Below are 81,407 nucleotides of genomic sequence, written 5' to 3'. Positions count from 1 at the left end.
TTGACAGAAAATACAAAAAAATTATTGTAGTAAACTAAATACGTTATAACATAATAGTCACGTTAAGAAGTACACATAAAAAAATAGACAGAGTAATACACATAAAATACAGATTCATTACATCTTACATATCAGACATAACAATCAAATATCACCACATCTACAAAACCAACATCAAATCATAATAATTAATATTAGATTCTCACGAACATTATAATAAATCAAATAATTGATTTAATACAATTTTATAAATATAATAAATTTAGCACATGCGAAAAGCAGTCATCAAAATTAATTGTAAAAATACATAAAATTAAGACTAACGCCATAAACACATGGCACAACCTATAAGGAAAGTTACAACAAAGATAAAATCTAATAAAAATATTTGCAAAAACTAATATTTTCACAATAACTTAAATAATATAAAAGTTTTCAACATAAAAACTATCTTAAAGAAAAATAATTAAAATATAAATGTTTAAATCAAAAATAATTTTCATAAAAATAGAATCTATAATACTAATTAATCAAATTCTCATAAAAAATTAGAGAATAAAAAATAGTTTTAATATATTTAGAAAAAAAACCTTAATAAAGTGATAAAAAAAGTTATAATATTTATTTCAATTAAATTAAAATAAATTATTTTAAGAATCTTGATTATTAACTGTTGTCTTTAAATCATTAACTTCATTTTTTAAAGTATCAATAACTAGTTTAATAACTCCTTCTTCAATTAAACTATATAAATCATAATCTTTAGTTATAATTTCATATTGACCTGTTTCTAATAAATCCATTAAATGAATAAATACATATTCTTCTTGCATCTTCTTAGATTCTTTAATCTTTAAATTTTCATATAAATTAAATAATAATCTTTTTACAATAATAATAAATTGTTTTTTTTCATCATAATTTTCATCTAAGACATAATCAGATGGTAAAAAATCAGTTTTTAACACATATAAATTAGAACGATTATCTCCTTTATTACTATGTAATGCATAGCCAAAACCATCTATTTGGATTAAGTAAATATAAAAATCCTCATAGATTTCAATTTCAACTTTCTTTAATTCTTTAGGTATAGATAGACAATCTAAATTTTTAACTATCATATTAAAATCACAAAAAACACTTTTTTTTATATTTTCATTACTTGCTTTATATGTAAATTTAAAATTTTACTTAATAATTATTAAAAATTATTTATTAATTAAAATTATATCTTTAACTTATATAAAACATCCTATTAATAATTATTAAGATAAATTAAAAAAAGTTTAAGTTTTATTTTATTATATATTCATATGAAATTGTAAAAGAATAAAAAATTAGAAAAAATTTTTAAAGTTTAGAAGGACATTTTATGTAATATACTATATAAAACCTTACAAAAAAAATTAAAAAAAGTGAAATTTAATTAAAAATTTAATGAAGTGTGGATATTATAATATTTACAGGATTATCAGATTTTTGAACACTCCAATCCAAATCATTAGACATTAAAGCAGTTATAGTTAATTGTTTACCCTCTTTAACAACATAATACTTATATTGATCTTTATAAAAACTCAAAGGAGCACTATAATGCTCTTCAGTTACACTTAAACCATTAATATAAACATTTCTTTGACCTACTAAAAGATACCCAGTAATAGCTTGATAATCTTGCTGATTATCCACACCAGGTATTATTCCTATAGAAGTTAACTCTTTAAAATTATTCATTAAGAGCATATCATTATTACTATTTTCTTCATCAACTTCATAACCAAAAGGTAAATTAAATTTCCCTTCAGATCCTAAATCAACTGTTTGATTTAATGCCGTATAATAAATAATTGCACCCATACTAGCTAAAACTATTACAGTAATAATTAAAATAATGCTTAAATTTTTTAAACGTAATTTATCATTTGGATTTAATGAATGATACTTAGTAGTTAATCCTTTAAAACTTAAGTTCTTTTCTGATTCAAGATTTTCTAAAGGTTTTCCACAATATTTACAAAATTTATCCTTCTTTGGTATTTCTTCTCCACAATTTGGACAATAAAGTTTCAAAAAATTAAGCCCCCATATTAATTATTTTATTATGAAGTTCTGGGAAAATTTCTTTTAATTTAAATCCAATAAAACTAAAAACAACACTTAATACTACTGAATAAGCTAAATCTGTTAAAAATTGGAGGTAGATAAAATACATTGTAGCAGGCATTGAACTTAAAAAATTCATAAGAAGATTATAATCTATAATTACTAATGATAAAATTGAAAGAATTAAACTGTAAATTAATAAGTCAACTAAGTTATTATTAATACTTAAATATCCAAGGATTAAAGCCCCAATTATTACGGGATAAATGTTTTGTGAAACTAAACCTATTATACTATTTATTATTAATCCTATGAGAATTGGATAATATTTTTTATAGTTTTCATCTGAATTTTCTACTTTAACTTCCTGTTTTGAGTTTATCTTTTCTATTTGACTTCCACATTTTTCACAATAAATTGCACCTTTTCTTAATTTCCCTCCACATTTAGGACAAAAAAGGATCGGTGGTATTTTCTTAGCTTGTGATAGTTTACATCCACATTCTGTACAGTATTCCATTTTATTTTCATATTCTTGACTACATTTTGGACAAATCTTTGACAAGTCCTAGCAACCCCTTTTATTCTTTTAAAAAATATTTAATTTATAATAGTTAATCTATTGAGTGTTAATATTTAAATTCACCTATTATTTGTTCATATATTATGGAACAATACTGATTTTTAGATTATTTAAAAATAGGGATTCATAAAATTTTTTTTTAGAAAAAATATATATAAATAAAAGACCATATTCATTATTACCAGGTGCCTGTTTATATGTAAATTTTTTTTAGGACTCTTAAAAAAAAATATAAGTAAATTAAGCCTGAAAAATAAGAAAAACATATGTTAAAGTAGGATTTAATAAAAAGAGAGAAAAAATTTTTAGTAAATATTAGTATTTACTAAATAATGGGGTGTGCTCTCTTTTTTTCCACACCTACTCTATTTTTTCATGATTTTGAAATATTTAATTATAAAAATATTAAGATTTTAGGTGCTAATAATTTAGATTTTTTTTGAATTTTTGTTTTTATTTATTTTCATAAAAAAAAGTGATAGTTAGTTAATTTGCGAATAAATCAAGTTTTTCTAAAAGAGCTATAAAGGTTTAAATCCAAAAACAAAAAGTTTAGAACTAATTCATGATGAAAATAAATACCTTTATATACTATAAAATATTTATAGATTAACTAGAATAGCATGTGTTAACACATATCACCCCCTTTAACATATGTTTTTAAAAAATATTTTAAACCTTTTTTTAAAGCACATGCTATTCAATACTTTTTAATAATACAATTTAACTAATTTTACTAAGTCTTTTTTTAATATAAAACATTTTTTTCTAAATTAAACTTTAGATATAAATTTAGGTATTTTTATTAATTTTAATAAAACTTAAGATATTTAATAGGTAGATGCTAATTAAGTATAAACTTTAACTAGAAAAAATAGCATACAACTAATTTTATTAATTTAACCCTAAATTAAAATAAATAATAATAGTTTAACTACCATTTTAATTAAATGAGATTTTAATTTAGATGTGATGAAAAATAAAAGAAAAATAGATTAATTAGGGGAAAATCCTAAAAAAATGAAATTAAACACTAACACTAATAGTATTAGAAACATTAGAAGATTCATACTGACTAGTACCCTCATAAGTACAAAAAACTTTATACTCTCCAGGATAAAGATTAATTTCTAAGTGATACTCACCATTAACATCAGTACTAACAAAATAAACCTTACTCAAACCAGTACACGGATTAGTAAGATTCAAACTAACATGCTGACCAATAATAGGACTACCACTAGAATTTAAAAGTTTACCAGTGAAATTAGCCCCAGCACCATAAATTTCTTGGAATTTATTATCAGTCAAAATAGTACTGTTAAGATTAAGACTTGGATCTATAATAAAAATACTTACAATTGAAGTACTTAAATTATCATAACTTGCAAAACCAGTGTATAATCCAGGATAAAGATTAATTTCTAAGTGATACTCACCATTAACATCAGTACTAACAAAATAAACCTTACTCAAACCAGTACATGGATTAGTAAGATTCAAACTAATATGCTGACCAATAATAGGACTACCATCAGTACTTAAAAGTTTTCCTGTAAGATTTCCAATCACACCATAAACTGCAGTGTAGTTATTAATAGTTAAAGTTCTAGGGTTAAAATTTAAACTTAATGTTTGATTATCCACAAAAACTTTTATAAAAGTATTATTAGTCACAGTTTCATTAGGTAAATATTTACTTGTAAATTCTTTCATAAAACTAAAATTCTCTGGATCTACCTTACCATTATTTGTAATAAAGAAAGCTTGCCTAAAAGGCAGTTTAATATTTTCTGGAAGAGAAAAATAAGAATTATTCAAATTATCATATACAGTATTTAAACTTAATACTAAATTATAATCCACATTCTTTAAGGATAATATAATCCAATTATCTGGAGTGAAAGAAGACTTACCCTGATTTATAGGGTTAGATGGATTTAAACTTATTAAAGTAGAATTATTGAAAGCCTGATTATTACCCCACCAATTATAATTAGCATTTAAATCATCTTTAGAATTAACATAAATAGTATACTGATTTTCTAAATTATTATTTAAAAATACATTTCCATTTAAAGTACATGTTTTAAGAGCATAAACAGATCCAGTATTATTAATAAAACTTGAAAATTCACAATCCACTTTAATTGTATTATAAATCGCACCACTAGAAAATAAAGCTTTATTAGATGTGAAACTTGTATTTTTAACATTTAATTTATCAACAGCATAAATAGCTCCACCTAAAGTTTCTGCATAATTACCTGTGAAACTAGAGTTAATTATTTCACCACTAATAATATTTATTCCCCCACCAGAAACTGCAGAATTATTAATAAAATTAGAGTTAATTATTTCTACATTTGCTAAATTAGTAAATATAGCCCCTCCAGCTTCTCCAGCATTATTACTTGTGAAATTACAATTTATAATCTTAAGATTTGTATTAAGAGTATATATTCCTCCACCTTTAATTTTTGCAGAATTATCAATAAAACTACAATTTATAAAACTTATTGAATTATCTGGTGAAGTATTATCTAAATAAACAGCACCACCATAATCATTTGCATGATTACCTATAAATTCACAATTAATAAACATTACATTAGAATTAGAAGAAACATACACAGCATTTTCACTATTTTTAAAAGTTAAATTATTAAATATTATATTACTACCAGAACTAACATTAAAAATCAATTGACCCTCATTGTTAGCATCTATTTTACAATTCTCACCAATGACTTGATGACTACCATTTAAAATTATACCATGATATAAATTAGAATCATTATTTAATTGGCAAGTATAATTATTTTTCAAATTTACAGTATAATTACCCATACTTAGAGTTTGATTTAAATCATTAAATGATTGATTAACATTACTTACCTGATTTGAACCATTATTTGTAATATTTTTCGCAGAAATAGTGGTTAAATTACATAAAAGACAAATAAATAATAGTAGAATTAAGATTTTTTTCATTTTTTTAGTCATTTTAAAATTATACTCCTCATTTTAATTATTATGAAAAAAAATAAACACTAATCTTAAATTATGTATTTAATAATTAAATAATTTTATATAAAAAAAAGGGGTAAGTAAAATGGAAAGAATTAGTTTAAAAAAAAAAGAAGAAGTGAGAATTATTTAATATTTATCCATTTTCTCTTCATCAGGTTTGAATATAATATTTACTAAAACACCATGATTAGAAGAATAAATATTTACAACACCATTTAACTGACTAGCCATTTCTTTAACAATTTTAATACCCATATGTTCATCAATATCATTATTAGGGAATCCAACACCATTATCTTTGATTTCAAAGTAATATTCATTAAGATTTTCTTTGTTTTTTCTAAGTTTAATTTTAATTAATCCTTCTTTACCATTAGGAAATGCATATTTAACACAATTAGTTAATAATTCATTTAAAATTAAACCTAAAGAAATAGTAGTTCCAATACTGAAATTAGAATTTAAAATATCCTTATCAAAACTTATATTATCATTTTTACTGAAATTTTTACATACTTCTTTAATTAATTCATCAACATATTTTATAACATTTACTTGTGAAAAATCAAGGTTTTGATATAATTTTTCATGAACTAAAGCCATAGTGTTAATACGTTGTTGAGATTCTAAAATTGCCTCTTTAATTTCATCATTTTGGGATTCATGAGATTGAATATTTAATAAACTTAAAATTATTTGCATATTATTTTTAACACGATCATGAACTTCTCCAAGTAATATATTCTTATCATCTAATGCTGCACTAAGAGTGGAACCTTCTTGTGAAGATACATCAATTAAAGTAAAAATCATACCCTTAAAAGTACCATCCACAATTATTGGTGTTATCCACCCACTAATATAACGTACACCTGCATAGTGCATAATCTCTTTATATTCAATGAATATAGGTTTTTTACTAGATTTAGCTTCAGCATATTCATCAAATAATATGCTGAAATACCATTGACCATCAAAAAATGGAGTGTTTGTTAATATTTTTTCATTTAATCCAAAATAACTACTGAATGCTTTATTAATATAAATTATATTATCCTTACTATCAGTTGCAAGTACTCCACCACTCATATTCTGAATTAAAGATTCATAAAATTCACGATTTTTCTCATTTTCATCAAAAGCTAAAACATTTTCTAAATCATAACGTTCTACTCTCCAACTATAAAAAATAAGCATGATTAAAATAATTAACATTGCAAGAGTTGCAACTACTATATAAGGATCAACTAATAGTGTAGGGGTGAAATAATACATTATTATTGCTACGGGGATGAAAAAAATTAAGGGCACAGCAAATATACCATAACGTATAAATTGACTTCCTGGAGTATCTAAATAGAAAATCCAAATAAAACCACAATAAGGATTTGCATTAAAAAGCAATCCTGATAATATTACTTTAAAAACTGCAAAGTTTAATATTATACTCCAATTAGGATTTGGAAATGCTAAACAGTTTAAAATACCAATGGCTGCTACTGCAATATTAATAAGGGGTAAAAATTGTGATAAACCTAACCATTTCCGGTTAACTATACATATTAACATTATAGAGTATATTATGAAATAATAAGCTAAAAATAATGCATTATTAGTTACACTATATAAAAAATAATTAATACCAACAATATTATAATAGGAGAATATTGCTAATACTCCAACAAAACCAACAAAGAGAGATAATATGTTGTTTAAAACTCTTAATTTTGTCCCAAATTTTTGATCTAGGAGAAAAACTAAACAAATTATTGCATATATTAAAGGGTTATGTGCAATGTTTCCAATAAAATTAGGACCTATAATGTCTGTTATGAAACTAGTATCGAATATAAATATTAATATAGAGAATATTAAGATTAATATTGCACCATAATTTATAAACTTATGAGCTTTATCTATTATTGTTGAATCCATATTTTTTATAATAGTTGCTCTTTTTTCTTTAGTAACCATTTCACTTAAATCCATATTAATTTTTTTTTAATTAAAAAAAGGGGAATATGAAAAACTTATTATATTTAATGTTTTTTTTAATTAGTATAAATGATTTACTATTTATTAATAGTTAATATAGAAATTAGTTGATTTAAAAAGAGATTGTTCGAAAGAATTGAAAATAAAATATTTAATTATTAAAAATAGCCTGTTTAAAAGAATTAAAAAGAAAATGTATAAAAAAAATTAGATTGTTTAAAACTTAATATGTTTATTCATCTTTAACTACGACAGATCCGTTTGGACATACATCCATACAGATTTCGCATAAAGTACATTCTTCAGGGTGTTGAATGATTATTTCACCATCACCCATAACAAAGTTTTCTACAGGGCAAATATCTACACATTCACCACAATCAACATTTTCACATTTATCTTTATCTATTGTTATTGTAACCATATTTTTTAACCTCCAAACAATTATTTTTCTTATGATTTTATATTATTAAAAATTTACTTTTATATTTTATTATTTAAAAAATTTTTTGTCAAAAAAATAGTTTTTAAGGTTAAAATTAATTTAAAAAAAAATGTATAAAAAGAATTTATTTATTCATCTGGTTCGACTTTTATTGCAGCATTTGGGCAAATATCTACACAGACATCACATTGATCGCATAAATCTGGGTGTTGGATTTCTATTTCTCCTTCTCCCATTTTAAAGCATTCTTCTGGGCACATATCTACACAGTCTCCACAATCTACATTATCACATTTTTCTTTATCTATTGTTATTTTTGACATTGCATTTTTCTCCTTTTAAATAATTTTTTTATATTTTTAATAATATAGTTTAATAAATTTTTATTTTTAGATAGTTTGAATTTTTTTCTATCTTTTGATTGATATATTAAAGTATATTATTATTTAATTGTAATGATTTTATTGTTTATAAACCTTTTTTATTATGTTTATGTTTTTCATGATTTTTAGAATTTTTATTTAGAAAGCTTTATATATGAGCATAAGGATATATAAAAAACGATGTGAATTAAATTTTACATCGTTGATGAAATTATAAAAAAAATAAAATTTTTAAAAAAAACATTATTTTTCATAACTAAAAAAAATATAATCTCCAAATATATTTTGATAGAAAAAAAATTAAAAATCTACACATAATTTCGTTAACTTAAAAAAAAATAAACACAAATAAGTGGGACATAAAAAAATTATTAAAAGTTTAAAACAAAATGGGAAATCGCCTTGAAAGAAAATATATTATCATTCCTTTAATTATATTTAAAAAAAATAATATTTAAAAAAAATTTTAAACTTTTATAATTTTACCCTTCTATTTTCCACTTAAAAAATAAAAACCCCTTCTTTTTAATTACCTCTTATTTTTTAAAACATCCTTCAACACAACTAATTCATCACGAATTAAAGCAGCTCTTTCAAAGTCCAAATCACCTGCAGAATCAGTCATATCAGACTCTAAATCCTTAATCAATGCACGTAAATCATCCTTAGGCATATTACTAATATCCCCTTTAGACTTATCTAATTTACTAATATCCTGTTTACGCTCCTTAAGAGTACGATAAGTACTAGTAGGAGTAATATTATGCTTCTCATTAAAAGCCAATTGAAGCTTACGTCTATCCCCTGTAATTTTAACAGAATTTTTAACAGAATCAGTCATAACATCAGCATACATAATCACCTGACCATTAACATTACGAGCCGCACGACCAATAGTCTGAATAAGACTAGTTTCACTACGAAGGAAACCCTCTTTATCAGCATCCAAAATAGCAACAAGACTAACTTCAGGTAAATCTAAACCCTCTCTTAAAAGGTTAACACCAACAAGACAATCAAACTCACCACGTCTTAAATCATCAATAATCTCAATACGTTCCAAAGTATCAATTTCAGAATGTAAATATCTAACCTTAATACCAATCTTAGCATAATAATCAGTTAAATCCTCAGACATACGCTTAGTTAAAGTAGTAACAAGCACCCGCTCATCCCTATCAGCACGTTTACGAACCTCACCAAGTAAATCCTCAACTTGACCTTCAATAGGACGAATAATAACTTCAGGATCCACTAAACCGGTAGGGCGAATAATTTGCTTAACAACATTTTGACTACGACTTAACTCATACTCACCAGGAGTAGCACTCATATAAATAACCTGATCCACAGTAGCTTCAAATTCATCAAAACGGAACGGACGGTTTTCCTTAGCACTTGGTAATCTGAAACCATGACGAACCAAAGTCTCCTTACGAGAACGATCCCCATTATACATACCACGAATTTGAGGAACAGTAACATGAGATTCATCAATAATAGTTAAAAAATCATCAGGGAAATATTTAAGCAAAGTATAAGGCTTCTCACCCCACTTACGACCAGACAAATGAAGACTGTAATTTTCAATACCTGGACAATAACCCATTTCCTGCAACATTTCAATATCAAAACGAGTTCTTTGCTCTAATCTTTGAGCCTCAACAAGCTTATTCTCTAACTTCAACTCGTTTAAACGATCATCCAATTCCTCTTGAATATTACGAATAGAAGCATCCATACGATCTGCACCAACAACAAAATGCTTAGCAGGATAAATCATATACCTTTGCAAATTCTCAGACTTCTTATTAGTAACTTTATTAAAAAGACTTATAGATTCAACCTCATCACCAAACAATTCAATACGAACAGGTGGAGTACCATGAACAGGATTAATATCAATCACATCCCCACGAACACGGAATTGACCCCGTTCAAAAAGAATATCATTACGTTCATACTGCATGAAAATTAATCTACGAATAATATCCTTACGATCAAAAGTATCCCCTACATTAATCTTTAAAGCAAACTCACCATAATCTTCAGGTGAACCAATACCATAAATACAACTCACACTACTAACAACTATAACATCATCACGTGAAAGAAGAGATTGAGTTGCAGAGTGTCGCATAATATCAATTTCCTCATTAATACTAGCTTCTTTATCAATAAAAGTATCACTACTAGGCACATATGCTTCAGGCTGATAATAATCATAATAACTAACAAAGTACTCTACAGCATTATCTGGGAAAAAACTTTTTAACTCTTCATATAATTGAGCAGCAAGTGTTTTATTATGAGAAATAACAAGAGTAGGTTTCTGAACACGTTCAATAACATTAGCCATAGTGAAAGTTTTACCAGAACCTGTAACTCCTAATAATGTTTGTTCATGCATCCCTTTATTCACACCATTAACTAGTGAATTTATAGCTTGAGGTTGATCACCTAAAGGTTTATACTTTGAATTTAATTTGAAACTTTTTTGAAACTCATCATTCATAAGATTAAGACCCTTTTTTTTATAATAAAAAAAAATTAATTTATTTAATACTAAAAAATACTTTTATTGATTTTTACTTATATATAATATGTATTATAAAAATAATTTTAAAACCAAAAAAATTAATTATTTTTTTATTAAAATAAACTTGGAGGATTAATACTTTGAAACATATAAACGAAATAAAAGAAAAATTAAAAGAATTAAAAGAAGAGGAAGAAGAATTAGAAGACATGTTATCTTACATTACAACTGGACATGAAGAACTTAAAACACAATTAAAAATAGATAAAGTCCAAATAAACGCAATAGAAGAAGTATTAACTAAATATAAATTAGATCCTGATATTGTAGCATACCTCCTAAATGTAGAAACCACAATAAGAGATTTAAAAGAAAAAAGAAAAACTGCTTCAACAGAAGACCATTCCACTGAATTAAACCAACCAGATATGAATAATATTGATATTATAAATGAAACAATTTGGAAATTAGAACAAGAAAAAGATATACTTGAATGGGTAATGAGATCCAAATAAAATAAAAAATTATAATCTAAATTAAAATTTATGTCAACTAAAGTTAAATCAGCAGATGAACTTCCAACTAAACCTGGAATATACATCATGAAAAATGCTGATGAAAAAATAATATACATTGGAAAAGCAAAAAACCTTAAAAATAGGGTGAAATCCTATTTTAAAGAAAAAAAGGACAGACCTAAAACTACAGTTTTAATGAGTCACTTTCACAGTTTAGAGTATATTATAACCAATAGTGAAAAAGAAGCCCTAATCTTAGAAGCTAATTTAATAAAAAAACACCGACCAAAATATAATATACGCTTAAAAGATGATAAAAGATACCCATATGCAAAATTAACCAATGAAGATTTCCCCCGTTTAGTTTTAACTCGCCATATTGGAAAAACAGGAACATATTACGGACCATTTACAGATGTTAGAAGTGTTAATGAAACAGTTAAACTATTAAAATCATTATTCAAAATAAGAACCTGTAAAAGAATGGATGGACCCTGCTTAAATTCCCAAATAAACTTATGTAATGCACCATGTGCCGGTAAAATAAGTAAAGAAGAATACAATGAAAATATAAGTAAAATAGACTTATTCTTCCAAGGAAAATACAATAAAATCCTAAAAACTTTAGAAGACGAAATGAAACAAGCAAGCCAAAATCAAGAATTTGAAAAAGCAGCAGTACTTAGAGACCAAATAAACAGTATACATGAAGTAATTGAAAAACAATTCGTAGAATTCATGGATGAAACAGATCAAGACATAATAGCAACCAGCCTTAAAGAAAATGCAACAATAGTTGTAGTAATGAGCATTAGAAACGGGAACATCATAGGAAGAGACGACTTCATAATGACAACCACAGAAGAAGACAGATCCGATGATATAATAAGTGCATTCATAAAACAATACTATGGAATAAACCGACATGTTCCAAAAGAAATATTAATTGAAGAAAACATTCCAGATAAAAAATTAATAGAAGACTGGTTAACAGATATTCGTGGAAATAAAGTCCATATTCACATCCCACAAAAAGGCACTAAATTAAGATTAGTCCGTATGGCAAGAAAAAATGCTGATATTATAAAAAATCAAAAAGAAAAAATGGATAATAGCTTAATAGAAGTGAAAAAATATTTAAAACTAGAAAAACTACCATTAGTAATTGAAGGATACGATATAAGTAATATTTCAGGAAAACTTGCAGTAGGAAGTAAAGTAAGCTTCTTAAACGGAAAACCTAACAAAAAACAATATAGAATTTTTAAAATGCAAACCCCCGGTCCAGATGATTATGGGATGATGAAAGAATTATTAACAAGAAGACTTAAAAAAATAGCTGAATACTATAATCAAGAAGAAAAAGAAAGAATACCTTTAGAACCTGGAAGCATGCCAGATTTAATCTTAATAGATGGAGGTAAAGGACAATTACACGTAGCTTATGAAGTACTTGAGAAATATAATTTAACATTCATACCAATTATTGGCTTAGCAAAAGAATTCGAAGAAATCTTCATACCAAAATCTAACCTACCTATTAGAATTCCTGAAAACAATGAAGGATTACACCTACTCCAAAGAGTAAGAGATGAAGCACACCGTTTTGGTGTTACACATCATAGAAATTTACGTAGCAAAAAGATTACAGAATCTTCCTTAGATAATATTCCAGGAATAGGTAAAAAAAGAAAAATTAGCTTGCTTAAAAATTTAGGAAGTATAGATGAAATTAAAAATGCTAGTGTAGAAGAATTAGCTAAAATAGATTTAATAAATCAAAATCTTGCAGAAACAATTTATAAACATTTCCACCAATAAAAAAAAATCTTTATTCTAATAAAAATTCAATCATATAAGCAGTACCTGGACGATCTAAACGAGTAATACTACCATTTATTTGATTAACTAAACCTCTCACAACTGTTAAACCTAAACTAGTAGAATGTTCAGCATCTAAATCTTTTGGAGCACCTACACCATTATCTGCTAAAATTAAAGTAACCTTATTAGAAGCAAGATGAAGAATAATACTAAGTTCCCCCTCCTCACCATTAGGGAAAGCATATTTAATCACATTAATAACCATTTCATTAATTATTAAACCTAAAGGAATAGCAGTATCCATACTTAATTCTAAATCTTCCAATAAATAATTAAGATTAATATTTTCAACACCATATAAATCAAACAAGTAATCTACTTCAGTTTCAATATACTCTTTTATATTTACATGTGCTAAATCAGAAGACCTATAAATTTTTTCATGCATTAAAACCATAGCATTAATACGATTTTTAGCAGATTCCAAAACCTTATCAGATTCATTAGGATTATAACGAGAATCTAAATTAATTAAACTAAGCATAATCTGAAGATTATTCTTCACTCTATGATGAACCTCTTTTAAAAGCATATTCTTCTCATCAACAAGTTTATTCAATTCCTTATTAATCACATCTAAATTCTCTTCAAAAATAAAAGATGTTGTAATATCAATTAAATTAATTTGTGCAGCAACACGATTCAAATAAGTTACAGGGAAAATAATAGATTTAATATAAACCTTCTCACCTTTTGCATTTAAAAAGCAACGCTCATCTTCATGATAATAGATTTCTCTATCTAAAATTTTTTGTAATATCTTTTTACGCTCAGATAATGACATGTTTAAAGAATTTTTAGTAGAAAAATTATACAATTTACCTAAAATATCCTCTTTTTTAAAACCAAACAATTCCAGGTAAGCTTCATTTACTTTTACAACCACACCTTCCTGAATAATAATTAAAGGTGTTGCAGATTCATGAAAAATATTTTCAATTCTTTTCATATAATGAAAATCTGAAATAGCATCAACCATTTGCACCAAATAATCTTTATATTTAGATAAACGATAATTAGCATCAAATAATAAATCCTCATTAGAAAATAGTATTAATTTAAAATTATTCATCCTATTTAAATTATAAGAATTATCATATATGTCAAAAAGAGTCCTAATTCCCTAAATTTTGGGAAAATAAATTTTAAAGGTTTATTAAGGATTTGATTAGTGTTTAAAAATCCTAAACTAATAAAAAAACGAAAACTAATATCAGAAAGATAAGAAAAAATATAATCTTCCCCCTTATTTAAGGTTTAAAAACATCAACACCATACTTTAATGAAGTGATAAGATCAGTAAAGTCATTTAGAGATGAATCCAATTCACAATTAAGATTACTTGTTTCAACATAAAATTCATCTAAAGTAAAAGTTACAAAATTTATTATATGGTTTTTATAATCAGTCAAAGCTATTAAATATGAATCTTCACCATAATTTGCAAACTTTTCACAATACTTCCTCTTAAAAGAAATCTTCAAATATATGATTAATACTTCCGATTGTTTTCAATTTTTACAAACCCATTATCAAATTTTTATTATAAATTCATAAATATAATAATAACTTATTATAATTCCATTTATTTATAATTACTTCATTTAAAATTCAAATATAAGATAAATTTTTATAAATAAAAAAAACATAAATTATAATATTATGATTCCTAAAAATCATCCAAGATATGAATCCCTCGTTTTAAGAGATAAAATTAAAAATGCATTTAAAGAAGGTTACCTTGCTGATTCAGGTATGATAGCTCATGGAAGAGGAGAAACATTCGATTACCTTTTAGGTGAAAAAACTTGTCCTCCTGCAAAGGAAGCTATGAAAGTTGCAGTATGTAAATTATTACTTGCAAAAAACCCTGTACTCTCAGTTAATGGTAATACAACTGCATTAGTTATAGATGAAATAATTGAATTAGCTACCCAATTAGAATGTAAAATCGAGCTTAACTTATTCTATCGTAGCGAAGAACGTGTTCAAATTATAAAGAAAATGTTTAAAGAACATGGATGGGAGGATATTCTAGGAACTGATACAAGTGAATTATTAAATATTGATGGAATAACAAATCCCCGTTCAACTGCTTCACCTAAAGGTATTTACACTTCTGATGTGGTTTTAGTCCCATTAGAAGATGGTGATCGTGCAGAAATACTTGTTGAACATGGGAAAGAAATCATTACTATAGATTTAAATCCATTATCACGAACCGCACAAATGAGTACAGTTACAATTGTGGATAATATTGTACGAGCAATTCCTTATATGACAAAACTAGCTAGAGAATATAAAAATTATGAAACTAAAGATTTAGAAAAAATTATTAAAGATTTTAATAATAAAGAAAACTTAGAAAAATCATTAAATGAATTTAAAATAAAAAAATTATAAAAAAATTATTAAATGTGTGATATAAATGAAAGTAATTGGAATCTCAGGACTACCTGGCTCAGGAAAAAGTTTCATTTCAAAATATTCTATAGAAAAAGGTTACCTTGTAACAAATATGGGTGATGTGATACGAGAAGAAGCAAAAAAACGGGGCGAAGATACAGGAACAACAGCAACTAATCTTAGATTAGAGCATGGACAATACGTTGTAGCAAAATTCACAATAAACAAGGTTAAAGAATTAATAGAAACATGCCCAGATAAAGAAAATTTAGTAATTGTTGAAGGAATAAGAAGCCCATTTGAAGTAGAACTATTTAAAGACGCATTCCCAGATTTCACCTTAATATCAGTCTTTGCAAGCCCCTTAACACGATTCACACGTATAAGTAAAAGAGGACGTGGAGATGATACACAAGACATTAATAGTTTCAGATTACGTGATAAAAGAGAATTAGAATTCGGAATAGGTAATGTGATTGCAACAAGTGATTATATCATAGTAAACGAAACAACATTTGAAGAATACAATAATAAAATAGATACATTCTTTGATAAAATCTTAAATCATGAAACAATCTACTTACAATAAAAAAATACTTACTTTTTTTTAATTTAACTTTTTACGATCCACAGTCTTAATAGTGTTATCAATTTCATTAAAAACCTCTTCAACACTATTATCTGCAGGAATAACATTCCAATTATAAATCACATTAGATATTTTTTGACGTGTTTCATGTAAACTATCATAATTTTCAAACATTTCAGTTTCCTCTCCTCTTGAATCCATACGTTTTAAAGATTCATTAGGAGAAACATCTAAAAAGAACATATAATCACTAGTAGGTAAAATAACACAAACAATTTTATAAATAAACACACCAATAAGACCTGGAAGATAAGAAACAGCTAAAGTGTAACGAGTGAAAATAACAGTCTCAGCAGTACCATAATACTTAATAAGAGAATGAATCACATCTAAACCATAAAAAACTGTAGCTTTTAACTTATTTAATTCCCCTCGACCAAGTAATGCTTCTTTACTCTTTCGACCATAAACCGTATCCTTTGAAGGATGAGAACGTAAAACACAAGATCCCTTTTTACTATACTTTTTATAAAGTAAATGTGATTGAGTATCCTTACCAGACCCATCTAATCCATCCACAACTATAAATCTCATCTAAAAAAACACACCCTAAAAAAATTCACTCTTCATAATAATACAGTTAATAAGTAATAAAGGATTCCTGTAGATAATGGAACCATAATATTATCTAAACCTTTAGGACTTATACTTTCAACAAATGTTGCAACCAATCCGATAAAGATTAAATTAAACACATTAAAACTTGGAACATTAGCTCCTACAAGTAAATAAAATCCAACAATAACTAAACTTGACACCATAATAGCACAAAACATTCCCACAGATCCTTCAAGTGTTTTATCATCACCTGTGAGATTATAAATATGCTTACCATACATTCCACCTATAACACTAGCAAAACCATCACCATAAGACATAGCACCAATACTTAAAGCAACAATACCAAGATTATTAGGGAATAAAATTAAAAGAATTGTCCAAATAAAAGCATAATAAAATAATCCAAGATTATGACCAGAATGAGTTGTTCCACTGTCCATAATTTGAATTGGAGAATAATCTGTCATTAAAAACAATACTATTGCAATAGGTAAAGTAACAAAAATTGCCATTACTAGATTACTACTATAAAATGGCATTATAAAAATTAAATTACCCATCATTATATGTAAAAACTTTCGTGAAAAAACAGATTCACTGTTAAAAACTTTCTCTGAAATGAGAAATACGATTCCTACATAAACAAATGTGATTATCCATAAAAATATATCATACATATAGTTAAATTTATTATTTAATGTAGTATTTAAAAATTTATAAAAAAAGAATTGAATAAAATTTATTTATCTTCAAGCTCAGCATCAATTATATTATAAGTCCCATTATCAACATGCCAATCATTTACAGCTTCTAAAATTTTAATTCTCTTTTTAAAAATTGGACCATCTAAGACAAATGTTTCAGCTTCCCCACCTTCAAATGCTAAATTAATCCTACAATCTTCATTAATTTTTTTTAAATCCTCTAAAACTTCAGGTGTGATGTGTTTTCCAAGCCAGGATTCATTTAAACCATAAGCAAATACTCCACAAATTATAACATCAAATCCTTCACTTATAACCAGATTCATATATTCTTCAGGATCCATATGCCAATAAGGACTAATACAATCTAAACCAACTTCACTAGTTAATTTATCTATCCTAGATTTTTGGTATTGGCTGAATAACGCTCCAGTATAAACAGCTTCCACTCCAAGGTTTTTAAGTTTAATTAATTCATTTTTTAAATCAACTAACTCTTCTTCTTTAACTCCTGAACTTTTACCTTGAATAAGGGGTATTCCTACAGCTTCACTAATAAGACTTGTTAAATCAATATTGGGAACATGGAACATGTAAGATTCTGGATTTTTACTTTTCATACTAAGTAAATATAATACTTCATCTCCCTGTTTCAATGAATAATTTAAGGCCATTGTACTATCTTTTCCACCACTAAATAATATTGCAGATTTCATAAAAAACATTAATCCTATTAAATTCTTAATTAATAATATTATTTTAGATAAGATAGTATAAAAATTTTTTATAAAGAAAATAGATTTTAATCTAAAACTAGAAAGATGTTTTGGAGAAAAAATATATCCCATAAAAAAAAGTTTAAGAATAAATACAAGAAAATATTAATTAAATTTAAAAAAAAAGTTCTAAAAATGAGGATTATAGGTCATCCTCAAAAAAAATAGAAATTAAAAAAATATTAACGCCACTTAATATTACCTAAAAATCTTCTAATTGAATCAACATAAACTCCCAGAATGGTTACAAATCCACTAAGAATTGCGCAAAAGAGTACTACTACTGTAGATGAAGGCATATTATTTTGAGCATTAACTATTGAATCATGGACAGGACCATTAACATCACTTACAACAATATCATTTTTAGCTAATTCATTTGTAATATGTTGCACACTACCAGCTTGAGCATCAACTTGTAATTCAATTACAGCATAACTATAAGAAACACCATAATCAGAGAATAATCTTTCTTTTAAAGTTTTAAGATTATGTGTAAGATTATTATTAGTGAAATTTACATTAATTATGCCTGCTTTATTATCAAAACTCCAATTACTTAAATTAGCATTCATATACATAATATTTTTATCTAAACTAGCCGAAGTATTGTCCGAGAAAGGTTGAGTGTGAATTAAAATTCCTTTACTTGAAACATTATTCACTCCATCCATTTGTTCAATATTAGATTTTACTTGATTAATATTTGCTGAAGATGGAAGTTCAATTGTCATTATTTCATGACCACCATCAACAATTTGTGTTAAAGTTCCTACTGCTTGAGGATAACCTTGCAAGGTTGGTGTGATGAAAAAAGCTCCACCAACAACTCCCAAAATCACTCCTATAATAATCACTAATCCTATTTCTTTTTTCTTAATTAATGGAGTTAACATTCCCATTGAAAAACTAAAAATCAAAATTACAATAAATAATATGATTAGTATAGCTGCTGTTATAATATCCATAATAATTTATCCCAAAAAATATTTTTATTAATATTAATTAAATTGTTTTAAAAAAATTCATACTGAATATGTTATTATATTTCAGTACAAGTTTATTACTAATAATTATTAATACAAGTAGTTTATAAAGTTTATCCATATTAGAACAAAATATATTGGAAAAAAAGTGAAAAATCAAGACATATAATAAGAAAAATAAGATAAAAATGAATAAAAAAAAATTATTTTAAAATTTAATTTTGACGATAATTATTTGCAGCATCAACAAATGAAACAAATAAAGGATGAGGTCTATTAGGTCTAGATTTAAATTCTGGATGGAATTGACAACCAACAAACCATGGATGATCTTTAACTTCTATAATTTCAACAAGGAAATCATCAGGAGTAGTACCAGAAATAGTCACACCTAAACTTTCTAATTTATCCCTATAATCATTATTAAATTCAAATCTATGACGATGTCTTTCTTTAACTTCAGGAACATTATAAGCTTCAGAAGTTTTAGTATCTGGAACTAATTTACAATCATATTGACCTAAACGCATAGTTCCACCCATATTCTTAACTTTCTTTTGCTCTTCCATCATATCTATAACAGGATAAGGTGTTTCAGCATCAAATTCAGTACTATTAGCATCAGTTAAACCATTTCGACGAGCAATCTCAATAATCATACATTGCATTCCAAGACAAATACCAAAAATAGGCACATTATTATCTAATGCATAATCAACAGCTTCAAGTTTACCTTTAAGACCACGTTCACCAAATCCACCTGGAACAAGAATACCATCTAAATGTTTTAACTCATTTTTATTTAACTCATCAACATCACTAGAGAAGTATTCAATATTCATTTTAACACCTACTTCAGCAGCTGCATGATGTAATGATTCACGAATACTAATATATGCATCTTCATATTCAACATATTTACCTACAATACCAATAGTAACAACAGGACTTCGAATTTTTAATTTATCCACAACTTCAGCCCATTCATTAAGTTTATTAGGATTAGTGTCTATTCCAAGATTTAAACGATTATTTATAAAGTTCCCAACATCAAAATTATTTAAAACTAATGGAACTTCATAAATACTATCAGCATCAGGTGTATGAACTACTGCATCATATCCCACATCACAGAAATGTGCAATTTTCATACGTAAAGCATCATCTATAGGTTTAGGACTACGTGTAACAATCATATCTGGATTAATACCCATACTACGTAATTCTTTAGTAGAATGTTGAGTAGGTTTAGTTTTAAATTCTTTAGCAGCATCTAGATATGGTACAAATGTTACATGAGTAAACATAACATTTTCAAAACCTTCCTCATTACGTAATTGTCTTAAAGCTTCAAGGAATGGTTGAGATTCAATATCACCAACAGTACCTCCAAGTTCGACCATTAAAACATCATAATTACCTTCAGCTGCAACTTCACGAATCATAGATTTAATTTGATCAGTGATATGTGGAATAATTTGTACACAAGCACCTAAAAATTCACCTTTACGTTCTTTCTCAATAACCGCACTGTAAACTTTACCGGTAGTAATATTAGAAACACCAGGTAACTCCACATCAAGGAATCTTTCATAATGACCTAAATCTAAATCTGTTTCCATCCCATCATAAGTTACAAAAACTTCACCATGTTGGTAAGGATTTAATGTTCCAGAATCCCAATTAAGATAAGGATCTATCTTAATTGCAGCAACTTTCAAACCAAATGAACGTAAAAGACGTCCTATACTTGCAGAGGTTATTCCTTTTCCAATAGAACTAACAACTCCACCAGTTATACAAATATATTTTGTCAGATTAATACTCTCCCAATTTTATAAAATTATAAAGTAAATTTATTTTCTAAATTAATTGATAAAAATTATTAATAATATATCTATTTGATTTAATTAATATATTATACCTTATGCTAAAAAGATAATTTAAGTAATTCATTTATAAACACCAAATGAATATTCGTGAAAAAATTTTTAGAAAAAAAATAAAAAAATTAACAAAAAGTAAACAAAACAAGAATAAAATTAAAATTGTATAATGTAATTAATCATAAATAATAAATTTAATTAAAAATAAGAAAAAATTAAGGATAAAAATATAAATAGTTTAAAGTTTATAAAAATAAGCATAAATAAAAGGAGTATGAAAATTTATGTCATGGATATTAATAATTCTAGTAGTAATAATCCTCATTATAATCATATACTTAATTTCAACTTATAATGGATTAATTAATGCTAGAAACCGAGTAAAAAATAGTTGGAGTCAAATAGATGTACAACTTAAAAGAAGAATGGACTTAATTCCAAACTTAGTTGAAACCGTAAAAGGTTACGCAAGTCACGAAAAAACAGTCCTTGAAGATGTAACCAATGCTAGATCATCTTTAATGAATGCAAATGGTGTTGAAGAAACAAGTACAGCTAATAATCAATTAAGTGGAGCTTTAAAATCATTATTTGCAGTTGCAGAAAATTATCCTGATTTAAAAGCAAATACTAATTTCCAAAAATTACAAGACCAATTAGCAGAAACTGAAGATAAAATAGCATACAGCAGACAATTCTATAATGATACTGTATTAATGTACAATAATAAATGCCAAATGTTCCCAAGTAATATAATTGCTAACATGTTCCACTTCCAAGAAGAAGAATTCTTTGATGCACCAGAAGAAGCTGAAACTGTACCTAAAGTAGAATTCTAAAAGAACTTAAATAATAAATTATTTTTAAGGGTAAAATATGAAAATTAATAAAAAAATATTCGCATGTTTAATACTTTCAATATTCTTACTTTCAACCCTATCAGTTGCTTTTGCAGAAGATGATGATAAAGAGTACAGTATAAGTCAAGCTTTACTTGATTTAACCGTGCAAAACAATGGAATGTTACACATCCAAGAAACATACCACTACATATTTAGTGGAACTTACAATGGAGTATACCGAGACATACCACTAAAAAGTGGTGAAAGCATAGAAAACCTGAATATAACAACAGACGGAGCATACAATAAATACACAATAACTAATGAATCTGGCACAGAACATATAAAAATTTATTTATATAGTGATGCTGCAAAAACAGAACCTATCTCAGATACAGATGTTGATGTGCATATAAATTATGATTTTAAAAATGTTGTAACCATCTATAAAGATACTGCATTATTACAGTACAAATTATGGGGAGATCAATGGGATGTAGATGTAGGTCAAGTCATAACAACCATACATTTACCTTCAAATACCGGTAACCAATACTGGTTAAATCCACCACAATTTAATCAAACAAGTAGTATGACTGGTAACACAATACAATCTACAACTACAAGTATACCTAGTGGAGATTTCTTTGAATTACAAGTAACAATGCCATTAAAAGACTTTTCAAATGCAGTTAATGCAAAACATGAAAATCGTAATGGTTTAAATGAAATCATGAAAACACAAGAAGATTATAAAAGTAGTACTGAATTTTATAATAACCTATTCTTAATAATTGGAATTCTATGTTGCATAAGTCCACTTGCACCTATAGGAGTATACTTAAAATATGGTAGAGAACCAAAAATCAACTACAATGGAATATATGAAAGAGAACTACCTACCAAAGACCCTCCAGCAATGATTAATGCTTTAATAGAAAATAGTAGTAATATCGGAACCCCTGATATGAAAGGTTTCGAAGCAACAATCATGGATTTAATTGATAGGAAAATCTTAAAATTAACAGTAGAAAATACAGATAAACCAGATAAAAAGAACTTATACTTAACCGTGAACAATGATAAAGCAGATAACTTAGATACTCACGAAAAAGATATTATAAATATTTTCAAAACCTTCTCAGACGATAATGGAACTTTAAGTTTAAACGATTTCCAAGATACATTAAGTAATAGAGAAAACGGTGAATGGTTTAAAGAAAAATATGAATTATGGCAAGAAGATTTTGCTTTCCAATATTTAAATGAGGACAAATTGAAAAAAATCTTTATAAATACTGGTTCCACAATATTTACATTTATTGGAATTGGAGGAATCATTTTATCTATCTTTATTGCTGCAATGGCACTATTAAGTACTATTCCAACTGCTACTTATTCCCTTGTTGGTGCAATAATAATTTTTATTACATCAATTATTTGTTTAATACTACCAGATGATGTTGGTGGTAGATGGACTGAAAATGGAAAAGAATTCCATGACAAATGGAAAAATTTCAAAAAATTCTTAAATGACAATAGTTTAATGAAGGAACATCCTCCAGAATCTATTGAAATTTGGAATCAATACCTTGTATATGCAGCTGCTTTAGGAGTTGCTGATAAAGTACATAAGGTTATGAAAATGGAATACTATGATAATTCAAGTTATGATCCATATTATAATGATACTTATATGTTCCATTCTTATGGTGGTTTCTTATTAATGGATTCAGCATTCAACACTGGTATGTCAACTGCTAATGCTACTGATAGTGATGGTGGTTTTGATATAGGTGGAGGATCTGGAGGTGGAGGTGGAGGAGCATTCTAAATGCTCTTTTACTTTTACTTTTTTTTCTAAATTTTTTACTTTTTTTTACCAAGTATTATTTAATAAATTTTTAATTAAATCACAACCAATATTAGAAGTTCCAAGAGAACCTTCACTATTAGTTTTTTCACTAAATACTTTAACATTATCCTTATTATCTTCATTAATACTTGAATAAACTGTAATTGGCACTAAATCTCTACTATGAGTTTTAAGTGGAACTGGTGTTGGATGATCTGGTAAAACAACTACTTTATAATCCCCATATTTTGGTAATTCTTTTAAGATTTTACCTAAAATGATTTTATCAATTCTTTCAATAGCTTTAATTTTTTCATCAATATCTGCAGCATGTCCTGCTTCATCAGGAGCTTCAACATGAATTATAACTAAATCATTATCTTTAAGTGCATTACATGCATATTCTGCTTTAGCTTCATAATCAGTGTCAAAGTATCCAGTTGCACCAGGAACATCAACTTTATTTAATTTAGTAAAAATAGCAAGCCCTTTCAATAAGTCTACCCCAGTTATTACTGCAGCATCTATATTATATAAATCTTTAAATGCAGGCATACTAGGTTTAGTTCCTTGACCCCATAACCAAATCATATTTGCAGGATTCTTACCTTCACTTACTCGTTTAAGATTTACTGGATGGTTTTTAAGTACTTCTTTAGATTCAAACATTATATCTTTAATAGTTTTACCATAACTTGTATCAAAATCAAGGTATTTATTAAAATCTTCATCCACTATATCGTGAGGTGCAGGTATTTCAAGTTTACTGGTGTTTATATCATGATAAACAAATAAATGTCTGTAACTTAAACCATGATGCCAAAAACCTTTAAAATCAGGGTATTTATCTTTAAAATGTTTATTTAATGCTTCCATTAATTCAGTTGCTTCTTCAGTACTTATATGTCCACTTGTAAAGTCAACAATTTTACCATCTTTTTCAGTAATTAAATTACAACGGAAAACAACATCTCCATCAACAGTTTCTATTCCTTGATTAGCAGCTTCTATTGGTCCTCGACCTGTATAATATTTATGTGGATCATAACCAAAAATACTCATATTAGCCACATCAGAGCCTACAGGTAAATCTTTAGGTGCATTTATTGTAAGTCCTGAGCATCCTTTTTCTGCAAGTTTATCCATATTTGGTTTTTTAGCTACTTCTAATGGTGTGTGATTGTTTAGTTCTGGTAATGGGTAATCACTCATACCATCACCTATCATTATTACATATTTCAAAATAATACACTTCCCTTTATAATAATTTAAAAAAAAAAGAATGTTAAAAAAGAATAATAATTAAAATTTTTTTAAATTAAAAAAATAATTTTTTTAATTTTTTGTTCTAAGAATTGTTATTAAATCAGTCATCATAGCAGATGCTGTTTCAAGTGATCCTGCACCTTTACCTACAGTTGTGACTTCATCAGCTAAATCTGTTTTAAGTGTTGCCATATTTAATGTTCCATTTAAATCATAACTACTTCCTTGTTTAACTAATCTTGGAGAAACTTTTAAAGTTTTTGGAGAAACTTCAGTTATGAGTTTAATTAAATATCCATTTTCTTTAGCTAATGATACGGCTTCACTGGTTATATTGCTGATTCCTTCAACTTCAACATCACTATATGTTGCAGGTTGACCTAACACACTATTAGATAATATTACAGCTTTACATGCAGCATCTATACCTTCAACATCCTGTGTAGGATTAGTTTCAGCTATACCTAACATTTGAGATTCTTTTAAAGTATCAGGGTAACTTGAACCTTCACTAGTCATACGTGAAAGAATATAATTAGTTGTACCATTTAATATTCCAATTATACTAATAATTTGATTACCACTTAATGCATCTTTAGCATAATTAATTATAGGCATTGCCCCACCAACACTAGCTTCAAATTTAAACATTACATTATTTGCTTTAGCAGCATCATCTAATTCTTTATAATTTAAAGCTAAATGTCCTTTGTTACTTGTTACTACATCTTTTCCTTGTGAAAAAGCTTTTAATGTTAATGTTCTTGCAGGTTCACCATCATCAATATTAGTTGGAGTACATTCCATAAGAACATCATAATCCACATTATCTAATACATCAGTATCGGTATTTGTGGTTCCACAATTAGGACATTGCCCTAATTTACCTTTTTCGCTTTTTGTTTTAAGTAATTCTTCAACATTTAAACCATCTGGATTTATTGCTGAAGAACAAGAATCTGCAACTGCTACAATTTTAAGGTTGATTCCTAAAGTTTCTAGGATTTTATCTTTTTCCATCTTTATTGCTTTTACAATACCTTGACCTACAGATCCAAATCCCATTACAATTATTTTACATTCATCCATCAATGTCAACCCCTAAATCTTTTAGACCTCATTTATTACAAGTAAATCTTTTTCTTTAGCTATTTCTTGGACTTTTTTAAATGTTGTTTCTTTTTGTCCAATATCTGATTCAATTGTAATCATTGCTGAGGATTTATATTCTTTATCTAATTTTATATCTAATCCAACAACCCAAACACCATCTAAGACATTTATTCTATCAAGAGTGTCTCTTACATCAGTATCTATAACATCTCCAATGAGGATTGTGCTGATTCTTTGTTTTAAAATCACATCATCTTTTTCTAAAATGTTTATTCCCATTTCATCAAATTTATCTAAAACTGCATTAAGGTTATTTCTTTCTCCTTCAATTGTGATTTGTACAGGAATATAACCTTTTTCATTTTTAACTTTTCTTTGGTGAATGATTGTGACTAAATTTGCTCCTAAATCACCTATTGGTGATAAGACTGATACTAATTGTCCCGGAACATCTTGGATTTCTAAGACTAAATTCATTCTCATAATTACCACATCATAATTTTTTTATTAATTAATTTTAAAAGTAAGGAATAAAAAAGTCATCTTAAATAAAAAAAAATATTAAAATTTTTTTTATACCCAGTCTGCTTTTTTAACTACTACATTACCATCTTTATCTGTTTTAGTGTTTCTAACAATTCTAGCACTATCTTGTGGATGTGCTTCATCTTTTCTTTCTAAATTTAAATTATCCGTAATATAGTAAGTTTCTTCAAGATCTGGAATAGTATCTAAAGATTTAGAGAAATTTTCTAAAATCTTTTCTGCATCTTTTTCTATCATTTATTGTTTCTCCATTTTTTTAATAAATTTATTAAATGTTTTATATTAATAATAAAATATGTTTTTTTATATTTATAAAAGTTTTTAAAAGGAATAGAATTAAAAATAAATAAATAATTTAAGTTTTCTAAAAAATTATATATTAAAAAAAAATTTTAAATTGAAGATATATATTCTATGGTTAATTTATTAATTCATTTTTAAAATCATTTAAAATTTTATCAAAATCTACTTTTTTACTAGTCTGCTTTTTTAAGATTTTATCTATTCCAGAACCGTATTGTGCTGCTTTTTTAGGACGTTGTGCGTACTCTTTAGGTACTCCATATTTTTCTGCTGCCTCTCTTAGAATATGTTTTTTAAGTTTATCTTCAGAATCAAAGATTTTATATTTTGAAGGTATTGTCATTGCAAGTTTTATAAGTTCATAATCAAGGTAAGGGACTCTTAGTTCTACCCCATTTGCCATACATGCTGCATCATCACGTTCAAGGTTTACATTATAAATGTTTTCAATATCATTAGTTAATTCATTATTTAATCCTTGATAATCCTGTTTTTTTATATGTTTCATGTATCGATTGTATCCTGCAAATAGTTCATCTGCTCCTTGACCTGAAAGTGCAACTTTTATTTTATCTTGTTTTATCATATAAGATGCAAAAAATATTGTCATACCTACGCCTAATTTCATAGGATTAGTACTTTCAATACTTTTTATAACATCCCCAATACTATTTTCTACTTCTTGGGGTCGAATTAATTGAATTTTTAATGTTAAATCTAAAGTGGATGCTAATTTTTTACTATATTCTAAGTCTTTACTTCCAATATTCCCTACAGTATATAAGGTTACTTTTAAACCTGTTTTCAAACTAATTTTTTTTAAGATATATGCAAGAAATGCACTATCTACTCCACCGGAAAAGATTAAACCTACTTCAGATAAGTTCATAACTCTTTTATATACACTTTCATATAAAGTATTAGTTAATTGGTTCATGTAATCTTCATATGAAGCTTCATTACTTGTAATAGTTTTAAATAAATCATTAACTTCTATGATTTCATCATTATATAATATACATCCTGGTTTTAAGGTATTAATACTTGTTATTCCTGCTGCCCATAATGCTTTACGTTCAGAGGCAAAGCCCATAATTTTTTCTTCTAATTTTGTTCCATAATATAATGGTTTTACTCCAACAGGATCTCTAGCTAGTATTAAGTTAGTATCATCTGTTATTGCAAAAGAATAATCTCCATCAATAATTTTTAGTGTTTCTATTATTGCAGTTTTAAGATTCCCACTAGTATTTTTTTTATTAATGATTAAATCTAAGAGTAAATGACTATCAGAACGTGTTTTTTCTTCATTTCCAATTTTTTTTATGATTTCAGGGTAATTGTAGATTTCACCATTAAATATGAGTGTTAAGTTATCTTTTTTAATTGGTTGTGTGTTTATTTTAATTGCATCTTCAGGGTTTTTAACACTTGGGAATATGGAGAGGAGATTTTGTCCAAGTCCAATATTATAAGTCTGATTTTTTAAGTTTACTAGGTTTTGAGAGTTTGTTTTGAGTAATGATTCTTTATTGTTTGTTAAATAGATTCCTGATGCATCTGGGCCTCTATGTTGTGTTGTTTTCATCATTTTTCTTAATGTTTCTATTTTGATGTTTCCTTTTAATCCTATTATTGAGCACATGTAAATTTTTCCTTTGAAAAAAGTTTTTTTATATTTGTTTAGTATTTATTGATGGGATGTTAAATAAACTTTAAATATAACAATCGTTAAAGTAGTTATTGATAAAAAATAATTAAATATTAGAACCAATAAAAAAATAATTAATAAAAAATTAAAGTTTTTATTAAAAAAAACTAATCGAAGGGATTAATAATGAAGACTAAATCTGTCGGCATAGTCAAACCATTAGCAGTAACATTATCTGAAGAAATTCAATTAGAATCAGGAAAATCAATAGATAATGTAACAATAGCTTACGAAACATACGGAAAATTAAACAAAGAAAAAAACAATGCCATATTAGTCTGTCACGCACTCACAGGAGATGCACATGCTGCAGGATGGCACGAAGGAGATAGTAAACCAGGATGGTGGGAAATCATAATAGGACCTGGAAAAGCATTAGATAGTGAAAAATATTTCATAATATGCAGCAACGTCCTAGGAGGATGCAAAGGAACAACAGGACCAGCAAGCATAAACCCAGAAACAGGAAAAGAATACGGAATAGACTTCCCAGTCATAACACTAAAAGACATAGTTAATGTAGAAAAAAAATTAATAGACCTACTTGGAATAGAAAAACTACTAGCAGTAATAGGAGGATCAATGGGAGGAATGCAAACCTTACAATGGACATTAAGTTATCCTGAAATGGTTAAAAAAGCAATACCAATAGCAACAACAGCAAGATCCAGCCCACAACAAATAGCATTCAACGAAGTAGGACGACAAGCAATAATCAAAGACCCATTTTGGCAAAACGGAGAATATTACCAAACAGACAAAGCACCAGAAGCAGGACTTGCAGTAGCAAGAATGATAGCACACATAACATACCTATCCGATGAATCAATGTATTTAAAATTTGGAAGAGACCTACAAGACAAAGATGAAGTAACCTATGATTTCACAACAGATTTCCAAGTAGAAAGTTACCTTCACCATCAAGGAAAAACATTTGTCAAAAGATTTGATGCAAATTCATATTTATACATTACAAAAGCAATAGACTTATTCGATTTAAGTGAAAATGGATCCCTCATTGACGGATTCAAACCAATAAAATCTAAAATAGAATACATTAATGTTGACAGTGACTGGTTATATACTAATGAACAAGCAGAAGAAATATTAAGAGCAATGCAAGCAAACGGCATAGAAATATCTTACAGTGAAATAAAAAGTAACTATGGACATGACGCATTCCTACTTGAAGGTGGACAATTAAACTACCTTATATCACGGTTCTTACAAGATAATATTGTGGAAGATTTAATGAACACTGAAGTAATGACCATTACAGAAGATGCCAAAATAAAAAAAGCAGCGAAAATTATGATGGACCATTATGTAACACACTTACCTGTTGTAACAGAGGATAATAAACTTATTGGAATCATAACTGCATGGGATCTTTCAAAGGCAATAGCACAAGGTGGAGAAGAATTAAAAGACGTGATGACTGAAGATGTTAAATTCTGTAAAAAAGATGAAACTATAAGAACAATAGCAGGTAGAATGAAAGATGACGATATAAGTTGTTTACCTGTAATAGATGATAATGATGAACTTATAGGCGTAATAACAACTGATTTAATAAGTCATTTATTCACAAACACAGTATAAAAAAATAGTAAAAAAAAATTTATTAGTTCTAAAAAAAAGAATTTATACTAATTCTTTAAAAGAACTTTTAATATTTCTTATGCATATAAAATCCAATTACAAGTGCAGCAAGTACAATAAAAGCACAAATAAAGTATTGTAAATTATCATTATTATTTTTATCATTAGTTTTATTCACTTTAACTTCAGTATACTTTTTTGAATCAGAACTTGATGAATCAGGATTAGCACCAACATTTGAATTAGTTTGAACATTCAAAGAATCAGAAACCTGATTTTCTTGACTAGAATCATTATGGAGTGAATTAGTTAAATTACCACTCATACTATTAAGTGACTTAGCTAAATTATTTAGAGTATTAGTTACTTGTGAAGATGCATTATTAGTTTTAATTGGATTAGTACTATTAGTACTAGGATTCACATTAACCCCATTATTATTTGAATTAGAATTATTTTGGGTAATCCATTTAACCGGATTATTTGTGAAATTATTAAAACTTACACGATCTGCCCAAGAATACTTATAATCACTTCCATTAATTGGATCGTTTGTACCCCAATAATTATTATCGAAATTTGTAGTTTTAGAAGTAGTTAAATCAATGAAAATATCTTGAGCTTCAATCCATGCACTATTATTCATAATAATATTATTATTAACTGTAGCTGTAGAAGGTATTCCAGGGGTTTCTTCATCAATAAAGATAGCTCCACCAAACATTCCAGCATAATTATTAGTAATAACAGAATCAAAAACATTTAAAGGTCCGGAAGTAATAATTGCCCCACCACGAGTACCTGCAGTATTATTATTAATTGTTGAATTATAAACACTTAATTTACCTGGCCAATTATATAAAGCTCCACCCCATTCTCTTGCTGTATTATTCTCAAATAAACAACCATAAATGTAAGTGGTTGAATAAACTCCAACACGAACAGCTCCACCATCACGGTAAGCATAATTTAAGGTGAAAACACTATTATAAATATAACTATCACCTTTATAAGTAGTAATAGCTCCACCATCATGACCTGCATAATTATTGCAGAAATAAGAATTATTCACAAACAAATAGGATTTAAGATCAACTTCACCACCACTATAAATACCTCCACCATTGATTGTATGAGCAGTGTTATTTATAAAATTACAATTATCAACATATAAAGAAGAATTCTGGGAATTTATACCACCACCAAAATCTGCACCCCATCCATTTATAAAAGTAAGATTTGACACATAAACAGTACTAAAATTATTTATAATAAAAATACTATTAGCTTTCTTACCATCAATAATCACATCATCAGAATTACCATTACCTGAAATAGAAATACTCTTATTAATAATAACTCCAGATTCATTATAAACTCCAGGATTTAAAATAATAGTACTATTTATAGCTGCTTTATTAACAGTATCATTTATAGAATCACCTGGATTAATATAAATAATATTAGGAGAATTAGTGCTAGATACACTATTATCTGTAGAGTTACTTATAATATTAGTGGAATTATCATTACTTGTTAAGCTTTCTGCTGATACACAAGTGATTGAAGATATTAATGCAAAAAGTAAGATTAAAATAACAATCTGTTTTATAGGTTTAAAATTTGTCACCTCCATTATCAATCATTTTTAATGAAAAACATGTCTATATGATAATATATTCACATCAATAAATAAAACTTACCCTTAAAAATTTAAGGATGAAAAATGAAAAAATAGTAATAAAAAAAAGAATATTTTATAATTTAAATTTAACAGCTAAAGTAGAAAAACCCTGATCCATATCAGTAGTAACACTAACACGATCAAATTTAGGGAAACTATCACGAATATGAACCAATTTACGTAAATCAATTTCTAATTCAGTAACATAAAATTCAAAACCATTATCAAAAAAATAAGTTTCTTTACGACACTTCAAACCAGCACCATAAAAAAATTCTTCAATTCTAGAATCTAAATCAAACATTTCATTAGAAGATAATTCTTTACCTTTAATAACACTTATAATATCATCTTCTAAACCCTCTTCTATAGGATATAAACGTAATTCTTGTTCCATTTCATTAAAACTTTCTAAAATACTATCTTTATTTAATTCAACCATAAAAATCACTCAAAAAAAATAGAAAATTAATTTATAATTAAATTTTTCAAATATTCATAAAAATTAATAAATAAATTATAAAAACAGTGAATAATAATTAAAAAAAATCATTTACTATCCTAAAATATGCATTATTTACTTTCTATGTTTAATTTACTTATTGCTTCTTTAGCAGCTAATTGTTCTGCATCTTTCTTATTTTTACCTACTCCAGTTCCGTACTGTTCTCCATCTATTAAAATGCACATTTTAAATGTTTTATTATGAGGTAATCCTTTTTCTTCTAATAATTCATAATCGACTTTTACTTCATTTGCATCCCCATATTCTTTAATAGAAGATTTATAATCATAAAAAAAGATTAATTTTTGTTTTATATAAGGATAAATGGTTTCGATTAAAAATTTTTTTACTGTATCAAATCCTTGATCTAAATATATTGCTCCTAAGAAAGATTCAAAAACATCTGCTGTTATACTTAATACCTCGTTTTTTGTTAAGTAACTGTCTTCAAAATCTAATTTAACATATTGATCTAAACCAAATTTATGTGAGTAAAAGATTAATGCTTGTTGGCATACATAATTTGCCCGAATTTTTGTTAGTTTTCCTTCACCAAAATTAGGGTGCATTTTAAATAAAATGTCTGATACGATCATGTTTAATATAGAATCTCCTAAAAATTCTAATCTTTCATAATCTAAGGGTAATTCCTGTTTCACCGCATAAGAGGAATGTGTGAAAGCTGTTTCATATATATCTAAGTTGTTTGTTTTAATGTTAAATTTATTTAATAATTCGTTCATTCAAATCACAAAAAAATAAAGTAATTTTAAAGCTAATAAATATTTTATTCGTTTTTGTATTTAATTATTTTCCAAATTTTTCAAATCAAAACCTTTTTTTACTTTTCATTTGCTCTCGGATAAGTCATTTATAAACTAATTATTAAATTATTACTTAACCAAAATAAAAAGGAAAAATCTATAATAAAAATTAAATTTAATTAGATTAACCTTTTTAATATAGGTGTTTATTTAAATTAAAGGGATAAAAAAATATTTACAGATTAATAGATGATTTAAATGCTTAAAATTAAAATATGAATGTAAAATAATAGTAAAACAAAACATACACATTTTTTGAGTACTATTGATTTATACAAACATAATTTTAAAGTAAGCATAAACTAAAATCATGAAAATATTTTTCTTAATATATCCCTTAATTTTATGATTATAACAATTAAAAAAAAATAATGATTGAAAAAAAGAGGATAGATAAAAATGATATTAAATTGGTGTGAAGAAATTACAGAACTTGATCCTAGTATTGATTTTCGTAGATGTGGAGGATGGTTAAAAACTGTTGAAGGATTAGATAAAAGTGTAATGAATGGTTACAGTATTACTGGAGATTTTGTTAAAGCTGGAGACTATAAAGAAGAAATGAAAAATGGATTATATCTTGATTGTAATAAAGAAGGTAGGAAATCTAAACCTAAACAAGATATTCGTTTAATCAGATTACATGATGGGAAATTAACTTTAGTTGATCAAGTTTATGATGGTAAAAAGAATTGGGCTGTAGATTTATGGGATAGTATTGGTGAAGAATTAAATGCTAACTATAAACAGGATGAAGCTGAAAAATTAACTAGTTTAATTCTTGATAAAACTGGTAAAGATAAAAAATTAATTAATGATATTATTAATAATTTAAGTTTAAAAGTAGAAGATTTTTAAATTTTTTTAATTATTTTTCCAGGCACTCCAGCTACAATTACATTATCTTTAACATCTTTTGAAACTACTGCTCCTGCAGCTATTATACTATTTTTTCCAATTGTAACACCTGGCAATATTGTAGCATTAGTACCAATCCATACGTTTTCTTTAATATGTATAGGTTTAGAAATTAATGTAGTTCTTTCTTCTGGTTTTATTTTATGATTTGTGGTTATTAAATTTACTTTTGGCGCTATGATTACATTATCATCTATTGTTATTCCTCCTTGGTCTAGTAGGCTGCAGGAATGGTTTATGAAAATGTTTTTTCCAAGTTTTATATTATGACCATAGTCTAAGTATATAGGAGGTATTATGTATACTGATTCGTGTATTTTATAACCGAATTGTTTACTTAGTATTTTTCTTATTTCATCTTTACTTAGTATTGTAGTGTTTATTTTTTGTACTGTTTTTAATGTTTCATCGAATGTTTTGTAAAGATTTTGGATTTCTGGATCGGTTTGTTTGATTTCTTGTCCTTCTTGGATTCTTTGGAATATATTGTTTTCAGGTTTCATTTTTTTTAGTATAAGTTGAATTGGAATATATGTGTTTCTTTCTATACTTATTTTATTAAATTTAGAATGTGTGAGTTTTTCATTTCTTTTAAGGTTTATGGAGTATGTTTATTTTTTTGTTTTTATGGATTAATATAATTTTTTTAAAAAAAAAGTAGTTAATAATAATACATAAAAAAGTATTACTAAAATAGTATAAAAAAAAGAAAAAATAAATAAGTAAAAACCCATTTAAACTAATCTTTGACCAGTAACAGGTTTTTTATTTTGCCAATTGTAACTTCGCATCTTCTTAGATTTACCGAAACCACAAGAAGCACAAACTTTCTTACGAACATGGTAAGTGTTTCTACCACATCTTCTACAACGAATATGGGTTTTCTTATTCTTCTTACCCATACTAGGTGTTCCTTTCACTGCAAATTCCTCCCTTCAAACTTATTATCTATTAGTGAAATATCTTATAAGATTTAAATAAAAATTATATAATTCAACAAATAATTAACTAGAAAAAGAAAAAATATAATCTAAAAAAATAAATATTTTTTACTAATTAAATTAAAATAATTGAATAAAAATTTTAATAAAAGAAATATTTTAATAAAATAAAACATTCCCAAAAATATTACGCATATATATGTAATTAATCAAGAAAAAAGACTATCTAAGGTGAGATATATACTATATTATCTCCTCGAATGAGGACAGTACCTAATCTTCTTGCAACATCTCCATTTTCTAATTCTTCAGCATCATTAAGTACAAGATTCATATGTAAATCAAAACTTTTTAATGTACCTCTGAATTCACGATCTCCTTTGAGTTTGATCAATACTGGAGAGTTTAATGCTTGACCTAATGCGTCAAGTGGTCTTTGAACATTTTGTTGTCCGCTCATGATTATCACCTATACTATAATAAATATGTTAGCTTCCTATTTAAAGGTAACTATTAAAAAAATATTTAACAGTATCCAAATAAATAAAAACTACAAATTAATAATTTTTTTCTGTAATTTAATAATTAAAACAAAGCAAAAAAATAAAGCCCATTTTAAACAAATTATTAAATTAATTTAAAAATAAAATACTTATTTTAATGATTTAATCTTAATTACAACAATAATATAATATAGTCCAATAAAGTATATAAAGGTTTAGCCTTAAGTATAATAAATTATTAATCATATAAACAACAAAATAATAAAAATAATAAAGAATTAAATGGTGGAATAATTTGAAAGTCAAAAAACGATACTTCTTAAAGAAAAAAAAGATTAAAGAAATCAAAAAACAATTAGGAGAATACGGTACACTAATAAACAACAAAGATAGTGTAGAATTACTAGAAGTAGACCCAAACGATTTCGTTCTTGTAAATGGTAAACCATACATCATAATGATTAACAACAAACCATACCCAACACTAAAAGCAGCACTCTACGAAGATTTAAATTCAAAAACCGTAGTAGTAGATATGGGAGCAGTTAAATTCATGACAAACGGGGCAGATGTAATGAGTCCAGGAATAACACAAGCAGACTCTACAATAGAAAAAGGAGATGTGGTGTTAGTAGTGGATGAAAACCATCACAAACCATTAGTAATGGGAGAAAGTTTAATAACTGGTCCTGAAATGGAAGAAAATGATACAGGAAAAGCAATAAAAACATTACATTACATAGGCGACGATATCTGGGAATTCGAATTATAATAAAATTTGGGAGGATTAATATAAAATGGTGAAACTAAGACTAGAAGCAGGAAACATAAAAAACACAAGAGTTCATAAAGTAGGAGTACTAGCATTAGGATCACACCTTGAAAACCACGGCCCATCATTACCAATAGACACTGATGCAAAAATAGCTTCCTACGTATCACTCATTGCAAGTTTAAATAGTGGATGCAGATTTTTAGGTGTAGTATTCCCTGCATATGAATTACCAACAATACATCATGGTGTACACTACGAACTAAAAGATGTAGCTTACGAAATAACAAAAACATTAAAATCTGCAAAACAATACCTAAAAATTGATCGATGCATAATAGTAAATGGTCACGGTGGAAACATACCCATATACCAATACTTAGATTTTATAGAAGAAAAATCAGGAGTAACAATACAAGTAAATAATAGTATTGTAGAAAACGAAGGACCCCATGCTGCATCAGGAGAACTAAGTATGGGTAAAGTACTAGGAATACTTGATGAAAAGCAAATAAAAAACCAAGCAGATACTAATATTTATGGAGAAGTAGGATTATCACAATTTAAACAAGCAAGATTAGATGATCCGGGTATTGAATCAGGTGCACGAGACGTGGAAGAAAACGGTGTATACGTGGATAAGGTATATGGGGAACAATTAATAAACTTATGCGTAAGCAGTGTCCTATTTGATATAGAAAAATTAAGTGACTTCTAAAAAAAAAGTATTAAATTTTTATAATAAAAATTACTTAATATTCTTTTAAAAAATCAATGATATTATAATGTTTTATACCATCTTGTGAGAAGTCAAATTGATCTGCACTTATAACAATCTTTGGGAAATTATCATTAATTTTTAATAATTCACCAAATTCTCTTTCTTTTGTTTTTTTACTATCTAATAAGTAAGTTACTTGAATATAAACTTTTTGATCATGTTTTTTACAAATCAAATCTATTTCTTTATTTTTTATCTCACCAATGGTTACCTTATAACCTAATCTTAACATTTCATTATAAACAATGTTTTCAAAAACTTGACTTAAATCTCTATTATTACATAAACATAATGCTTGACGAAAACCATGATCAGTTAAGTAATATTTTTCTTTAGATTTCAAAACTTTTTTACTTACTAAATCTTCTCTTTTTACTTTATGTATCAAACATGCATTTTCACAATAACTTAAATAATTGTATAATGTATTTGGACTTACATTGATTCCTTGATTTTTGAAATATTTAGAAATACTATAACCCGAAAATGTATGTCCAATATTTAAACTTATATAATGCATTAAATTGTTTAAAACCTTTGGATTTTTAACATTATACTTAGTTACTACATCTTTTAAGAGTATTGCATTATATAAATCTTCTAAGTACATTAATTTATTATCTTCATCTAATGTTAAGAGAATAGGTAATCCTCCATATGCAATATATTCATTAAATATTTCCCAATTACTTTTTTTCTTATTATTTTCTTGATAATATTGTGATATTTCCTTAAAACTAAATGGATAAATTGGGATTTCAATATATCTTCCTGTAAGATAAGTACTTAATTCCCCACTTAATAATTTACTATTTGAACCTGTAATATAAATATCACATTTAAAATCTAACATAAAACCATTAATGCTTCTTTCCCATCCATCTACATTTTGTATTTCATCAAAAAAAAGATAAACTTTATTTTTTTTATTTTCTAAAATTTTTGTAATATAATTGTTTAATTCTTCATTAGTTTTTATGTTTTGAAATTTGGATGAGTCAAAATTTAAATAAATTATATTAGATTTTAATATTCCCTTGTTTTCTAATTCTTCCATTATTAATTTTAGCATTACAGATTTTCCGCAACGACGTATACCAGTTAAAACTTTTATGATATCTTTATCAATTAATGGTTTAATTTTATTTAAATAAGAATCTCTTTTTAATGTATACATTTTTAAAACCTTTTTATAAATTTTTTAAAAAATTGTTTCCAATTATATTATATATAAATAGAATATTCCATATAAACTTTTTTAAATACACTGAAAAAAATAGGAAAAAACATACAAATTTTAAATACACTGAAAAAAATTATAAAAATGAATCTAAAAACTTTAATAACTTAAAAAAAATAGGAAAAAACATATATAAGATTTAAATCTAAATATTTTAAAAGTGATAAAATGGATGAACACATTATTGAAGCATTAGGTAAATCTAAAATAGTGATTAAAGATGGGAAAATTGTAAACATTGGTGAACCAAAAATAGATTACTGCCCACTATTTCATAAACATAGAAATATTGAAAAACTTACTAAAGATAAAATAAAAGAAAACATTGAATTTCGTATAAAAGATTTTGGTATGTGCACAGCAGAACGTGAAATCAGAATGAAAGACTTCTTAACATTCGGAATCTCTGAAATAACATCATCATTAATTGAAGAAAATATTATAGATTGTGCCGTAATGGTCTGTGAAGGTTGTGGAACCGTAATATTAGATAATCCTGAAATTGTTCAAGGAGTAGGTGGAAGAGTATCTGGACTTATAAAAACAAGCCCTATACCTGAAATAATAGAAAAAATAGGTATTGAAAATGTAGCAGATCCCAAGAATACTACAATTAATCAAGTTGAAGGTGTGAAACTTGCAATAAATAGAGGTTTTAAAAATATTGTTGTAACTTTTGCAGGTTGTGATGGTTTAAATGAAATCCAGAAATTAAAAGATTCTAATCCTGATGTTAATATTTACATTTTTGGTGTTCACACCACAGGTTTAAGCAAGAAAGATGCAAGTGAATTAATAAGTAATTGTGAAATTATAACTGCTTGTGCTTCTAAATATGTTTGGGAGATTTGTGAAGAAAATAATGTTTATAAAGTAGGTGAATCTGTACCTATTTATGCTATAACTCCAAAGGGTGCTGAATTTTTAAAATTGAGATTAGATAAAATTGGTGGAGTTAAGCCTAAAAAAGATAATCCTAGAATACCTGAACCATTAATTTAAAATTTTTTTAAAAAAAAGTAGAATAAAATTGTGAATCTCCCATATAATTAAAACGGGAGATTTAATAACCATTACTTATAGAGGAGTCTTCACTATATTGGGTTTCATTGCTTGTATCCATTCCGAGTAATGATTTTACAGTATCTTTAACATTTGTTAAGATATCTTGATTATTATTAGAAGATTGAGTATTTGAATCCCCATCACTTACTGAATAATCAGAACTTACACTACCTGTATCACCATTATCAGATCCTGTGATTGATGATGTTTGAAATGCACCATATGTTGCCATTGCACAGCAGGCACTTAAACCGAATGCTATTATTGCAATTACAAAAAATACTAATGCTGTTGCTGCTTTATTTGCCATTTATTTTTTCACCATCCTTCAATAAAATTTTTGTTAATATAATTCTTTGTATATGTATGTTTATTATTAAATATAAATTTGGCCCCAAATATTAAAAACTTGTTTTTCTGATTTTTATTTTTTTAATAATTTTAAATTTATAATTTAACAGTAAATTTATTAGTTAATCTAAATTTTTTTTAAATACTCATTTTTTTTGAGTGTATTTTTTAGTTTTAGAGTAAAAATTAAAAATTTACTAAATTTTGTATGTACAGTATAAAAATTTAGTAATTGCATATTTTTTGCAGTTGTAGACGCAAAACTTTTATATATTATGAAGACAAACAAAAAAACGTGACTAAAAAAATAGTCAAAAGTGAAAAAAATGACAATAGAAAGAGAAATATACACGAATCAAATCAAAGAACTAATAGACCAAAACTGTATAAAAATACTAGCCGGAATAAAAAGAGCAGGTAAAACAAAAATACTAAAAAATACAATAGAAGAATTAAAAAAAAGACAAACCAAAAAAGAAAACATTACAGAAATTAATTTTGAAAATGGAACATACCACAAAATCAAAAATAATACCCAACTAGACAAAATACTAGAAAAAAAAATTACAAAAGAAAAACAATACATATTCTTTTATGAAATCCAAAATGTAGAAAACTGGAATGAAAGTATAAATAAATTACAAAACACCAACACTGATATTTACCTCACAATCAGCAATAAACACAAATTAAACGAAAAATTACAAAGATTAAAACAAGATTATAAGATAATAAAAATCTATCCCTTAAATTTTAAAGAAATAATAGAATCAAAAAAAGAAAAAAAAGAAAAATACAATGAAAAATTAATATTTGAAGAATACTTAATATCTGGAGGAATACCATACGTTTCTAATTTAAATGAAGATTTAAAACTCACTTATTTAGAAGATTTATATAATTCCATAATTTTCAAAGAAGTAGTTCAAAAAAATCCCATAAAAAGTACTATGATCCTAGATCAATTAATAAGATTCATCACATTAAACATTGGTTTCCCATTCTCAGCAAATAGTATTTCAAAATATTTCAAAAAACAAGGCCTAAAAATTAGTCACGAAACAGTTTATAATTACTTAACTTACTGTGAAGAAGCATACTTCATACACAAAGTAAAAAGAGAAGATTTAATAGAAGATAAAGTCCTAAAAACTAATGAAAAATTTTACCTAACAGACCACGGATTCAGACAAGCATTATGTTTAAATAACACAGAATGTTTAAGTCAAATCTTAGAAAACATAGTTTATATGGAAATGTTAAGACGTGGCTATAGTATTACAATAGGTAAACTAAGAGATAAAGAAATAGACTTTATTTGCATTAAAAATGATGAAAAAATTTACTTCCAAATTACAGATTATTTAACCTGTGAAAATGATGAAAAAAGAGAATTTGGAGAATTATTAAAAATTGAAAATAATTATCCAAAATTCGTAATAAGTGCAGATGAAACTGATTTTTCACAAAAAGGAATAAAACATTATAATATAATAGAATTTTTAAAAACCAAATCAATATAATAAAAGGATTGATAAAAAATGTTAGTAGAACTTATAGCACTTATTGGTGCTGCAGAATTAGATAATTTATTAATTGGTACTTTATCTGGAGCAAATGGTGTTCCATTTTGGATGATTTTAGCTGTTGATATCGTTTTAACTGTAATAGTATTATGTGTTGGAAATTATTTTGGAGGATACTTCCAAAGCTATCATGAATTAATATCAAGAATCGCTGGTGTTGTTTTCATAATCATTGGTGTAAAAATGTTTTTATTACTATAAAAAAAGAAAATTTATAATTTTCAATTTAAAAAATCTTTTTTAAAATACTACTTACTTCTTTTAATTATTAAATAGGAATCTCCTAAAAAAATAGTTTTTAAAGAATAATATTAAAATATTAAAAAAAACAGAAAAAACTATAATCAAATTTTGGTGACTACTTTTTTATGAAAACCATTAAACAAACATATATTAATGAATTAAACATTAAAAAATCAGAATTCATCTGTAGATTAATACCTTCAACTAATGAAAAACAAGCCAAAGAAATAATTAAACAAATATCTGAAGAATTTAAAGATGCAACACACAATTGCACTGCTTATATTGTAGAAGAGGGTGAAGGTTATGATGATAACGGTGAACCTAGTGGAACTGCTGGAAGACCTATGCTTAACATTTTAAAGAAAAATAATCTTCAAAACATCACAGCAATAGTAACTAGATATTTTGGTGGAATAAAATTAGGTGCTGGAGGACTTGTTAGAGCATATAGTAAAAGTGTGCAAAACACTTTAGAAACCGCAGAAATAGTTGAAATGGAAAAATACCAAACAGTTCAATTAATATTTTCTTACACTATTATAAAAAATGTGGATAATGAAATCAGAAACCATAACTTAAGAATAATTAAAAAAGAGTATATGGAAGATGTGAAATACACTATAGCTTTATTAAATGTTAAACTTTTAGAATCTATTAAAAGCAAATTACAAAATCAAATACAAATAATTAATCTTGGTGAAAAATTCCTTGAAAAACAATGAAAACTTTATTTATCCTTTTTCTATAACATTAATTAAATTATTACAAGCTTTAACCATTTTCTTATTATCAAATGCTTTACTTATGCGTTTAATAGCATCTAAGTTACGGACAAAAGTATCTAACCAACTATAAATATCTCCAGGATAAGCTTGTATTTGGTACTCATTATAGAGTTTACGACTAATATCATTAGGATCTTTATGTTTTAAACGTTGCTCTAAAATTATCATAGTAACTCCTCTTTGTAAGCAATCACAAAATGGACGATCATTACATTTACAACGTAAGAAATCTATTTGTAAACGAAGTAATGCTTCTTGAAATTTTTTATCTACTTTAGCTAGAACATCCCCAGAGGATATAATATCTAAAGTGGATTCGCTGAATAATCTTGTTGAAAAATTCATTTTCATACTGTTAGATATTTGTTTATGTATTACTGGAGAGAGGTATGCATTTTCAAATAATTCTAAATCCATTGCAATGTTTTCTATTTTTAATTCTGGATTATTTTTATCTAAGTGTTTATAATTCATTTTTTTAGTTTTTTTGTTCTTAGTTTTATTTTTATTATTTTTTTGTGATTCTAAACTTTTATGTGCTGTTTGTTTTTTTGATGAAATTTTTGTAATACGTTTTTGCATGTAAGGTTTGTTAATAAACTGGTTTAAGTAATCTCCACGTTTAAGTGAATTCTTCACATATTCACCATCTTCCGGTGATAAAAAACTCATACTTACAGCACGACCATACTTTGAAGAGTTAACATTTTTATTATAATCAAGGTCTAACATTTTATTATCTATTAATTCATTTACCCCTATATCAAGTTCTATAGGAATTGGTTTTTTAGAGTAAAAATCATGTATCATTTGAATATTAGTTAAAGATCCACTACTAACATCAGCTAAAATCTCTTCTAAAGTACCAGATTCAGTATAATTAACATGAACATCTTCAACATCACTCTCTAATAAATTTAAAGCAGTAACTTCCTCAGATATATTATCAAATTCATTATCAATTTCAGGTAACAAATAAATCATACCACGATCATGATAACTAGGACGCCCAGCTCTTCCAAGCATCTGACTAAATTCATTAGGACTAATCCATTTATTACCCATAAGTAAAGATTCAAAAATAACTTGACTAGCAGGGAAATCCACACCAGCAGCTAAAGCAGCAGTAGTTACAACAGCAGCAATCTTACCTTTACCAAAATTCTTCTCAATACGCTCCTTCTTATAATAAGATAAACCTGCATGATAAGCACTAGCATTAATTCCCTTATTACTTAAAAAATTCGCAATTTTATGAGTTTTACGACGAGAATTAGTGAAAATAATAGTTTGACCTTTAAAACCTTTACTACTCTTACTATGATACTCCTTTTGAACAAGTTTCTTCATAATTAAACGTTTTTGAACCTCATTTCTAACAAAAACAAGATGTCGCTCTAAAGGTACAGGACGTTGATCATATTCCACAAGTTTCATATTAAAAGCATCAGCTAAAACTTTAGGATTACGAACAGTAGCACTTAAACCAATCAACTGAGTCTTCGGGAACAGATTACGAATACGATTAATTAAACCATTTAATCTTAAACCACGATCCGGGTCTGAAATTGTATGAATTTCATCAATAAGCACTACTCCAAGATTAGTTAGTAAATCCTTCTTACCACTACGTAACATGAAATCTAAACCTTCATAAGTACCAACAATAATATCAGAATTAGTAATATTAGAATCTGGTAAGCTTAATTCATTTTTAGCATGTATACGATTTTGTCCAACTTTAATTGCAACTTTTAAACCTAAAGGTTCATACTTCTTTTTAAAATCACGATACTTCTGATTAGCAAGTGCAACAAGAGGTGTTAAAAAAAGAAACTTCTTACCATTTAAAGCCTTAGGAATACCTGCAAGTTCACCAATTAAAGTTTTACCACTACCAGTAGCAGAAACAACAAGCATATCCTCATCACGCATCACACCTTCACGTATAGCAAGTAATTGCACAGGTAAAAGTTTTGCATCAGGATCCCTAGTTAATACTTTTTTAAATGGTTTAGGAACTTTTAATCTACTCATCTTGATTTCAGGAAACTTATTATCATTCACTTTAATCTTATCAAAAAGTGTTAAATTATTATGTTTTAAAGGATCAAACTTAGGAGATAACATTTCAAGTACAGTATCTAAACTTCCAGTTTTCTGCAAAACTCTACTAAAATTTTTAAAAACATGCTTATCATATCTTCGAAGTTTCATCTCTCTTTTAATAGTTTCTTCAGCACAAGTTTTACAAATTCTTTGATCATGATAAGAGTAACTATAATCTTTACTAATGATTGTTACAAACCCTTCATATATACAATGTGGACAAACTTTAGTATGTCTTACTTTTATATTAGAACTAGTTAAAAAATCTTCTATATCCTCATCATGACTAGCTAGAAATACTGCTTGTGAGCGCAAGAAATTTATAGCATCAGAGGGAGGATATAATTTATCCTCGTTTTCAGTTTTCTTAATATATTTGTTTAAGTTAAAACCTGCTTCATCATAGTGAAATTTAAGTGTTCCTACAAATTCAGGTTCCCTTCTAGTGTTTAAAGCCCCTTTAGGAGAACCTATAGGATACATTTTCCAAGCATTTTTACTTTTTCTTAAAATAATCATATTAAATATAATTATATATCTTATTTTTAATATAAATTTCCCAAAAATAATTAATCTTTTTAAACTTAAATAAAAAAAATAATAAAAAATTAGACAAAAAAATAAATTTCTAAAAAAAATGTTTCTTTAATTATTAATCTAAAGATTAAAACAATACTTAAAATTACAATACTTTAAAAATAAGATTTAATTATAAAAATAAAACAAATAAAAAAAAAAACAAAAAAAATTAATATATCTTAAGTATAATAATAAAATATTAATAAACATTTTTATGGAGGTGAAAATTATGGTAAATAAATATTTAGCTACAATAATCTCATTTTTCTTACCAGGTATTGGAGAATTAATACAAGGTGGAGAAACTAAAAAAAATATTATAATATTCATCATTTATCTTATACTCGGTGCAATTATGTTCTCCACTAAAGGTAGTATTGTATACAGCATATTAGCAATCATAGTATTAATATATTGTATTTACTTTGCATATGATACTTACAAAATGAGTGAATAAAATTAAAAATTTAAATTTTGGGGAAAATTTTTATTTATTAATTTCCCCTTATTAACCCCTTAAAATACTAATTTTTTATAAACACGAAATATTTTTTGATACTATTTCTACAAAATTCATCTTTTTATTATATTAAAATGATAGTTTTAAATTTCATAAATAATAAGAGTTAAATACTTATGATTTTAAAGTTTTATTAATTATAAGTTTAATAAGGAAATTATTTATAATGGTTGAAAGTGTTTTTGCAGGAATAATTAGTTTGATTATGCCCGGTTTAGGTCATGTTATGCAACATGATCATATTGGAATCTATTTTTTAATTATTACTTTTGTTTTTTGGATAGTTCTTAGTTTTACAAGTAATATTTGGGCAGGTATAATTTATTTAGTTTATATGATTTTAGTTGCTTTCATGGCTTATTGTTTACCTGAAGTTTAAAAAAAAAAGTTATTTATTAATTTATTATATTTAGTAATTTTAAAAAAAGGAGAAAGAAGGTGGGATTTGGATTAGATGCATTATACTGCATCGTCTCCTCTTTCACCTGTTCTTATTCTTATGACTTCATCAATTGGTGAGATGAAAATTTTACCATCTCCAACATCACCAGTTCTTGCAGCATCTATTACTACTTGACTAACTTCTTCAACATCTTCGTCTTTGACAATTAGTTCTACACGTGTTTTTGGGATTAAATCTATACAATAGTTTGAACCTCTGTATGATTCTTTTATTCCTAATTGTCGTCCTCTTCCTCTAATTTCGGAGATGTTCATTCCATCACACCCTATTCTTATTAAGGCTTTTTTTACATCTTCTAATTTTGCTTCACGAATTACTGCTATTATTCTTTTCAAGTTATCATGACTCCATTAATAATATATTGTTTTTGATCTTATAAGTTGTATCCGGATTCTTCGTGAAGATTGGTATCTAATCCTTCTACTTCAACTGATTCTTCTACTCTTAGACCCATTGTTTTATCGATTACTTTAGCAATGATATAACTTACACCAAATGCCCATACTATTGAGACTGCAGTTGCAAGTAATTGTATTCCTACTTGTCCTGGATTTCCATATAATAATCCTGATGCTGCGGAGTTAATGAATGGGGATGCGAATATACCTGTTACGATTGATCCAAATATACCGGAACATCCGTGTACACCAAATACATCTAATGCATCATCGTATCCAAGTCTTTCTTTAATGTAGTATACTGCGAAGTATGAAACTAATGAAGCTCCAAGACCAATTATAATTGCTGCTGGAACATCAACAAATCCTGCTGCAGGAGTGATTGCTACAAGTCCTGCTATGAGTCCTGTTATTGCACCTAATACTGTTGGTTTTCCAACTTTTATAGCATCAATAATACACCACATGATGAGTGCTGCACATGCTGCTACTATACTTACAAGTATTGCACTGGAAGCTAATCCTCCAGCTGTTAATGCAGATCCTCCATTGAATCCTAACCATCCAAAGAATAGGAATGCTGCACCAAGTATGGATGTTGTTAAGTTATGAGGTAATAATGTTTTTTCTTTACGTGCACCTAATACTAAGATAAGTGCTAATGCGGATAGACCACAGTTAATATGAACTACTGTACCTCCTGCGAAATCAAGAGCTCCGAGGTTCATTAACCATCCTCCACCCCATACCCAATGACATATTGGTAGGTATACAAGTGTTGCCCATGCGATAATAAATACTATCCATGAAGATGTTTTCATTCTTCCTACTACTGCACCTGATATTAATGCTCCTGTTAATGCTGCAAATGTTAATTGGAACACTATATAAAGCATTGTTGGTATTGATCCATTTAATGCATCTGGAGAAATTCCTGACATAAATAGGTTTGCAGGTGCTCCTATGATTCCATTAATTGTTGAACCAAAGGCAAATGAATATCCATAAGTTACCCATATTAATGCAATTATTGCAAATGCTATGAGTGTTAAAAACATTGTGTTTAATACGTTTTTCTTTTTAGCTAGTCCGCCATAAAAAAATGCGGCTCCAGGTATACTCATGAGTAATACTAGAATAGATGCTACTATTATCCATGCTGTATCACCTGAACTTAATGCTGCGATTGCTGACATATAAATCTTCTCTCTTCTGTAAATATTATTTTTGATTTTAAATTAATTTTTTTTGTGAGGTTTTCCGTTATTTTTTTATTAAAATTTTTTTTTGAATAAACAAACTTTTTAAATTAAATGATTAATTAGAAATTTTTTTTTAGCTTATAAAATTATGAATTTTTTTTGAAATGGTTTTTGATTATTCTTAAAATATTTATCATATTCTTTTTGAATTAAGAATCATTTCTTAAAAATGGATGTTTATTCAAAAAATATTTATTGCCGGAATACGGAAACCACCTTCCGACATAATAATGTTGTTTACAAGAGTATTTAAATGTTTTGGTAAAAAAATAAGAATCCAAAACCAACATTAAAAAGATAAAAAATAAAAAAAACAAAAAAACAAAACTAAAAAGATAAAATAAAAACATAAAACCAATAAAAATAGAAATAAAAATAAAATACATTATAAATAAAAATTTAAGATAAAAAAATAGGAAAAAAATTAAAAAAATATGAATCTTAAAAAAACATGCAAACCGGAAAAAATTTGAAAAAATTACCGGCACAACACTAAAATAATGATCTGAAAAAAATAAAAAATAAAAAAATATTTAAAAATAGGGAAAACACTAAAAAAAATAGTAAAAAAATGTTCAAACAATAACAAACTTTAAATGATAAAAAATTCAATATTAAAAATGTATAATAGAAAATTATACAAAAAATATATATAAAAACTATTTTAAATACAAAACAATTAATATAGGTGAACAAACTTGAATTCAATAACAAAAGGAGATACAATAAAATTATTATCCATAGGTTTGTTAACATTAGGTTTGAGCAGCATCGCTGCTCAATACACAGGGAACATAATAACCAATAGTCTGTACCCAACAGATATTCAAGTAAATTAACTACAATATAATAGTAATTTCACACCTACAAAAAAAAATAATTTATCTGAAAGAGAAATAGAAACCAAACAAATAAAAAATAAATAATTTTATCAAAAACTTTCAGAAAAAATAATCATAAAAATAATTAATATAATATAATAATTATTATTATAATAAAAAAAATTAAGATTAAGATTTTTTTTATAATTAATTTACTAATTTTAATAAAAATTAAACTACAAGAATTTTACTAGTTTAAAATATTTTTAAAAACTTCCAAAAAAAAAATAACAACTTAATATTAAAAAAATTTTTCATAATAGGATGGTAGAAAAAATGCCTGAAAAAAATAGTATAGGATTTAAAGTAAAACAGATGAGAGAAACCCAAGACATGGAAATCAAACAACTAGCAGAAGATAGTGGAGTAAGCCTCCCTATAGTAAAAGCTATAGAAAAAGGAGATGTGATACCATCACTCACACCACTAACTAAAATATCTCGTGCATTAGGAGTAAGACTCGGAACATTCCTTGATGACACCCCTGAAGAAGATCCAATAATAGTAAGAGGGGGAAAAAGTGATCATACCGTATACTTCAGTGGAAGAGAAAATGTAACAAATAGTTCAGATTTAGAATTCCATGCATTAGCAGCAGGAAAAGTAGACAGACATATGGAACCATTCATAATAGATGTTGAATCTAAAGAAGAAAACTATGAATTATCTAGCCATGAAGGTGAAGAATTTATATATGTTTTAAATGGGGACATAGAATTAGAATATGGAAAAGAAACAAGTATACTAAACAAAGGTGATAGTGCATACTACGATGGAATCGTACCACACCACCTTCACAGTTATCATAAAGAAAAATCACAAATATTAGCAGTACTCTACACTCCAAAAGATTAAAATAAAATGGGAGAACATAAAAATGTTTGAAATAACAGTAACTCCCCGTTTTGGAGATATAGATGGTTTAAAACATGTAAACAATAATAAAATGGTAGACTGGTTTGAGCTTGCTAGAAATGAAATATTTAAATTTTTCACACCAAATTTAAGCTTAGAAGATGAAGACTGGAAATTAATACTTGTACACAATGAAGCAAACTTTGTTGGACAAACATTCTTTGGAAAAGATGTAACAATCTTATCATATATTTTAAGAGTTGGTGAAACCTCATTTACCACAGGGGAAGAAGCATGGCAAAATGGAGAATTAAAAGCAGTTGGAAAATCAATTCTTGTATACTATGATTGGATAAACAATGAACAAATGCCAATACCTGAGGACATAAAAGAAAAACTTAATAAACACTTAATAAGTGAAGAAGAAATCGGAAAACACATACCAAGTATGAAGGTGAAATAAAAATGTTTGAAACTATAGTTCAACCACAATTCGGGGACATTGATGCAATGCGTTGTGTAAACAACACAGTGATAGGTAACTGGTTTGAAGTTGGGAGAAATGATGTATTCAGATTTTTCACACCGGATTTAGACCTACATTATGAAAAATGGAAACTTATAATGTTGCGTACAGAAAACGATTTTGTTGGAAAAACCGTTTATGGTAAAGATGTACTTATAAAAACTTACATATTACATATTGGAAACACATCTTTTGTTACAGGCCATGAAGCATGGCAAGATGGAGAATTAAAAGCTAAAGGAAAAAGTGTAGTAGTTAACTTTGATTTTATGGCACAACACAAAGAACCCATACCAGAAGAGATTAAAGAGAAACTTAGAGAACACTTAATTAGTGAAGATGAAATAGCAAATGATTGCTTTTTAAAGAAAAATAAAAAAAATAATATATAATGGTGGTGTTTAAAATTTCAGAATTATTCACAGAAAAAAGTCTAGGAGCATTCTTTGAAGACATGGTAAAAAAACAACCAGACCATGAATTTTTAGTTTACCCAGACAGAGGACTACGTTTCACATACAAAGAATTCGATGAAAGAGCAGATAATCTAGCAAAAGGATTACTTGGAATTGGAGTTGGAAAAGGAGATCATGTTGGAATATGGGCAAAAAATGTGCCTGAATGGATAACATTCATGTTTGCAACAGCAAAAATTGGTGCAGTACTTGTAACAATGAATACTGCTTACCAAAAACATGAAGTAGATTATGTATTAGAACAATCAGACATGAAAGCAATAGCTATGACTGATGGATTCCGTGACACATCTTACTTTAACATAATGTATGAACTAGTACCAGAATTAAAAACACAAGCAAGAGGAAATCTTCACAGTAAAAAATATCCACATTTAAAAGATATAATCTATATTGGACAAAGAAAACACCGGGGAATGTACAATACTAATGAATTACTTTTATTAGGTCAAAATGTTGCAGATAAAGAATTAACTGATGCAAAAGCTAATGTGGATCAGAATGATGTAATCATGATGCAATATACTAGTGGTACAGAAGGATTCCCTAAAGGAGTAATGTTAACAAGTAGAAATATTGTAAACGATGGATTTTATATTGGGGAAAACATGAACTATACTAATAAAGATCGTTTATGTTTAATTGTACCATTATTCCACTGTTTTGGAACAGTTCTTGGAGTAATGTCAGTAATCACTCATGGTTCAACACTTGTAATGTTAGAAGAATTCAACCCATTACTCACTTTATCTAGTATCCAAAAAGAAAAATGTACTAGTGTTTATGGAGTTCCAACAATGTTCATTGCAGAATTAAACCATCCTATGTTTGATATGTTCGACTTAACTAGTTTAAGAACAGGTATTATGGCAGGTTCCACATGTCCAAAAGAAGCAATGAAAGCTGTAATAGATAAAATGAACATGAAAGAAATCACAAGTGTTTATGGATTAACTGAAGCAGCACCAGGATTCACACAAACATGTGCAGAAGATACTTTTGAAAAGAAAGTTAACACTGTAGGTAGAAAATTCCCAAACATTGAGGTTAAAATTGTAGATCCTGAAACTGGTGAAGAATTACCTCAAGGAGAAAAAGGGGAAATAATGTGTAAAGGATTCAATGTGATGAAAGGATACTATAACATGCCTGAGAAAACTGCTGAAACCATTGAACCTGATGGATGGTTACACAGTGGAGATTTAGCTGTGGAAGATGAAGATGGATATTATAGTATTGTTGGACGTATTAAAGATATGATTATACGTGGAGGGGAAAATATTTACCCTCGTGAAATTGAAGAATACTTATTCACTCATCCATGTATCCAAGATGCACAAGTAGCAGGAATACCTGATGAAAAATATGGGGAAATCGTAGGTGCATTCATAATTAAAGAAGATAATTGTGATGACTTAACAGAAGCTGATATAAGAGACTTTTGTATAGGTAATATTGCAAGATTTAAGGTTCCTAAATATGTATTCTTTGTAGAAGAATTCCCATTAACTACTAGTGGAAAAATTCAAAAGTATAAACTTGGAGATTTAGGTCTTAAATTACTTGAAGAGCGAAAAGTAAATGGAGATTTATAAATTAAATTTAAATTCTCCAAATTTTTTTCCTTATTTTAAAAACTTTTTTTTATACTCACAAATTATCAAATACTTTTTTTTATTAGTTCTTAGTTTTTTATAAATATTAATTTATAGAAAAGTGAAAATTAAATAATAGATATATACATTTATTATTACTTTTTAAATAATAAGATTAGAAGATAGGTTTAAACGGATGGAAAGATTAAAATTATTGAAAACAAGAAAAGATTTAATAAAATAATGAAAGGAATCTTTAAAAATATTGAAAATGAAAGTTGATGGTGTAAATGAAAAGTTTTTAGGTTTTAAACTCAACTGTAGAATCACTAACATCATAATTAGAAGCAATATTATTTACTTCATCTTTAATTTTAAATAAACTATTAGCATCAGTCATATTTGTCTTAATCTTTAAAGTGAGAACATTACTAATTCCATCAAGACTCCACACATGTAAATCTTCAACACCAATAACACCCTGGATGTTTGTAACTTCTGATTTAAAAGTTTTTAAATCAAAATCATTAGGTACTGATTGTACCAGTACTTTTAAACTACGATAAAGATTATTTCCAAGATTATAAATAATCCATAAACTAATACCGATACTAGCTAAAGGATCTAAAATAGGAATATTATAGAATACAAGCACAACACTTAAAATTAAAACAACAATCCATTCAACAACATCACCAAACAAGTGAACAAGAATACTTCGTTCATTAAATGTTTTACCTCCATGTAAGGCATAAACTGATAAACCTTTTAAAAGGATACCTAATAGGGCAACAAGAACCATACCAGTTGAAGAAGGTTCCACAGGTGCAAATAAACGACTAAAAGCTTCATATAATACAACGACACAAGCACAAATAACAATAGTACTTGTGAGTACTGCACCTAAAACACTAAACCGTTTATATCCATAAGTGTAAATATAATTTCGACCACGTTCAGAAAACTTTTGCAAAAACCATGCAATAAAAATTGCAAGAGTATCACCAACATCATGAACAGCATCTGCAAGAATCGCAATACTATTAGTAAGTAATCCTCCAACAATAACAATAACATTAAAAAGTAGATTTAAAACTAGTGCAAAGGATAAATGCACAGTAGCTTTATGATTATAATCATCTAATTTATTCATAAATAGTTTTATGTTTTAAACAGTATATAATATTATATAAGATAAATTAATCATATGAGCAAATATTCATATGAAAAATGTTTTAAAATATATAAAAACTAATTCTATAAAAAAAAGAACTTAACAAATAATCTAAAAAAAATAAAAAATTAAATTTAATTAATAAACAGTAATTGTACCCAAGGTACTGCTTGCTAAATATGGATTATCCCCATCAAAAGAACAATCTACTTTATAACAACCAATATTTAAATTTATAGGTAAATTATACTCCCCATTAGTATCAGTGGTAACATAATAAGTTTTACTAACACCATCACTTAAACGGGATAATTTTAAATTAACAATTCTATTTACTATAGGATTTCCCCACACATCACTCAATTTACCAATTAAAGAATTACCACTATCAAATGTTTCATTAAAATTATTAACAATTAGATTAGTATTATAAAGGTTTGTTATAATGTTATAATAAGTGAAAATTGTTGATGATGTATACTGATTATTTCCAGAATAACTTGCATTCATACTATAGGCACCTGTTAAAAGATTAATAGGTAAACTTGCAATACCTTCATTATCAGTTAAAATCTTATATACCTTGTTTAATCCATTACTTAAATTAGTAATATTTAAAAGAACTTCTTCATTGGATAAAGCTTTACCAGTATTAGTTGTTAATTTAACAGTGTATTTATTAGTATAACCATAAATTACAGAAACATTAGAACTATTAAGAATAGTACTAGTATTAGTTGATGTGAAAGTGAAATTTTGATTACCTACATTAATTAGTATATTATCTAATTCATATGATGAAACATTAAAATCTGTAGTTCCATTAATTAAAATATTTGTATCTATTAAATTATTATTATAATATAAATTAGCGAAAACTGGTAAATTAATATTATCCTTACTAGAAGTATTAGATGAGGCCATTTCAACAGTTATTATACTATTTTTATAGGTAGCTTTAGTGTTTAACCATGTAGATGGTAAACCTACATCATTTTTAATATCATAGTAAGATTGGTTAAATTGACTAATATTGGTTAAAGGGTTATTTATTCCCCACCAGTTATTATTAAAATTACTAGGTAATGAACAACGATAAATGTAAACATCACTACCATTTAATGCAATATTATTAATAAAACTATTAAAATTACATTCAACACTTGAAAGTACAGATCCATAAGCTTCTTCAACATATACTCCTGCACCATAATCAGCACTATTATTTTTAAAAACATTACCAGTTATATTATTTGCACCATAGATGAATAAACAAGCACCTTTTTTAGCATTATTAGAAATAAAAATATTATTAGTAATATTAACAGTTATTGCATTCCATTCATAAACACAAGCACCCCATTCACCTGCAGTGTTATTTATAAAAAAGTTACCTATAATTTTTCCACTACTGTAATTATTTAGGGAAATTGCACCCCCATCATAATCACATTTACAATTTGCAAAAAAGCTATTAGTTAAGGTTAAATCCCCATTAAAACAGTTTATTGAACCACCGTTATGACCACTACTACAGTTATTAAAAAAGGAATTATCAATTATTAAATTTCCACCAAGATTAGCTATACAACCACCATTGTTACTAGCATAGGCACCTGTGAAATTACAATTAGAAATAGTAACTTTTGCATCATAAATGTCTAAAGCACCACCAAAATTACTAGAACCTCCAATAAAATTTAAACCAGCAAACATAATATTAGTATTTTTTCCTGTTATGGTGAAAATACTTGTATTAAAATTTGTAGCATTGATAATAGAATTTTCATCACCAATAAAATTTAAACTTTTATTAACAATTAAACCGGACTCATGATATGTGCCATTGCTTAAAACAATATTACAACCTTCACTGGCATTATCAATAACAGTTTGAATATTAGTATTATTATCCACATAAATATTATTAGTAGTATTAGAATTTAATATTACATTATCATTTGTATAATTATTTGTATCAACTGCAAAAGCTGAAGGAACAGATAATATTAAGACAGCTAGCGTTACTAAAATAATTAAAATATTTAAACACTTAAAATTTTTCATATTTTCCTCCTAATTTTAAAAATAAATAAACGACAAGTGATACATTACATATCGACATTTAAAAATATAAAATTAAAAATATATAAAACATTCCCCCCTCAACATTCAAAATAAAGATAATAAATAAATTAAAAATAAATAATCAATAAAAACTGAATAAAAAAAATTTTAAAATAGGGATATCAAAAGAAGTTTTAAATGTTTTTATAATTCAGAAAATAAAAACAAGGATTTATATTAGTTTACCCCATTCTATTTTTTTACTAGTGATTTCAGATGCGAATTCTGCACTATAATTAATACTATACCCATTTAATCTTTGTGAAATATATGCTGCCATATAAGTATCTCCAGCTCCTGTTGGAAAATTTTCTTCTTGGACTTTAACTGCAGGTACAGAAATTGTAGTATTAGTAATTTTAGAATGTATAAGTGAACCTTTATGTGCTTGTGTTATTATTGTTTCTAATGGTCCTAGTTTAGATAATTTATATGCTATTAAATCTAAGGGATCATTTGGATATAATGTTTGTGCTTCAAATTGATCTAAAAATAAACCAGTTATATAAGGTAATATTTGATTAAGGTCCTTATTTTTCTCTAATTTTATTTGATTATTCTTAGATTGTGTTCTTAAAAGTCCTTGTATACTTAAATAGATAGGTGTTTTTAATGTATTTAAATATTGATAAATATTTAAGTTGAAATCTGTTTTTAATAGAGGATTTAAGATTATTGCTGAGAAATTTATATTTTCTGTTAATGGTTTAATGTCTTCTATAGTTATTGGTGTATTTGCGAAGTTACTTGTTTGTATTCTTTTTTCTGGTGTTAAGTATTTATTAGTGAATGTTATTGTTTCTTTTTTATATATTGGATGTATTTTTTCTGGATTAGGGAAGTTGTTTATTAAGTTTTTATCTTCAGTTTTTAGTGATAGGATTATTTGATATGGGGTTTTTAAGTATTGGTAGATTTGACTTTGGTAGTATAAGGCTCCACCTGTTTTTTCTATTTTTTGTGTTTTGTTTATTAGTATGTCTTTACTTAGTGGTCCTATTGCTAATACTGGTTTCATATTAATTTCTTACCTTTTAGTATTATTAATGTTTTAAAAAAATAAGAGTAAGAGAAAGGTTTTATATTCCTCTTTCTTGCATTCTTTCAGAATCTGAAATGTTGGAGATTTCTATTCCTTTCATTGCTTCTCCAAGTCCTTTGGATACTTCGGCAAGTTTTTCAGGTTTATCATAATTAGCTGTAGCTTCAACAATTGCTTTTGCAAATGCTTCTGGATTACCTGATTTGAAGATTCCAGATCCTACAAATATTCCATCAGATCCAAGTTGCATCATTAAGGATGCATCTGCTGGTGTTGCAATTCCTCCAGCTGCAAAGTTTACTACTGGTAAGTGTCCAAGTTTTGCTGTTTCTTCAAGTAATGGTAATGGTGCTTCTATGACTCTTGCATATTCTCTTAATTCTTCAGTGTTTTTGTTTTGAACATCTCTGATTTCCCCAGTTACCATTCTCATGTGACGTACTGCTTCAACAACATTTCCTGTTCCTGGTTCTCCTTTGGTTCGTATCATTGCTGCACCTTCGTCGATTCTTCTTAATGCTTCTCCGAGGTTTCTTGCTCCACATACGAATGGGATTGTGAATTCTTTTTTGTTTATGTGGAATTCGTCGTCTGCTGGTGTGAGTACTTCACTTTCATCTATCATGTCTACTCCGAGTGTTTGAAGTATTTGTGCTTCTGCAATATGTCCTATTCTTGCTTTTGCCATTACAGGTATACTAACTGCATCTACTACTTCTTCTACGATAGTTGGATCCGCCATTCTTGCTACTCCACCTGCTTTACGGATGTCTGCTGGTACTTTTTCTAATGCCATTACTGCTACTGCCCCTGCATCTTCTGCAATTGCTGCTTGTTTTGCATTTACTACATCCATGATGACTCCACCTTTAGTCATTTTTGCAAAGCCTTCTTTTAATACGTCTGTTCCTTTTTCCATTCTATAATTCTCCTAGAAAATTTTTAAATTGTATTTTTTTATAATTTTTAAAGTTTTATATTAATTAATAATTTATTTTTTTAAGTATTTATAAATATTTATATATACAATACTATTATATAACTATTGTTATAAAAGTTTTTGTATAAAAAAAATAACTTAAAACAAGACAATAAAAAAAGAAAAAGAAAAAAAAGTTTTAAAATTTTATATATTAAGCTTTAATACTTAAACTTGTGTTTGCAATACTAGATTCATATTCATTTGTACCCGTGAAACTGCATTGAGCAGTATATGATCCTTTAGCTAAATTAATAACTAAACTATATACTCCATTAGTATCAGTATATACATAGTATGTTTTACTTAAACCATTACGTGAATTATTAAGATTAATACTAATCATTTGATTACTTAATGGTTCACTTTCACTATTTATAAGTTTTCCAGTAAAAATAAGACCATAATTAACTTTAGCAAGAAATTCATCAGCACTTAAAACAGTAACAACCTTATTAATAAGTATTGAACCATTAATTATAGTTGATAGGGAATAAGTAACATTTTTAACAGTTAAACCATTAAAACTTCCACTAACACTATATTCTCCAGGGTAAAGGTTGATTTCTAATTGATACTCACCAGTATTATCAGTTGTACATGGATAAATTTTACTTACACCATCACTAAGACGTGTTAAGTTTAATAAGATATGTTGACCAATTACAGGTTTACCATTAATATCTAAGAGTTTTCCAGTTAAGTTTAAACCATCACCATAAGTTTCAGTTAAATTATTCACACTTAAAACAGTACCAACAAATGTCATATTAGCTTTAATACTAATACTACTATAAACAGGACCTATATTAAGGTAAGTGTTATTTCCAATGGTTTTTCCAAGATAACTTGCACTAGCACTGTATTCTCCTACTGCAAGATTAATAGGTAAAGCATAATCTCCATTAATATCACTTGTAACATTATAAACCTTACTTAAATTATTACCTAGATTAGTGAGATTTAAAAATATCACCATACCATTTAAAGGAGTACCATTAAATGTAGTTAACTTACCTGTAAGATTACCAAGTAAACCAACAGTCATAGTATAATTGTTTAAAGTTAAAACAGAATCAATAGGATTAGTTACACTAATATTACAAGACCCATTACACTTATTAATATCCTTATTTCCAGGATAATAATAACTTAGATTATAAGTTCCAAGACTATAATTACTTAAATCAATACTAGCTAAACCATCCTTATCAGTGATTAAAGTATAATTAGTTCCATTAATAAGTACAGTGATATTAGCTTCATTAATAGGAATATTATTACTTGTTAAGTTAAAATTTAAAACTTTACCTTTAACATCGTAAGTGAGAATAATATTAGAATCAGTTTTTAATTTATCAACAACATTAATATTACTAAATCCATTAGATGATGTGTATAAATTGTTTCCAAAGTAAACATAATCTACATTATATGATCCTAAACTTAAATTGTTTAAACTTAAACATGCCACACCATTCACATTTGTCACAACAGGATAATATGTATTGTTAAATACGAATAGTAAACTCTCATTACTTAAAACATTACCATCTAAAGTCTTTAAACAAACAGTATAATTAACACTACTATTAATAGTGCTGAGATTAAAACCCTCAAAATGTGTAATTTTTTGAATGAAAATTAGTGAACTATTACTAGATTTAATATAATTATCATCACCACGGAAAGTGTAAGTTAAAGTATAAACACGTCCACCAGGTAAACCATTAGGAATAGAGATAATTCCATCATTAGTGAAACCATTCACTCCATTAATATTATAATAAATAGTTTTACCAGTTAATAATTTAGTTTTATAAACATCATACAAGAACACAGGAACAGTATTAGAATTAGTACCTTCAATGAAAATATAATGATCCATACTATTATTCACAAAAGTCTTCCGAGAATTTATAGTAAAATTCACTTGTAAACCAGTCCTATTAGTATAATTATAATCACCAACAAAATTATAATTCAAAATATGATTTAAAGCAGCAGTTAAATCTTTAGAAACAGGAATACTAACTTGACCATTACTATTAGTAATTAAAGTTTCTGCAGTTAATGAATCAAAATGATACTTAATAGTCTTACCCTCTAAAGGATCATTAGACTTTGAATCAGTTAAAGTCACAATAATAGCATTATCCACACCATAAGTAAAAGTATACTTAAGATATGGAGTACTTATATTTGGAGTTTGCTGAATCACATTAATATTAGTAGTAACCACATTAGATTTTGTGTAATTCTCATCACCCATAAATTGATAAGATAAAGTATAATCACCAACTTTTAAACCAGTTATAGGTAAAACAAATGCTTCACCAGATACTGCCTCTTTAGATTCTTCACCATTAAAAGTATAAGAAATCTTTTTATTAGGCAATAAATCCTTAGAAGCATTATAAAGATTAATAGTCACAGTATTACTTTCACTATTAAAAATAAAACTATAACTCACATCAGTAGTATTAATACTAGTAGCTTGAGGATTAATAGTAATAAATGTTTCACTAGAAGATTTTGAGTAATTTTCATTACCACCAAAATCATACTTCAAAGTATACTCACCACCAGCCAAATTAGTAGGAATACTAAAAGCCTCACCAGACTTAACAGTAGGCATACCAGAAATTTTCTCATTACCTAACCATAAAGTACAATTAACAAGATAACCAGGAAAAACATTGTTATTAACATCCTTCAAATTAACAATAACATTACCAGAACTATAACCATAAACAAAACTATAACTAACATCCTCAGTATCCAACCAAGATTCCTGAGGATTAATATTGAATGTTTTTTGTTCTCCATTAACAGAGTTATAGTTAGTACTTTCCTCATAATAATAATTAAATGTATGAGAACCACCTTTTAAACTACTTGACAAAATGATAGTCACTTTACCCTCAAAATCAGTAATGGAAGATTGTTCAATACTTTTATCAACCTTATACTTAATAGTTTGATCAGGTATACCGGCACCATTAAAATCATTTAAAGTCACAGTAATAATATTATCCTCTGCACCATAAACAAAAGTATTAGGAATGATTGCATTAATAGTTGGAGTTTGAGAGCTAGCCTTTAATGATGCTCCAAATTTAGATTGTGAATATTCATCCTCATTATTGCTGGTGCAAAAATTTACATCATACATAGAAGAAAGAGAATAAGTTGAAGGTAATAAAAATGTCGGTTGACCATTAGAATTAGTTGTTATAAAAGTGAGATTATTAGATTTAAGGGTTATATTGAATATTTGAGTACCACTAGAATTTGTAGTAGTTTCAATCATATGAGGGGTTTCCCCATAAGTGTTATATTGATTATAATTTGAAGTTAATTTAAGTTTGTGCTTAAAATTTAATTTTTGAGTATAATCATAAGCAGATAATTTATTTTGAAGACCATGATATAAGGTATAAACACTTAAAGTAGGCATAGTATGAGTTAATGATACCCAACCCTTAGGATCAGTTTCATTTATTATTGATGTAATAGTGTCCCCTTCTAAATAATAATTAATAAATTTATCAAAGGTTAAAGCACTTTCATTTTTAGCTACCTGAAATGTTAAACTAAAAGTTAATCCAGAGCAAACAAAATCAGATGAATACGAATCAATATAATTTTTATTAAGATATGACTCAAATTTGGGATTATAAAATTTTAAAAGATTAACTTCAGAACTCACTTCTCGTGAATTTAGTCCTGTATTCACATCCTTAGATTCTAAGAGTTTTTCTTCACAGTCTGTTTGTAATGAATCTATTTGTGTTTCTTCATTAATAAGTTCATTTTCATTTGATACATACATCGTATCAACATATAATTTTTCATCATACAAATTATCAGAACATGTAGTTATGTTAGTATTATCTGTTATTTGAGGATCACTTGCACTTACTGTCACCATGGCGGCAGTAGTTAAGATGGATAATAGCAGCGTTATTATACATATACTGATAATGTTCAATTTTTCATTTTTCATTTCCTAAATATTAATATACTCCATTTTTTTTTAATTATTTAATTTAAATTTATTTGATAAAGGAATTATTAATTCCACTTAAAAAAACCGAAATAATGGAAAATAAAAATTATATTTAATGAATAAAATTAAATTTTTTTAAAGGAATTATATTCGTATTGAGTAAAATTTTTTTTATATACTATTTAAATCCTTTATCTGTTGAATAGTTATGAACATAGGATAAATATATAATTTTTGATTTGATTCTCTTAAAAAATTTCTAATTAGAATAAAATCTTGTAAAAACTCTTAACTTTTTTTTAAAATATTTCATCCAAATAAAGTTATATTAATTCAAATAAGCAAAGGAGTATAATAGATATTATTAAATGGAACTGGAATCATATATTGTTTATATTGAAATAATATGAGAATATATAATAAACATATTACTAAGAATAATAGAGTTTTTAGTAAAAGTTTAAAAAATTGTTTATGAAAAGTTTTATAAAAAAAGATGAATAAAAAAGGTATTAATTAAAAAAAAGTGGAATTTAGAATTAATAAAATTTTTTTTTGGGGTGAAAAAATATGGGTTTTATAATGATTGTATTGGCTGTGATAATTGGAATGATTATTTTCAGTGCATGTTGTTCTGGAGACTAAAAAGAAGAGGGTGAAATTTATTATAAATCCTTTAAATTATATTTGTCATAGGAAACCGGAGAGAAGTTTTCATATTAAAGGCCATCAATTCCCAGTTTGTGCAAGATGCACTGGATTATATCTTGGTATAATTTCATTTTTTATATTTTACTTTATACAAGGTGTGATTCATAATTTATTTTTATTAATATTTTCAGTAGTTTTAGTAATTCCATGTTTGGTTGATGGGTTAACTCAACGTTATGGTAATCGTTTGAGTAATAATACTTTAAGATTATTTACAGGTTTAATAGCAGGTTATGGTTTAATGTTATTTGCTGAAGAAGTTGAATGGATTATTTTAAGCTTAATTTAAATAAAGTGTTTTTATAATTAAATAGTATTATATAGGAAAAATAACATAAATAGAATTAATTGAAATATATTTAAATGTGATTTATAATGGCAACAGGATTTATATTTTTTTCACACATCATTCCAGTAATTTTAGGATTTATGGGAGTACTCTGTATAATAACAGGAGTTATGGATAATCGGAAAATAGCAACTGCAATTGGTATAATATTATTTTTTATAGCTGCAATAAGTCCATTTATTATACTGCCAACAATGTTAGCTTAAAAAAAAAAATTAAATTAATTAATTATTTTTACTTTTTCTTATGATTTAAAAAATTTTTATGACTTTTTACTTATTTTTTTAGCATATATTTACTAATTTTTTTAATTCTTTTTAAAAGGGGTTTATTTTGATTTCACCTTTATGTAAGGCTGTTCCTACTAGTGCTTTTTTAAAACCTAATTCTTCTAATTTTTGAAGGTCTTTTGCTTGAATTCCCCCACCTATTATGATTTGGTCTTTGAAATCTTTAAATTCTTCTAGTAATTCTTTGTTAAATCCTTCTCCAGTTCCTACTCTAGATATATCTAAGAGTATGATTTCACTTGGATCATATTTTTTTAGGATTTCTTGGAATTCTTTTAAGTTCATGTTTAGGTTTTGTGAGAATAATTTACCGTCTTTTACATCTACACTAATAATTATTCTCTCAGATGGGAATGTTTTAAATATTTTATCTAATTCTTCTATACTTTCTAAGGTTTCTGTTGCAATTATTACTTTATATGCAAAATTTAGATAGAATTTGAAGGATTCATAATTTTTTACTCCTGCATCTAATATTACAGGTAATATCATATTGGTGTTTTTGATTTGATCTATATTGTGTCCTTGTTTTTCTATTAGGTCTAAGTCTGCTATATATACTCTTTTTGCATTGTTTATTTTTAGGTTTCCTGCAATATCAAATGGATTGGGGTTAGGTGAGTATATTGTTTGTAATGGTGTGTATGTGTTTCTTTGTCCTGATTTTCCACTAACTGCTATGTGGTTTTTTAAATCTAATACTGGAATTATTTCAATCAATTTTATTATGCCCCTTTTTTTTATTCTTTTTGGTTTTCAAATATTTTTTTTAATTCTTCGTTGAGGCGGGTTTTTATGTATTCTACACATTTTTCTCCTTCTTCGTCTAATCTTGCTGGATCATTTGGAGTATAAGATTGTTTTTCTAATTCTTCCCCTATATTTATAGCTCCTGCTGGTTTTACTCCTCGTTCGTTAAGTATTTTTTCCACACAGTTACCATCGCATCCATTTATTGCAAAGACAGGGTATTCTTTTATTAGGAGGTTGTAATTGATTTGGTCTCCAGATACTAATCCCATGCATAGTTCTATTACATCTTCGTTGTCAATTACATAATCTAATGCGGCTACTCGTGCAACTAATCCGTTAGGACTCATTCCACTACATGAAGCTATTATTATTTTATCTGCCATTTTTTTATATTCCCCTTTTTCTTATTATTTTATTTTATGCGGTTTATTAATTTATAATAGTTTATAAGGTTCTAATGGTTAAAATATTTTTTGAAAAAAAGTTTTTTTATAATGTTTTATTAATTTGGTTTAGGTAATATTTTGTTTTTAAAAAAAGGTATTAAATTTATTAAGGAATTTGTTTTTTTTTGGTTTTAAAAAAAATTAATTAATAAAAAAACAGTTTTTTTATTGTTTTTTTATATGGACCATTTTATATTATCTAAAAACAAGTATATAAAGTTAACTTTAAAATAAATAAATTTAACTTTAAAAAATATTTTTTATATAAAAAACCCTAAAAAAAGAAATAAAAAAAATAAAAAAGAAATCACTCATCCACTTTAAAATGAGCATCAATAAAATTATCTAACTTTTTATAAGCACGATCAACAGCTTCACCAATAGCGTCCTCACTTAAATTAGACAAACTATCAGTATCCAAATCAACATCAGTATCAACATCTAAACGCTTATCAATATCATCAAAAGCAACCTTAACATTAACATCCATACCAATAATCTCTTTAGGATTAGAAATAAAACTTATTTCCTTATTAATCTCATTAGATAAAAAATCAGAAATATTAACTAAATCATTCTCAGACAAATCTTTAAGAACCTTCATAAAAAACACACACACAAAAAAGAATTAATAAACTATAAAAAAATAAGAAAATATTAAAAAAAGTAAAAAAATAAATTCTTTACCTAAAAATAAATCTTTTATTCCACATCAGAAGGTTCACTATTATATTGTAAACCTTTCATAGCTTTTTCAATATTAGCTTGCATTTCTTTAAGCTTTTTCATAACACGATCTTCTTGACGAGACATTGTTTGTTGTCTAAGATTATAAGTTTCAAGTTTATCTTCAAGTTCACTATTAATCTCATCATGATCTACTTTAATAAGTAAATTACCTGCAGTCTTAAAAACATCAGCATCCTTATCAGCTTTTTTTAATTCTTCAAGAGCAGATTCAGTTTCCTTAATTTGAATATCATTAGTATTTTTTTGAGTTGCAATCATTTGAGCTTGTTGTTGTAATTGTTGAAATTGATTTAATTGTTCTTGTACATTTTTTGGAATATCCATAATTATTATCCACCTTTAAAATTTTTCTAAAACATAATATAAATTTTATAATAAATACTATATTTAAATATATTTAATAATCTATTTAAACCTTATCCATAAAAAGTTTTAAACTAATTCATTAATTTCTACGGATAATCTCATCCATTTAATAGCAGAATTAAGACTAGCACGAAAACTAGTAGCATCCTCAGCATCAATACTTAAAATTAAAACATTACCATCTTGAATAATATTCATAGTACTCCTATAATCTGGAGAACTTTCAAATTCAAGTAAAATAGAATCATGAACAATACTTGCCTGATTAAAATCATCAAATTCTATTTCAATATTAGATTTAATACTGTTTAAAAATTTACTAGTACTTTCAAGGATAAAAACAACCCCCACTATTAATTTATTTTCTAATCAACCACAATCTTTTTAACATTAATTCGAAGATCTATTTTATCCCCAAATTTATTATAAAAATCAATAATTGCAATTGGAAGATTATATAATCCCTCTTCATTACCATTATCCGCAGAACGGAAATGAAGATAATTAGAACTTAATTTACTCTTATTATCCACTTCAAAACCAAGCACATCACACAAAGGACTTAAATCTGGAAAATCATTACGAATTTTCAAATCTTTAGGCTTAATATGTAATCGTTCATTACAAGTTTCAGCAGAAATTAATAAAGCTAACTCTTCCTCACCCATTGATGAAATAAAAGTCATTTTACTCGGATTTCCTTTGATTTCATAAATTAACAATAAACCATTTCGTCCAAGTTCTTTACTTTTAACAAGCAAATCTCTAATAGAAGATTTTCCACGATTAGTATAATCATAATCAAAAGCATGGGATAAATTTTTACAAAACTTTCTTGTTTTTTGTGATGGTTTTCTAGATGTTGAAATTAACATAAATAATCATTTAATTCTCCCATAAAAAAAATTTAGGAATTTTCCCTTTTATATTATTTTTAAATTTATAAAAAAATAGTATATATTCAAAGTTTTTATTTAAAAAAAAAGTTTTTTTAGAAAAAAAATATTTAATAATATTTTTTTTAGATAAGTAAAAAAAAGTCTAAAAAATTATCGTGCTTTAACTAGTTTTCTTACTTTAGGAACTTCCTTAAATAAAATTCTATATCGGCACTTAGGACACTTATTTTCCATATATCCATGATGGTCGACTTCAGTTCCACATTCTGGACATCTATACAGTTTAGTCTCCTCCTAATCCTTTGATATTACGAGTTGCAGATTTAACCATAGGGGTTTCAGGAACATAAGCTCCTCCAGTAAAGACTGTACCACATTTAGTACATTTCCAAATTCCTGCACTTACTCTTTTAACATAAGGTCTATCACATCTAGGACAAACATGTTTTTGTTTCATGTTTTCTTCAATGTTCTTAACGGATCTTTTTGCTTTTCTTCCGTATCTTGCTCCGAAACGGCCTGTTATACCAACTTTCTTTGTTCTTGCCATAATAATCACTTAAAAAATTTATTTGAATAAATAAAAAATTATATTAAAATTAATTCCTTTTACCTTTTTAGAAAAAATTCATTAAAAAACCTTAGAATGAAAATTAATTTTCAAATCCTATAATATTTTTTTTAGATTTTTATAAAAAAAAATTATTTTTTTTAATATAATAAAATAGAATTATTTTTTACTTAAATTTCAACAATCTAAATTATTGTTAAAACATATAATATACTAATATAAGATTTAAAAGTATTTAAAGTTAATGGTTAAAAAGCTTAAAAAAATAAAAAAATAGGAATTGAATAAAAACATCCTATTTACAAGTTTCCAAGTAAGCCATCTTTAACTTCAAATGCTGTATGAACTGAATCTAAAATTTCATCACGTGTTAAAGGTTCACTTCCACCTTTTTGCATGGAACAAACACAATTACCTTCTTCACTAATACCCACAGTTAATCTAGCATCTAAAATTCTTTCTTCTTCTAAACTTGGATCTAATACTATTCCATCACCAATCTTAACAAAAGTACTTAAAGATAATTTATCATTAATAGATAAAGAAACCATATTATCATAATCTAATTCTACTTCATCATTAACTAAAGTAGCTTGTGGTATTTTACAATCCATTAAAGCACTCATTACTGCAAGGTTACATGCATCAAAAAGGTTTCCATCATAATCTATTACATGTAAATCCACAAATAGCATCCAAACTTTTTCGCCTTCTTTAATACATAATTTATCTAAATCTATTAATTGACTTTCACGAATTCCACGATCAACAACACGTGCTAATTCAACACTATCAGGACTAGGTGGACCTGCTTCAAAATCTGGTGAAGCCATAGGTAATAATTCACAATTAGTCATTAAAACTCCAACATCAGGAGTATCAGGGAAAGGAGTACCAATACTAGGTTTAATTCCCGCAATTACTTGAGTATCACCTAATTTAACTCTAGCTGAACCTTCAGCTTTACTTATAACACCTGGTTCAACATAAATATTACGGTATTCATCCACAGATCTACCATCAGGTCTTTCACCTTCATTAATTAACTTAGTAATACTATTCTTTGTGATTTCCGGTACAATATCCATAATTATTCCCCATATCTAGCTTTTAAAGCTTTTCTTTGACATTCAGCAATTTGTTGACAACCACCAATAGCTAAATCTAAAGCTTCTTCAAATTCATCTTCAGTTAAATTACCATCCGCTTGTAAGAGTGTAATTTCCTCAGTACGAGGTAATATAACTATAGGAACATCAGCTTGCCCTTCTTTATCTTCAATTTCAGATAAATCAAGAACAACTTTATCATCCATCTTACCAGCAGCACAACCTACAGGAATATCCTTCATAGGAACACCAGCATCAGCAAGAGCAACTGCAGCTGCAGTAATACCCGCACAACGAGTACCACCTTCAGCTTCAATTACTTCAATACTAACCTCAACCATACTATTAGGGAAACTTTCTAAAAGTAAAGCTGGACGTAAAGCATCCTCAGCTATCTTACTAATTTCTATACTACGTCTATCTGGACCTGGTCTCTTACGATCATCCACTGAAAATGGAGCCATATTATATCTAACTCTAATAACACCAGTATCTGGACGTAAAAATCTTCTCATATAAGTGGATCTAGGACCATAAACACTAGCTAAAATCTTATTTCCACCCATTTCAACATAAGCAGACCCATCTGCCCGTTTCAAAACCCCTGCTTCAATTTTTATTGGACGAAGTTCATCAAATTTTCTACCATCGCCCCGTAAAGTATCCTCTGAAATACTAACACCTCATAATTATTAAAAAAATATAATATTTAATCTAATTTTCTCCATTTACTAGATTTCTTACCTTTAGTTTCAGGATTCAAAATACTACTAGAACTTCTCCCATCTGCTTGGGAAATATTACCAAAATGTAATTTAGAATGCTTATCAACTTTATCATTAAACTTTGATTTACCAAAAGTCTTAAACTTCAAACCATTACTATTTTCTTTATTTGAATCAGCTTCTACCTTAGCCCGAACTTCAGATATTAAATCAGATTCAATGCCTGTAATTTCATTATCTTCTTCTAAAACATCTTCTAAATCTTCAATAGAATTATTTTCTTTAACATCCAAATTGGAATTATCTTCTTCATTTATAGAAATTTCATCAATACTATTAGAATTAGATAATCTATCATTACTGAAATCTTCAACATTACTTACTTCTTCAATTACAGAATCTCCAACAAAACCTTCATCATCTTCTAAATCATCTTTAAAGTTTTGAAGAGTAGGTTTAGCTAGAACATCTTCATCATCATCTTCTAAAATTTCATGTTTTGGTGAATTATCAAAAAACTTAACATCATTTTCAGTTTCAACTTCAACTTCCGGTTCAGGTAATTTACCATCAATAACTAAACATAATTTATCCCGAATACGATTAGTTAATCCACTAGTATGAGCTTGTTCATCAATTTGATTAATAATCTCTTTAGTTAATTGTTGCATATGATCTTCACCTTTAACCCAGACTAAACCATTTTGACCAACAATAATTTTACAATGAGTTTTATCCTTAATCATATTAATCATAGAACCTTTTTTACCTATGAGTCTAGGTACTTTAGTAGGTGAAATACTTACTATAATACCTCCATAGAATTTACCCATTCCACGACCTTTTAAACCAAGCTTAGCTTTTTTAACTTCATCAACATCAATGATTCTAAAAAAGAGAGTATCTCCAACATCATAAACACTTTTCAATTCTCTTTTATCTCTCCCAAACACTTCAGAACCAGATAAAATACCAGAATAAGGTGAGTTAATATCAACATCCCACATTGAGAATCTTACTTCTTGAATCTTACCAATAACAACATCCCCTCGTTTAGGAATGTATTTACTTTTAAGAGGAGTTACACTAATCTTCTTATTACGAAGGGAAACTAATCCCATAAGTTTTGAACAAACAGAACCATTTTCCTGGAAGGTTCCTCTTCCTGAATAAAAGTCACCTTCAGCTAAGACTTCACCCGGAATCACTAAATCTTTTTCATCTACATATAACATAATCCTTATATCTCCAAAAAAATTCTTTATTTAATTAATTTAGTTTCAGCTTCCCCTCTAGATATAGAGGCCATCTTATGATTAAAAGCATCTTGTAAACCACCAGGAATCTCAACTATACCAATCCAAGACCCATCTTGTTGCCATTCTTCATTTAAAATTTTGCCCAAACTATTAATTTCTTTATAAGCATGTCCGGTTGCATCTCCTGGAAGACGAACAGCCATTTTAACCTTTTCAAAACGTATAGGTATTTTAACTTTAATAGCTTTAAGTGCAGTTTTAACTTGCTGATCTACACTTGTAAATGGATCAATTTTTACTTTACATTCATCCATAGCATTTTCAATACGTTGTGCTGGATGAGGATAACCTGTTTGTGGATTAATTGATTCACGTGCAATAGTATTAATCACCATTCTACGTTTATCTTCTTGCATATGGCGTCTTTGTTCAGCGGTTAATTGAACTTGTCCTTTATCAAGTATTTGTTTTGCAACTTCTAAAGGCTCAACTGTATCAAAAACTTTTTCCATAGCTTCTTCAGAAGCTTTATCTCCTTTTTTAGAATCTTTAAATATTTCTTCAACTGCTAATATATCTTCAATTGGTATTTCTTCTGTATGGTCGGGGTTTCTAAAATCAGCAGCTAAATCAGCATCAACTAAAATCTCAAATTTTTCCCCATAAGATTCTAACCTTGCAATAATTGCATCATCTACATTAACCATAACATCATACCCTCCCTTTTAAAAAAAAGAAGATTAAAAAAAACAATATTTATTTTAATCTTCTTATTCTACTTTATCTTCAGATTCTTCAGCATCAGCATCTTTTTTATCTTCAGATTCTTCAGCATCAGCATCTTCTTCGTCTTCATCTTCTTCTGGAGCGTTACGTTCTAAAAGAGTTTCAACATATTTTGTTACTTCATCATGATCTAATTTTCTATAAGTTTTTGTTTCAGCTTCAATAACAGCAATTTCAACTGATTTATCTGTAACTTTACCACTAGTTGCAACATAAACAGCATCTAATGCTAAATCTATAGCTTCATCAAGACTTAAATCTTCCTTATAGTTTTCTTCAAAATAATCCATAGCATCGCTACGACCAGAACCTATAGCAGTAGCTTTATATTCAATTAATGCTCCACTAGGATCAGTTTCAAACAATCGGCATCCTTTCTTATTAACTCCACCAATAATTAAAGCAGAACCAAAAGGTCTAACACCACCATTTTGAGTGTATAATTGTTTTAAATCACAAATCTTTTTAGCTAAAGCTTCAACACGAATAGGTTCATTATAACTAATTTTATTAATTTGAGCTTCTACACGAGCACGATCAATTAAAGCACGAGCATCAGCCACAAGACCACTAGTAGCAGCTCCAATATGATCATCAATTTGGAAAATCTTCTCAATAGATTTAGTTTCGACTAATCTACTAGTTGTTCTTTTATCCACGACAAGAACCACACCATCCTTAGATTTAACACCTAAACTGGTAGTTCCACGTTTAACAGCTTCTCTTGCATATTCTACTTGGAAAAGTCTTCCATCTGGACTGAATACGGTTATAGCTCTATCATATCCAGCATTTTGTTGTTGTAAAGGTTGCATATTATTCAATACCTCACTAAATATTTTTTTTTAAATCAAATCAATTCTTATAAATACAAAAATACATTTTTCATATAATAGAGGAATAAAAAAAAGTTTATTAAATCATATAAGAAAATGAAAAAAATACTCAATATTAATTCCACAATAAAGACAAAGCCTAATTCTACAAAAAAACTAAATCCTTACCACATTTTTTTCTACTTATAATTTTATTATTAAAATATAAGCAATTCTTAAAAATAAACCAAATATCCTTTACTTGGTAAAAGTTTTTTTTAATCCTACTAATTCTTGTTCTTATTTATTTATACTTAAATTAGTTAATAAACTTTATTATAAAAAAAACTCTTAAAAATAGAAAAAATTTATTTAATAGATTTTATAGAAAACTAATTATTTAAATTGAATTATATATTTAAAAAACAACAAAAAAAGGGGGATTTAAAAATGAACGATATTAGTAGAAGTCTATTATATGGTTTTATAAGTCTAATAATATTCTTAATCTTTACAAGTAATTTAGGTTATCCGAACAATTGGATTTGCTCTTTAATTGGTGCTTTCATAGTAATAATAGCTTATTTACTATTTAAAGGATACAATGAACTAATTAATGGGAGAAATAGTGTTGATAATAGTTGGGCTCAAATTGACGTCCAATTAAACCGAAGAATGGATTTAATCCCTAATCTTGTAGAAACCGTTAAAGGATATGCAAGTCATGAAAAAGAAACCTTAAATGAAGTAACTGAAGCTAGATCTGGTTTGAAAAATGCGGATACTGTTAAAAGTGCATTAAATGCTAATAATAAGTTAACTGAAACTCTTAATAATTTATTTATGGTTGCTGAAAATTATCCTGATTTAAAAGCTAATACAAATTTTCAAGACTTACAAAACCAATTAAACCAAATTGAAGGACAAATTGCAAATTATAGGGAAAATTTTAATAATAAAGTATTAAACTACAATAACCTATGCCAACAAATACCAACAAATATAGTAGCACTCCTATTCAACTTTAAACCAATAAATTATTTCCAAATAAGTGATGAAGATAGAATAACACCAAAAATTAAATTCTAAAAACATCACCCACAATATTCCCCCCACTTTTTTTTAAATTTATTCTAATTCATAACCCAATTTTTCACCTAAAGCTTTATAAAAATCATGACCCCTGAATCTGTTTTTATTAATATTAGTAATTTTTGTTAAAATTAAAGGCAAAAATGGAGCTAAAGGATCCCCAACAACAATATCATCAATTTTTAACCATTCCACATCACGATAATGATTAAAATCTTCACTAAATTTATAATCAGAAACAATCCGCCCTAAACCTAAAAGTTTATCTCCTCCAATTCTAATAAAAACATAATCACCAATACTCATTTGTTTTAAAAAATCACACAAAGCTTTTGAATTATTAATCTGATTTAAAGAACCAGGATAATTCTCATCTAATTCATACCTAATTTCATGAATATTCTCAAAATTATTTAAATTACCTAATTTAGAAAAACCTATACTTATAAAATTATTTAACTTAAATTCACTCCATAAATCTAGATTATCCTCAGGTGATAAAAGCCAAACATTAAAATCCTTACCCTTAGATTTATTTAAAGGTAAAATGTTTTCACTAATCATTTGATTAAAAACCATATTAAAACTATAAAGATTTAAATCAGCCCCATGAATAATTGAAAACACTTGCCCATCACATCCATAAAAATTAGAAGAGGGTAAAATATTTAAATTATTTAAAATATAAGATCTCCAAGTTAATGAATGGAAATTTATGAATTTTTTTGGAAAAATTAAATGATAATACTTATGAACCCAAGAAGATGTTGGTGAAACTTTTGAATCATTAAAAATATTTACTAAAGCCTTTTCAAGATTTATATAATCCTCTGAAGAAATAAGAGTAGTTGATTGAATTAAATCCGCACCTTTTATAAGAGCATCCCTAATTAGTTTAGCTTTAATAATAGCATCATCTGTAGATAATTTTTCTAAATGTTTACTTGTTGCACCCCAAACCCATTGATTATTCTTTTTAAACAAACGATATTTATATGGACTACTTAAACCAAGTGCACCTGTAAAATTAGTTTCAAAATTTTCTAAAATATAAGCTAAATTATCCTTATCAAAATCATGTAAAAATAGATAATCTAAAATTTCATCATCCCTCAAATTTTTTAATATATAAGGTGAAAATTTATTTTGAAAATCATTATATACTTCCTTAATCTTTAAAGGACAAATATACTTTAAATTATTTTCATTAATATAATCTTTAATAAAACATGTAGCATAATTATATTGATTAATATTAGTTAACATTGAATAAAAATCTCCTTATCCTATTTTTTCTATTAAAATAATAAATTTTTATAATAATTAATTAAATGTATTATAATTTATTATTTAATAAAATATTGATAAAATGAAAATTAGAAAATTTTAAAAAAAGATATGAAAATAATTGTTTAAATATATTTATCTACAGCTGATTTAATAGTTCCAGATAAACCAATAGTTGTAATGTTAATTTTTTTATTATTATAACGAGTTGATAATGCTAATGCTGCACGAACTTCCTCTTCATATCCTCGTTGACATTTGAGAACAGCACGATAATGGTAAAAATCATCAGATTCATCATCATAAAATAATTTCATTAACCATAAATCAAAATTACTAGTTTCTTGTTCTCCCCAAAATCTTATGCATGAATCCCATATAGCTAAAACAAAATCATCCTTATTGTGTTTAACTTCAGATTTAATATCTAAAGTTAAATATCTTTTATTTTTACGAAGAGTTGGAGGTAAAACTTTTAGTTTCATAAGTCATCATCTACTATGCATACGCCCTCAATAACCATATTTTCCCTATTATTGTTAAAATCGATAATATTAGAAGGTACCGTAGATATTGCATTATTTATTTCTTCATTAGTAAATCCTATAGAATTGAAAATTGATAAAAAATCCTTAACTGATTTAGTATCATAAAAATTAGTAGCGCCACTTGTTAAAATTAATGGAAACTTATATTTACGTTGAAATAATAAGATTTCTTTAAAATATGAAATTACTTTTGCACGATATGATAAATGATTAGTTAAAATATCTTTAAGTGATAATTCCACACATACATTATTATCTCGTGCAAGTTTAGCTAGAACATGATTCATACCAGAATCTCGACGATGATAATAAGGTCTTGATAAAGTATCTATTTGACGATTTTCAAGGGCTGCACGGTTTATTTTTAAATTTCCACCTAAACATGAAATGTATTTGATTTTACTACGATTTTTACGTGTAAGTTTACGTAATTCTTCAGGATTATTTGTATTGATTTCTAAACCATAATCAAAATTTATACCTAATTTTTTCTCTTCATCTCTTAAAATGTTTTCATTATTAAGTGCATTTGTATACTCTTCTTGTGAATACATTATTTTCACATAATCCCAATTTAGATTATGAGATTCATTTAAGAGTTTTAGGTCATTTTGATAATTAGATCCTTTTAAGTTAAAATCATAATATTTCATTATTTAAGGCCGTCTCCTTTTTATTAATTATTAATATTGTTAATATTTATGGTAAGATTTCTGATAAATTTTTCATTGCAATTTCTTTTTTTGCAGGATATGCTTCTATTTTTATTTTTAAATGTATTGCATCTCCTTTATCAATAATGGTCCAAATATCATCTATTGCATCTGTTTTATCTAATCTTAAAAATAGGTTACCACTATGATCCATTTTAGAATTTAAATCTTTGTTAAGTTTGATTAATTGTTCTTGATCTGTTTCAAGTAAATTTTTAAGAAAATCTTTACAATCTCTTTTTTTATCTATTCTACCAGTTAATATTTGCATAGGTTCACCAAGTAAACCTTCAGCCATTTCTACTTCATATTCTGCAGTAGGTAAAATATTAAGTAATGCTAAAATAAGTTCTTCAGAATCTTCATTTTCATATATGAATAATCTGAAGCGAATATTATGTATCATAATTTTTAATAATCCTATTAGAAAAAATCTTTTATGATTTTTTTCTATTAATTTTTTTGTTATATAAGAAATAGTTTTTATTTAATTATATTTTATTTATTTTTTAGAAAAAAAGTAAAAATTAAAAGAAATGTAAAAAAAGGAAATTAAAACTTTAGAATTTACTAGAGTTTTTGAATTTTCCGTATTTGTTTTTACCTACTTTCTTTCTTCCTTTACCTTTTTTGCTAATACCTCTACCTTTAGTACCTGCACTAGTTAATCCTCTAAGTGCTCGGTTTTTGTGTTGAGATTCGCAAATCCAGTTAATTTTAGAATCATTTTTGATTGAAGGACTTTGTGGGTCAACAAGGATAACTTCATAGTATTTGAATTTACCATCAGACCATACCCAGTAACTGTTTAAAACTTCAAGGTTCGGATATTTTTTACTTACACGTTCTTCAGCTATTCTTTGAATACTTTTAGCTGTTGTGATTTTGTTTACACCCATTCGTTTTGGTTTACGACCACTGGTGAAACGAGTTTTTCGACGTGTTCCTCTTCTTACTCGAGTACGTACCATTACATATCCTTTTTTAGCTTTGTATCCTAAGGATCGTGCTCTGTCTATACGAGTAGGTCTTTCTATTCTAGTTATGACATTTTCTCTTCTCCAAACAGGAGCTCTTTGCCACATAAGTTCTCTTACGTAAGATTCAGATGGATTTCTCCATGCTTCTTTAATATATTTATACATCATTTTAAGTTACACCTTTAATTTAGTTCAGCCTTTTTAATGATTATAAAATAATTTCTTAAATTATTTTATTTTTAAAATGGGCCACATCCACGGGATATATAATAAAAATAAGATTTTATTTTAGTCCCTAAAAAAGTATCGTTTAGTATATTGTTGATAATTTTTTTGTAAATATTAAAAAAGTATTAATAGTTATATTAAAAATTAGTTACTATTACAACGATAATAAGATTTTTGTTTTAATCATTTATAAGGGTTTCTATTAATCTTATATAATTTACAATTCCAATTATGTAAAAAATTTTAAAGTTAAAAAAAGTTATACGGGCCTGACGGGAATTGAACCCGCGACAACAAGGTTAAGAGCCAAGCGCTCTGGCCAGACTGAGCTACAGGCCCATATTCTCAATCTTTAAAATAATTTTATTAATTCATATTAAAAATTAAAATATGTTTATTTTAGTATATAAATATTACTTAATAAATTGAATAATACTTTTCAAATGCTCTAGCACAAGACCTAATATATATACCTTACTTAATTATCTTTATAAATTCACTCATAAAAAAAATTTAAAGTTAAAAAAAATATCTTAACTTTAATCATTCACCTTAAAAAAAATAATTTAAGGGATTGAAATCCAAAAAATGGATTAAAAAAATATTAAATAAATTCTTCAAAAAGCATTAGCAAAAAAAATTAAAATTTTTGAAGAATTTATAAATTAAACCTCCCAAGAAGAGTACAAAAAAGAAGCACCATTAAAAAAAATAGATGAATCATATTACAAGAAAATTATAGGGAGTGCTTGTAAAGATGAAAGAAAAATTTGAACTAAATAAAAACGATATATTTGCATTAGGCAAAGAAGAAATGGTAGGAAAACCATTTTACTTAGATTACTCGAAAGCATGCATACTTATTGGAGACGAAAGTAAAGCAAAAGTACATGGAATACCAAAAGGTACATTCCTACTTGCATACTACGACAATGATAATGGGGAAAACCCTGAAGCAATACTCTTAAGAGCAATGGGACAAGTCCACCTACCAAACCAAGAAGAAATATTCAGCACACTCATAGAATATTATAAAGAACCAAACACCAGTGAAAAAGAAAAAATGGACCCACTAACCAGATACGCATTCAGTTTCAGCGGTCTAGAATGTAATGTCCTCGGATCATTTCACAAAACTGAAAATGGAGACGTTTACTTCGGATCAGATATTGACAATTTTTACAGCCCAAGTAATTACACCATATACAAACCAAAAGATAAAGCATTAGAAGCAATAGTAAACTTAGGAGTATGTGAAAAATCAGAAAAACGTCACCCAGTTAGTATAGGTAAAGTAAAGTACAGTAGCAGTTGTGGATTCAAACATAATAAAGTTAATGTATACGTATCTAGTGAAGACTTCATCGGAAAAAGAACAGCAATATTTGGAATGACAAGAACTGGAAAATCCAACACATTAAAAAAGATAATACAATTAACAGACAAATTAAACACTCCAAAAAATCCGATAGGACAAATAGTTTTCGATATAAATGGAGAATATGCTAACAGCAACCAACAAGACGAAGGAACAGCAATATATGAAATATTAAATCCTGAAAAAGTAGTAAGATACAGTGTTTTAGACAAACCTAATTTCAAAACATTAAGAGCAAACTTCTATCATGATATCAACGAAGGATTCAACATTATAAAAACAAAACTAGGACAAACAAGCAGATCAGGATACATGGAAGATTTTGTAAGTATAGAATTACATCCTCCTAAAAAACCAAAAGGGGAAATAAGCCAAGAAGAAAAAGACTCATACTTTAGTAAAATGAGAAGATATAAAAGAAAAGAAGCAGCATACCAATGTTGTTTGTATAAAGCAGGATTTGAATTACCAAAAGACAAATATGGAAATCCTGAGAAAATAAGATTCACAGTGAGTTCACATATTTCCAATGATCCAAACGTAGGAATAGATCCAACAGAAGGAATAAGCTACGAAGATGCAATAGAATTCTTCACATCAATCTGGCAACACCACGATGAAATACCTTACTTAAGAGATTATCCCCTAAAACATGAAAATAGAACTTGGATCGATAAAGATTTAGAAAACCTATTAATCATGCTAACAAGATGTAAAAAAAATAGTACAAACGAAAATTTAAGAGGATACAAAAATTTAGAAGTATTAAACAATCATCACACCACCACTACAGATAATTATAAAAAAGAAATAATAAATTTTTTAAGAGAAGGAAAAATCATAATTGTAGACCTATCACAAGGCGAAAGAGAAATACAAAACGATTACAGTAAAAGAATATGTGAACACATCTTCAAAAATAGTATAAAAAATTTCATAAAAAACAAGGAATACAATACAATTTTACTTTGAAGAAGCACATAACTTATTCCCAAAACATGATGATTCAGATTTAAACCAAATATATAATAGAATAGCTAAAGAAGGAGCTAAATTAAACTTAGGATTAGTTTACGCAACACAAGAAGTAAGCAGTATAAGTAGTAATATACTAAAAAATACTCAAAATTGGTTTATCTCACACTTAAATAATACTGATGAATTAAATGAACTACGAAAATTTTATGACTTCGAAGACTTCTTAGACACATTAAGAAGATTCGCCCCACAAGATAAAGGATTCGTAAGAATGAAAACATACAGCAATCCATTTGTAGTACCAGTACAAATTGATAAATTTGGAGGATGAAAAAATGAGTTATTCCGAAGGATTAAAACCAGCAGAATTCGCAAGCCAATCATCACAAACACCATTAATTTTAGATGAAGATATAAAAGAATTATTAAAAGATTGTTACTATCCAAAACATGCAACAGAAGAATTAATAGGTAACATGAACACTTACACTGCCAAAACGATTAAAAAAAATCCTATAAGAAAAGTATTAGCATTTGATGGAGGATATAATGAAGTAATGATAGGTAAAGAATTCCCATCAAGTACTGTAGCATTCTACAGATATGGTGTGAACTATTTCCAATTAAATGACTTATTTAAATTAGAAGATAAAGAGTTTATAGGAAAATTAGATATTGGAAAATTACATAATATTGATGCATATAATTTCAGTATCCCTACAAAAAATATTAAAAGTAAAACACAAAAAAATCTTAAAAACAGTATCAGATACTTTTTATATAATCATTTCAAAAAAACTAAAATCCAAAAAACATTAATGGAAACATTATCTTGGTTTATATATAGAGAATATCGTAAACCTGAAAAAATGACATACCTTTTAAGTTCTTGTCCAGAATGTGGTAAACCTGTAATACTCTATAAACACAATATGAAAAATTACACATTCAACTGCCCACATTGTCATGAAAAAATCTATTTAACTGATGTTTTCAGATTACACGAATTAATAAGTGAAAATTTAGCAAAAGGAATAAGTAGTTATTTAATGAATACTTTAGAACAATTCCTTATAATTCATTACATTCACATACTTATGGATGTTGCTCCAAGTTTACTTAAAGAATCATTATTTATTAAAGATGGACCTTTAGCATTTTTTGGTGTTACAAGTAATATGAGCAAACCAATGAGAGAACTCATAACTTACTTAGAACATACTTATGATTTGTTTTTAGTAGGTGTGGAAAAAAGTGGAGAATTTGTGGACCATGCACATGAAATAAGTCAATTATTCGAACCTGGAACCTATATCATACCAGATAATGAATATATCTATAAATACATAATATTTGGTGAAGAAAACATTAACCAACCTTATGGTAGTACTACATATTATAGTAATAAAATTATTTATAAATCAACTAAAAATAAGGTTTTTGTATTAGATATACCTTCAAGTCATCGTTTAAGCAAACCTTGTAAAAATGATTTTAAAAATATTGATATAATTTTAAACAATTTAGATAAATTGAAAAATGATCGTTTTGATAATGCTTTATTACCTATTAGTTTAATTAATCAAAATGTAAGTATTTCTCAATCTGTTAGTGGAAATATTCTTAAACATCATGCAGAAACAAGTTTATCTTAATAAAAAAAAAATAAGAAAAGTAAAAAAAGGTTAGATAAAAAAATAATTTTTAATTAAAGATTATCATACCTATAATTGTGATAAACATCACTATGATCACCATCCCCACTAACTCTTCCATTTGGATCAATATATGCTTTAGATTCATCAGTATGTTGAATTTGTGACATGTCCCCTGAATCACGAGCTTTTTGACAACTATCACAACATATTCTACCCCATTTTCCCGGAACTACCTTACCACAATATACACACTCCAAAAGTTTCAGGCCCATTTGAACTACTTGAAATAGAACTATCACTGTTACTGGATTTTGTTCCTTGTGAAATTAAACTAGTAACAATCAAATCTTGTGAAAGAGTGGAACTTTTATATCCATCAACACCATTAAAATTTGATAGTATAGAATAATTTCCTGAAGGTAAATTTATAGGTAAAAATACTACTCCATTATTATCTGTTGTAAGATTGTATTCTTTAAATTGATTATTAGAATTATTTATAGTTAAACTAACATTTTTATTTGTTAATTTATTGCCCTCATTATCAGATAATGTTACTGTGAAATTTTCTCCTTGATTAATAGTAGTGGCAGAATCCACAAGATTGGTTTCAACTCCAGAAGATAAAGCCCATATAGATGCACAAGAAATTACTACAATTGCTACTACACATACACATAACAAAATTAGTTTATTAAATTCCATGAAAAAATCACTCCCTCTAAATATAATTTAAAAACAATTTACTCTTTTTTTTAAAAAAAGAGGATGACTCATAATTATTTTGTTTTTTATTTTTTTGCTTGCTTATTTTTTAGTTAATTT

The 81,407-nt window shown here is 26.7% G+C and carries 81 protein-coding genes, 1 tRNA gene and 1 pseudogene; 26 read left to right on the top strand and 57 right to left on the bottom strand.

Annotated features, from left to right (window positions below; all coding sequences use genetic code 11):
* Positions 1 to 650: 650 nt before the first annotated feature.
* The 8 genes from BP769_RS02925 to uvrB form a co-directional block, all read right to left on the bottom strand.
* Complete coding sequence (locus BP769_RS02925) at positions 651 to 1,124, bottom strand: hypothetical protein (protein ID WP_413827655.1); 474 nt, start codon at positions 1,122 to 1,124, stop codon at positions 651 to 653.
* A 313-nt stretch (positions 1,125 to 1,437) separates the two neighbouring features.
* A complete protein-coding gene (locus BP769_RS02920; protein ID WP_413824936.1) occupies positions 1,438 to 2,073 on the bottom strand; it encodes a zinc ribbon domain-containing protein in 636 nt (211 codons plus the stop codon).
* 4 nt (positions 2,074 to 2,077) lie between these two features.
* Positions 2,078 to 2,671 carry a double zinc ribbon domain-containing protein gene (locus BP769_RS02915; protein WP_409198945.1) on the bottom strand — a complete coding sequence of 198 codons (594 nt, stop codon included), beginning with the start codon at positions 2,669 to 2,671 and terminating at the stop codon, positions 2,078 to 2,080.
* Between the two features lie 1,044 nt (positions 2,672 to 3,715).
* The gene (locus BP769_RS02910; RefSeq protein WP_413862013.1) at positions 3,716 to 5,695 is read right to left on the bottom strand and encodes a carboxypeptidase-like regulatory domain-containing protein; all 1,980 of its coding nucleotides are present in this window, start codon (positions 5,693 to 5,695) and stop codon (positions 3,716 to 3,718) included.
* A 153-nt stretch (positions 5,696 to 5,848) separates the two neighbouring features.
* Complete coding sequence (locus tag BP769_RS02905; protein WP_413824930.1) at positions 5,849 to 7,696, bottom strand: sensor histidine kinase; 1,848 nt, start codon at positions 7,694 to 7,696, stop codon at positions 5,849 to 5,851.
* Positions 7,697 to 7,949: 253 nt separating this feature from the next.
* Positions 7,950 to 8,141: an indolepyruvate ferredoxin oxidoreductase subunit alpha gene (locus tag BP769_RS02900; RefSeq protein ID WP_413824927.1), complete on the bottom strand. Its 192-nt coding sequence runs from the start codon at positions 8,139 to 8,141 to the stop codon at positions 7,950 to 7,952.
* A 149-nt stretch (positions 8,142 to 8,290) separates the two neighbouring features.
* Positions 8,291 to 8,485 carry an indolepyruvate ferredoxin oxidoreductase subunit alpha gene (locus BP769_RS02895; RefSeq protein ID WP_413824925.1) on the bottom strand — a complete coding sequence of 65 codons (195 nt, stop codon included), beginning with the start codon at positions 8,483 to 8,485 and terminating at the stop codon, positions 8,291 to 8,293.
* A gap of 589 nt (positions 8,486 to 9,074) precedes the next feature.
* On the bottom strand, positions 9,075 to 11,060 hold the full coding sequence (gene uvrB, locus BP769_RS02890) for an excinuclease ABC subunit UvrB (protein WP_413824923.1): 1,986 nt from the start codon (positions 11,058 to 11,060) through the stop codon (positions 9,075 to 9,077).
* A gap of 164 nt (positions 11,061 to 11,224) precedes the next feature.
* On the opposite strand from uvrB, the gene BP769_RS02885 reads away from it, so the two are divergent.
* A complete protein-coding gene (locus BP769_RS02885; protein WP_413824920.1) occupies positions 11,225 to 11,599 on the top strand; it encodes a hypothetical protein in 375 nt (124 codons plus the stop codon).
* Positions 11,600 to 11,629: 30 nt separating this feature from the next.
* On the top strand, positions 11,630 to 13,423 hold the full coding sequence (gene uvrC, locus BP769_RS02880) for an excinuclease ABC subunit UvrC (RefSeq protein ID WP_413827650.1): 1,794 nt from the start codon (positions 11,630 to 11,632) through the stop codon (positions 13,421 to 13,423).
* A 10-nt stretch (positions 13,424 to 13,433) separates the two neighbouring features.
* Here uvrC and BP769_RS02875 read toward each other — a convergent pair whose 3' ends face one another.
* Together BP769_RS02875 and BP769_RS02870 are read right to left on the bottom strand one after the other, a co-directional pair.
* Positions 13,434 to 14,558 (bottom strand): histidine kinase dimerization/phosphoacceptor domain -containing protein, encoded by a 1,125-nt coding sequence (locus tag BP769_RS02875; RefSeq protein WP_413824916.1) that lies wholly within the window; start codon positions 14,556 to 14,558, stop codon positions 13,434 to 13,436.
* Between the two features lie 178 nt (positions 14,559 to 14,736).
* Complete coding sequence (locus BP769_RS02870; protein ID WP_413862011.1) at positions 14,737 to 14,970, bottom strand: hypothetical protein; 234 nt, start codon at positions 14,968 to 14,970, stop codon at positions 14,737 to 14,739.
* Between the two features lie 178 nt (positions 14,971 to 15,148).
* Between BP769_RS02870 and BP769_RS02865 the strand changes: the two genes are divergently transcribed.
* Together BP769_RS02865 and BP769_RS02860 are read left to right on the top strand one after the other, a co-directional pair.
* Positions 15,149 to 15,889, top strand: coding sequence for a 4-phosphopantoate--beta-alanine ligase (locus BP769_RS02865; protein WP_413824912.1), 741 nt, complete (start codon positions 15,149 to 15,151; stop codon positions 15,887 to 15,889).
* Positions 15,890 to 15,914: 25 nt separating this feature from the next.
* Positions 15,915 to 16,481 (top strand): AAA family ATPase, encoded by a 567-nt coding sequence (locus BP769_RS02860; RefSeq protein WP_413824910.1) that lies wholly within the window; start codon positions 15,915 to 15,917, stop codon positions 16,479 to 16,481.
* Between the two features lie 18 nt (positions 16,482 to 16,499).
* On the opposite strand, the gene BP769_RS02855 is transcribed toward BP769_RS02860, so the two are convergent.
* The 5 genes from BP769_RS02855 to BP769_RS02835 all read right to left on the bottom strand — a co-directional run bounded on the left by BP769_RS02855 (position 16,500) and on the right by BP769_RS02835 (position 21,385).
* Complete coding sequence (locus tag BP769_RS02855; protein ID WP_413824908.1) at positions 16,500 to 17,075, bottom strand: thymidylate kinase; 576 nt, start codon at positions 17,073 to 17,075, stop codon at positions 16,500 to 16,502.
* 32 nt (positions 17,076 to 17,107) lie between these two features.
* The gene (locus BP769_RS02850; protein ID WP_413862009.1) at positions 17,108 to 17,614 is read right to left on the bottom strand and encodes a diacylglycerol/polyprenol kinase family protein; all 507 of its coding nucleotides are present in this window, start codon (positions 17,612 to 17,614) and stop codon (positions 17,108 to 17,110) included.
* A gap of 227 nt (positions 17,615 to 17,841) precedes the next feature.
* Positions 17,842 to 18,522, bottom strand: a complete 681-nt coding sequence (locus tag BP769_RS02845; RefSeq protein WP_413824904.1) for a TIGR00289 family protein — start codon at positions 18,520 to 18,522, stop codon at positions 17,842 to 17,844.
* A gap of 242 nt (positions 18,523 to 18,764) precedes the next feature.
* Complete coding sequence (locus BP769_RS02840) at positions 18,765 to 19,550, bottom strand: hypothetical protein (RefSeq protein ID WP_413824902.1); 786 nt, start codon at positions 19,548 to 19,550, stop codon at positions 18,765 to 18,767.
* Between the two features lie 233 nt (positions 19,551 to 19,783).
* On the bottom strand, positions 19,784 to 21,385 hold the full coding sequence (locus BP769_RS02835; protein ID WP_409199084.1) for a CTP synthase: 1,602 nt from the start codon (positions 21,383 to 21,385) through the stop codon (positions 19,784 to 19,786).
* A gap of 353 nt (positions 21,386 to 21,738) precedes the next feature.
* Here BP769_RS02835 and BP769_RS02830 point away from each other — a divergent pair, with 353 nt between their 5' ends.
* A complete protein-coding gene (locus BP769_RS02830) occupies positions 21,739 to 22,293 on the top strand; it encodes a LemA family protein (RefSeq protein WP_409198925.1) in 555 nt (184 codons plus the stop codon).
* A gap of 37 nt (positions 22,294 to 22,330) precedes the next feature.
* A complete protein-coding gene (locus BP769_RS02825; protein ID WP_413862007.1) occupies positions 22,331 to 24,130 on the top strand; it encodes a DUF2207 domain-containing protein in 1,800 nt (599 codons plus the stop codon).
* A 45-nt stretch (positions 24,131 to 24,175) separates the two neighbouring features.
* Here the strand turns inward: BP769_RS02825 and BP769_RS02820 are convergent, their stop codons facing one another.
* The 5 genes from BP769_RS02820 to BP769_RS02800 all read right to left on the bottom strand — a co-directional run bounded on the left by BP769_RS02820 (position 24,176) and on the right by BP769_RS02800 (position 29,024).
* Positions 24,176 to 25,393, bottom strand: coding sequence for a cofactor-independent phosphoglycerate mutase (locus BP769_RS02820; protein ID WP_413824900.1), 1,218 nt, complete (start codon positions 25,391 to 25,393; stop codon positions 24,176 to 24,178).
* A gap of 93 nt (positions 25,394 to 25,486) precedes the next feature.
* A complete protein-coding gene (locus BP769_RS02815; RefSeq protein WP_409198922.1) occupies positions 25,487 to 26,506 on the bottom strand; it encodes a homoserine dehydrogenase in 1,020 nt (339 codons plus the stop codon).
* 21 nt (positions 26,507 to 26,527) lie between these two features.
* Entirely contained in the window at positions 26,528 to 27,013 is a 486-nt protein-coding gene (locus tag BP769_RS02810; protein WP_409198921.1) for an amino acid-binding protein, read from the bottom strand.
* Between the two features lie 90 nt (positions 27,014 to 27,103).
* On the bottom strand, positions 27,104 to 27,313 hold the full coding sequence (gene gatC, locus BP769_RS02805) for an Asp-tRNA(Asn) amidotransferase subunit GatC (protein WP_409198920.1): 210 nt from the start codon (positions 27,311 to 27,313) through the stop codon (positions 27,104 to 27,106).
* A gap of 181 nt (positions 27,314 to 27,494) precedes the next feature.
* Complete coding sequence (locus BP769_RS02800; protein WP_413862005.1) at positions 27,495 to 29,024, bottom strand: asparagine synthetase B family protein; 1,530 nt, start codon at positions 29,022 to 29,024, stop codon at positions 27,495 to 27,497.
* 192 nt (positions 29,025 to 29,216) lie between these two features.
* Between BP769_RS02800 and metX the strand changes: the two genes are divergently transcribed.
* Positions 29,217 to 30,692: a homoserine O-acetyltransferase MetX gene (gene metX / locus BP769_RS02795; protein ID WP_409198918.1), complete on the top strand. Its 1,476-nt coding sequence runs from the start codon at positions 29,217 to 29,219 to the stop codon at positions 30,690 to 30,692.
* 67 nt (positions 30,693 to 30,759) lie between these two features.
* Here the strand turns inward: metX and BP769_RS02790 are convergent, their stop codons facing one another.
* The 3 genes from BP769_RS02790 to rnc form a co-directional block, all read right to left on the bottom strand.
* Positions 30,760 to 32,328, bottom strand: coding sequence for a hypothetical protein (locus BP769_RS02790; protein ID WP_413828500.1), 1,569 nt, complete (start codon positions 32,326 to 32,328; stop codon positions 30,760 to 30,762).
* A gap of 121 nt (positions 32,329 to 32,449) precedes the next feature.
* A complete protein-coding gene (locus tag BP769_RS02785) occupies positions 32,450 to 32,818 on the bottom strand; it encodes a hypothetical protein (RefSeq protein WP_409198916.1) in 369 nt (122 codons plus the stop codon).
* A 131-nt stretch (positions 32,819 to 32,949) separates the two neighbouring features.
* Complete coding sequence (rnc, locus tag BP769_RS02780) at positions 32,950 to 33,624, bottom strand: ribonuclease III (protein WP_409198915.1); 675 nt, start codon at positions 33,622 to 33,624, stop codon at positions 32,950 to 32,952.
* Between the two features lie 480 nt (positions 33,625 to 34,104).
* On the opposite strand from rnc, the gene BP769_RS02775 reads away from it, so the two are divergent.
* Positions 34,105 to 34,563, top strand: coding sequence for a hypothetical protein (locus BP769_RS02775; protein ID WP_409198914.1), 459 nt, complete (start codon positions 34,105 to 34,107; stop codon positions 34,561 to 34,563).
* Here BP769_RS02775 and BP769_RS02770 read toward each other — a convergent pair.
* The 3 genes from BP769_RS02770 to BP769_RS02760 form a co-directional block, all read right to left on the bottom strand.
* A complete protein-coding gene (locus BP769_RS02770) occupies positions 34,560 to 35,126 on the bottom strand; it encodes a sugar O-acetyltransferase (RefSeq protein WP_409198913.1) in 567 nt (188 codons plus the stop codon). The genes BP769_RS02775 and BP769_RS02770 overlap by 4 nt on opposite strands.
* Before the next feature lie 231 nt (positions 35,127 to 35,357).
* Complete coding sequence (locus BP769_RS02765; RefSeq protein ID WP_409198912.1) at positions 35,358 to 35,543, bottom strand: 50S ribosomal protein L37e; 186 nt, start codon at positions 35,541 to 35,543, stop codon at positions 35,358 to 35,360.
* 247 nt (positions 35,544 to 35,790) lie between these two features.
* The gene (locus tag BP769_RS02760) at positions 35,791 to 36,024 is read right to left on the bottom strand and encodes an LSm family protein (RefSeq protein ID WP_409198911.1); all 234 of its coding nucleotides are present in this window, start codon (positions 36,022 to 36,024) and stop codon (positions 35,791 to 35,793) included.
* A 338-nt stretch (positions 36,025 to 36,362) separates the two neighbouring features.
* Between BP769_RS02760 and BP769_RS02755 the strand changes: the two genes are divergently transcribed.
* Positions 36,363 to 36,839: an RNA-binding protein gene (locus tag BP769_RS02755; RefSeq protein ID WP_409198910.1), complete on the top strand. Its 477-nt coding sequence runs from the start codon at positions 36,363 to 36,365 to the stop codon at positions 36,837 to 36,839.
* Positions 36,840 to 36,864: 25 nt separating this feature from the next.
* On the top strand, positions 36,865 to 37,557 hold the full coding sequence (gene arfB, locus BP769_RS02750; protein ID WP_409198909.1) for a 2-amino-5-formylamino-6-ribosylaminopyrimidin-4(3H)-one 5'-monophosphate deformylase: 693 nt from the start codon (positions 36,865 to 36,867) through the stop codon (positions 37,555 to 37,557).
* Between the two features lie 34 nt (positions 37,558 to 37,591).
* Here the strand turns inward: arfB and BP769_RS02745 are convergent, their stop codons facing one another.
* Positions 37,592 to 38,797, bottom strand: a complete 1,206-nt coding sequence (locus BP769_RS02745) for an ATP-binding protein (RefSeq protein ID WP_409198908.1) — start codon at positions 38,795 to 38,797, stop codon at positions 37,592 to 37,594.
* 231 nt (positions 38,798 to 39,028) lie between these two features.
* Here BP769_RS02745 and BP769_RS02740 point away from each other — a divergent pair, with 231 nt between their 5' ends.
* A complete protein-coding gene (locus BP769_RS02740; protein ID WP_409198907.1) occupies positions 39,029 to 39,862 on the top strand; it encodes a methanogenesis marker 8 protein in 834 nt (277 codons plus the stop codon).
* A gap of 61 nt (positions 39,863 to 39,923) precedes the next feature.
* On the opposite strand, the gene BP769_RS02735 is transcribed toward BP769_RS02740, so the two are convergent.
* The gene (locus BP769_RS02735; protein ID WP_409198906.1) at positions 39,924 to 40,235 is read right to left on the bottom strand and encodes a hypothetical protein; all 312 of its coding nucleotides are present in this window, start codon (positions 40,233 to 40,235) and stop codon (positions 39,924 to 39,926) included.
* Positions 40,236 to 40,602: 367 nt separating this feature from the next.
* Between BP769_RS02735 and BP769_RS02730 the strand changes: the two genes are divergently transcribed.
* From BP769_RS02730 to BP769_RS02720, 3 genes are all read left to right on the top strand, one after another.
* Positions 40,603 to 41,799: an ATP-binding protein gene (locus BP769_RS02730; protein WP_409198905.1), complete on the top strand. Its 1,197-nt coding sequence runs from the start codon at positions 40,603 to 40,605 to the stop codon at positions 41,797 to 41,799.
* Positions 41,800 to 41,817: 18 nt separating this feature from the next.
* Positions 41,818 to 42,063 (top strand): hypothetical protein, encoded by a 246-nt coding sequence (locus BP769_RS02725; protein WP_409198904.1) that lies wholly within the window; start codon positions 41,818 to 41,820, stop codon positions 42,061 to 42,063.
* Positions 42,064 to 42,230: 167 nt separating this feature from the next.
* Positions 42,231 to 42,830, top strand: coding sequence for a YigZ family protein (locus BP769_RS02720; protein WP_413862003.1), 600 nt, complete (start codon positions 42,231 to 42,233; stop codon positions 42,828 to 42,830).
* Positions 42,831 to 42,839: 9 nt separating this feature from the next.
* Here BP769_RS02720 and BP769_RS02715 read toward each other — a convergent pair whose 3' ends face one another.
* Entirely contained in the window at positions 42,840 to 45,521 is a 2,682-nt protein-coding gene (locus BP769_RS02715; protein WP_413862001.1) for a DUF5814 domain-containing protein, read from the bottom strand.
* 289 nt (positions 45,522 to 45,810) lie between these two features.
* Between BP769_RS02715 and BP769_RS02710 the strand changes: the two genes are divergently transcribed.
* Together BP769_RS02710 and BP769_RS02705 are read left to right on the top strand one after the other, a co-directional pair.
* Positions 45,811 to 46,038, top strand: coding sequence for a hypothetical protein (locus BP769_RS02710; RefSeq protein WP_409198901.1), 228 nt, complete (start codon positions 45,811 to 45,813; stop codon positions 46,036 to 46,038).
* A 229-nt stretch (positions 46,039 to 46,267) separates the two neighbouring features.
* Complete coding sequence (locus BP769_RS02705) at positions 46,268 to 46,480, top strand: hypothetical protein (protein WP_409198900.1); 213 nt, start codon at positions 46,268 to 46,270, stop codon at positions 46,478 to 46,480.
* An 80-nt stretch (positions 46,481 to 46,560) separates the two neighbouring features.
* On the opposite strand, the gene BP769_RS02700 is transcribed toward BP769_RS02705, so the two are convergent.
* The gene (locus BP769_RS02700) at positions 46,561 to 46,899 is read right to left on the bottom strand and encodes a P-II family nitrogen regulator (protein ID WP_409198899.1); all 339 of its coding nucleotides are present in this window, start codon (positions 46,897 to 46,899) and stop codon (positions 46,561 to 46,563) included.
* Positions 46,900 to 46,937: 38 nt separating this feature from the next.
* Positions 46,938 to 48,158, bottom strand: coding sequence for an ammonium transporter (locus BP769_RS02695; RefSeq protein ID WP_409198898.1), 1,221 nt, complete (start codon positions 48,156 to 48,158; stop codon positions 46,938 to 46,940).
* A gap of 1,223 nt (positions 48,159 to 49,381) precedes the next feature.
* On the opposite strand from BP769_RS02695, the gene BP769_RS02690 reads away from it, so the two are divergent.
* From BP769_RS02690 to BP769_RS02675, 4 genes are read left to right on the top strand one after another with little or no spacing between them, the layout of a single operon-like run.
* The gene (locus BP769_RS02690; RefSeq protein ID WP_409198896.1) at positions 49,382 to 49,960 is read left to right on the top strand and encodes a helix-turn-helix domain-containing protein; all 579 of its coding nucleotides are present in this window, start codon (positions 49,382 to 49,384) and stop codon (positions 49,958 to 49,960) included.
* A gap of 22 nt (positions 49,961 to 49,982) precedes the next feature.
* Complete coding sequence (locus BP769_RS02685; protein ID WP_409198895.1) at positions 49,983 to 50,423, top strand: acyl-CoA thioesterase; 441 nt, start codon at positions 49,983 to 49,985, stop codon at positions 50,421 to 50,423.
* Positions 50,424 to 50,425: 2 nt separating this feature from the next.
* Positions 50,426 to 50,878 (top strand): acyl-CoA thioesterase, encoded by a 453-nt coding sequence (locus BP769_RS02680; RefSeq protein WP_409198894.1) that lies wholly within the window; start codon positions 50,426 to 50,428, stop codon positions 50,876 to 50,878.
* A complete protein-coding gene (locus BP769_RS02675; protein ID WP_409198893.1) occupies positions 50,878 to 52,557 on the top strand; it encodes an AMP-binding protein in 1,680 nt (559 codons plus the stop codon). The genes BP769_RS02680 and BP769_RS02675 overlap by 1 nt, the downstream gene beginning before the upstream one ends.
* Positions 52,558 to 52,858: 301 nt before the next feature.
* Here the strand turns inward: BP769_RS02675 and BP769_RS02670 are convergent, their stop codons facing one another.
* The 5 genes from BP769_RS02670 to BP769_RS02650 form a co-directional block, all read right to left on the bottom strand.
* A complete protein-coding gene (locus BP769_RS02670; protein WP_409198892.1) occupies positions 52,859 to 53,710 on the bottom strand; it encodes a cation diffusion facilitator family transporter in 852 nt (283 codons plus the stop codon).
* A gap of 159 nt (positions 53,711 to 53,869) precedes the next feature.
* Positions 53,870 to 55,798 carry a hypothetical protein gene (locus tag BP769_RS02665; RefSeq protein WP_409198891.1) on the bottom strand — a complete coding sequence of 643 codons (1,929 nt, stop codon included), beginning with the start codon at positions 55,796 to 55,798 and terminating at the stop codon, positions 53,870 to 53,872.
* A gap of 232 nt (positions 55,799 to 56,030) precedes the next feature.
* The gene (locus BP769_RS02660) at positions 56,031 to 56,876 is read right to left on the bottom strand and encodes a PfkB family carbohydrate kinase (protein WP_409198890.1); all 846 of its coding nucleotides are present in this window, start codon (positions 56,874 to 56,876) and stop codon (positions 56,031 to 56,033) included.
* 61 nt (positions 56,877 to 56,937) lie between these two features.
* Entirely contained in the window at positions 56,938 to 57,819 is an 882-nt protein-coding gene (pdxS, locus tag BP769_RS02655) for a pyridoxal 5'-phosphate synthase lyase subunit PdxS (protein ID WP_409198889.1), read from the bottom strand.
* Positions 57,820 to 58,033: 214 nt separating this feature from the next.
* Complete coding sequence (locus BP769_RS02650) at positions 58,034 to 61,888, bottom strand: hypothetical protein (protein ID WP_413861999.1); 3,855 nt, start codon at positions 61,886 to 61,888, stop codon at positions 58,034 to 58,036.
* Between the two features lie 658 nt (positions 61,889 to 62,546).
* Here BP769_RS02650 and BP769_RS02645 point away from each other — a divergent pair.
* The gene (locus tag BP769_RS02645; protein WP_413825723.1) at positions 62,547 to 62,891 is read left to right on the top strand and encodes a DUF2085 domain-containing protein; all 345 of its coding nucleotides are present in this window, start codon (positions 62,547 to 62,549) and stop codon (positions 62,889 to 62,891) included.
* An 86-nt stretch (positions 62,892 to 62,977) separates the two neighbouring features.
* Positions 62,978 to 63,157: a hypothetical protein gene (locus BP769_RS02640; RefSeq protein ID WP_413825726.1), complete on the top strand. Its 180-nt coding sequence runs from the start codon at positions 62,978 to 62,980 to the stop codon at positions 63,155 to 63,157.
* Positions 63,158 to 63,268: 111 nt separating this feature from the next.
* Here the strand turns inward: BP769_RS02640 and BP769_RS02635 are convergent, their stop codons facing one another.
* The 13 genes and pseudogenes from BP769_RS02635 to psmA form a co-directional block, all read right to left on the bottom strand.
* A complete protein-coding gene (locus tag BP769_RS02635) occupies positions 63,269 to 63,961 on the bottom strand; it encodes a HisA/HisF family protein (protein WP_413825729.1) in 693 nt (230 codons plus the stop codon).
* 20 nt (positions 63,962 to 63,981) lie between these two features.
* Positions 63,982 to 64,377, bottom strand: a complete 396-nt coding sequence (locus BP769_RS02630; protein WP_413827187.1) for a putative zinc-binding protein — start codon at positions 64,375 to 64,377, stop codon at positions 63,982 to 63,984.
* Between the two features lie 370 nt (positions 64,378 to 64,747).
* Positions 64,748 to 65,044 (bottom strand): DUF3194 domain-containing protein, encoded by a 297-nt coding sequence (locus BP769_RS02625; protein WP_413825734.1) that lies wholly within the window; start codon positions 65,042 to 65,044, stop codon positions 64,748 to 64,750.
* 98 nt (positions 65,045 to 65,142) lie between these two features.
* On the bottom strand, positions 65,143 to 65,514 hold the full coding sequence (locus tag BP769_RS02620; RefSeq protein WP_413827181.1) for a prefoldin subunit beta: 372 nt from the start codon (positions 65,512 to 65,514) through the stop codon (positions 65,143 to 65,145).
* 108 nt (positions 65,515 to 65,622) lie between these two features.
* Positions 65,623 to 65,907: a KEOPS complex subunit Pcc1 gene (locus BP769_RS02615; RefSeq protein ID WP_413825740.1), complete on the bottom strand. Its 285-nt coding sequence runs from the start codon at positions 65,905 to 65,907 to the stop codon at positions 65,623 to 65,625.
* Between the two features lie 14 nt (positions 65,908 to 65,921).
* Positions 65,922 to 66,431: a ribonucleotide-diphosphate reductase subunit beta gene (locus tag BP769_RS02610; RefSeq protein ID WP_413825743.1), complete on the bottom strand. Its 510-nt coding sequence runs from the start codon at positions 66,429 to 66,431 to the stop codon at positions 65,922 to 65,924.
* Between the two features lie 174 nt (positions 66,432 to 66,605).
* Positions 66,606 to 66,737: a DNA-directed RNA polymerase subunit P gene (locus BP769_RS02605; RefSeq protein WP_409199082.1), complete on the bottom strand. Its 132-nt coding sequence runs from the start codon at positions 66,735 to 66,737 to the stop codon at positions 66,606 to 66,608.
* A 1-nt stretch (position 66,738) separates the two neighbouring features.
* The gene (gene rpl37A, locus BP769_RS02600; protein ID WP_409198873.1) at positions 66,739 to 67,005 is read right to left on the bottom strand and encodes a 50S ribosomal protein L37Ae; all 267 of its coding nucleotides are present in this window, start codon (positions 67,003 to 67,005) and stop codon (positions 66,739 to 66,741) included.
* 320 nt (positions 67,006 to 67,325) lie between these two features.
* Positions 67,326 to 68,117 (bottom strand): exosome complex protein Rrp42, encoded by a 792-nt coding sequence (rrp42, locus tag BP769_RS02595; protein ID WP_413825851.1) that lies wholly within the window; start codon positions 68,115 to 68,117, stop codon positions 67,326 to 67,328.
* Positions 68,117 to 68,809 (bottom strand): exosome complex exonuclease Rrp41, encoded by a 693-nt coding sequence (gene rrp41, locus BP769_RS02590; RefSeq protein WP_413825853.1) that lies wholly within the window; start codon positions 68,807 to 68,809, stop codon positions 68,117 to 68,119. The genes rrp42 and rrp41 overlap by 1 nt, the downstream gene beginning before the upstream one ends.
* Positions 68,810 to 69,273: 464 nt before the next feature.
* Positions 69,274 to 70,095 (bottom strand): annotated as a pseudogene (rrp4, locus tag BP769_RS02585) (exosome complex RNA-binding protein Rrp4); the annotation flags it as partial.
* A gap of 26 nt (positions 70,096 to 70,121) precedes the next feature.
* A complete protein-coding gene (locus BP769_RS02580; RefSeq protein ID WP_413825746.1) occupies positions 70,122 to 70,826 on the bottom strand; it encodes a ribosome assembly factor SBDS in 705 nt (234 codons plus the stop codon).
* 63 nt (positions 70,827 to 70,889) lie between these two features.
* Positions 70,890 to 71,720 carry an archaeal proteasome endopeptidase complex subunit alpha gene (gene psmA / locus BP769_RS02575; RefSeq protein WP_413827179.1) on the bottom strand — a complete coding sequence of 277 codons (831 nt, stop codon included), beginning with the start codon at positions 71,718 to 71,720 and terminating at the stop codon, positions 70,890 to 70,892.
* 450 nt (positions 71,721 to 72,170) lie between these two features.
* Between psmA and BP769_RS02570 the strand changes: the two genes are divergently transcribed.
* On the top strand, positions 72,171 to 72,809 hold the full coding sequence (locus BP769_RS02570) for a LemA family protein (protein ID WP_409198870.1): 639 nt from the start codon (positions 72,171 to 72,173) through the stop codon (positions 72,807 to 72,809).
* Positions 72,810 to 72,848: 39 nt separating this feature from the next.
* On the opposite strand, the gene BP769_RS02565 is transcribed toward BP769_RS02570, so the two are convergent.
* The 6 genes from BP769_RS02565 to BP769_RS02540 form a co-directional block, all read right to left on the bottom strand.
* The gene (locus BP769_RS02565) at positions 72,849 to 74,078 is read right to left on the bottom strand and encodes a hypothetical protein (protein WP_413827176.1); all 1,230 of its coding nucleotides are present in this window, start codon (positions 74,076 to 74,078) and stop codon (positions 72,849 to 72,851) included.
* Positions 74,079 to 74,224: 146 nt separating this feature from the next.
* The gene (locus BP769_RS02560; RefSeq protein ID WP_409198868.1) at positions 74,225 to 74,584 is read right to left on the bottom strand and encodes an Rpp14/Pop5 family protein; all 360 of its coding nucleotides are present in this window, start codon (positions 74,582 to 74,584) and stop codon (positions 74,225 to 74,227) included.
* Positions 74,581 to 75,300 (bottom strand): ribonuclease P protein component 3, encoded by a 720-nt coding sequence (gene rnp3, locus BP769_RS02555; protein ID WP_413861997.1) that lies wholly within the window; start codon positions 75,298 to 75,300, stop codon positions 74,581 to 74,583. Before rnp3 ends, BP769_RS02560 begins: the two co-directional genes overlap by 4 nt.
* Before the next feature lie 46 nt (positions 75,301 to 75,346).
* The gene (locus tag BP769_RS02550) at positions 75,347 to 75,766 is read right to left on the bottom strand and encodes an RNA-binding protein (protein ID WP_413861995.1); all 420 of its coding nucleotides are present in this window, start codon (positions 75,764 to 75,766) and stop codon (positions 75,347 to 75,349) included.
* A 154-nt stretch (positions 75,767 to 75,920) separates the two neighbouring features.
* Entirely contained in the window at positions 75,921 to 76,505 is a 585-nt protein-coding gene (locus BP769_RS02545; protein ID WP_413862017.1) for a 50S ribosomal protein L15e, read from the bottom strand.
* A gap of 327 nt (positions 76,506 to 76,832) precedes the next feature.
* Positions 76,833 to 76,907 (bottom strand) — tRNA-Lys (locus BP769_RS02540).
* Positions 76,908 to 77,325: 418 nt separating this feature from the next.
* Between BP769_RS02540 and BP769_RS02535 the strand changes: the two genes are divergently transcribed.
* Genes BP769_RS02535 through BP769_RS02525 form a run of 3 tightly spaced genes read left to right on the top strand, consistent with a single transcriptional unit; the run spans position 77,326 to position 80,579 of the window.
* Complete coding sequence (locus BP769_RS02535) at positions 77,326 to 78,918, top strand: helicase HerA domain-containing protein (protein WP_413861993.1); 1,593 nt, start codon at positions 77,326 to 77,328, stop codon at positions 78,916 to 78,918.
* On the top strand, positions 78,902 to 79,255 hold the full coding sequence (locus BP769_RS02530; protein ID WP_413862015.1) for a hypothetical protein: 354 nt from the start codon (positions 78,902 to 78,904) through the stop codon (positions 79,253 to 79,255). The genes BP769_RS02535 and BP769_RS02530 overlap by 17 nt, the downstream gene beginning before the upstream one ends.
* 4 nt (positions 79,256 to 79,259) lie before the next feature.
* Entirely contained in the window at positions 79,260 to 80,579 is a 1,320-nt protein-coding gene (locus tag BP769_RS02525) for a hypothetical protein (protein ID WP_413861991.1), read from the top strand.
* A 53-nt stretch (positions 80,580 to 80,632) separates the two neighbouring features.
* Here the strand turns inward: BP769_RS02525 and BP769_RS02520 are convergent, their stop codons facing one another.
* Both BP769_RS02520 and BP769_RS02515 read right to left on the bottom strand, forming a co-directional pair.
* Complete coding sequence (locus BP769_RS02520; RefSeq protein WP_413861989.1) at positions 80,633 to 80,839, bottom strand: hypothetical protein; 207 nt, start codon at positions 80,837 to 80,839, stop codon at positions 80,633 to 80,635.
* The gene (locus BP769_RS02515) at positions 80,817 to 81,287 is read right to left on the bottom strand and encodes a hypothetical protein (protein WP_413861987.1); all 471 of its coding nucleotides are present in this window, start codon (positions 81,285 to 81,287) and stop codon (positions 80,817 to 80,819) included. Before BP769_RS02515 ends, BP769_RS02520 begins: the two co-directional genes overlap by 23 nt.
* Between the last annotated feature and the right edge of the window lie 120 nt (positions 81,288 to 81,407).

Source organism: Methanobrevibacter sp. UBA417, from assembly GCF_002508845.1.
GTDB lineage: Archaea > Methanobacteriota > Methanobacteria > Methanobacteriales > Methanobacteriaceae > Methanobrevibacter_A > Methanobrevibacter_A acididurans.
Note: the sequence above shows the minus strand (reverse complement) of the source record. Positions and strands in the feature narration are given on the sequence as shown.

What these genes read in the sequence shown, in the direction of transcription:
- BP769_RS02925 (WP_413827655.1), bottom strand. Translation starts at nt 1,124, where the DNA reads ATGATAGTTAAAAATTTAGATTGTCTATCTATACCTAAAGAATTAAAG.
- BP769_RS02910 (WP_413862013.1), bottom strand. Translation starts at nt 5,695, where the DNA reads ATGACTAAAAAAATGAAAAAAATCTTAATTCTACTATTATTTATTTGT.
- BP769_RS02905 (WP_413824930.1), bottom strand. Translation starts at nt 7,696, where the DNA reads ATGGTTACTAAAGAAAAAAGAGCAACTATTATAAAAAATATGGATTCA.
- BP769_RS02900 (WP_413824927.1), bottom strand. Translation starts at nt 8,141, where the DNA reads ATGGTTACAATAACAATAGATAAAGATAAATGTGAAAATGTTGATTGT.
- BP769_RS02895 (WP_413824925.1), bottom strand. Translation starts at nt 8,485, where the DNA reads ATGTCAAAAATAACAATAGATAAAGAAAAATGTGATAATGTAGATTGT.
- uvrB (WP_413824923.1), bottom strand. Translation starts at nt 11,060, where the DNA reads ATGAATGATGAGTTTCAAAAAAGTTTCAAATTAAATTCAAAGTATAAA.
- uvrC (WP_413827650.1), top strand. Translation starts at nt 11,630, where the DNA reads ATGTCAACTAAAGTTAAATCAGCAGATGAACTTCCAACTAAACCTGGA.
- BP769_RS02875 (WP_413824916.1), bottom strand. Translation starts at nt 14,558, where the DNA reads ATGAATAATTTTAAATTAATACTATTTTCTAATGAGGATTTATTATTT.
- BP769_RS02865 (WP_413824912.1), top strand. Translation starts at nt 15,149, where the DNA reads ATGATTCCTAAAAATCATCCAAGATATGAATCCCTCGTTTTAAGAGAT.
- BP769_RS02860 (WP_413824910.1), top strand. Translation starts at nt 15,915, where the DNA reads ATGAAAGTAATTGGAATCTCAGGACTACCTGGCTCAGGAAAAAGTTTC.
- BP769_RS02855 (WP_413824908.1), bottom strand. Translation starts at nt 17,075, where the DNA reads ATGAGATTTATAGTTGTGGATGGATTAGATGGGTCTGGTAAGGATACT.
- BP769_RS02850 (WP_413862009.1), bottom strand. Translation starts at nt 17,614, where the DNA reads ATGGCAATTTTTGTTACTTTACCTATTGCAATAGTATTGTTTTTAATG.
- BP769_RS02845 (WP_413824904.1), bottom strand. Translation starts at nt 18,522, where the DNA reads ATGAAATCTGCAATATTATTTAGTGGTGGAAAAGATAGTACAATGGCC.
- BP769_RS02840 (WP_413824902.1), bottom strand. Translation starts at nt 19,550, where the DNA reads ATGGATATTATAACAGCAGCTATACTAATCATATTATTTATTGTAATT.
- BP769_RS02830 (WP_409198925.1), top strand. Translation starts at nt 21,739, where the DNA reads ATGTCATGGATATTAATAATTCTAGTAGTAATAATCCTCATTATAATC.
- BP769_RS02825 (WP_413862007.1), top strand. Translation starts at nt 22,331, where the DNA reads ATGAAAATTAATAAAAAAATATTCGCATGTTTAATACTTTCAATATTC.
- BP769_RS02815 (WP_409198922.1), bottom strand. Translation starts at nt 26,506, where the DNA reads ATGGATGAATGTAAAATAATTGTAATGGGATTTGGATCTGTAGGTCAA.
- BP769_RS02810 (WP_409198921.1), bottom strand. Translation starts at nt 27,013, where the DNA reads ATGAGAATGAATTTAGTCTTAGAAATCCAAGATGTTCCGGGACAATTA.
- gatC (WP_409198920.1), bottom strand. Translation starts at nt 27,313, where the DNA reads ATGATAGAAAAAGATGCAGAAAAGATTTTAGAAAATTTCTCTAAATCT.
- BP769_RS02800 (WP_413862005.1), bottom strand. Translation starts at nt 29,024, where the DNA reads ATGTGCTCAATAATAGGATTAAAAGGAAACATCAAAATAGAAACATTA.
- metX (WP_409198918.1), top strand. Translation starts at nt 29,217, where the DNA reads ATGAAGACTAAATCTGTCGGCATAGTCAAACCATTAGCAGTAACATTA.
- BP769_RS02790 (WP_413828500.1), bottom strand. Translation starts at nt 32,328, where the DNA reads ATGGAGGTGACAAATTTTAAACCTATAAAACAGATTGTTATTTTAATC.
- BP769_RS02785 (WP_409198916.1), bottom strand. Translation starts at nt 32,818, where the DNA reads ATGGTTGAATTAAATAAAGATAGTATTTTAGAAAGTTTTAATGAAATG.
- rnc (WP_409198915.1), bottom strand. Translation starts at nt 33,624, where the DNA reads ATGAACGAATTATTAAATAAATTTAACATTAAAACAAACAACTTAGAT.
- BP769_RS02775 (WP_409198914.1), top strand. Translation starts at nt 34,105, where the DNA reads ATGATATTAAATTGGTGTGAAGAAATTACAGAACTTGATCCTAGTATT.
- BP769_RS02770 (WP_409198913.1), bottom strand. Translation starts at nt 35,126, where the DNA reads ATGAAACCTGAAAACAATATATTCCAAAGAATCCAAGAAGGACAAGAA.
- BP769_RS02760 (WP_409198911.1), bottom strand. Translation starts at nt 36,024, where the DNA reads ATGAGCGGACAACAAAATGTTCAAAGACCACTTGACGCATTAGGTCAA.
- arfB (WP_409198909.1), top strand. Translation starts at nt 36,865, where the DNA reads ATGGTGAAACTAAGACTAGAAGCAGGAAACATAAAAAACACAAGAGTT.
- BP769_RS02745 (WP_409198908.1), bottom strand. Translation starts at nt 38,797, where the DNA reads ATGTATACATTAAAAAGAGATTCTTATTTAAATAAAATTAAACCATTA.
- BP769_RS02740 (WP_409198907.1), top strand. Translation starts at nt 39,029, where the DNA reads ATGGATGAACACATTATTGAAGCATTAGGTAAATCTAAAATAGTGATT.
- BP769_RS02735 (WP_409198906.1), bottom strand. Translation starts at nt 40,235, where the DNA reads ATGGCAAATAAAGCAGCAACAGCATTAGTATTTTTTGTAATTGCAATA.
- BP769_RS02730 (WP_409198905.1), top strand. Translation starts at nt 40,603, where the DNA reads ATGACAATAGAAAGAGAAATATACACGAATCAAATCAAAGAACTAATA.
- BP769_RS02725 (WP_409198904.1), top strand. Translation starts at nt 41,818, where the DNA reads ATGTTAGTAGAACTTATAGCACTTATTGGTGCTGCAGAATTAGATAAT.
- BP769_RS02720 (WP_413862003.1), top strand. Translation starts at nt 42,231, where the DNA reads ATGAAAACCATTAAACAAACATATATTAATGAATTAAACATTAAAAAA.
- BP769_RS02715 (WP_413862001.1), bottom strand. Translation starts at nt 45,521, where the DNA reads ATGATTATTTTAAGAAAAAGTAAAAATGCTTGGAAAATGTATCCTATA.
- BP769_RS02710 (WP_409198901.1), top strand. Translation starts at nt 45,811, where the DNA reads ATGGTAAATAAATATTTAGCTACAATAATCTCATTTTTCTTACCAGGT.
- BP769_RS02705 (WP_409198900.1), top strand. Translation starts at nt 46,268, where the DNA reads ATGGTTGAAAGTGTTTTTGCAGGAATAATTAGTTTGATTATGCCCGGT.
- BP769_RS02695 (WP_409198898.1), bottom strand. Translation starts at nt 48,158, where the DNA reads ATGTCAGCAATCGCAGCATTAAGTTCAGGTGATACAGCATGGATAATA.
- BP769_RS02690 (WP_409198896.1), top strand. Translation starts at nt 49,382, where the DNA reads ATGCCTGAAAAAAATAGTATAGGATTTAAAGTAAAACAGATGAGAGAA.
- BP769_RS02685 (WP_409198895.1), top strand. Translation starts at nt 49,983, where the DNA reads ATGTTTGAAATAACAGTAACTCCCCGTTTTGGAGATATAGATGGTTTA.
- BP769_RS02680 (WP_409198894.1), top strand. Translation starts at nt 50,426, where the DNA reads ATGTTTGAAACTATAGTTCAACCACAATTCGGGGACATTGATGCAATG.
- BP769_RS02675 (WP_409198893.1), top strand. Translation starts at nt 50,878, where the DNA reads ATGGTGGTGTTTAAAATTTCAGAATTATTCACAGAAAAAAGTCTAGGA.
- BP769_RS02670 (WP_409198892.1), bottom strand. Translation starts at nt 53,710, where the DNA reads ATGAATAAATTAGATGATTATAATCATAAAGCTACTGTGCATTTATCC.
- BP769_RS02665 (WP_409198891.1), bottom strand. Translation starts at nt 55,798, where the DNA reads ATGAAAAATTTTAAGTGTTTAAATATTTTAATTATTTTAGTAACGCTA.
- BP769_RS02660 (WP_409198890.1), bottom strand. Translation starts at nt 56,876, where the DNA reads ATGAAACCAGTATTAGCAATAGGACCACTAAGTAAAGACATACTAATA.
- pdxS (WP_409198889.1), bottom strand. Translation starts at nt 57,819, where the DNA reads ATGGAAAAAGGAACAGACGTATTAAAAGAAGGCTTTGCAAAAATGACT.
- BP769_RS02650 (WP_413861999.1), bottom strand. Translation starts at nt 61,888, where the DNA reads ATGAAAAATGAAAAATTGAACATTATCAGTATATGTATAATAACGCTG.
- BP769_RS02640 (WP_413825726.1), top strand. Translation starts at nt 62,978, where the DNA reads ATGGCAACAGGATTTATATTTTTTTCACACATCATTCCAGTAATTTTA.
- BP769_RS02630 (WP_413827187.1), bottom strand. Translation starts at nt 64,377, where the DNA reads ATGGCAGATAAAATAATAATAGCTTCATGTAGTGGAATGAGTCCTAAC.
- BP769_RS02625 (WP_413825734.1), bottom strand. Translation starts at nt 65,044, where the DNA reads ATGAAGGTTCTTAAAGATTTGTCTGAGAATGATTTAGTTAATATTTCT.
- BP769_RS02620 (WP_413827181.1), bottom strand. Translation starts at nt 65,514, where the DNA reads ATGGATATTCCAAAAAATGTACAAGAACAATTAAATCAATTTCAACAA.
- BP769_RS02610 (WP_413825743.1), bottom strand. Translation starts at nt 66,431, where the DNA reads ATGTTAATTTCAACATCTAGAAAACCATCACAAAAAACAAGAAAGTTT.
- rpl37A (WP_409198873.1), bottom strand. Translation starts at nt 67,005, where the DNA reads ATGGCAAGAACAAAGAAAGTTGGTATAACAGGCCGTTTCGGAGCAAGA.
- BP769_RS02580 (WP_413825746.1), bottom strand. Translation starts at nt 70,826, where the DNA reads ATGGTTAATGTAGATGATGCAATTATTGCAAGGTTAGAATCTTATGGG.
- psmA (WP_413827179.1), bottom strand. Translation starts at nt 71,720, where the DNA reads ATGCAACCTTTACAACAACAAAATGCTGGATATGATAGAGCTATAACC.
- BP769_RS02570 (WP_409198870.1), top strand. Translation starts at nt 72,171, where the DNA reads ATGAACGATATTAGTAGAAGTCTATTATATGGTTTTATAAGTCTAATA.
- BP769_RS02565 (WP_413827176.1), bottom strand. Translation starts at nt 74,078, where the DNA reads ATGTTAACTAATATTAATCAATATAATTATGCTACATGTTTTATTAAA.
- BP769_RS02560 (WP_409198868.1), bottom strand. Translation starts at nt 74,584, where the DNA reads ATGAAACTAAAAGTTTTACCTCCAACTCTTCGTAAAAATAAAAGATAT.
- rnp3 (WP_413861997.1), bottom strand. Translation starts at nt 75,300, where the DNA reads ATGAAATATTATGATTTTAACTTAAAAGGATCTAATTATCAAAATGAC.
- BP769_RS02550 (WP_413861995.1), bottom strand. Translation starts at nt 75,766, where the DNA reads ATGATACATAATATTCGCTTCAGATTATTCATATATGAAAATGAAGAT.
- BP769_RS02545 (WP_413862017.1), bottom strand. Translation starts at nt 76,505, where the DNA reads ATGTATAAATATATTAAAGAAGCATGGAGAAATCCATCTGAATCTTAC.
- BP769_RS02535 (WP_413861993.1), top strand. Translation starts at nt 77,326, where the DNA reads ATGAAAGAAAAATTTGAACTAAATAAAAACGATATATTTGCATTAGGC.
- BP769_RS02525 (WP_413861991.1), top strand. Translation starts at nt 79,260, where the DNA reads ATGAGTTATTCCGAAGGATTAAAACCAGCAGAATTCGCAAGCCAATCA.
- BP769_RS02515 (WP_413861987.1), bottom strand. Translation starts at nt 81,287, where the DNA reads ATGGAATTTAATAAACTAATTTTGTTATGTGTATGTGTAGTAGCAATT.